Consider the following 115,343-nt stretch of genomic DNA (forward strand, 5'->3'; position numbering starts at 1 on the left):
GTCTACATTTACTGTGCCATTTTTGTAGTTAACTGTACTGCTAAATGCTTCGGCAATAAAGCGAAGCGGAACAAACGTTCTGTTGTTCTTTACGTATGGCTTTGTGTCTAACTGCACCGCGCTTCCATTTTTCATGGCCATTGTGCTATTAGTTTTTACAACTACCTTTGTAGCGTTTTGACTCAGTGTAATTTCAGAGTTTGTCCAATGAACCGTTGCTCCTAGATTTTCACTAATGACACGTAGCGGTACCATCGTTCGGTCATTTTTAATTTCAGGGTTCACATCAGAAATAACGTTTACCCCATCCACTTTTAGTTGAATTGTCGCTGCACTTGCAGGCGTTGCGATAGTGATTGCCACGAATAAGGACAACATACTTACTAACATTTTTTTCATTACTTTTTCACCCCTAGTTCTTTACGTAACTACTGACACAAAGACAAACAGGATTTTTCAAAACGCTCTGAGTCATCTGATACAAAATACCAATGCTCATCAATTTTCTTATACTCGGAGAAATAATCAAATTCTTTCGGTGTTGGAAATGCACCCGTTGCTGAATAAATAAAGCCTTCTGTTAAGCCGCGCATATCCATGACGGGCTGTTCGGCAGATTGAAAAAACACAAAAAAGTTTTCATTCGAATGCATTCCAGCTCGAATCGTATCGGATTTCACGGCATCAATATATTGTGGTGGCGTGTAATAAAAATAAAAGCCCTCATTCCCATATCGATCTGGCTCTTTTACGATTTCTCCACTTACAAGCATTTGAATGATTTGTTCTCGGTCGTCTTTATACAGGTGAAAATTGGCTTCGGTATCATCCTTATAAGGTTGTTCGGCTTGCATCCATATAAGGATGACAATGCCTACAAGTAATACGAGTGTTGCTAAAACTATAAAATTTTTCTTCATGATGAGTGTCCTTATCTGTACTGTTCTTTAAGCGTTACTTCCAAGTATTAGTTTAACATGTAGGAATCCACTAGAAAAATGATTGCGTCTTTGTCATTTGAAATATAAAAACGAAGCAGTCATTTCGCTGCTCCGTTACTATATGTTACTGCGCTAATGCAATTTTAATATGTGCTAGGTGATGCTCTTCATGCCATGCAAGCTTAGCTAATTTTGTAGATACTTTAATTTCACCATTCTCTTGATGTGTGAATGTACGGTTTAAATCCGCTTCTGTTACGTGCTTGCCTAATTCCACAATCCTTTCATTGATGCCCTCTAGCATTTTAATTGAGCTTTCTACAGGAAGTTTCGTATCTGGCTGAATCGCCCACTGATTTTCATCAAACGCTGGCACGGTTGGATTATGATCCGTTAACGCTAGCTTTAGGCGTTGGTACATATTGAGCTGCGAGTCGGCAATGTGATGCACCAGCTGACGCACATTCCAAGCCCCTTCGCGGTATGTTTTATTTAAATCGTCTTCACTTAAGCCATTTACCACTTCACGCAAACGCTTCGTATAGCTTTCCGTTTGCTTTAACCACTGCGCTATATCCTCTACTGTTACTTGCTCAGGTACTTCTAGTGGGCCAATCGGTTGTTTTACGTCCATGTTTGTCTTCCTCCTTTGACTTCTTCTATAATGACTTCTTCATAGGGCATGGGCTTTCCTTCTTTAATGGAAATTCCCTTATTAATGATAAAAAAACCTCTAAGATCACTTTGTCTTAGAGGTGCCTATATCGATAATTTTTGTCCCTTGATAAAAATGCATCCATCTTTCCATAGTGAGCTGCGTAATGAATGCTGCTCTGTCAAAGCCCTTGTCTTATTCTTTCATTATTTTAACCAATACTCTAAGATTAATTGCCACTGACTATCAATTTGACTACGATCAAACAGTTGTAATGGATACGGACGGAATGTTGGTGCGTTTAAATTTCGCTCTTTTTCATTTAAGAAGATTGGGGATAATTCATTTGGTCCACTAATAACGGCAACATTTGTTAGCTCGTCTTTATCTTCTTTCACTACATTTTCATCTGTTAATTTTACAGTTTGAATACGTGGTGAAGTTTCCTGTACTACCTCTTCCTCTTCTTCCCCCTCTATCAATAACGCCTCACGCTGATTTAGTTTCGTTTGATAGGTAAATAACTCTTCAACAGATGCTAATGTTGTTTTACCGTTTTCATCGAGCATGTAAACATATTGCGTTTCCTCGTCTTCATCAGTAGCCTTTTGCACAAGCCAATCTTCATGTATACCAAAGCTATCGAATACCTGGTTGACGGTAATATTCGCAGACGCCAATGTTCCTACCGGTAGATCAAACAAGTCCTCGTTTGGCAGGATGCTTATTTCATAGATTGTTTCGCTGCTATTAATTTTTTCGTGTCTTTTCATTTCTTCAAAGGCAATCGAATTACGCGCTGGAATTTGTTGCTTTTCGCTCACAACACCGTCTAACGTGAATTCATTATCTTGCCCTTCGAATAATGTTATTTCAGTAAATTGCTCTAATTCGATTTCCTGCCATTGTTTTGGTGTCACATAGGCAATAATTTTTTTATTGCTCGATTGAATATTAAAAATAATCGAATCACCCTCTAATACAATTTCTTTCACAACACCTTCTACAGGTGATGTTAATAGATTGTATTCACTTAGCTGCGTAATCTGACTATCTAACAGCTCAATTTGGCGCGTTGTTTCAGCAATTGCGCGTTGAATAATTGCGATGCCTTCAGCAGTTGGCGTGCCTTGTTCAATTCCTAGCTCAACTGATAAATTAACATTCAATGTTTCACCATCATTAATTGAATCAGACGCCATGGATGAATTCGGTTGGGTTTCTGAGCTCATACTATCAAGCTGTAAAAAAACTTTTTCTAATTCAGCAAGCTCTGTTGTATAGGCCGCGCGCTCCGTTTGAAGTCGCGCTACTTCTTTTTCTGTTTGTTGCTGCTTGAATACGACCAGTTCACTTAATACATTTACTGTTTGCCCTTCTGTTACAAGCACTTCATTCACCGCTTGAACAGGTGCTGCGATAAAATGTTCATTGCTCGAAGTGACAATCGCATCAAGTGGGAGCATTTTTTCATGATCCTTCGCTACCGCAAAATGGGCATCGTTAATATAGTATTTCTTCAAAATAACATCATTATCTTTCAACAATAAATAAGCGTTCACTACTACGATTAGCCCCATGATGACAGCTATGATTTTTGCTTTTTTTGATAGCATTAACCTAACCACCCTTCTAACCAAGTCGTGATTGGTAAAATACTAATGATGGCCACAATCGCCGCGCAAATGATTTGTATAAGAATCAAGTTAATTAGCAATACTTTTTTACGAGTAGCCCATTGTGAAATGAATGCATACTGCACAAATACCGTTACAACGGATGCAATCGTTAGCTGATTCACAAAATACAGGAGATAATCCTGATAATAAACATACGATAGCATTGGCGCTAACGAGAAAAACGTAAACGGCGTTGTAAAGCCAGCTGCCGCAAAAACAAACAGCGTAATAAGCTTTTCTACAATAATCACCGGAATCACATAAAGCTGTACTTTTTGAATCCATCGATATGGAATATTATCCGTAAAGGTATACAAAACAGCCGGAATCAGATAATAGTAGAATAAGAAATAAATAATCCCCATCAAAATCGCGCCCACTAGCGAGATCAATCGCGCATAACGGTATTGGTCGTATTGACCGTCTACGAGTAAGTACGTTAGGCCATCTGTATTCATGCCCCACATATTACGCACAATAAAATAAAACAGCGTTAAGCCAAAAATCACTGCTACCCACTTTATGTATCCTTTTAGCTTTCCGTTCTCGCTGCTTTCTAAATTATGTGTTAAGCGAGATGGCTGTGAAATCTGCTGCCAATAATGAAATTCACTCATGTTGTTCTCACCTCAATTTTCCTTTTGTTCCCTCATTACGCATAGCTATAACGTTGATATAACATTTAGAAATGTTCAAGTTACAGGACAAGTAAATTCAAGAATTTCCTTTCCCATTATACACCTATTTTTTGTGAGTAGACGTTGGGGTCATGCAGTTTTCAATAAAAAACGAGGTGGCTATATCGATACTATTTTTGTCCCTTGATGAAAATGCATCTTCCAATGACCATCTACTAATTTCCATAGCGAGCTACGTAATGAATGCTGCTCAGTCAGCTCGTTGTAAATACGGTACGTTGTTAATACGACCTCATCAGACATTGGATGAATTTCAAAGTCAGTTAATTGCATTCGGACTTCACTAAGCGTCATTTCGCTAATGTTTTCATCTTTGTATAGGACTTTCCCCGAGCTACCAAATTCGAAAAACTCGTCTGCTAATAGTTTCGCTAATTCCTCTTTGGATGCTCTGATTTCTGGCTGTAATAGTTTTTCTTCTAATTGAAGTAATTGCTCTTTTAAAGTCATTTGATACTCCTCCTATCTCGCGTGAATAAAAATCCTCTAAGATAAAATAGAACCTGATTACGTAACAATGTTTAAAAAACTATGAAAGATTTAGCTGTTTTAATTCTAAATGAGACTACTAAATTCAGTCCAAGCTAAGTTTAGTTGAAATATAGCTTTAATAGTTTTTGTATTAGTAAATTATTTGTACTTTGTAGCTCAACAAAATATTCCAATTGCCATTTCTGTGTTTCAATAGCTTGCTTGCTAGTGGGATTTTCCCAGCTAGGGTAAACCCTAATTGCCATTTTCCCTTTGGTAGTAGCTGTTTTAATTATATTTTGTTTTAATTATATTTTGTTTTACAAGTATTTCTTTAGGAAAAACGAATTGTCCAAAACGATTATCAGTAAAAGTATTGATGACTAATAAATCCGTAGCTGTTTCATCTGAAAATGCTTGGTTTTTATTGTCCTCATTTTTTTCCCAAAAAGCAACAAACTGTCCGATCTTGGTGGGCGTTATTTTTGCAACCCTAAATCTAACAGACTTCGAATTTAGATAAAATGTACCAGCCCCGTAATCCGAGTTTTGAACTTCTTGATGGACATCTTTTACGATTAAGTGATTAGGATCATATAACATTTTATTCACATAAGTTAACGCATTATAATATTCATTCACTACTTGCCCTCCTGTTGGATTGGAATAAAGATTGATTAAAAATGGGCAGAGAACGTAGATTCTATAATAGAAGAAACCCACATATTTTGAAAAAAGATTGATCAAATTGTGTGGGTTCAATTTTGGCGCGATGAAATTTTTATAAAAAAGATTGATCAAAATATTTCAATAACATTGATAGATAATTATTTTAGCGTTTCTGAACGTTTTTTCAGAGTAGAAAAATACATACAAAAACGCCATTAAGGCTAGCATTTCCTTAATGGCGTTTCATAAAAAAGTGAAGTTAATAAATATAACATTAGAAATATGTAGGAATGACACTGATAAGTTATTGTGTATGCAAGATTACCAAATGCGATGTGTATAGTACTATCCCCCTACCTTAGCTGTGTTTATTTAATATTGAACTAGAAGTCTATCAACTAAGCCTAAATTGTAGAACTCGATGATTCAATTCTTCTGCCATTTTCGCAAGTTGGTTTGAGCTATTCGTCACTTCCTCCATTGTAGAAGAGGTTTGTTGCATCGTTGCAGATGTTTGTTCTACGCCAGCCGCAGATTGTTCAGAGATTGCTGCAATTTCATCTACCGCCTTATCAATTTGTGTTGAATTGTTAACAATTTGCAGGAAACTGCTTGCCCTCAATTTTATGTTATTTTCGAGGTAATTTTAACAAAATAAAATTTTCTATATTGAAAACACAACCAACGATGATTATAATTTCATATATTGGTAAATAGAATCTTAGTTGGTTAGATTTACTCATCTATTGAAAAGTTGGAGAGTGAATATCGAATGAAGTTACAAAAAGTATGGTTAATTGCTGGAATGATAGTATTTAGTTTGGTAACATCTATTAACGTGTCTGCCAAATCTGTATCATCCCTGGACCAAACCGATATATTAAACAGTAGCAACGATAGTACGGCTATGGTTACTGAAAGTTCAAAAATTCATGGACGTGAGATATATGGATTATCGACTGAAACATCTGTAATAAAGTCTTTGAAGACCGAGAATTACTATTCTAAAAAATACGGTATTTACATGTCGCCAAATGAAGAAGCAAAATTAGAAGAACGGTTCGCAATTCAAGATAAAGTAGTTCCAAAATTAAAAGATGATGTTTTAGCTATGTACGGTCGTGATGCTTTTCTTGGAATGTATATTGATCAAAAAAATGGTGGAGTAGTTAATATTGCTCTTCGTAAGGGTACTCATACTCCATTAATAAAATCTGAAAACCTTATTGCAACTAAATATGGTTCAGATCTGCCAATTAATTTCTATGAGGCAAAGTATTCTGAAAGCGACTTAGATCGTATTATGGATGATATAAACAATAATATAGATATCTTAAGTAAACAGATAAACATTCAATATGCAAATGTCGATTTTATTAATCAGAAAATTACTGTAGGAATTAAAGATAATGGAACTCCTATAGCAGAGGCATCAAAAGTTATCAGTGATTTGCTAAAACAAGACGAAACATTATTTAATGTTAAAGTCGTTGACGAAAACTTCAAGACATCAGATGAAGCCAGATACACAACTCAATCACCTATTCTCAATGGCTTAGTAATCGATAGCTCAGCAGGTACACTTGGAAACTGTTCTGTTGGATTCTCCGCTATTGATTCAAGCTCTAATCCGTATATTGTTACAGCAGGACATTGCTGGAGTTCATTGGGCACTGGTATTTATCAAGGATCAAATTATATTGGTCATGTAAGTAAGAGGCACTATGGAAATAACGCAGATGCAGAAGCAATAGCTGTCTCTTCCAACACTTTATTAAGTAACAAATTATATGGAACAACGACATTATTAACAAGTGTACAAGTAGCAGGAAATGATGTATTGGGTGAAAGAGTATGTAAGTCGGGTATGCATGGAGATTCGTGTGGAACACTCCTTGGGAAGAACAATAGTGGTTATTGGGGAGCGAATGATACCTGGTTTGATAATCTTCGCGTTTCCAATTATGAAAGTTCTAGCGGGGATAGTGGCGCTACAATTTATGACGGTAAAACTCTCAAGGGTATTCATAAGGGGACTTTGCCTGAAAATGGGGTAAACTATCGTGTATATAGTCATGTAACCAATGTTTCAAGCCGCCTTAATTTAACTCCTGTGAATTGGTTAAGCCAATAATTAAAGCGAATTTTGTAACCTTTCGAAATATTAATACGTCTATAAGAATATAAATGAATGGGGGGAAACGTTTGCGCATACTACAAGCAACTGTCATTCTGTTTTTACTTTTCTCCAGTCTATCAGGATGTTCAAGCGGAGGGAACGATTTGAAAAGCCTTTCAAGAAACAAAGTAAGTGAACCGTCTAGCTTGTCGAATGAACCGATAGATACAGCTGATGTAGAAGGGTATATTATAGACAAAACAGAAGATTCTTTAACGATTGTATGGAATGTTCAACAAAAAGACATTACTACGAAAACTAAAAAGGAAATTCTTACTATTGCAAAACCCAATGCTTTGACTGTTCCCTATTCAAATGCTAGCAATTTTAATATTTACGATAAAGTAGCCATTTGGACAACAGGCCGTTATGAAGAGTCATATCCTAGTCAAGGTGTTGCAACAAAAGTAATATTACTCCAAAGTAAATGAATAGTACAAAACTTTTTAAAAAGGAAAATAGTAATCTCAAGTGGGATTATTCTGAACTGCACGCTGTCAAGTAGACATTGAAAATAATAAAAATTGAGTTAAACGGCTTTAGCCCTACATTCTATAGGACTAAGGCTGTTTAATTTTTTTTGATAGCGGCTATTTGTAGATAAGCTACAATATACTTCCTAGGTGTAATATCATCATCTAAAAAGGAAAATGAACGATCTTTGATATCCGTTAATGTTGGTTTGAAATAAAAACTCATTAAATTAGTCATGCAAATGTTGATTTTACAATAGGAGAAACGCACGAATTTTGAACAAAGAACTCGCTCATTTAAAAGCTCGTCCTTCATCTTTATCGTTCTCGCAAGCTCTATAAATCCTTGTCCTTTATCTACAGTAAGAAGAAAATCCGTTGTCATTACAATCGGCTCATTCGTTTTGGGATCTGTAGGGTGTTTAAGACCTAATTCATCCGCAATAACTAGAGTTTCTTCCAAAGGCAACAAAGGAAACTATTCTCTAATACCCATAACGAAATCAGTGTATTCAGTTATATAAAAATAGTTACGTTCCAAATCTGATAGAAATTCATGTTGTCTATTTGTTTTAATACCTTTTAAACGTGTAGATCGACCTTTAGAAGAAACATCCTGAATATTTAACCACGGCTTATACTCTGCTCCTACTCCAGAGCCTCTACTTTCTCTAATCCATTTATCAACTTTAGATATCCTAGTTCTTTTAGGCATAAAAAACACTCCTTTAGATTATCCATTTGTACTTCATTTGCTTTTACAGCTTCACTATCCATAAGTACCTCCTTAGCAAGTTGTATATTTTAAACTATTTTACCTAATAATACAATATAACCCAAATTGTGAACCGAAATTTTTTTTGTAATTGTTGGGCAGATTTTTGATTTAATGATATTTTAGTTGTTATTAAATTGCATGGATTTTATTTTATATTTAAGAGAAATAGTTTCGTTGTGATATAGCGATAATTTAAGAAGCCTTTGAATGGAGGTGAACAAATGCTACAATTTAGGTATAGGTAATTTGTTTTATGTTATATTTCCATTTAAAACCATTTCTTTGTATAAGTGGAGACTTTATGATTATTTTTTACTTTTTTATAAATAAATAATACAATTATTTGTAAAAAATATTATAATATTATCTTGCGGGGGAATTAAGGTTTATTTTTGACGAGTTAACTAATACATACTAAGGAGATCAAATGAGAAAAAAAGAAATACTATTTTTAATATTAACATTTTTAATATTTTTAAATTATCCAATTAATACTTATGCAAATATCGATGACAAAGAAATACATAAACAAGCTGAAATTCGAAAGGTTTCTGGTTTAGCGACTGATTCAGACCATTTAATAAATACAATTCAAAATGAATTAAATGCTGATATCTATGAAGAATATGGTATTTACGTTACTGATTCTGAGAAGAAAACACTTGAAAAGCTAGAGCAAATAGATAATTTTATACCTAGATTAAACGAAATATTAGGATTTGAAACAGATAACCCTAATCAACTTGCTAGTTTTTATGTGGATTTTCCTAAGCAAAAAGTTTACATCAATTTCAATCAAAGAAATGAAAAAACCTTATCAATGAAAGACACTGTTTTAAAGGAATTCCCTTATCCTAATTTAGTGAAATTTGACTTCAATTCATATTCAGAAAGTGATTTTGAAACTCTAAAAGAAGAAATTAATAATGTAATTGAAACATATTCATCTAATTTAACAAACTCAAAATTAAGTGTAAATTATAAAACAAACAAAATTAATGTAGAAATATATCCATACGATCAAAAGCTTGTAAATCAGCTTAATAAAAACTTTCCAGGTTTAGTTAAAGTATCTGAAGGGAACGATTTTGATGAACAATCAAGAACATCATTAACTAATTATATGCAGGGAGGTCTATTAATTTCCTTTAATAGGCAAGATAGTATAGATGGAAAATATAATTATTGTACTTTAGGTTTCACTGCAAAAAAGGGTAATCAAGAATATCTAGTAACAGCAGGTCATTGTATTATTGGTGCTTATAATGCAGGATCATCTTATTATTATCAAGGTGGTGAAATTATAGGAGCGAACTCTTCGTATCTCCTTAATCAATATAATGATTCAGGTTTGATACAACTTACTTCATCAAAATATGCAACAAATAATATATATAAGTACAGTAGTAGAGATTCATCTTATACAAGTTATTCTTCATCTAAATACGTTGGCCAACGAGTATGCATCTCTGGGGCTACTTCTGGATTCCAATGTGGTGAAGTAGAGGATATTAATGCTCAATTTGATTACTATAGTGATGCGCTCGGAAAATGGATTACTGTAAATAGAATTGATGCATCCTATGCATCTGCAGGGGGTGACAGCGGTGCTCCAGTATGGTATTCCGGAGTTCTATATGGTGTTCATACAAATGGTGGCGGTGCATACAATGGTATTGGAACGATAGTTACAAATTTAGGTATAACTCCTATTACCAATTAATATAGAAGTAGGTGCATGATGAAAATTAAGGCTATTTTAATTTCTCTTTTAGCATTAATGCTAGTTGCTTGTAATAACAGTGTTGAAAATACAATTACTCAGGATAAACCAAATAACGAACAACAGAATGACAAGCAAACAGTCGTTTCAAAGAAAGATGATTTTACGTTTACAATTACAAGTGATAAAAAAATATATTCCAAAGGTGAAAAAGTGAAAATCGAAGCAAACATTTTGTTTAGTGGAGAATCTTCCGAAGTAATAGTAAGTGGTGGAGGAAATTTAATCACCTGGGAAGTTTTAAATGAACTTGGAGAAGAAATTAGCCCACGCTATTCGAGAGAGGATATTGCTCTTCCCTACACTTTTGCAAAAGGCGAACCCTTCATACTAAAAACAACAGATATTGATACAACAGATTTAAACCCTGGTAAAATTACAGTAAATGCAACTGTTGAATTTAATCTAAATCAAAAAGACTATAAGTTAAATAATAAATTAGTTTTTACTGTTAATTAAACTAAATCCCCCCACTTTTTCTTTCATACGTAAGAAGATTGCGCCTGGTATTTTCAGGTGTCATCTTTTTCTGTGAATATAAATCTGTACTTGGTCTTTGAATAGATCCAGTCGAAATAGGAAAACCTAAGTATTGACCAAAAAAAGCCAGCAAGAAAGCAGAGCTACCTGTTGTGAGGTAACTTTGTATAAACGCTTTTTACTTTGGGTAGACTAGTTTGTTTGTAAGCCCGAAATATAAAAAATAGTGTTTTAATATCGTCCACACTAAATTGTAAGTACTGCCATGTAACTCCAGCTTTAGAAAGCTTACTTTCTACCCCTAATTTTTCACATTGAACCGCCACATGGTGATCAATATGATTTCCTTTTACCCACGCGTAAGCACCATGAACTCTTAGGTTTCGAGCAGCTTCTTTTCTTACACGTAGATAATCCTTATACCCCTCTATAATCCCATCAACAATGCTTTCATTTAGTTCTCCTGACAAACGAAATTTTTTCATCAATAAACCAAGCCCCTTTGCATTTTATGGATAAAATCACAATAAAAAATGATTTTTCTTAATTATAATTAAAGTTTAAGTGTATTAAAAGGATTATTTATTAAATGTTTAGTATTTTATTGAATACTGATGTTTTATAGTTACTGGTATGCTTTACTTTAAAAATATTTAAGCTCTTTCCCCATTTAACCAAACCTTCTTTTAACCAGCTTCCCGAACTGAATATAATGTAGTTTAATAAAGGCTCAATATACCGCTTAACATTTGAACCATCTATTGGTGTAAGAATTAAAGTAGACACACTTCTCCCAGCTCGTTCAACTTCTAGCAATGCAACTTCTTTTCCATTCCTTAGTTTCACATATGCCACAATATACTTCCTAGGTGTAATACCATCATCTAGAAAAGCAAATGAACGGTCTCCTATATCAGTTAATTCGCCAACATATGCCTCCACACTATCTACAAAATAAGCTCTTGATAATTCATTTAACACTTCTTTAAAATCCGCTAATTCACCATTTACATATGTATTATTTAACGATTTAACTTCTAAACCTCTTAATATATTTGTCCCGCCAATATCACCCATTGAACGTCTATTATTATCCATCTTGACTGACTTTTTAGTATTATCATCAATTCCATCACGTTGTTTTGTTGAAGTCGTTTTTTGGCGAGTAATTACTAGGGCATCTACGTATTCGTGAGTTAAAGTATCGGTTATTACCTCATCAAACTCATTTGTACGTCCATCAACTGTTGTATCGGCTTCGTAGTCTCCTGATGCAGAAAGGGGAAGAACTATACGTTTTCTTGGTTCGTTCGATTTTTCATGATGAACAAGGCTGGGATGAGTAATCTCTAAATTAGAAACCTGTAATTCTTTATCTAGCATCGCGTTGATATATAGAACTGTATATCCTGTTGGAGTTTTTTTCACGCGTAGCTTCAGTTTAATTGGTGTTTCAAATGGCCATTCAAACTTTATAGAGTTATAAAAGTGAAAATTACTAGCCATACTTTCATATACTTTACGAGCGTTCTTGTTCATTAACAGCCATACTAAATGATGTAAATACTCATTCTTTAAATACTTTGCATTGTATGAAGAGGTGAAGCGTAATCGTAATAAATCCGACTCATATTCTTCTGTGAAATATAACGGGAAAGAGTTCATTTCAAACAAGCAATTTAACAGGAATGCATTAGGTGCAATCATTCCTCTCAGTACCTCAATTAAAGGTAGATAGAAACGCTCTCCATTGTAGTTGATAACGAAAGTTTGCGATATTTCTGTATAGTTTGTTCCACGTATTGAATAGTTTTGTTCAAAATAACCAACGTAATTTGGATCTATTGAAATTATAATTTCTTCAGTTTGATTAGGTGCGATAGGTTTCGTAATAACTCCATCAACATAATAATGCTGGATTATTAAAGAAGTTAATACGGTCCAATCAACTATTAACTTTTCAGTTGTATAATACCCATTAACTTTTCCACTAAAATAAACTGGCAGCACGACTTTTTTTCGTATCTAAAAGGCGCACCGATCCATTCTAATTTCACGCGTGCACCTTTATCAAACGGCCAAGATTTAAGCTTTATATCTTTGCTGTTCATCGATTCCACCTTCCTGTATATATACCTCTAGTATTGGTTGAATTGTTTTAAAATCCTTTGACTTTATTCCTGCTAGCCTTTGAACACGCCATAATTTTACATCGCTCAATTCACACTTCAGATTATCAATGATTTTACAGCACCGACGAATTTGAAATTGCTCCACACTTTCCGTAATTTGCTCAAGTAAACGCTTTGTAATAGGCAGCTGTTCTAAATATCTTTCAAGATTGGCTAATATCCCTAAACGCTTCCCTAAAAGAGATGTTGTAATTCGAATAGGCTTCTCAGACGCCCACAATTGCTCATATAGCGTTTTAATTGCATTTGAATATTGTATATCTCTTTTATTCCAATCAACCGTTTTCACCTCGTTATAAAGCTTTTGAGGGGCTGGTAATGTATTGAACAACCATTCTTTATCATGACTGTATAAATACATATATTCTTTTTGGTAAATTTTACGTAATTGAGTTCTACTTGATTGCGGATGCTTTTGCACAATTGCAATAAATTCAGCTTTATATGAATCTAATTTTGATACTGTCATTGGAACCTTTTGCTGATCCTGTTTGAAAATTGGCGGTTCTAAATATTTTTTTACCGTTTTGGAATCTGCCCCTAACTCTCTTGCAATTGCTCGGATACTTATATTTCCACGTGAAAGATCGATTAATTTTTGATACCATACATGACCAAACTCTTTTACTCGACCTATCTTGAATATGTCTGTCGATTGTTTTCTTGCATAAATAAACCCACATGAGCACGTAAATGTGCCAATCAAATTTTTCGTTTTAAAATCCCTTGTTACATCTACATCTTGAATGATGAACTGCTTGTAATGTTCTGCAGCTTTATTTAGACAAGGAAATGGGCCTGTACCAAATGCGCCTTGATCTGTTGAGGTAATTACCAAGCTCCCTATATCCTGTTGTAAAAAATGCATTAGAAATAAATGACGCAGGGGATGTACATGACGCTTAGAATTACGTGTTAGCACTTTCAGCCAGTTGTACTCATCAAATTCACTTAGCTCGCTCTCATATTCTTGAAGAAAACCTGATGGAAAGGAGGATGCTACACCTTTATACAGTTCTTTCTGACGTACATGATTAGATGCTGTGATTAAATTACGCGCTCTCAATAAACTTCTGTATTTCGTACTTACAACTTCTCTCGAAAGTTCATGTATTGGTAGTTGTAGTAATTCATAAGCTTGTTTTGCTATTTCAACAGCAATTTCCTTATAGTTATCTACTTCATAAATGGCTGTTAAATTCATATGTCTCATTTCAAAACGGACATATGCTATTCGGCTATCACTTTTAATCGGATATTGGCGCAGTGGGATTTCGTGATTTGGACAATAATTGATGCCTTGTAACTGATGCTCTCTATGAATATATGGTTCACCATATTGCGCATTATCGTCCTTAGCACATTCAGCACAATAATATAGACCATCCTTTCAGCAAATACTTCCGGCTACAATACCAAGTCTTGTATATAAAGCTTGTCCATCTTCTAATACGTCCTGCAATATCTCTTGCTGCCGAGCTTCCGATAAAAATGAAGCATAGTAGGGGTAAATCGTATGATGAGCTAAAAGGGACTCAATGGAATACTGCGATCCCAATTGCTCAGCCAAGACGGAAAAATAACTACCAATCTCCACACTCGGTATTACAGAACGACTGCCAAACAACTCTTCTAAGGTGTCCTTACAATCAATATTTCCACTGTAAAAATGATAACGGGCAATGGCTGAATACAACAATTCATTGGGATATGGATTTGGGAAGAAGGGTAGCATTATATTACCTCCAAAAGTATTCATTTTCTGTATTATTGACTAAGTTCCTCTAAGAAATATCTAATAAAATCTTTTCCAAACTTCGTCAACTCAAGTCTATCCTTAGATTTAAGTGCTAACTTTTTTAACGTTGGCAACTTGGATTTATTTTTCGGGTTCGTAGCCATTGACACAAACTTTTGTAATTCATTTATGGCCTTTTCTATCCCCTCTAAATCTTTCTCTAAAATAATATCGGTTTTAGTAGTTAGTATCCCTTTTCGAACTAAGTTTTTCCGTATAGTTTCATATTGCTCATACGAGATGCCATGCATGTCCAAAACATCTTGATAACTATTCACCGTTTCATCTAATTCATTAAGATAATTCTTCCCATATAATTTCAACACAGTAAGATCTATAATTCTTAAATCTCTTAACATATCATAAAAAACTAGCACAAAATCTTCTTTGATTTTTTCATGTTCAGCTATATTCATGAAACCAGTCACCAAATATTTAATTTTCTCTTCTTGTGGTTCATCCTCTACATATCCAAGAACTAATTCATATAACCGGTCAAGCTCTTTCTTTTGCTCAATATTCTTTAAATCAAATATTTCAGCTAACCTCGTTACTCTTTCAGATAATTGTTCTTCAAAAGTATTAAAGTTTCTTTGTAAACGCGATTGTTTGTAACTCATATAAGCATTGCCTACTCCTGGAATAAATGATGCCACAGCATCAGTAGCAATAGAACCTACCATACCTATGCCAGTTGATTTAACTACTTCAGCCCCTTGTGAACTAATAGCAGATAATACCGACTCGATTACAAGTGGTTTTACAGTTTCTTTTTTCTCTACCATATCTAACCTCATCCCAATCATTTTTAGTAAAATTCAATAAATGGATTCTTAATATAATTATTTTTAACTAACCCTTCATACGGGTGTTTCTTTTGTTTCAACGCACACTCTCTAATATCCAATAAAGGCAATATCTTATTAGCAGATACTACTTTCACTTTCTTTTCCTTAGCCTTCTCATTCAACTCGATTAAATTGGAAATGAGTTGAGCTTTGAGAGTGTTAGAATCTGTTTCTATCGGAAAATTTTCCACTACTTTTTTTGTAGCTTTCATGATTTCACTTGAAGTTAAAGCATCAAAAATACCGATTGCTGCAACTTCGCCGCTTAAACCTTCAATCAAATCTTGACGTTTGTACGCTAAAGTATTTTGGCGTTCTTTCATCGCTTCTTTAACTCGACCTTCATACTCAGTGCTTTGCTTGTGACTTTGCATTAACTCATCAAGATTAATCATAATATCTTCATACTTATACATTGCAGCAAAATCATTATTACGAATGGCATTCAACATCGGCTGAATTATTTTCATATCTTCTTTTGCTGTTTTCTTTAAGACTCTCGTTGTCAATTTTTCATCTTCATTAGATTCATCATATAAAGCTCTCTCTTGGGCTAATATAAATAGATTGACAGCAACTGAAGTAATCCCCTGACATTCTTCATAAAAAGTCTTTTTCACATCACCCGTGAGAGATGAATATGTTTTAAGGCACTGCAATTCCCACAATGTTTCTAAAAAGAAATCCCACTCCTCGCTTTCCTCATCCATACGGTCCCAAATAATCGAACCATCACTAGCTGCACGACGTGCCTGACGAAAGTTTCCTTTGAATAATTGTTGCGCCTTAGATGTTCCTATTAGAACTGTTGGGATGCCCACTGTATTAGATAATGTCACAAAAAAGTTAAGCATCTCTTCTTGATCATTTTTCGCATGTAATAAGTGTTGAATTTCATCAATCACAAGCACACCGATGCCATACATACTTGCCAGTGATGTCATATGTAAAAGCATCGTTGACGTAACACGATTTAAATAGCCAAATTTCTCTAAGTAGCGTGTACCTAGCAAATCATCAACGGCCTTAAAAAAACTTTTACAGAGTGTTGAAAGACTACCATCATAAGGACAATCAATCTTTAACCAGACAATTTGTGTACGATTAAACGGCTGCTCTTTATATACTTCATGCTTTATCACTTGAGGATACATTAATAGCAATCGTTCTATTGCAGTTGTTTTACCGATTCCTGAGATTCCGATTATCGATAAGCTATCTGCTGTCGAACGAATATGGTTTAATCGTTCATCAATATATTTATGAGCCTGTTCATCATCTTCGCGCAATTCATGTAGTAAACGAATTTTTTCAAAAAACGTTTTATCTAAAGGGTTTCTAGCTAAATAACCTCTACGGATTAACGTAGATAAACGGCGCTCTACTTCAAAATGAATTGGTAATGGTTGAATAAAGTTCTTCACACGTTTTAACACGTGATAACGAATATTTGTATCACTTTGCTTGTCTTGTTCACTAATACGCGGTGTCACCATAAATCGGTCCAATACATCATCTTCACTAAAAATTGGCGGGAGAGCTTCAATAAAAGGATTTTGAGCATATTCAGGAAGTTGCTGTGACTTATAATAAGCTTCCTCCATATCGCCTTTTAAGACGACACTATTCATCTTTTCCAAATTGCTCATCTCGCTTTCTCTTCAATTTATCCATTAGACGTGAAGATGATTTCTTTTCTACCGTCTGCTCTAACTTTGTCCTAGATACAAAATCTATAACCTCTGTTGGCTGCTCAGCTATAGAAGAGGTAGGAGATAAATCAAATTTCTCTTCCTCACGATTCGCTTGCTTTTCATTGGTTTTATTCTCTCTAATTGCTTCTAGTTTTTCCTTTTTACTAGTCGGTTGATGCAATGCCTTTTTCTTCTTTTGCTCGGCTCCCTTAATAATTTGCTCCATCATTGCGTCTGCATTAATAGTCAACTGTACTTGCTTAGAACGTTCCTCTTCTTCTAACTCATTTCTTAATTGATGTTGGAAAACAACATCCTCTAAGAAATCTAATTTATATTGCTGACTTGGCTCTAACAAAATACACGTTTCATAATCCATGCCATTATCATTCGGAATATAAATTTTATCTAAAGAACGTGGATCATACACAACCTCAATGCTTTTGTTTTTCAACTTGGCATACCACTGTTCTTCAATAGCACGTTTTGAACCATATAGTAAATTTTTAAACTTAATACCTGCTCTTGAAATAGTTGCTTTCTCACGCGGTAGCACATTCAAACGCAGAATATTTCTATCTACTGTTCGCAAGCGCCCTTTGCGATTATGAATGCCCCAATTCCATAAGTTAATAGGTGTTGGTACAATTCCATCTGTAATCATTTCCTTTTCCATTGGATATTTATCAATGATTTTATGATTGTGTTGTAGCACCATCGTAATAATCAAAGAAGTGAATTCTTTTAAATTCAATGTAGCGTTTAACCTATAATCCATGTCTCCACGCTCTCGGTACTCCTTTTGAATAGCACCTGGCGCTTTTTGTTTCACTTTTCCGTTAAACGCCCTAAATTTACGCTCAACAATCCCTTTTAAATCACCACGATATGCTGTTGTATTTTCAATTTTGACATTCAAATTATTAATCAGCCCAGCTACTGAATATCCTTCAAATTCCCCTCGATCTGCAATGATAATTTCAGGCAAATGATTCGTCGGCCATTGCTCTTCTGTAATCTCAATATCATATTGCTTACAAAATTCAACCTTATCGGCTACCATGTTATCTAGTGCCATCATGGCACCTACCCATGATGGTCCCTCTAAGCCAACATAAACGCCCGTAATAATACGTGAATAGACATCTACGACTGCATAAACAACAGGTCTACTAATAACTTTATTTACATCAAAAGAGCTTACTAAATAAATATCCGCAGCTGTTGCATCAATTTGAAAGCGCGTCCCTGGACCATTTGTTTCTGCTTTAGAATTACTAATAAGCGGACGATGCTTTAACTCATATTCCTTAGCACTTTTACGAAACTCAATATCTTTTTTAGGGTCTTCAAACTTTTTGAACCAATAGTAAAACTGCTGGTAGGAGGGGATACGATTCGCTTCCCAAATACGATACTGCAGCTCACCGTTTTCTTTATAACGGTCCGAATAAAAATCACGCAAAATAAAATGATAAACATCTTTTAATGAGTAGTTATTCGTTTTGCGGTAATATTTATTAATCGCATGTTCAAATTGTGTTTTAATCTCATCCGTTATATTAATACCACTTCGATATTCACCATTTACGGTTACTCTACGTGGTCGCCCAACCTTATCCTCACTTAGATTTTTTGTTTTTCCTCGACCACCTGAATTTGCATAATCAGGTAACATGGCATTTTTATTCATACCTCGCTGCCAATAGCGACTAAGTAACTTTTTAACCTTTGTTGGAGTAACATCTAACGTAGTTGCAATCTCTTTAATTTTTGTTTCTCTACCACTCTTTTGAAGCAATTTCTCCATATGTTGGGCACAGTTCGTTTGGATAATCTCCCAATCTGTATCACGCTTATAAATTTGAATTTCCGTTAATTCTTCTTCCTTTACTACACGTGCAAAGGGATCTGTGACAAGCAGCCACTCTTTTTGCTCTATATCTGTCAATAACGATGAATAGAGCTCTTTTTTAGGCATAGATGTATTTGCATCAATATTGACGACATAAACATAAGATTCCTCAATTTCAATAATACGAATACGAGTTGAATCTTTTACCGATTGAAGAACTTGATTAATATAAATCATCCGAATTTCACCTTCTTCAGCTTACTTTCGTCAATAGACTGAACGACAATAGGTTGTTCCACATTTAAAGGCTCTGACATATCTATTCGTATAATTTTCTGGGCAAGTAAATGATAAAATAGTGTCATTCCGCTACCTAAAGGCATATGTGTTTCTTTAGCAAATACGTTTGTAATCTCTCTAATACTCTTGCTTTCATTTAAGATTCTTTGTAACAATGCCATCGCTAAATCTTCAATATGCTGCTGATTTAGATTTTGAAAAGCGTCGTAGCTTTGAATATCATAATAATCGTGAATATAGCTAATGTTCCGCGCCATTTCTTTTGTAATCTCTAATTCTGTTACGATACCCCAATCAATTTGCCGTCTTTCCCAGTAAACTCGCTCAATTTCAAATTTCTCAAGAACTCGCTCATTTAACAGCTCATCCTTCATCTTTATTGTTCTCGCAAGCTCTACGAATCCTTGTCCTCTATCTACAGTAAGTAGAAAATCTGTTGTCATCACAATTGGCTCATTCGTTTTCGGGTCTGTAGGGTGTTTAAGACCTAATTCATCAGCAATAATCATGGTTTCCTCCAACGGCAACAAAGGAAACTGTTCTCTAATATCAATAACGAAATCCGAATATTCAGTTATATAAAAGTAATTTCGTTCTAAATCAGATAGAAATTCATATTGTCTATTTGTTTTAATGCCTTTTAAACGTGTAGAGCGACCTTTAGATGAAACATCCTGAATATTTAACCATGGTTTATAATTCGCTCCTACTCCAGAGCCTCTACCTTCTTTAATCCATTTTTCAACTTTAGATATCCTAGTTCTTTTAGGCATAAAAAAACACTCCTTTAGATTATAGTAATCCAAAGGAGTGAAACGGTGCAACTTTATTCAAAACGGTACATCTTTTTTAAAAACAGTACAACTTTATTTAAAATCTACACCTCCACCCCCAAAGTAAATTCTTTCGAAAGAATAATAAAAAAATCCCCTCTAAGATAACAATATCCTAGCGGGGATTAAAATACAATATTTTACAAACGGTAAACTAATAACCTACTCAACCGTTACCGACTTCGCTAGATTACGTGGTTTATCCACGTCACAACGACGGTGAAGTGCTGCATAGTAGCTGATTAGCTGTAATGGCACAACTGATACTAACGGCGTTAATAATTCATGTACATGAGGGATTACGAGACGGTCGCCTTCTTCCTCCATGCCTTCCATTGCGATGATGCAGGCATTGGCACCGCGCGCTACTACCTCTTTCACGTTACCGCGAATGTTTAACGCCACGTCTTTTTGCGTTGCTAAAGCGAATACAGGTGTACCTTCTTCGATTAACGCAATCGTACCGTGCTTTAACTCACCACCCGCAAATCCTTCTGCTTGGATATACGAGATTTCTTTTAATTTTAATGCGCCTTCTAAAGACACATAGAAGTCTATGTTACGACCGATGAAGAATGCGTTGCGCGCGATTTTTAAGAAGTCTTCTGCAATTTGCTCCATTTCTTCTTTTGAATCGATCATGGCTTGAATGCCATTTGCTACAATCGCAAGCTCTTGTTTTAAATCAAAATCAATTGCCACGCCTGTTTGCTTCGCTACCGCGTATGCAGCTACTGCTAACACAGCTACTTGTGCGACATATGCCTTTGTAGAAGCTACAGCGATTTCTGGGCCCGCGTGTAATAGTAATGTGTAATCCGCTTCACGAGAAAGCGTAGAGCCCGGAACATTTGTTACCGTTAATGCCTTGTAGCCTAGCTCTTTTATTTTTACTAATACTTGGCGGCTGTCTGCAGTTTCACCTGATTGTGTAATGAACACGAATAATGGCTTTTCAGAAAGCAACGGCATGTTGTAGCCGAACTCACTTGAAATGTGTACTTCTACTGGAATTTTTGCGATTTTTTCGAAGTATTGTTTGCCGATTAACCCTGCGTGATAGCTTGTGCCCGCTGCAATAATATATAAACGATCCGCATCAGCGATTGCATTTAAAATGTCTGTATCGATTGTTACATCTTCGCCTTGCTCGTATGCTTGAATAATTTTGCGGATGACAGTTGGCTGCTCATCCATTTCTTTCAACATGTAATGAGGGTATGTGCCCTTTTCGATATCAGAAGCATCAAGCTCTGCTGTAAATGGTGCGCGTTCTACGACACGGCCATCTAATGAAGAGATTTCTACTTTATCTTTACGTACAAGTACAACCTCTTTATCATGTAATTCGATAAATTGATTTGTTACTTGTAGCATCGCCATTGCGTCTGATGCGATGACGTTGAAATCTTCACCCACACCTACTAAAAGTGGTGATTTGTTTTTCGCCACAAAAATTGTTTCTACGTCCTCGTTATCTAGTAAAGCTAATGCGTAAGAGCCGTGTACAAGTGATAATGTTTTACGGAATGCTTCTAATGTTGATAAGCCTTCTTTTGCAAATTGGTCAACTAATTGCACGATAACTTCTGTATCTGTATCAGAATTCATTTGAATCCCTTTTAAATACGCTTTTTGTAATAGATGATAGTTTTCAATTACCCCGTTGTGCACTAATGTGTAACGACCCGTTGTACTTGTATGAGGGTGCGCGTTTAAGCGGTTTGGTACGCCGTGTGTTGCCCAGCGTGTATGGCCAATCCCTACTGCTGCTTCTACGTCGCCGTCTACTGCTTTACGTAAGTCTGCAATACGACCTTTTTCTTTGAATATCGTTACACCTTCTTCATTGTGTACCGCAATCCCCGCTGAATCATAGCCACGGTATTCTAATTTTTCCAAGCCTTTTAATAAAATTTCCTTCGCGTCTAAAACGCCGTTATATCCTACAATTCCACACATAATCCGATTTCCTCCGGTACATGCATACATCCCTTTTTGGCAATAGCAAAGTAGACTACGAAATCTACCTTTCTCGCAAAATATGGCGATTGCTCTCGTTTAGCAATGCTCCCATAAAAAGCCCAAATTAAAAGGTGATGTAGCTCGTCAATTTTTTAGTTTGATATGCCGTTTCGCTTTTTGTGCAAGAAATTGCTTCCTTGTTTTGAAAACGAAATTACAACCGGGCATGTGCGATTGGGAGGCATCCGCCGAAAAATTCGATAAACCTCCACCTCGTCAGCTAAGACTAGTACCGTCCGATTTTCTTAGCTCTGGCGCTATTATTGTTTTCCGATTTTGTATGCGCAACATTCACTCCTTTACCGCGCAGCTTTTTAAGCTCTTTTATCATACACATAAACAAATTCATCCGTCAATAAATCCCGAAAAATGTAAGCGCTTAAACAAAGAAAGCCCTGTTTTAGACTAAAAACTGGGGCTTTCTTTCAATTTATTCTATGCAAGGCGACGTTTTACAGCCCCTTTTTCTCCAATAATTTCAAAATTTCACGGTTGAAAGCTGGTAAATCATCTGGTGTACGGCTTGTTACAAGCTGTTCCTGACATACGAATACTTCCTCGTCATGGAACTTCGCACCCGCGTATTCTAAATCCACTTTAATCGATTTGTAACCCGTTGTATCGCGGCCCTCTAAAGACTTTGCTGTAATGAGCAGCTGTGGACCATGACAAATCGCAAAGACTGGCTTCATTTCATCCATAAAGTATTTGGCAAACGCTACTACACGATCATCGTCACGTAATAAGTCTGGTGAGAAACCACCTGGAATAAATAATGCATCAAAGTCTTCTGGCTTTATATCACCTACACCTTTATCAATCTTAATTGTAGCTTCACCGCGCTTACCCGTCACCGATTTATTTCCTTCCTTATCAATCGTCACAAGTGTATGCCCTGCTTGTTCTAATGCCTCTTTTGGACTTGTGAATTCCACATCTTCAAATTTGTCTGTTATTAACGTTGCAATCTTTGCCAATGTAAAACACTCCCTCGTCTTTTAAAGTACTTTACTTAGATTCCCTAAAATTTAACCTTTCAAACATAAAAAAAACCGGTAGAAACTCTTCTTAAAGAGGATCTACCGGTGTGAATAAGATTATTCAGTTAAACCCATTTCCGCGCGTACTACATCTGCAATACGGTTTACGAAAGTTTCACAAGCTTCTACTGTTGCTGCCTCCACCATGACACGAACTAATGGCTCTGTACCTGATGGGCGCACTAATACACGACCGTTACCGTTCATTTCTGCTTCTACTTCAGTAATAACTGCTGCTACGTGTTCATTTTGTGTTACCGCATGTTTATCCGTTACACGAACGTTTACTAACTTTTGAGGGTAGATTGTCATTTCAGCTGCAAGTTCAGATAATTTCTTATCTGTCGCTTTCATAATGGCTACTAATTGAATCCCTGTTAATAAACCATCACCTGTTGTGTTGTAATCTAAAAATACGATGTGCCCTGATTGCTCACCACCAACGTTATAACCGTTTGCACGCATTTCTTCTACGACATAACGGTCACCCACTGCTGTTTGTACACTTGTCATGTCGTTATCTTCTAATGCTTTATAGAAGCCCATATTACTCATTACAGTTGACACGACTGTGTTTTTCGCTAAGCGACCTTTTGCATTTAAGTACTTACCGATAATGAACATAATTTGGTCACCATCAACGATTGCTCCATTTTCGTCTACAGCGATTAAACGATCGCCGTCGCCATCAAATGCTAAACCAAGGTTTGCACCGCGCTCCACTGCAAATGCAGCTAGCTTTTCAGGGTGAGTTGAACCCACGCCCTCGTTAATATTTAAGCCATCTGGAGAAGCACCCATTGTTGAGATATCTGCTTCTAAATCAGCAAATAAATGTGTTGCTAATGAAGACGTTGCTCCGTGCGCACAGTCTAATGCGACATGTAAGCCAACGAAGTCTTCATCTACTGTTTGTTTTAAGTAAGAAATATATTTTTGACCACCTTCGAAGTAGTCTGTCACTGAACCAATTGCAGCGCCTACTGGACGTGGTAATGTATCTTGTTCTGCATCAATTAGCGCTTCGATTTCTGCTTCTTGTGCATCTGTTAATTTAAAGCCATCCGGACCGAAAAATTTAATGCCGTTGTCCGCCACAGGATTGTGTGACGCCGAGATCATAACACCCGCTTCTGCATTCATGACACGTGAAAGATAAGCGACACCTGGTGTACTAATAACACCTAGGCGCATTACCTCTGCACCAATTGAAAGAAGACCTGCAATTAATGCACCTTCTAACATTTCTCCAGAAATACGTGTGTCACGTCCAATTAATACTTTCGGGCGATCTTTCGCATCCTTTGTTAGCACATAGCCGCCAATACGACCTAATTTAAATGCGAACTCTGGTGTTAACTCGCTATTTGCGACACCGCGGACGCCATCTGTTCCGAAATATTTACCCATTACTTTTTCTCTCCTTCAACGCCTGACCTATCATACGTTTTAAATGTTTCGTCTATTAACGAATTGATTTAGATGTTACTTGATGTAATTAATTTTCCCCAGCCTCATCTACGCCAGCTTCAGCATCCACTTCGCTCACGTTTTCTTCTTCGTCAGCTGGCTCAATTATTACATCTGCATGAATTGTCAGTTGATCTTGTGATAATTTTGTTGCACCTGTTGGTAAAGCAATTGCAAAATCATATGAACCGGATTCTGTAATCTTAGAACGATCCACTTCCACAACAACTTCTTTTAAGACATCAATCGTAGCTTTCGTACCGTATACCGTAATTTTTGATGGCTCTAACGATAAGTTTTCAATCGTTACACCTTCTTGTAAACTACCTGTTTCAATAAGTGTAATCGGTAGCTCTCGACTATATTCATTAATTTCAACTTTTACGTTTACCTTATCAGGACCTACACGTACGTCTAGCTTATTTAAATCACGATCTAATACTTTGACCGTTGCTTGTTGTTCAAATGATTTTTCGATTCCTTTTTCACCTGTCACCGTAGCTTTAACATAGCTTATGCCATCAATGACACTTTTCGCACCTGTAATTGTGACACGTGTCGGCTCTGCTGTCATACTCTTCACGATATAGTCTTCTTTTACAAGGCGGTTATTCATTTCAGGTTCAACTCGGAACTCTTCTGTAATCTTCTCTTCAATCTGCACATGTACGATTTTCGGATCGATTGAAACATTTAGTTTTTCAGAAAAGTTTTCTTGCTGTATTGTAACGCTATGTTCGCCAATTAACAATGAGTTTAAATCGACAAATACTTTAAAGTCCTTTTCAATCTTCGTGAGTGTGACGATTGATGTCGGGCCTGAAATCTTCACATCGACCGTTTCAGGAAGCCCTGTCACAAATAAATTGTCATGATCATAATACACCTCTAATGGCACATTTGTAATGACATCTGTTTCATTAAAAGAGCTCGTTTCGGCGATGCGTTTTTCTTCTGTTTGAATATATAAGAATAACGCCAACGCTAAAAATAGCGCCGTTAAACGTAGCATCCATGGGCTATCAAATAATTTATCCATTCTTCTTCCCTCCCCAAGTCCACTTAGTCGCTAAGTTAGAATCTTGCTCAGGGCCGAACCACATTTTACGTAGAAGCTCCTCGAATTCTGCAATTGATAGATTACGATGTAAATTACCATTTACCGTAATACTAATCGCACCCGTTTCTTCTGATACAACAACCGTTATCGCATCTGTCACTTCACTAAGTCCAAGTGCGGCACGGTGACGCGTTCCAAGTTCTTTTGAAATGAACGCACTTTCCGAAAGCGGTAAATAACAAGCCGCTGCAGCAATTTCGTTCTTTTTAATAATCACCGCGCCATCATGTAGCGGTGTATTGGGAATAAAAATATTAATGAGTAGCTCTGAAGAAATGCTCGCATCCATTTTTATACCTGTTTCTATATACTCGTTCAAGCCTGTTTCTTTTTCAATTGAAATCAGCGCACCAATTCGACGCTTTGCCATATAGCTAACCGACTTTTTCATGGCTTCCACTAATCGCGTTTGTTCATCCTCTTGCTGACTATTCGTACGTTGGAAGATCTTCCCTCGACCAATTTGCTCCAGTGCTCTACGTATCTCTGGCTGGAAAATAATGATGATTGCTAGGAAACCCCAATCGATGACTTCCTGTAACAGCCAATCAAGGGTATCTAAGCCGAACACATATGTAGCAAATTTCGCTAACACAACGATGAGCAACCCTTTCAATAATTGAACGGCTTTCGTTCCTTTTATGAGGGTTAATGCTTTGTAAACAACGTACCACACCAGTAACACATCTAACACTTTAAAAATAATATCTACAGCCGCAATGTCTGTAAATTGTTCAAAAATTTGCATGTGGCATCCCCCACTTTTAATAGCTAATCATACTGCTTTTAGTATAGCACAATTCAAGCCGTGATTAACTTTCTTAACAGAAAAAAGTCTACCCCAGCGAGTAGACTTTGCTTCTTTTAATAGGACGTCATTTTTTTCTAAAAAGTTTCGTGATTATTCAAAAACGGCTTTTACATCTTGGAAGCCTGTTTTAATTTTATACCATAGCCATTCGAACATTTCATCAATTTCTTCTACTTGCCCTGTGACAACAGCAGTAGATGCCATGTAATTGCCGTTAATAACTGTAATATTACCGTCTACTTCTCCCTCAACGATAATATCGCCATTCTTTACGACAATATCACCTTTAACAACCTCTCCAGCTGGAACCATTACCGTTTGACCATCCACAACTAAGTTCGGCTGCTTTGTCACCGAGAATTGCTCCTCATTCGGGAAGCTACCTAACAACGCTGTACTCATAAATACACAAAATACAGCTGCCGCTACAAGCACCGGATGATGGCGGAACCACCTTTTAATGCCAACCGCGCTTTTACGCTTTGGTAAACGGCTCATTACTTGATCCTCTAAGCCAGGAGGGGCAGTAATATGCGCTGCACTCTTGATAAACGCAACCGTGTCACTTAATTCATGCATATGTTGTTGGCAATCCGAGCACGCTTGCAGGTGTTGCTTTAAGTTCTTTTCATGCTCACGGCTAATATCACCATCTAAATATTCGTGCATATAATCCACGAATTGTGATGCACACGTTTTCATGCGTATCATCCTCCTACAAATTATTTAACTGTTTTCGTAATGCTTCTCTGCCACGGTGGATACGGGTTTTTACCGTTCCTAGTGGCATATCTAATATTTCACTAATTTCCTGCAATGACAGCTCTTCAATATACTTTAAAACGATAACCGATCGATATTTATCTGGCAATCGACTAATTTCATATTGAATACGGTCTTGAAGCTCCATTTGCTCTACTGCTTCTTCAGGCAATTGCTCATCTGCCGCAATTTGCGAATACATATCTAACCCATCTGTACCAGCAACCTCTGCATCTAAGTAATAATCCGGCTTCTTTTTACGTATTCGGTCAATACAAAGATTCGTCGCGATTCGATAAAGCCACGTCGAAAATTTCCGTTTTTGATCATACGAATGAAGATTAATATAGGCACGTATAAATGCCTCTTGCGCGATATCCTCAGCTTCTTGTTGATTGCTGAGCATACGGTAACACACTTGATACAGCTTGTGCTGGTAGAGGTTAACAATATCGGCATATGCGTTTTGATCACCTTTAAGCACTTGCTTTATTCTTTTATTTACTAACGCATCCATTTGTCTTTCCTCTCCACCTTATTAGCTGTTCTATATATACGGACGGCACATATAAAGGTTTCATTTTTTTACGAAAAATTTATAATCGATTTCTTTATTATAGCAAATTTCGTTTCTTCCAATATATGTTTTCTCAATATTCATACTAAAGTTTCCCCAAATAACGAACCAACGAGCGCAACTGCAACATCTGCCGTTTTATTGTGTTCATCTAAAATCGGATTCACCTCAACAAATTCAGCAGAAGTTAACAGGCCTGATTCCTGAATCATCTCCATTGCCAAGTGACTTTCACGATATGTAATGCCTCCCGCAACTGGTGTTCCGACTCCTGGTGTGTAGAGCGGGTCTAGTGCATCTAAATCCAGCGATAAATGCAGCCCATCAATTTGTTTTTCTTTGAAGTAGGCAAGCGTTTGTTCCATTACATGCGTCATTCCTAATCGATCAATTTCGTGCATTGTATACACTTGAATACCACGTTCCTTTATTAACACACGCTCCCCTTCATCAATCGAACGCCCGCCAATAATAATAATGTTTTCCGCCTGTATTTTTGCTTCACTGTGTAAAATTGATGTTAAGCGCTCATGCCCCAAACCAATACTCGTCGCAAGCGGCATCCCGTGAATATTACCTGATGGCGTTGTTTCTGGTGTATTTAAATCAGCGTGTGCATCAAACCAAATAACGCCTAAGTTTTTATAATGTAACGATAAACCTGCCAGTGTCCCAATCGCAATACTATGATCCCCACCAAGCACAAGCGGTGTACGTTGATTTTCAACAACCAACTTCACCATATTGGCAAGCTCCGTATTCACCTGTATAACTTCTTCTAAATTTAAAAGACGCGTATCTTGTTGCTCTAATCTCTGTTGATCAGACGCTCGAATATTCCCTTCATCCACTACTTCATAGCCAAGTATTTGTAAACGTTCCTGTAATCCTGCATAGCGTATGGCACTCGGCCCCATATCCACACCTCGTCGTTGCTGCCCATAATCACAAGGTACTCCAATAATTGAAACGTTTCTATTCTTCATCTTTTCGCATCCCCTAACATGTTTGCATTTCGTTTACTCTACTCTTCTAAACTATGCTCATTAGTCTCTTTTCGAGCTCGTACATGCTTTTCCCTTTTTAGACGCAAAAAATCCCTTACTTAGAATTAAGTAAAGGATTGTAATTTTTATATTTAAGTACACTTCTAAATTGCAAAAATAAAAGTGAGCCATGAAGGACTCGAACCTTCGACCCTCTGATTAAAAGTCAGATGCTCTACCAACTGAGCTAATGGCTCATAAAAAATAAAAAAATGGCTGGGGAACCTGGATTCGAACCAGGGCATGACGGAATCAAAATCCGTTGCCTTACCGCTTGGCTATACCCCAAACATTTTATAGATGGTGGAGGGGGACGGATTCGAACCGCCGAACCCTAAGGAGCGGATTTACAGTCCGCCGCGTTTAGCCACTTCGCTACCCCTCCGACACAGTATAACAGCTTGTTAAAAAATATGGTGGAGGATGACGGGCTCGAACCGCCGACCCCCTGCTTGTAAGGCAGGTGCTCTCCCAGCTGAGCTAATCCTCCATACTAACAAGTGTTATGATTATTTTTTTATGAAGCCTTAAATGGTGACCCGTACGGGATTCGAACCCGTGTTACCGCCGTGAAAGGGCGGTGTCTTAACCACTTGACCAACGGGCCGTTACTTTATATAATGTTGCTCTCTTTAAGACAAGATTTATATTACCATCATTCTCTAAAGTATGCAACCCTTTTTTGAAAATTTTTTTAAAAGAATTTTTATTTTCATATTTTGCTAAAAAAACGCAAAAAAAATGGCTCCGAAGGCAGGACTCGAACCTGCGACCTGCCGGTTAACAGCCGGATGCTCTACCAACTGAGCTACTTCGGAACGCTACTAGTATGTACTGAGTTTATGTTGCTCTCTTTAGTACATTTCTTATTATAGCAACGTTTTTGATTAATACAAGCGTTTTTTCAAAATAATTTAGGGTGATTTTAAATTTATTTAAATTTTCTGAATAGGATAGAAATTTTGGTTATTTTCGACTAAATTTCCTACTAAAAAGTAGAACAAAAAGCAGGGTCGAAATAGCGTACAGTCGCTTGCTTATTGCCATTTTGCAAGGCTGAAGCATCTGCTTATGTTATTTGGTTATCCTTTTTGCCTTGCACGATTAAAATGGGCGCTGATACATTCGATAATTCCTGTTGTGGATCATATTGTAGCCACGACATCATGTAAGGCTGAACTGACGCTCTAAATAACGATTGAAGCTCTACTGAAACGTTTGAACCATTTTACCAGCTTTTAATTTTTCAAGTGCCGTTTTTAAAAGCCACCTCATTTAGAAGTGACTTCGATCTTACACTAAATTACGGGCAACAAACTCAGATAACTTTGTATAGTTACTTACATTCGCGTTACAAATCGTTGCATCTGCACAAATATAATTGCTATATGATGTATAGTTATCGCCATTTCCTTTTACAGTTGCCGTAAACAGGTGCAATGAGCTATCGTGATTACAAATCGCACAAATCCCTTTTATCGGCGTTGGTGCTTCATAAACACCACGTAGCGCTGTATATTCACCTTCTTTTTCTAAAACGATATACTGACGATTCGTACCCTTATCAAGCCAAGAAAAGTAGCTAATCTCCTGCCAATCAACCAGGTCTAACTTCGGTAATTTTAACTTTTTATCTTTTTTAAATAGTTTTTGCAACCCTTTATCACTAATTGCTTTAAACGGGATTGTATAGGCTTTTAAACCATGAATAAACAGCTCGGCGCCCATGCTATTCTCAATCATTTCTACTTCTTTTATAATCGCTTCATCAATTGTCGTTAGATTTTCACGGAGCTCACCAATTGCAAGCGCTCTAACTGTACTTACAACTTTTGAATCGCTTGAAGATGATTTTGCACGAAGAATCTTAGTTACTTGCTGCTCGATTAATCGCACATCGGCTACTGTTAGAAAGGGTGTTGTCATATTGTTTCCTCCATTAAAAACTAGATAAAATTATTTACTCCATATCGTAGAGCTTTCTATTTGCTACGTCAACTATGCTAGTATAATATTTTTCAGTCTTAATCATTTATTGACTTCTAAAAGGATCAAAAAAACCAGATGATTGGTTGAAAGACACAATCATCTGGATGTAATATTAACATTAAATTTTTACATAAAAAAAGCCACTACTGACTAAATCAGCAGCGACTTTTTGAGCCTAGCGACGTCCTACTCTCACAGGGGGAAACCCCCAACTACCATCGGCGCTAAAGAGCTTAACTTCTGTGTTCGGTATGGGAACAGGTGTGACCTCTTTGCCATCATCACTAGACTATTTTATTGGAAGACAAGATTTATTATACTACAATATTGATATAAATATCAAGTGTTTTTTAATAAATTTTTATTCTTTCAAAACTGGATAAACGTTTCATTGATGTTCATAAATTGTGGTTAAGTCCTCGACCGATTAGTATTCGTCAGCTCCACACATCACTGCGCTTCCACCTCGAACCTATCTACCTGATCGTCTTTCAGGGGTCTTACTTACTTGCGTAATGGGAAATCTCATCTTGAGGGGGGCTTCATGCTTAGATGCTTTCAGCACTTATCCCGTCCACACATAGCTACCCAGCGATGCTCTTGGCAGAACAACTGGTACACCAGCGGTGTGTCCATCCCGGTCCTCTCGTACTAAGGACAGCTCCTCTCAAATTTCCTACGCCCACGACGGATAGGGACCGAACTGTCTCACGACGTTCTGAACCCAGCTCGCGTACCGCTTTAATGGGCGAACAGCCCAACCCTTGGGACCGACTACAGCCCCAGGATGCGATGAGCCGACATCGAGGTGCCAAACCTCCCCGTCGATGTGGACTCTTGGGGGAGATAAGCCTGTTATCCCCGGGGTAGCTTTTATCCGTTGAGCGATGGCCCTTCCATGCGGAACCACCGGATCACTAAGCCCGTCTTTCGACCCTGCTCGACTTGTAGGTCTCGCAGTCAAGCTCCCTTATGCCTTTACACTCTACGAATGATTTCCAACCATTCTGAGGGAACCTTTGGGCGCCTCCGTTACTCTTTAGGAGGCGACCGCCCCAGTCAAACTGTCCGCCTGACACTGTCTCCTACCCCGCTAAGGGGCATGGGTTAGAAGTTCAATACAACCAGGGTAGTATCCCACTGACGCCTCCTCCGAAGCTGGCGCTCCGGGATCTCTGGCTCCTACCTATCCTGTACAAGTTGTACCAAAATTCAATATCAGGCTACAGTAAAGCTCCACGGGGTCTTTCCGTCCTGTCGCGGGTAACCTGCATCTTCACAGGTACTATAATTTCACCGAGTCTCTCGTTGAGACAGTGCCCAGATCGTTACGCCTTTCGTGCGGGTCGGAACTTACCCGACAAGGAATTTCGCTACCTTAGGACCGTTATAGTTACGGCCGCCGTTTACTGGGGCTTCAATTCGCAGCTTCGCTTGCGCTAACCACTCCTCTTAACCTTCCAGCACCGGGCAGGCGTCAGCCCCTATACGTCACCTTACGGTTTTGCAGAGACCTGTGTTTTTGCTAAACAGTCGCCTGGGCCTATTCACTGCGGCTCTCTCACGCTTGCACGCTAACAGAGCACCCCTTCTCCCGAAGTTACGGGGTCATTTTGCCGAGTTCCTTAACGAGAGTTCTCTCGCACACCTTAGGATTCTCTCCTCGACTACCTGTGTCGGTTTGCGGTACGGGCACCTCTCACCTCGATAGAGGCTTTTCTTGGCAGTGTGAAATCAGGAACTTCGTCCATACGGACTCGTCATCACAGCTCAATGTTAAAGTATGCGGATTTGCCTACATACACACCTTACTGCTTGAACACGCGCAACCAACGGCGTGCTTACCCTATCCTACTGCGTCCCCCCATTTCTCAAACGGTGAGGAGGTGGTACAGGAATATCAACCTGTTGTCCATCGCCTACGCCTATCGGCCTCGGCTTAGGTCCCGACTAACCCTGAGCGGACGAGCCTTCCTCAGGAAACCTTAGTCATACGGTGGACGGGATTCTCACCCGTCTTTCGCTACTCATACCGGCATTCTCACTTCTAAGCGCTCCACCAGTCCTTCCGGTCTGACTTCAACGCCCTTAGAACGCTCTCCTACCACGCATCCATACGGATGCATCCACAGCTTCGGTGAATCGTTTAGCCCCGATACATTTTCGGCGCAGCGTCACTCGACCAGTGAGCTATTACGCACTCTTTAAATGATGGCTGCTTCTAAGCCAACATCCTGGTTGTCTAAGCAACGCCACATCCTTTTCCACTTAACGATTACTTTGGGACCTTAGCTGGTGGTCTGGGCTGTTTCCCTCTTGACTACGGATCTTATCACTCGCAGTCTGACTCCCGTGTATAAATATCTGGCATTCGGAGTTTGTCTGAATTCGGTAAAGCGAGATGCCCCCCTAGTCCAAACAGTGCTCTACCTCCAGTATTCTCAATCACGAGGCTAGCCCTAAAGCTATTTCGGAGAGAACCAGCTATCTCCAGGTTCGATTGGAATTTCTCCGCTACCCACACCTCATCCCCGCACTTTTCAACGTGCGTGGGTTCGGGCCTCCAGTAAGTGTTACCTCACCTTCACCCTGGACATGGGTAGATCACCTGGTTTCGGGTCTACGACCACGTACTAATTCGCCCTATTCAGACTCGCTTTCGCTGCGGCTCCGTCTTCTCAACTTAACCTCGCACGTAATCGTAACTCGCCGGTTCATTCTACAAAAGGCACGCTATCACCCATTAACGGGCTCTAACTACTTGTAGGCACACGGTTTCAGGATCTATTTCACTCCCCTTCCGGGGTGCTTTTCACCTTTCCCTCACGGTACTGGTTCACTATCGGTCACTAGGTAGTATTTAGCCTTGGGAGATGGTCCTCCCGGATTCCGACGGAATTTCACGTGTTCCGCCGTACTCAGGATCCACTCAGGAGGGAATAACTTTTGGGCTACAGGGCTTTTACCTTATTTTGCGGACCTTTCCAAGTCGCTTCGCCTAAATCATTCTTTTGTAACTCCGTATTGAGTGTCCTACAACCCCAAAGAGCAAGCTCTTTGGTTTGGGCTCTTCCCGTTTCGCTCGCCGCTACTCAGGGAATCGAATTTTCTTTCTGTTCCTGCAGGTACTTAGATGTTTCAGTTCCCTGCGTCTGTCTCAAACACGCTATGAATTCACGTGAGTGTACTATCCGATTAAAGATAGTGGGTTCCCCCATTCGGAAATCCCCGGATCAAAGCTTACTTACAGCTCCCCGAGGCATATCGGTGTTAGTGCCGTCCTTCATCGACTCCTAGTGCCAAGGCATCCACCGTGCGCCCTTATTAACTTAACCAAAAGTTAAACTTAAATCAGAAGATTTAAGATTTTAAGGATATTGCACGACCAATTTCTTGATCTATTGTTTGTTTATTACTTATCAATGTCGTTTTATCCAGTTTTCAAAGAACAATGTTTTGAAGTATCTCATTCAATTAAGAATGAACCTTCAAAACTGAACAGCAAACGTTAATGAGTATCTTTCCCATGGAAAGATTTCCGAAATAATCCTTAGAAAGGAGGTGATCCAGCCGCACCTTCCGATACGGCTACCTTGTTACGACTTCACCCCAATCATCTATCCCACCTTCGGCGGCTGGCTCCATAAAGGTTACCTCACCGACTTCGGGTGTTACAAACTCTCGTGGTGTGACGGGCGGTGTGTACAAGGCCCGGGAACGTATTCACCGTGGCATGCTGATCCACGATTACTAGCGATTCCGGCTTCATGTAGGCGAGTTGCAGCCTACAATCCGAACTGAGAACGATTTTATCGGATTAGCTCCCCCTCGCGGGTTGGCAACCGTTTGTATCGTCCATTGTAGCACGTGTGTAGCCCAGGTCATAAGGGGCATGATGATTTGACGTCATCCCCACCTTCCTCCGGTTTATCACCGGCAGTCTCCTTAGAGTGCCCAACTAAATGATGGCAACTAAGAACAAGGGTTGCGCTCGTTGCGGGACTTAACCCAACATCTCACGACACGAGCTGACGACAACCATGCACCACCTGTCACCGTTGTCCCCGAAGGGAAAACTGTATCTCTACAGTGGTCAATGGGATGTCAAGACCTGGTAAGGTTCTTCGCGTTGCTTCGAATTAAACCACATGCTCCACCGCTTGTGCGGGCCCCCGTCAATTCCTTTGAGTTTCAGTCTTGCGACCGTACTCCCCAGGCGGAGTGCTTAATGCGTTAGCTGCAGCACTGAGGGGCGGAAACCCCCCAACACTTAGCACTCATCGTTTACGGCGTGGACTACCAGGGTATCTAATCCTGTTTGCTCCCCACGCTTTCGCGCCTCAGTGTCAGTTACAGACCAGATAGTCGCCTTCGCCACTGGTGTTCCTCCAAATCTCTACGCATTTCACCGCTACACTTGGAATTCCACTATCCTCTTCTGCACTCAAGTTCCCCAGTTTCCAATGACCCTCCCCGGTTGAGCCGGGGGCTTTCACATCAGACTTAAGGAACCACCTGCGCGCGCTTTACGCCCAATAATTCCGGACAACGCTTGCCACCTACGTATTACCGCGGCTGCTGGCACGTAGTTAGCCGTGGCTTTCTAACAAGGTACCGTCAAGGTAGCGCCAGTTACTACGCTACTTGTTCTTCCCTTGCAACAGAGTTTTACGAACCGAAATCCTTCTTCACTCACGCGGCGTTGCTCCATCAGACTTTCGTCCATTGTGGAAGATTCCCTACTGCTGCCTCCCGTAGGAGTCTGGGCCGTGTCTCAGTCCCAGTGTGGCCGATCACCCTCTCAGGTCGGCTACGCATCGTTGCCTTGGTGAGCCGTTACCTCACCAACTAGCTAATGCGCCGCGGGTCCATCCTATAGTGATAGCCGAAACCATCTTTCAACTTCAAAACATGTGTTTCGAAGTATTATCCGGTATTAGCTCCGGTTTCCCGAAGTTATCCCAGTCTATAGGGTAGGTTACCCACGTGTTACTCACCCGTCCGCCGCTAAATCAGAGAGAAGCAAGCTTCTCTAATCATTCGCTCGACTTGCATGTATTAGGCACGCCGCCAGCGTTCGTCCTGAGCCAGGATCAAACTCTCCATAATAGTTAGTTTGAAAGCTCATTTGCTTTGCTAGCGATCCAACTAATTAAAGTTGTAATCTATTGTTTGTTTCATTTAAGAAACTTGTTTTTCATTAACGTTGCTTGTTCAGTTTTCAAGGTTCATGTTTGTTTCGTTTAGTGCATCACCTCTTGGCGACTCACTTATAGTAACATCGATTTGTTATATTCGTCAACACCTTTTCATAAGTTTTTTATAGAAACATGTTTAAAACTAATAGAAAGAGGGTACTGGACATTGCTTAAAACCTTGGTATCACTAGCTTTTTGTTTAATTATTGTTTTCTTTTATTTTGATGAAAAAAACACGATTTTCCCTGTTTTCCACCTAACAGAAACACCAATGATCGTTACAAAAGGGCAATTTGGCGCTAGTTTGCTTGTTGAAGTAAGTTATTCTCATGAGGGTTTTGACGATTGGATTGCTACCTTGCCAAAACCATACCCACTTTTTTTAGTGGATTCGGATTGGATCCTTCGTAGTCCAGATATCGTAGAGCTACTAATAGAACGAAACATCCCTGTAGGTTTACTCGGCTCTACACAAGAGGAATACGAGGCAGATGACAGATTACTAGAAAGACAGCTAACCGTTTATGAAAAGACCTTTTCACAAGTACCACTTTGGTTTGCGACGCGTGACTATCTCATGGATGAAAAAATGCAACAAACGTTACATGGCCGTGGGATTAATTTAATTGCGCCTACGTATTCTTTTACGACATTAAAGAAAAAAATAACAGATGGCGATTTTATTAGTATTCCCTTACATCGTGATACAGTCGTTTCTTTCCAAGAAATGCAACACTATATTACCTCACATCCGTTTCTTTCTATAGAAGAAAACCTATTTGGTTATGAACTTCAGACGAAACGAATCCCATGAAAAAAAGCTATCCGTCATTGGATAGCTTTTTTCTTATGCTTCCGCAGTCTTTGCTGCTTCTTTACGTGCTTTGCGGCGTTTTTCTAATTTTTTGCGGTCTGATTCTGACTGCGCATTATATTTTGGCAACATTAAAATTTGGAATGCATTTACCGCAAGTAATGGGAATAATAATAATGCCACATAAACATCAATATTATCCTGACGTCCCATTAACGCAATAATCCATTCTAATGAAGTCACAACGACCATGAAAAACATTGTCGAAATTAGGACATGTGGTTTTTGCGTCATTTTCACTTTTTTTATTGCTGTAAAAATAGCCGCGCCTACTAGCACCATAAGTAATATACCGTATATTACCCAATCGCCAGCCGTTTCTGCCCCTGGAGCAAAACGGAACACAACGATATCTACCAATACAATGATAATTAGTACAACTTGCACCCAATTCCATAATGTTAGTGATCTAAATATATTGACACCTACTTGATGTAACGTTAAATAGGCAAAGAATCCGGCTTGTGCCATCACACTCATTGTAGCACCTAAAACAAAATTCCAAATGATTGCAGCTAGAAATTCTACAATTTCTCCGTTCGCTAAATATGGCTGGTAAAAGTCCCAACGAATAATTAACGAAGCTACTGCATTGACTAGGCCACCGATTACTACCGCCCAAAAAGCGAATTTAATCCAGTTTCGTATCGTCACGAACGTACCCCCATTATTTTAATATACTTGTATATTTTAGCAATTTTACATTAAAAAAGCGACCTTACAAGAAGCTTGTTACATAATTTTTATAAAATTGTGAACAATAAATGAAAGCGCTTTAGGATATTTTGCGCTATATGCAATCAATAGAAGGGACGAAAATCAATGCGACGTTTTTTCATTTTCATATTAGCCGCGCTCTTCCTCGCTAGCTGTAACGATGCAAAATCAACAACGATGTCCTATGAAGAAGTGAAAAAAATTATGGTCGATGCCATACAAACTGAAGACGGAAAAAAGGCCATTCGTCAGCTCTTTGAAGATAAAAGCTTTCGCGAATTACTTATTTTAAATACCGAGGAAGTGAAAAAGGCGACCGAAGAGACATTGCTGTCAAAGGAGGCAACGGATTTTTGGGTCAAAACATTTGAGGACCCTAAATTTAAAGAGGCTTTCGCAAAAAGTATGCAAAAACAGCAAGAAGATTTAATGAAAGACCTATTAAACGATGCGTCCTATCAAGAAGACCTAACTGCTTTTTTTGGGCAGGCCGATATGCAAAAGCAGCTAGAGACCATTTTAAAAGGGGCCGTCATGCGTAAAGAGCTTGAAAAGGTAGTTATGGAAACAATTGAAAACCCATTGCTTCAATCCAAATGGCAGGAACTCATAAAAAAGAGTGGGGAAGGTGGCTCTGAGGGCGGTTCACAAAAGAAAGAAGAAGCTGGTGGGAAAAAAGAAGAGGAGTCCTCACAATGAGACTCCTCTGTTCGTTATTTCGCTAATTCATCAATAATGCCTTGTGCTAATTGTAAATAAATTTTCCCTGTTGGGTGCTCCGCTGCATAAATAGACGGTGCGAAATCTTCTTCAGACCAATCAGGCTGACCAAGTGGAATTTGACCAAGTAACGTTGTACGTAATTCTTCAGCAAGCTTTGGACCGCCACCTTGGCCAAATACGAATTCTTTTTCGCCGGCTTTGTTTTCATACCACGCCATATTTTCAATAACACCTAAAATTTCGTGGTTTGTTTGTAATGCCATGGCGCCTGCACGTGCTGCAACAAATGCTGCTGTTGGGTGAGGGGTAGTCACTACGATTTCTTTTGAAGCCGGTAGCATTTGGTGAATATCAAGTGCTACGTCACCTGTACCTGGTGGTAAGTCTAATAGTAAGTAGTCTAAATCGCCCCACTCAACATCGCGGAAGAACTGATCTAACACTTTACCAAGCATTGGCCCACGCCATACGATTGGTGCGTTATTTTCTACGAAGAAGCCCATCGAAATGACTTTTACGCCTAAACGCTCTACTGGATAAATGCGGTCTTCTTTTACAACCGGCATTTCTGTTACGCCCATCATATCTGGTACAGAGAAACCGTAAATATCGGCATCGATTAAGCCAACTTTTTTACCTAAACGCGCTAAAGCAACCGCCATATTTACAGAGACTGTTGATTTACCTACGCCACCTTTACCCGAAGCAATCGAAATAAATTGCACGCTTGATAATGGTGATAAAATATCTTGTGCTTCCGCTTCTGTTGCTTGTCCGCGGAATGATTGTAATACTTCTTGTGGTAACTCTTCGAAACGAATTCCTACTGAAGCTGCGCCATTTTCTTTTAGCACTTCAACAACTTTCATTTGAAGTTGCATTTGCTCTGGCGTATTTGTTTTTGCAATCGCAATACGAACACTGATATGTTCTTTTTCAGCTTTAATTGAAACGTTTGTTACACCTTTTGTTTCTGCTAATGATTTATGTAAAAACGGATCTTGTAATTCGCCTAATAGGTCTCGGACTTGTTGTTCGTTTAACATATCAAACACTCCCCTGAATGAAATTTCCATAGTTAGTATATCATACTCGTTTCGTATTGTTATTACATGTTGCCTATTCGAATTTTACATGAATATAATTTTCAATTCCTCGTGCAATAGCGAAGGCCATTTTGTCTTGGTACGATTCAGTAGCTAGTAATTCCTTCTCTTCTTCGTTACTTAAAAAGCCGGTTTCTACTAAGACAGCTGGTACTTCCACTTTCTTTAATAAGTATACCTGCTTAATCGATAACGCCTCGCGTGTTGTGTTTTCCATCGTCTCTCGAATCGATTGCTGAATGGCTTTTGCTAACTGCTCACTACTGGTATGCCCCTCTTTGTGATAAAACACCTGTGCGCCTCGCCACTTACTATTTGGAATCGCATTGGCATGAATCGTTATAAATAAGTCCGGCTCCTGTTGCTGAACGAGCGCCTCGCGTAAAAAGATATCCTGTTTTTTCCGCTCCCGATTTGTTGGAAACGTTTCACTTGGTGCATGTTCACTTAGCACATCTCCATCTGACGTGCGTGTTAAGACCACTTCTGCCCCTAAACGTGTCAATTGCCGTGCCACTTTCTTTGTAATCGCTAATGTCACTTCCTTTTCAATGACGTCTCCATTTGACGCACCACCATCTAAGCCCCCGTGCCCTGCATCAAGCATAATTTTCATACCACCTAATGGCTCCGGCAAAAAGAACCGTTTGTCCGATGCACTCGTTTCATAAACAACAACAAGCATCGAGCAAAACATAACAAACCCCAGTGCTAGCCAACGCCTCAAAAAAACCACCGCCCTTTTTGCCTACTATACGCAAAAGGACGGTGGTTTATTCAGGAACGATTTAGTTTGCGAGCAGTTGCTTTTGCAAGGATGCATAAAACCCATCAGCCTGCATTAATGTATCGTGATCACCTTTTTCAAAAATTTGTCCGTCTTTCATAACTAATATTTGATCCGCCGTTTCAATCGTTTTTAAACGGTGTGCAATAACAAAGCTTGTACGCCCTTGCATTAAGTTATTCAAGCCCTTTTGAATATGCACCTCGGTCATCGTATCTACACTTGATGTGGCTTCATCTAAAATTAAAATATCTGGGTCTTCTAAAATCGCACGCGCAATCGCGATTAACTGACGCTGCCCCTGACTTAAATTCATCCCACCACTTGTCAGCACTGTTTCATATTGCTCCGGTAGATACTTAATAAAGTTATGTGCATACGCAATTTTCGCCGCTTCTTCTACTTCAGCGTCTGTCGCATCCAGCTTCCCGAAGCGAATATTTTCACGAACCGTACCTGAAAATAAATACGTATCCTGTAGGACAACCCCTACATGGTCACGCACATTGCTCATTTGATAATGGGTGATCGGCTCGCCATCTAATAAAATACGGCCACCTGTTGCATCATAAAAGCGTGTTAATAATTGAATGATAGTTGTTTTCCCTGAACCTGTTGGACCAACAATCGCAATCGTCTCGCCCGCTTTTGCGATAAAATCAATGCCCTTTAATACAGGCTTGTCTACTTCATAGCCAAATTGCACCTGTTCAAATGTAACATCACCGTTTAACTTCGCTTTTTGTTTTGCATTTGGAACATCTGCTACTTCACGCGCTTCATCTAAAATTTCAAACACACGCTCCGAACCAGCTATTGCTGACTGGAAGGTATTGAGTAAGTTAGATAATTGGTTAATCGGTCGGAAAAATTGGCGTGTATACGTCACAAACGATGCGATAATCCCGATCGACAGGCCACTCGTTACCGCCATCACCGCACCGGTACCAATGACAAGGCTCAAGCCTAAGTTATTCATAAAGTTATTAATGGGCCCCATGAAACCTGAAATAATATCCGCACGCATCGCAGAGCCGCGCAGCTTTTCATTGGCCTCTTTAAATTCCGCTAATGTTGCCTTTTCTTTACCAAATAGCGTAATAATATCGGCATTCGAAATCGTTTCTTCGATATAGCCATTTAAATTCCCTAAATCCCGCTGGCGCTCTTTATAGTTCACACTACTGCGCTTAATAATTTGCTTCGTCGCCCATACGATTAACGGAATAATAATGAGCGTTACCAAAGCCAGTCGCCAATCTAAAAAGAAGAGAGCAAACGCCGTTCCGACAATCGTTAAGAAACTCGAGACAATTTGAATGACACTTTGTGATAATGCTGCATTTAAGTTTTCAATATCGTTCGTCATACGACTCATTAAATCGCCCTGTTGTTTTTTATCAAAAAACGCCAAGGGCAATGCTTGGTACTGTTCAAATAATTGCTGACGCAAGCGACGAATCGTTTTTTGCGACACACGAATCATGACAAACTGCTGCGCCCACGTTAAGAAAGACGAAGCCGTGTAAACACCCGCTAATATAAGGGCCATACGAATCGTTCCCGACACATCGAACTTCACGATATAGTCATCAATCGTTTTCCCGATTAAATACGGGCCAACTAAGCTAAGTAGCGTACTAATAATCACGAAGATGACAACATTAATAAGCTCCACACGTTGAATGCGTAAGTAACCCCAAATGCGGAGTAACGTTTGCTTTTGGTTTTTTGGCTTGACGATAGGTCCTGTTAAACGACCACCTCTAGCCATCGGGGATGGAGGTCCACCTTGCTGTTTATTCACCTAGTGTCACCCCTTTTTCCGCCTGCGTTTTCGCCATTTCCTGATACAGCGCACTCGTTTTTAGTAGCTCCATATGCGTACCCTGTGCCACAATCTCCCCATCATCCATAACAAGGATTTGCTCAGAATGACGAATCGATGAAATTTTCGAAGACACAATGAATTTCGTTGCATCCGCAAATTTTGTGGCAATGGCCGTTTGAATCGTTTTTTCAGAAATACTATCTACCGCGCTTGTCACATCATCTAAAATGAGAATTTGCGGCTGGCGAACAAATGCTCGTGCCATTGCGAGACGCTGCTTTTGACCGCCCGATAAGTTTGTCGCCCCTTGTGTTAACTCATGTTCGGTACCTGCTGTGAGTTTATCAACAAACTCCTTCGCGTTTGCTGCAGCTAGTGCTTCTACGATGTCCTCCGCAGTTGCCTCGCCTTTCCCGTAACGTAAGTTTTCCACAATCGTTTTCGAAAATAGCGTTGCTTTTTGCGGTGCATAGCCAATTGCCGCGCGTAAATGCTCTAAATCATAGTCTTTAATATTAACCCCATCGATTTTCACCGTACCCTGGTCTACATCAAACAGTCTTGGTAGCATTTTCACGAGTGTTGATTTCCCGCTACCCGTCATCCCAATAATTCCAACTGTTTCACCTGGCTCAGCGTGGAAGCTCACATTTTTTAAAACATCCTCTGTGCCTTTTAGATAAGAAAAGTGCACGTTTTCAAATGTGACACGTCCTTTTATCGCATGATGATCGGCTTGTTCTGGACTGGTTAACTCTGTTTTTTCTTCGAGTACCGCAACAAGGCGATCCGCACTTGGAATGGCACGTGCTAATTGAATGAGTACGTTTGACGAACTCGTTAACCCTTGCATGACCATCATTAAATAGTTAATAAACGCTAAAATGACACCAACCTGCAGTGTATTATTATCGACTTTAATGGCACCCATCCATAATGCGGCAACAATTCCTAAGTTCACGACAAACATCGTTAGCGGCCCTAACACTCCAATAATTTGGTCGGCCATCATACTACGCTTCATCAGCTGACTATTCACATCGGCAAATTGCTCAATCTGATGGTCTTTTCGGTTATACGCTTTAATCACGCGTATACCGGCTAGGTTTTCCTGTACCTTCGTATTGACTTGGTCGACTACCTTTTGCACTTTATAAAACAGCTTGCCAGAAAGTGCCGTAAAGTAATACATGAAAAACGCTAAAATTGGCACAACAACAAGCAAAATGGGGAATAGCTCTCGTGCGGTAATGAACACGATGACAATCGCCCCGATAAACATCATTGGCCCGCGCACAAAAATTTTCAGCAGCATCGTTAAGGCGCGCTGAAGCATTTCAACATCACTGGTTAAATTCGTCACTAACTTCCCGAGAGTAAATTTATCTTTACTTTTATTCGAGAAATACGTAATCGTTTCATATAAATCCTGACGTAAATCGGTCGAGAAATTGACCGCTGTTCGCGAGGCATAAATCGAACAGCCCACCCCACCAATCATCCCGATTAATGATGTGGCTAACATCAGACCAAACATTTTTACGATATACGTCGTATCGCTTTGTGCAATTCCGTCATCAATAATGTGCTGTAAAATCGTTGGCTGTAATAAATCCATGCCAACTTCGATCAGCATCATCACCGGCGCAATAATTGCAAATAACAAATACGGCTTTACGTATTTCGCTAACTTCCAAACTGACTGCATAAAACTCGTTCACTTCCTTAATCTGAACAACTTAATCTTCCTGCACGTTTTCTAAAATCTCATTAAGCTGAAATAATCCAACAAAGTCATTCATAATCGCTTCTGTTGCCTTTAATTCACCCGCAATGACTGGGTGAATCGATTGCAATTCTGGTGCTTCTAATTGTTTTTTTAACGTATCGCGCTTCGTTTGAAGCTGACGGTAAAATTCTAATGCACGCCCACGACGAAATGTTTGCGCTCCTTTACGGCGTGGGGAACATTCACCTTCTCCGCGACGTTCTCTTCCTTCAGGTCTCATCTTCTTCACCTCTTCACTCTAACGTTCTACGAATACAATTGTATACATTTGTATGCTTTTTTTCTAGTATATTGTTTACCTAAAGAACATTCGAGAAAATAAATTCAAACCCATTTCAAATTAGCGGTATTTAGTATATATTAGGACAAATAGGTAATTTATAGAATTATTCATCATTTTAGTAAGTTAAGGAGGGATTGGGGTTGAATCCAAAGTTACAAGTGATTGTTGATTCCATTGATTTTTATCAATCGACGTATCCTGAAGATGCCTGTATATTAATTTTTGATTTAGAAAAAGTAGTCGGTTACAAACGCGGGAAAAAAATTGATTTAAAAATTAAACTTGGTGAAACTGCTGAACAGCACCGCAACACAACAAGTGTCCGCGCAATGAGAAGCGGGAAATTTTTACGGGAAGAACGCAATGCACAAGGCTTTGGTTTCCCCTATATCGCTTCCGCTGTACCGGTTTTGGACAATGGACAAGTCATCGGTGTTGTGACAGGGGTTATTTCAAATTATCGCGTTAGCAATATGCGTAGCGTTGCCGAGGAACTTTCCGGTGCAGTAAAAGAAATGTCGGCTACCAACGAGCAGCTTGCACACGCGAGTACGGATGTTTCAAATCGCATTGAAGAACTATCACAGTACGCCGAGTTGATGAACGGGAACATTCAGCAAATCACCTCGATTGTAGATGCCGTCAAAGGTATCGCGATGCACTCAAAAATTTTAGGCTTAAATGCATCGATTGAAGCCGCGCGTTCGGGAGAGCACGGCAGAGGCTTCGCCGTCGTGGCCAATGAAATTCAAAAAATGGCACAAAACAGTACCGATAGCGCCAATAATATCGCGAAACAACTCGTCGACATCACCGATTCGATCGAGCATATTAATTCGTACACAAAACAAATTTCAGCCTTCACCGAAGAATATACTGCGAGCATGCATGAAATGAGTGCTGGCTACACTAGTATCAATCAGATTGGTCAAAAGTTGCTCGGTCTTGGTGAAGTAGAGCAGTAAAGTTCATGTTTATTTTGAAAGCACCTACAAGATGGAGGGTGCTTTTTTGCGTTCCTTTTGATAGATTGCTACGATAGCCATAATCATTTCTACTAAAGGAGCTTCCAATGAAAAAAGTAACGAGCGATGTCCTGCAGTTTAAAGGGACGCATTATGATTTTGGCGTTTGTCAAGGCAATCAGTTAAAACATTCCCCCCTACTAAAAAATCGTGAAGTGATGTATCAACGCTTCACACAAAAATTTACGGTGGATGCACCACATATTAAACACTTACTAAATATGTATGCCCCTTATTTGATTGATGAAATTGAAGGCCTAGCAAGCGCACTAGATTATACCGAACAGCAAGCATTGCTACATTTTGCCGGGTACTATGCCAATCTAAAGAGCGGCTGCTCGATTACCGCAAGCCCGCACTATCTCATTCGTAATTATGACAATGCCCCAAGTACGTATGATGGACGTTTCGTATTTTTTGCCCCAACCGACTCGGGTTTTGCTTCTATGGGGCCAACGATGCAAGTGACTGGGCGCATGGATGGTTTAAATGAAAAAGGCCTTTGTATAGGCTATAACTTTGTGAATACCAAAAATAACGGCGACGGCTTTGTTTGTAATATGATTGGACGTCTGTTACTCGAGCGCTGTGCAACAACCGATGATGCTATTCAACTCCTACGCGACATCCCGCATAAGCATTCATTTAACTATGTCGTACTGGATGCAGCCGGGAATCCTAAAATTATCGAAGCCTCCCCACGCGAAATTGTCGTACGTGAAGCAACGGCTTGTACGAATCATTTTAATGTTCTCGTAGAAGAAAATCGTTATCGTATGGAGGATTCCCTTGCGCGTGAAACGGTCATTTTAGGTGCACAACAGCAGGCACTATCGATGAAAGAAGCCTTCGAATTAATGAATGGAATTGAACGCGGTGTATTTGCGACAAAGTACGGAGCTTGGGATGGAACTTTACATACAGCTGGCTATATGCCAAGTGAACGACGAGCAATTTTTGCCCTTGGTGGTAATGCGTTACCGGTCATGATTGATTTTGAAAAGTGGTTGCAGGGAGAACGTTTTGCTGTGACGAAGTTAAAAGGTGAGCTTGATGCGAATGAGGGATTTGGAAATGCGGAATAGGGATTTTTTTGGATGTTGAGTTGATTTCACTAGATTTCGCGATTATTAGAAAATGAGATTACCGAAGTGAAATCAAGCTTATCTTCCCAAGCCAAGTCTCTAGTTTTATGACAACCTCTAAAAAGAAGTTTAAAAAAACCCTTTCTCGGAAAATATCCAAGAAAGGGTTTTGTAATTTCGCAAAATAGTAATCGAAAAGATTAACGTTTTGAGAACTGAGGTGCACGACGAGCGCCGCGTAAACCTGGTTTTTTACGTTCTTTCATGCGAGAATCACGAGTTAATAGACCTGCAGCTTTTAAAGCGCCACGGAAGTCAGGATCAACTTGTAATAATGCACGAGCGATACCATGACGGATTGCTCCAGCTTGACCTGTGAATCCACCACCGTTTACGTTAACGTGAACGTCATAAGAACCTTTAGTTTCAGTTGCTTCTAATGGTTGGTTGATGATTAAGTGTAAAGTTTCGTATGGTAGGTAATCAGCAACATCACGGTTGTTGATTACTACTTTACCTTCGCCTGGTACTAAACGTACGCGAGCAGTTGAGCTTTTACGGCGACCTGTGCCGATGTATTGTACTTGTGCCAAAGTTATTTCCTCCTATTATAATTTATTTATTAACCACGTAGCTCGTAAGCTTCTGGTTTTTGTGCAGCATGTGGATGCTCAGAACCAGCGTAAACGTTTAACTTAGTAAACATTTGACGACCTAAAGAGTTCTTTGGAAGCATACCTTTGATTGCTAACTCAAGCATTTGAGTTGGGTATTTTTCTTTCATTTCTCCAGCTGTACGCTGTTTTAAACCACCAGTGAATTGAGTGTGGCGGTAGTAAATTTTACCTTGTAATTTATTACCTGTTAACTCGATTTTTTCTGCATTGATGATGATTACGTGATCACCTGTATCAACGTTTGGTGTGAAAGTTGGTTTATGTTTACCACGTAAGATAGCAGCTACTTCAGAAGCTAAACGACCTAATGTTTGGCCTTCTGCGTCAACTACTAACCACTTACGTTCTACTTCTTGACCTTTAGCCATGAAAGTTGTGCGCATGTTTGTATCCTCCTAATCGATATAAAATTACCGTTATTTTTCATTATTCTACACTTATAAGTTTTCGGGGCTTATTATTGTGGTGGTAATGAAAATACCATACATCATCTTATAATAATCCTGTACATAAGTCAAGGTATTTAATCGAACACCTGGAAAGGTTGTTAACGCCTTGATTGATGCCTGTTTCGCCCGATTTCCTAAAAAAAATTCAGGTATTCTGAAAAAAATTTTTCATTTATTCATAGAAAACTTGTTCCAAATACAGTCCATGTGCAGGGGCGGTTTTTCCTGCCTGCGCACGGTCCATTGACGCAATTGCCTCCGCAACGGAATCCACTTCCCGGCGACCCGTCCCTACTTCCCATAACGTACCGGCAATAATGCGTACCATGTTATATAAGAAGCCTGTTCCAGCGATCGTCATATGCAGTTCTTCTCCGTGCCATGTAAGCTCGATTCCGTGCACTGTACGCACTTTATCGACAACGCTTGTATTCGCTGCACAAAAACAGCTAAAATCATGTGTGCCAATAACGGCATTTGCCGCACGCTGCATCGCTTCAACGTCTGGCTTAACCCCAGTTGTCTCTACCGTGTAATGACGGCGAAACGGGCTCTGTACGACGTTACAATCCCATATATAACGATAGCGCTTGCCTGATACGTCAAAACGTGCGTGAAAATCATCTGCTACTTCTTCAACCGCTAAAACGCGAATATCACGAGGCAGCTGCACATTTAATGCCTTTTGATATTTATCAGCAGGAATCCTAAGCGGTGTATCAAAATGAATGACCTGACCTGTTGCATGGACGCGCGCATCGGTACGACCACTTGCCGTGATTTTCACCATATCGCCCTTATGCATGACCTTTAATACTTTTTCTATTTCAAGCTGGACGGTACGCTCCCCTGGCTGCACTTGGTAGCCGGCAAACTGTGTCCCGTCATAGCTAATTGTTGCTTTTAATCTCATCGGTCTTCTCCTAGCTACGCAGCATAAATAGTATAACCGCAACTACCACAAGTAGCACTAAGCTAATTGTATCTCTCGCTGTCCATTTAAGCTGACGATATTTCGTACGCCCTTCACCGCCGCGGTAGCCACGTACTTCCATAGCAGTCGCTAAATCCTCAGCACGTTTAAACGCACTGACAAAGAGTGGCACTAGTAATGGCACAACCGCCTTTAAACGATCCTTAATTGGCCCTGCACTTAAATCAGAACCACGCGCCATTTGTGCTTTCATAATTTTATCCGTTTCATCCATTAAGGTTGGAATGAAGCGCAGTGAAATTGACATCATTAACGCAAGTTCATGGACTGGTAACTTAAATCGCTTAAACGGATTCAATAATGTCTCAAGTCCATCCGTAATCGAAATCGGTGACGTTGTTAACGTTAAAATTGACGTCATAAACACTAGTACTAAAAAACGTAGCGATATAAAAACACCTTGGCGTAACCCATCCTCATAGATTTTCACAAAGCCTAAATCTAATAGGACAGCCCCTCCTTTTGTCATGAGCAAATGTAGCACGAGCGTAAAGACCATCAAAAAGATAACGGGCTTTAGGCCATTTATTAAAAAGTATAGACGAATTTTAGATAACACAACCACAAATAACGTCAGTGCTAATAGAATCGCATACGTGATAACATTGTTTGCTAAAAACACAACCACGATAAACGCAAAGACAAATAATAGCTTCGAACGTGGATCTAGCTTATGGACGAATGAATCCCCCGGAATATAGCGTCCGAAAATCATTTTTTCCATCATACCTCATCACGCTCCTTTCGAACAACTTGGCCAATTTCTAAGGCCAGCTCTTCTTCCGTTAAGCATGTTTGATGAAGTCGCGTCCCAAGCATTTTCTCAACTTTACGTTGAAACTTCACAACACGTGGTGGTTCTAGACCGTATTTCGCGAGCATTTGTTCATCCCCAAAAATCTCACGTGGTTCCCCAACAAGTACCGAAACACCTTCATGCATAATCGCCACGTAATCTGCATAACGTGCCGCATCTTCCATACTATGCGTTACGAGAATTGTCGTTAAGCCCTTTTGTTTATGCAAATTATAGAATAAGTCCATCATCTCTTTTTGCCCACGAGGATCAAGCCCCGCTGTCGGTTCGTCCAACACAATCACTTCAGGCTCCATGGCAAGCACCCCTGCAATTGCTACACGACGCATCTGCCCACCTGATAAATCAAATGGTGACTTCTCTAACACACTCTCCGGTAGGCCAACAAGCTTGATTAACTCACGTGCACGTTTCTCTGCTTCTTCTTGTGAAATACCGAAGTTCATTGGACCAAAAATAATGTCCTTTAATACCGTTTCTTCAAATAGCTGATGCTCTGGGAACTGAAAGACAATACCAACCCTTTGGCGGATTGGTTTTAAATCCTTGGCCTTCTTACCCGCTTCAATCATTCTGTCTCCTACCTTGACAACACCTTCAGACGGCTTTAATAGCCCGTTAAAATGCTGTAAAATGGTCGACTTCCCTGAGCCAGTATGGCCGATAATTGCCTGGTAGCTACCGCTTTGAATTGTCAAATTCACATCATAGAGTGCATACTTTTCAAACGGTGTCCCCTTTGAATAGGCATAGCTTACTTGTTGAAGTTGGATGTCCATAAATCATTCACCAGCTCTTCTTCTGTCATATGTTGCCCAACAAGCGAAACGCCCTGTGCTTGTAAGAGCTTCGTCATTTTCATCGCAAACGGTAAATCTAAGCCGAATTTCACGAGCTCATCTCCGAGTGCAAAAATCTCAGACGGTGTGCCCTGTGCATACTTTTTACCAGCATTCATGAAAATAATACGATCTGCAAGTAGCGCCTCTTCTAAATCATGCGTAATCGCTAGTACCGTTAAGCCAATTTCCTTACGTAGCGACTCCACAATATTTAACACTTCCTCACGCCCTTGTGGATCGAGCATCGAAGTTGCTTCATCTAAAATTAGAATTTGTGGTTGCATCGCTAATGCACCTGCAATTGCGACACGCTGCTTTTGTCCACCTGATAAATGATGCGGCTCATGATTCATGAACTTCTCCATCTTTACCTGTTGCAGTGCCGTCTTCACACGTTGCACCATTTCTTCATGCGGTACCCCGTTATTTTCTAGAGAAAAAGCCACGTCATCTTGTACAGTAGCCCCTACGAATTGGTTATCTGGATTTTGAAACACCATGCCCATTTGCGCACGAATGTCCCATATATTTTCTTCCGTTAAAACATCATATTTTATACGCACTTCACCTTGCTGTGGAAATAATAGACCGCTCATGAGCTTAGCCATCGTGGATTTACCTGAACCGTTATGGCCAACAATCGCAATCCACTCACCTTTATTAATCGAGAACGTTACATCCTCTACAGCATTTCGTGCGTCTTTGTCTTCAGGTGTATAAGAAAATGTCACATTATTAAATGATAAAATTTCGTCCATCATCGCCACGTTTGCCTCATTTCCATTGCTATTTCTTCATTTGGTGCATCTATTGCCCAGGAAATAACAATTTTTATCGACATATATAAAAATAAAGCACGTTTTCAAACAAGTTTTGCCCCGTAAGGCTACCTATTTAAACGTACTTTATGTTTGCATATGTATGGGAAATCAGGGAATCACCCCTTCATTCCAAATAAAAAGCGCGCACCTCATTCAGAGAAATGCGCTTGTCGTTACATTTACATAATACCCCGGTGCTCAAGCCAGAATATTTGTTGAATGAGGTGCGGAGAGCTAAACGAGTCGCCTAAGTTTCCTTATCGCTCATCATAACGCTCAGCTTAATTATTGTCGTATAAATCTTTTATTGAAAAAAGAGGGGTGCGGGTTCAACCGGTGAACCGGACACCCCCCTCACCTGTATGTTAAGAAGAATTAAACTAATTCAATAACTACTACTGGTGCGCCGTCTCCACGACGAGGACCTACTTTAAGGATACGAGTGTAACCACCTTGACGCTCCGCATAACGAGGTGCGATATCATCAAATAATTTTTGAAGTGCGAAAACAGTTTTTTCTTCTTCGCCTTCTCCAACTGTTACTAGCTCGCGACGGATGAATGCTGCTGCCTGACGACGAGCGTGTAAATCACCGCGTTTACCTAAAGTAATCATTTTTTCAACAGCTTTACGAGTTTCTTTAGCACGCGCTTCAGTAGTTTCGATGCGCTCGTTGATGATTAAATCAGTAGCTAAGTCACGTAGTAATGCTTTACGTTGAGAACTTGTACGACCAAGTTTTCTGTAACCCATGGACGTTTACCTCCTTTTAAGATATATCTGATCTAGCTAAATTTTATAGTTTTTCGCTTAGTCTTCTTTACGTAATCCTAAACCAAGCTCTTCTAACTTATGCTTAACTTCTTCAAGAGACTTGCGACCAAGGTTACGAACCTTCATCATATCGTCTTCTGACTTGTTAGCTAATTCTAGAACCGTATTGATTCCAGCACGCTTTAAGCAGTTGTAAGAACGAACAGAAAGATCAAGTTCTTCGATAGTCATCTCTAATACTTTTTCTTTTTGATCTTCTTCTTTTTCGACCATGATTTCAGCTGTTTGTGCCTCGTTAGTCATGCCTACGAAGATATTTAAGTGTTCAGTTAAAATTTTCGCTCCAAGTGAAATCGCCTCTTTAGGACCGATGCTGCCATCTGTCCATACATCAAGTGATAACTTGTCGTAGTCAGAATTTTGTCCAACACGAGTGTTCTCTACTTGGAAGTTGACGCGTGAAACTGGAGTGTAAATAGAGTCGATCGGGATCACGCCGATAGGAAGATCCTCACGTTTGTTTTGATCAGCAGGAGTATAACCACGACCACGTTGTGCATACATACGCATGCGTAAGTGTCCGTTTTTAGCGATCGTTGCGATATATAGATCTGGGTTTAAAATTTCTACGTCGCTGTCATGTGTAATGTCAGCTGCAGTAACCGAACCGTCACCCTTTACATCAATCTCAATAACTTTTTCTTCGTCAGAGTAGATTTTTAAAGCTAGCTTTTTCACGTTTAAGATAATTGAAGCAACATCTTCTACTACGCCTTCTACAGTTGAGAATTCGTGTAATACGCCATCAATTTGAATTGATGTTACAGCAGCTCCAGGTAAAGAAGACAGAAGGATACGACGTAAAGAATTTCCCAAAGTATTACCATATCCGCGTTCAAGCGGTTCTACAACAAATTTGCCGTACTTGGCATCTTCGCTAATCTCCACTGTTTCAATCTTTGGTTTTTCAATTTCGATCATTCCAATTTACCCTCCTTCAAAACATCTAATGTATAGGTCAAACCATCATAGTTGACAATCTAAGTTAGATTATTATAATGCACAAGACTATTGTACAAGTAACATGATGTATACCTAGAAGTAATTATACCCCTAAGTCTCACCTATTACACACGACGACGTTTTGGCGGACGGCAACCGTTATGAGGAACTGGAGTAACGTCTTTAATAGCAGTTACATCTAATCCAGCCGCTTGAAGTGCACGAATTGCAGCTTCACGACCTGAACCAGGACCTTTAACTGTAACTTCTAGAGTTTTAATACCATGCTCCATAGAAGTTTTTGCAGCTGTTTCAGCAGCCATTTGAGCTGCGAATGGAGTAGATTTACGTGAACCACGGAAACCTAAAGCACCAGCTGATGACCATGATAACGCGTTACCTTGTGTATCAGTGATCGTTACGATTGTATTGTTGAATGTAGAACGGATGTGAGCGATACCAGATTCGATATTCTTTTTCACACGACGTTTACGAGTTTGTTGTTTACGAGCCATGTTAAGAAGGAACCTCCTTTACTTAATTATTTTTTCTTGTTAGCTACAGTCTTACGAGGACCTTTACGCGTACGCGCATTGTTCTTCGTGTTTTGACCGCGAACCGGTAAACCACGACGGTGACGGATACCACGGAATGAAGCGATTTCCATTAAACGTTTGATGTTTAAAGAAACTTCACGACGTAAGTCACCTTCAGTTTTGTATGAAGCTAATTGTTCACGGATAAGGTTTAATTGATCTTCTGTTAAGTCTTTCACGCGAGTACTTTCGTCAATACCTGCAGCTGCTAATACTTTAGAAGAAGTTGTTTTACCTACACCGTAGATGTAAGTTAATGAAATTACAACGCGTTTATCGCGAGGAATGTCAACACCAGCAATACGTGCCATTCGTTAGTGCACCTCCTTGATTAATTATCCTTGTTTTTGTTTGTGTTTAGGATTTTCACAGATTACCATTACTTTACCGCGTCGGCGAATTACTTTACATTTTTCGCAGATCGGTTTCACAGATGGTCTCACTTTCATCTAACCTAACCTCCTTAATAGTCCGGAGTGCAAAAGATTATTTAAAACGGTATGTGATACGACCGCGAGTTAAATCATAAGGAGATAACTCAATAGTAACCTTATCTCCAGGTAGGATACGGATAAAATGCATACGAATCTTTCCAGAAACGTGTGCAAGCACAGTGTGCCCATTTTCTAATTCTACCTTAAACATCGCGTTTGGCAAAGTCTCAACAACTGTCCCTTCGACTTCAATAACATCGTCTTTCGCCATCTTCATAGTCTCCCTTCTATATGTTAATATCAAAACTCATGCGAGCTCTTGCAACTGTTTTCTCCTAATAAAGAAGCAACTCGTTTCAACATATGGTTTGGATTGCATGAGAGATGTACAATAAGACGCTCGTCTGGTTTCGCTTCACACAATCCATGGAAAAACAGTTTCTATTAAGAACCGCATCCCAATATGTTAACACGATAGCCGGAATGTCTTGATGAGAGATTCATACCCGTTACACAGATGCTTCCACGAAACCCATTATACGTTACAAAGATGTCACCACACTAGAAAAGTGCTCAACCTTTATATTATATACCAGGCACAATATGCTTTTGCAACTCTCAAGAAATTATGTTTCGTTGTTGCCTCCGCATGAATACCGCGAAAGCTGTCTAGCGCCCGACGGATATTAGCTGCGGCTGCCCTGCAATAGAGCGTCAAGATCAGCAAAAACTTTTGAGATTTCTTGCTGTCCGTTAATATTTGTAAGTACATCCTTTGCTTGATAGAAATCAAGTAGAGGTTGTGCTTGGTTCATATTTACTTCCAGACGATTTGCTACAGTTTCGGGATTGTCATCCGCACGTGTGTATAACTCGCCACCATCTTTATCACATTTTCCTTCCTCTTTTGAAGGATTGAAAATTAAGTGATAAGATGTACCACAAGTTTTACAAATACGACGGCCACTTAAACGTGCAATTAATTCTTCTTTTTCAACTTGAACATTAATGGTATGTTCAACTGGACGACCTAATTCTTCAAGGATGCTATCTAAAGCTTCAGCTTGAGGAACTGTACGTGGGAATCCATCTAGTAAGAATCCTTTTTCGCAGTCAGATTGTGAAAGACGCTCACGAACAATGCCAATCGTTACTTCATCAGGAACTAAAGCCCCTTGATCCATAAACGATTTAGCTTGTAACCCAAGTTCAGTGCCTTCTTTGATGGCAGCACGGAACATGTCGCCTGTAGAAATATGAGGGATTGCGTACTTCTCAACAATTTTGTCAGCCTGAGTACCTTTACCAGCACCAGGAAGACCCATTAAAACGATATTCATACGATTGCTCCCCCTTAAGCTATGCCGGCAAGGAAACGAAAATGTTTCCTAAACCTGCACTATTTCATAAAGCCTTTATAATGACGTTTCACTAATTGCGACTCTAACTGTTTCATTGTTTCTAATGCTACACCAACTACGATAATCATACTTGTTCCCCCGATTTGAGCCGAAGCTGGCAGGTTCATAAAGTTAATGAATAAAATTGGCATAACCGAAATAACGACTAAGAAGATTGCCCCAACGAATGTTAGTCGATAAAGAACTTTAGTCAAATAAGCTTGAGTGTCATTACCTGGGCGAATACCCGGGATATAAGCACCTTGCTTTTTCAAGTTGTCCGCTACATTTTCTGGGTTCACCTGAATGAACGCATAGAAGTATGTAAACGCCACGATTAATGCAATATAGATTAACATCCCCACAGGTTTTGTATAATCAAATGTGTTCGTAATGAACGCTGTTACATTATTATCGCCAAAGAATGTCGCTAAAGTTTGTGGTGTTACGATAAACGCTACTGCGAAGATTACCGGAATAACCCCTGCAGCATTTACTTTTAACGGTAAATGCGTTGCCTGTGCACCAACTTTAGGTGAGTTCCCTGCAACTCGTTTTGCATATTGAATCGGAATTTTACGCAACGCTTGTTGGATGTAAATAACTCCTACTACAACAGCAAGTAGCACTAAAACCAATAAAGCTAAGATTGCGATGTTAATAAATAACTGCTCTCCAGCTCCTTCAATTTGTTGTGCATAAATTTGGTTTACTACATTTGGCATGCCAGCTACGATACCCGCGAAGATAACGATAGAAATACCATTACCTACACCGTGTGCAGTAATTTGTTCAGATAACCAAAGTAGGAAAGCTGTACCGCCAGTTAACACGACAGAGATCATTAAATACGATTGGATACTAGTATCTGTAATCAACGATCCACCATAGAACTGGTTAAAACCAAAGCTCATAGCGAAAGATTGAATGAACGCTAATATAATCGTGAAATAACGAGTGAATTGAGCCAACTTACGTCGACCAACGTCACCTTGTTTCGCCCATTCTGAAAACTTAGGAACAACGTCCATTTGTAATAACTGAACAATAATTGAGGCTGTGATGTATGGCATAATCCCCATCGCAAAGATCGAGAAGTTTGCTAATGCACCACCGCCAAACGTATTTAGGAAACCAACTAAGTTGAACTCGTCAGTTGCCTGTAATACATTTGCGTCAACGTTTGGTACCGGGATAAATGTCCCGATACGATAAACGATTAACATTAAAAGTGTAAAGATGATTTTATTTCGTATATCTCGAACGCGCATAAAGTTAGAGATTGTCTGAAACATTAGATCACCTCAGTAGTTCCGCCAGCATTCTCAATTGCTTCTTTAGCTGAAGCAGAGAATTTGTGAGCCTTAACTGTAAGCTTAACGTTTACAGTACCATGACCTAGAATTTTAATTCCAGAACGTTCGTTGCTCACGATTCCTGTTTCTAGTAATAATGCAGGTGTTACTTCTGCACCATCTTCAAAACGGTTTAATGCATCAAGGTTAACGATAGCGTATTCTTTACGGTTAATGTTCGTAAAGCCACGTTTAGGTATACGACGGAATAATGGGTTTTGACCCCCCTCGAATCCTGGGCGAACGCCGCCGCCAGAACGAGCGTTTTGACCTTTATGACCTCTACCTGAAGTTTTACCGTTACCAGAACCGATACCACGACCAACGCGGTTACGTACTTTACGTGAACCTTCTGCTGGTTTTAACTCATGAAGTTTCATATGGGTGGCACCTCCTTGTTCATATATAATGAGATTAAATTTCTTTTACAGTAACTAAGTGAGCTACTTTTGTGATCATACCGCGGATTGCAACATTATCAGCTTGCTCCACAGTTTGATTTAATTTACGTAATCCTAATGCCTCAACAACTTTACGTTGGTTCGGTTTAGTACCGATTACAGACTTTGTAAGGGTGATTTGTAATTTAGCCATTATAATTCCCCCCTTATCCTAATAACTCTTCCACTGATTTACCGCGTAGTTTTGCTACATCTTCTGCGCGTTTTAATTCAGTTAAACCTGCTACAGTTGCACGCACCATGTTGATTGGTGTGTTTGAACCAAGAGATTTTGAAAGAATATCAGTAATACCAGCAAGTTCAAGTACAGCACGTACTGGACCACCAGCGATAACTCCTGTACCAGGAGCTGCAGGTTTGATTAAGATTGAACCTGCACCGAAGCGACCTTGCACTAAGTGTGGAGTAGTTCCACCCACGCGTGGTACTTCGATTAAGTTTTTCTTCGCGTCTTCAACAGCCTTGCGGATTGCGTCTGGAACCTCTTGGGCTTTACCAGTACCGAAACCTACATGACCATTTTTATCTCCAACTACTACTAGAGCAGTGAAGCGGAAGCGACGACCACCTTTTACAACTTTAGCAACACGGTTGATTGTTACAACGCGTTCTTCAAGTTCTAGTTTGTTTGCGTCAATGCGACTCATGAAGTATGTCCCTCCTTCTTATTAAAATTCTAAGCCGTTTTCACGTGCAGCTTCAGCTAAAGCTTTAACACGTCCATGATATAAGTAACCGCTACGGTCAAATACTACAGTTGTAATATTTTTTTCAGCAGCGCGTTTAGCGATTGTTTCACCGATTTTAGATGCCGCTTCTACGTTTGCGCCCATACTTTCGAAAGCTTTTTCTTGAGTATTAGCAGAAACTAAAGTTACGCCAGCTACGTCATCGATTAGTTGTGCATAGATGTTCTTGTTAGAACGGAATACGTTTAAACGTGGACGTTGTGCAGTACCCGAAATTTTAGAACGAACACGCCCATGACGTTTTTTACGAACTTGATTTTTATCTTGTTTCGTAATCACAGTGGTCACTCCTTTCAAATATTAATGCGATTTAGGCCGCATTATTTACCAGTTTTACCTTCTTTGCGGCGAACGAATTCACCTTCGTAACGAATACCTTTACCTTTATACGGCTCTGGTGGACGTACGTCGCGGATGTTAGATGCTAAAGCACCAACACGCTCTTTAGAAATACCTTTAACGATGATCTTCGTGTTCGAAGGAACTTCGACCTCTAAACCTTCTTCAGGTGTAAACTCAACTGGGTGAGAATAACCAACGTTTAATACAAGCTTGTTGCCTTGTAAAGACGCACGGTAACCTACACCGATAAGTTCTAGAGAACGAGTGAATCCTTCAGAAACACCAGTTACCATGTTAGCTAATAACGCACGAGTTGTACCGTGGTTAGTACGGTGTTCTTTCGATTCAGAAGGACGAACAACAGATACTGTGTTGCCTTCTTGCTCGATTTTCATATCTTGATGGAATTGACGAGTTAATTCGCCTTTTGGACCTTTAACAGTAACGATGTTTTCAGCTTTCACTTCAACAGTTACGTTAGCAGGAACCTCGATAATTTTTTTACCTACGCGAGACATTTATGTTGCACCTCCGTTCTTTTCTTACTAATTACCAAATGTATGCTAAGATTTCTCCGCCAACTTGTTTAGCGCGAGCTTCTTTGTCAGTTAATAAACCTTGTGAAGTAGATACTAAAGCGATACCAAGACCGTTTAATACTTTAGGTACTTCGTTTGTTTTAGCATATACACGTAAACCTGGTTTAGAAATACGTTTTAAGCCAGTGATAACACGCTCGTTCTCTTTACCATATTTTAAGAAAATACGGATGATACCTTGCTTGTTGTCTTCTGCGTATTCTACGTCACGTACGAAACCTTCACGCTTTAAAATTTCAGCGATTTCTTTCTTTAAGTTAGAAGCAGGAAGCTCTAACTTCTCGTGACGCACCATGTTTGCATTACGAATGCGTGTAAGCATATCTGCAATCGGATCTGTCATTGTCATGAAATTTACCTCCTTCCCAAATTAGGGGATTACCAGCTGGCTTTCTTAACGCCAGGAATTTGTCCCTTATATGCAAGTTCACGGAAACAAATACGGCAAAGTTTAAATTTGCGATATACAGAGTGTGGACGGCCACAGCGTTCACAACGTGTATATTCTTGTACTTTGAACTTTTGCGTGCGTTGTTGTTTAACGATCATTGATTTTTTAGCCACGTCTTCGCCCTCCTTATTTTATTACTTTTGGAACGGCATTCCGAACTGTGTTAATAACTCGCGAGCTTCTTCATCAGAATTCGCAGTAGTTACGATAACGATGTCCATACCGCGTACTTTCGAAACTTTATCGTAATCGATTTCCGGGAAAATTAATTGTTCTTTAACACCTAGTGTGTAGTTACCGCGACCGTCGAATGCTTTTTTAGAAACACCGCGGAAGTCACGTACACGTGGTAAAGATACTGCAATTAGTTTGTCCAAGAATTCATACATACGCTCACCGCGTAATGTAACTTTAGCACCGATCGCTTGACCTTCACGTAAACGGAAACCTGCGATAGATTTTTTCGCTTTAGTTACTACTGGTTTTTGACCTGTGATCATTGTTAATTCTTCTACAGCTACGTCTAAAGCTTTAGAGTTTTGAACAGCGTCACCTACACCCATGTTGATAACGATTTTATCAACTTTTGGGATTTGCATAACTGATTTATATTCAAACTTGCTCATAAGAGCAGTTGACACTTCATTTAAATATTTTTCTTTTAGGCGGCTCATGTGTGTACCTCCCTTCTCATTTTTACTGTTAGTCGATTACTACACCTGATTTTTTTGCAACACGAACTTTTTTGCCATCTTTGATCTCATAACCTACACGAGTCGGCTCGCCAGATTTTGGATCGATAAGCATTACGTTCGAAACGTGGATTGCAGCTTCTTGAGATACAATTCCACCTTGTGGGTTCAGTTGGTTAGGTTTAACGTGTTTTTTAACGATGCTTACTCCTTCAACAAGAACACGGTCTTGTTTTGGGAAAGCTGCTAAAACAACGCCTTCTTTGCCTTTATCCTTACCAGTAATTACTTTTACTTTATCGCCCTTTTTAACATGCATAATGTGTCGCACCTCCTTGATTGGTACTGTCATGAAATTAAAGAACTTCTGGAGCTAGAGAAACGATTTTCATGAAGTTGCCATCACGTAATTCACGTGCAACTGGTCCGAAAATACGAGTTCCGCGTGGTGATTTATCATCTTTGATAATTACGCAAGCATTTTCATCAAATTTAATGTAGGTACCATCTTTACGACGAGCACCTGATTTAGTGCGAACGATAACAGCCTTAACAACGTCACCTTTTTTGACAACGCCACCTGGTGTTGCTTTCTTAACTGTACAAACAACGATATCACCGATGTTCGCAGTTTTACGTCCAGAACCACCAAGTACTTTAATAGTTAAAACTTCGCGTGCACCTGAGTTGTCAGCAACTTTCATACGACTTTCTTGTTGGATCACTTAGGTTACCTCCCTTCGGAAACTTTTTTTATTCCGAAATGTGTTATTAAATAATAACCGCTTTTTCTACAACTTCCACTAAACGGAAGCGCTTAGTAGCTGATAGCGGGCGAGTTTCCATGATACGTACGATATCACCGATATTCGCAGTGTTTTGCTCATCATGAGCCTTATACTTTTTAGAGTATTTTACACGTTTGCCATAAAGCTTATGCTTTTTATGAGTTTCAACTAAAACAGTAATTGTTTTATCCATTTTATCTGAAACTACACGACCCGTGTAAACTTTGCGTTGGTTACGCTCAGTCATACTAGAACCCTCCTTTATCAGTTATTTGCACTGATTTCTCTTTCACGAATCACAGTTTTCATACGTGCGATCGCTTTACGAACTTCACGGATGCGAGCTGTGTTTTCTAATTGACCAGTCGCCAATTGGAAGCGAAGGTTGAAAAGCTCTTCTTTCAGTGATTTTACTTTTAACTCAATTTCAGAAGTGGCAAGGTCACGGATTTCATTAGCTTTCATTAGATTCACCACCAGTTTCTTGACGTTTTACAATTTTAGTTTTTACAGGAAGCTTGTGTGATGCTAAACGAAGTGCTTCACGTGCGATCTCTTCAGATACACCAGCGATTTCGAACATTACTTTTCCTGGTTTTACTACTGCTACCCAGCCTTCAGGAGAACCTTTACCAGAACCCATGCGGACTTCTAGAGGCTTTTTCGTGTACGGCTTATGAGGGAAGATTTTAATCCAAACTTTACCGCCACGTTTCATGTAACGAGTCATTGCGATACGAGCAGATTCGATTTGACGGTTAGTAATCCAAGATGCAGTTACAGCTTGTAAGCCAAACTCACCGAATGATACTTCTTTACCGCCTTTCGCTTCTCCACGCATGTTACCACGGTGTTCACGACGATATTTTACGCGTTTAGGTAATAACATATTATTTGCCTCCTTCCACAGAGTTCTTTTTAGTAGGAAGAACTTCTCCACGGTAGATCCAAACTTTAACGCCTAGTTTACCGTAAGTTGTATCAGCTTCAGCATGTGCATAATCAATGTCAGCACGTAATGTATGAAGAGGTACAGTTCCTTCGCTATAGTGTTCAGCACGCGCGATATCAGCGCCACCTAAACGACCAGATACTTGTGTTTTAATACCTTTTGCTCCAGCGCGCATTGTGCGTTGGATCGATTGTTTTTGAGCACGACGGAATGATACGCGGTTCTCAAGTTGACGAGCAATATTTTCAGCTACTAATTTAGCATCAAGATCTGCACGTTTAATTTCAATGATATTGATGTGAACGCGTTTGCCAGTTACGTTAGTTAAGTGTTTACGTAAGTTTTCAACTTCCGTACCACCTTTACCGATTACCATACCTGGTTTCGCAGTGTGAATTGTAACATTCACGCGACTTGCAGCGCGTTCGATTTCTACTTTAGATACAGATGCATCTTTAAGTTGAGTTTCGATATATTTACGAATTTTGATATCTTCATGTAAAAGATTAGCATAATCTTTTTCAGCGAACCACTTTGATTCCCAGTCACGAATAATACCAACACGAAGTCCTATTGGATGTACTTTTTGACCCACGGATTAAACCCCCTTCTTCTCAGATACCACGATTGTAATGTGGCTAGTACGTTTGTTAATTGCCGATGCACGACCTTGGGCACGTGGACGGAAACGTTTTAATGTTGGACCTTCATCTACAAAGATTTCAGATACAACTAAGTTGTTAATGTCTAACTCGTAGTTGTGTTCAGCGTTAGCGACTGCAGATTTTAATACTTTCTCAACGACTGGAGACGCCGCTTTTGGAGTATGACGTAAAATTGCAACTGCTTCACCGATTTGCTTACCTCGGATTAAGTCTACTACTAGACGTACTTTACGAGGAGCGATACGAACTGTGCGAGCGATAGCTTTAGCTTGTGTCATTAGGATTTACCTCCTCTCAAAATTAGCGTCTTGTTTTCTTGTCATCTGCACCGTGACCTTTATAAGTACGTGTTGGTGCGAATTCACCTAGTTTATGGCCTACCATATCTTCAGTTACGTATACAGGAACATGTTTACGTCCGTCATATACAGCGATTGTTAAACCGATGAAGTTAGGGAAAATAGTAGAACGGCGAGACCAAGTTTTAATAACCTGTTTTTTCTCAGAAGCCTCTTGAGCTACCACCTTTTTCATAAGGTGATCGTCTGCAAAAGGGCCTTTTTTCATGCTGCGACCCATTTAGGAACCTCCCTCCGTGATACGACCACGGCTCTCAAATAGAACCGTAGTATTACCACATTATTTTTTACGTCCACGAATAATAAATTTAGATGATTTATTTTTCTTGTTACGAGTTTTGTAACCAAGAGTTGGTTTACCCCATGGCGTCATTGGAGATTTACGTCCGATTGGAGAACGTCCTTCACCACCACCGTGTGGGTGATCGTTAGGGTTCATTACAGAACCACGTACTGTTGGGCGTTTACCTAACCAACGAGAACGACCTGCTTTACCGATGTTAATAAGTTCGTGTTGTTCGTTACCAACTTGACCGATTGTAGCACGGCAGTTAGCAAGGATTAAACGTACTTCACCAGATTGTAGACGTACGATAACGTATTTGCCTTCACGACCTAATACTTGAGCTGATGTACCAGCAGAACGTACTAATTGTCCACCTTTACCAGGTTTCATTTCGATGTTATGGATAGTTGTACCCATTGGAATGTTTACTAATGGTAATGCGTTACCTACTTTGATATCCGCTTCTGGACCTGAAAGAATAGTTTGACCTACTTCTAATCCTTTTGGAGCTAAGATGTAACGTTTTTCACCATCAGCATAGTTAATTAAAGCGATGTTCGCAGAACGGTTTGGATCGTACTCGATTGTAGCAACGCGTCCTGGAATGCCGTCTTTAAGACGTTTAAAATCGATAACACGGTATTGTTTCTTGTGACCACCACCGTGGTGTCGAACAGTAATTTTACCCTGGTTGTTACGGCCAGCTTTGCGTTTGATTGGTTTTAATAAAGATTTTTCAGGTTTATTAGTAGTAATCTCAGCAAAGTCAGATGACGTCATGTTACGACGACCATTTGAGGTTGGCTTATACTTTTTAATCGCCATTTGTTTTCCCTCCTTCTTAAATGTTACTATATATAATTAGATTTCGAATAATTCGATTTCTTTAGAATCAGCAGTTAATTTAACAATCGCTTTACGACGTTTGTTAGTGTATCCACCGAATTTACCAACGCGTTTGAACTTACCTTTGTAGTTCATAACGTTTACTTTCTCAACTTTAACGCCGAAAATTTCTTCAACAGCGTCTTTAACTTGAGTTTTGTTAGCGCGAGTGTCTACTTCGAAAGTATACTTTTTCTCTGCCATAATTTCTGAAGAACGCTCAGTAATGACTGGACGTTTTAAAATATCACGTGCTTCCATTATCCAAGCACCTCCTCAACTTTTTTCACAGCATCTTGAGTGAATACAACTTTATCGTGACCTAAAAGATCAAGAACGTTGATTCCAGAAGCTGTTAACACTGTAACACCTGGGATGTTACGGGCAGATAAAATAGCGTTTTCGTTAACTTCAGCAGTTACGAATAATGCTTTTTTGTTGATTTCTAATGCAGCTAATACTGATTTGAAATCTTTTGTTTTTGGTGCATTGAAAGTTAATGCATCAAGAACTACTACGTTTTGTTCTAACACTTTAGCTGATAAAGCTGATTTAAGAGCTAAACGACGAACTTTTTTAGGTAGTTTGTAAGCGTAGCTACGTTGAGTAGGACCGAATACAACACCACCGCCACGCCATTGTGGAGAGCGGATAGAACCTTGACGAGCACGACCAGTTCCTTTTTGACGCCATGGCTTACGACCACCACCAGCAACTTCAGAACGGTTTTTAACTTTGTGATTACCTTGACGTAGAGAAGCACGTTGAGCAACTACTGCGTCGAATAATACTGCTTCATTTGGCTCGATTCCGAAAATCGCATCGTTTAATTCGATTTCGCCTACTGAAGCACCTGTTTGACTAAGTACAGATACTTTTGTCATTCCTGTTTCCTCCTTTCTTGAGAGAATTATTTAGATTTAATAGCAGTCTTAACTGTTACTAACGCTTTTTTAGAACCAGGAACATTACCTTTAACTAATAATAGGTTACGTTCAACATCAACCTTAACGATTTCAAGGTTTTGGATTGTTTTAACGACAGCACCCATTTGACCAGGTAATTTCTTTTGTTTGAATACGCGGTTCGGAGCAACTGGACCCATTGAACCAGGACGACGGTGGTAACGAGAACCGTGAGACATAGGTCCGCGAGATTGGCCATGGCGTTTAATTACACCTTGGAAACCTTTACCTTTAGTAACACCAGTTACATCAATTACATCGCCTTCTGCGAAAATTTCTACGTTGACTTCTTGACCAACTTCGTAAGCCGTAGTATCTAAATTACGGAACTCACGGATGAAGCGCTTAGGAGCCGTGTTTGCTTTTGCTACGTGTCCTTGTTCTGGTTTGTTAGAAAGCTTAATACGCTTGTCTTCAAAACCAACTTGGATTGCTTCGTAGCCGTCTGTTTCAACAGTTTTCTTTTGTAAAACTACGTTTGGCGTAGCTTCGATTACTGTTACTGGGATAAGATCTCCGTTTTCAGCGAAAACTTGAGTCATACCAATTTTTCTACCTAAGATTCCTTTAGTCATTTGTCACACCTCCTGTAAATTTTTAAAAAGTTTATATTGTGTTTTTACCATTAAAGTTTGATTTCGATATCAACGCCAGATGGTAAATCAAGCTTCATTAACGCATCAACAGTTTGTGGTGTCGGGTTAACGATGTCGATAAGACGTTTGTGTGTGCGCATTTCAAATTGCTCACGAGAATCTTTGTACTTATGAACCGCACGTAAGATTGTATAAACAGATCTTTCAGTAGGTAGTGGAATCGGACCCGATACACCAGCACCTGAACGTTTCGCAGTTTCAACGATTTTCTCAGCAGATTGATCAAGGATACGATGATCATACGCTTTTAAACGAATACGAATTTTTTGTTTTGCCATTACTTTCCCTCCTTCTCGCCTATTTTCTAGACATTCTCCACGAAAATTTCTCCGTCACACCGCCATGGCAAAGCGGCCGGGTGTGTCGGCAACCTCTCGCTTCTTAGCAGTCAAAGACCAACATTGAACATTATACACAGTAAAAAAGAAATTCGCAAGTGTTTTAGCAAAATTCTTTATTTGATAATGTTTAATTCTTTATATTCTATATCATTCGCTCTTTTGAGCCGTTACCTAGTATATAAGAGTATTCGTCTGAAAGCAACTGAAAAGAAATCGAAATCCATTAGATAAAATATTCTGAAAACACCATGCTTTCTCGTTTCTAGACCTACAAAAAATCGTCACCCTCTTTTCATAAAGGGTGACGACATTATTATAGGAAGAAAACCACTGCAAGCCATCCAAAAATGATTTGTGGTATGTTATAAAAGATGAAGGTTGGTACGCACGTATCCCAAATGTGATTGTGCTGCCCATCAACATTTAAACCAGCTGTTGGCCCAAGTGTCGAGTCTGATGCTGGTGAACCGGCATCCCCAAGTACACCCGCTGTACCGATTAAACAAATAATCGCAAGTTCACTTAAACCTAGCTCTATTGCAATAGGAACAAAGATTGCTGCGATAATTGGAATCGTTGCAAATGAAGAACCGATTCCCATTGTTACGATTAACCCAACTACTAGCATAACAAATACAGCAATACTCACATTACCACCAAAGATATCCATCGCCCCTGCAACTAGAGGTTCAACATCACCAGTTGCATTAATAACTGCTGAGAATCCATTTGCTGAAATCATTACGAAGCCAACGAACGCCATCATACGCATTCCATCTGAAAGCACGTTATCTGCTTCTTTCACTTTTAAGGCACCCGTTACATATAAAATGATAATCCCAGCAAGCGAACCCATAATCATCGAATCCGTTGGAATTTGAACTGCTAGCGATGCTACTAATGCTATTGCAGCAAATACTAAGTTACGTGTTTTTACTTCTTTATCTAATGCAGTTGATGCGTCCATTTCGATATCTTGATAGATACGTGGTTTACGGTACGCTATAAATGCTCCTATAAGCCCTACAGCCATCCCTAAGGCCACAATCGCCATTGCCTTAGGAACATCACCCATCGTCACCTCAAGACCTGCTAGCCCCATTTGTGTAACGATAATGTCCTGATAAATCAAACCGAAGCCCGCTGGAATAAACATATACGGCATAATTAAACCAAACGTTAAAATCGCTACGATTAAACGACGATCAATTTGCAGCATATTCATTAACTTAATCATCGGCGGAACGATTAAAGGAATAAACGCAATATGCACAGGAATTAAATTTTGTGACATAATCGCCATCGCAAGTAGTGTCACAAAGATTAATGCTTTGGCAGCACCCTTTCTTTGTGAATCGCCTTCATGTTGTACTAACTTTAAAATTGCCTTTACCAATACTTCCGGTACGCCTGTACGTGAAATCGCCAATGCGAATCCACCAAGTAACGCGTAGCTAAGTGCAATCGTTGCACCGCCTCCTAAACCGTCCGTAAATGCCTTAATTGTTTCTGTAATATTTAAACCACCAGTAAGACCACCGACAATGGCTCCTACTGTTAATGATAAAACAACATTGATACGCAGTAAGCTCAAAATAAGCATGACCCCGACCGCTACTAAAACAGCATTCATATTATACACACTTCACTTTCGTCTGCTAAATTACTAATGTGTTAAAGTTACAAGAAAAACTGTTTATCGTCAATAATTTTACACAGAAAAAAACCGTCAATTCAGCAATAATTGACGGTTTTGAGATATTATAAAGCTTGTTTAATTATTTTTTTGTAATAATTTATTGTTAGTATGGCAAATACAACGTACATCGCAATATATAAAGACATTGTAATGACTAAAGGTGTCACGAGTTCTGTACCAAACATAAACCACCCTGATTTGACTGCAAAATAGCTGTGTAACAAGCCAATTAGTAAGGGTACACCAAAGTTAAAGAGCTGCTTTAACATAATGCCACGTAAAACTTCCTGCTCCGTAAAGCCAATTTTACGAAGAATCGTATAGGAAGCTGCTTCCTCATCCGCCTCTGACATTTGTTTAAAGTATAAAATGCTCCCGGTTGCGAGTAAGAAGGCTAGTCCTAAAAAGGCTGTGACAAAAATCGTTGTCCCAAATAGATTCAAGTTATCTTGTTTCACCGCTTCTTGAGAACTTAACTTTGAACCTTCTTTTAACAAATTCGCATTTGTTGTTTTATACAAATTCTCAATTTGCTGTTGGTGTGCATTCATCTGTGTTTCATCGATTTGAATGGCAGTTTGCACTATATATGGTACGCGCACATTTGCTGCTGTATTTGCTACTTTAATTTGCTCAAACACCGCATCATTCACTACAAATACAGGGGAACTCGATGTTAAACGCCACGATAAAATCGCATCTTCATGTACCGCTTTAATCACTTTTTGAGACTGCTCCCCCGCAATAAAAACCTTCATTTGCTTGCCTGGATCAATCGCTGCAAATTTTGCGCTAAAGCCGTTATATGAAGTTACTACAATTTCATCATTTTTCAGTACTAACTCTGGATAGAAACGTGTGTAATCCGCTAGTGACACAACATATGAAGTAGAAATCGTTTGTCCATTCATCGTCTCCACGAGGTAGTCTGGTAAAAAATCTGCATTATCGATTTCAATTTGCTCTAAATGAATTGCCTCTGTTTGATAAGAAATCCCTTGTTCATCTAATGCACCTAAGAAAGCTGTTTCATTGCCATTGACCGCAATATAATCCCCCGGTACTTCCTGTTCTGCTGTTGCCTGTGATGAATAATAGCTAATGTAAGATAACGTGGTAATCGCTAATGAAAAAGCCGTCATCACGGTAATAAGTGTTAATGATTTCGAGTTGCTCTTCATACGGTGCATAATCGGTGTAAGCGCCAAGACATCGCCTAATGATAAATGGCCTTGTTTACGTGATCGGAAAATATTCAGCACAAATGCTACTGAAAAACGGAATACTAAAAACGTACCGCCAATCGTTGTTGCTAAAATAAGTAGCATATTCGTAAATAAGTCGCCACCCGACTCGGCTGAAAATAAAATCGTGCTCTTGTAATAGCCATATGCGATTAACGCGAGACCGATTACGCCCATTACCATATTTAACAAACTAAAACGCTTCACCTTTTCGTCTGTTTGCTTCGATTGATTAAAGAGTGCAAGTAATGTTGTACGATGCACCATCCACGCCATTTGAATTAAAATAATGACAAGTAAAAGTCCAAACATCAGCGCTGTACTCACTACAGCCTCTGAACGGAATGTCATTTTTACAACCGCTTCAAAATTTAAGACTTTCAATAAAATCATCGCAAACAATCGTGAGCTCAGTAAGCCAATACCCATTCCAATTACTACAGAACCAGCAAAAATCACAATGTTTTCTAACACGATCAATCGAATGACTAACCCTTTCGTCATCCCAATAAGCTGATACAACCCAATTTCTTTACTACGACGACGGATGAATAAGTGATTCGCATACAAGACGAATACTAAAACAATCGCATACAGCATATATGTCGCTGCCCCAAAACCCGCTGAAGCCGATCCACTTCTTGTCGTTGCTTCAATAACAGAAGGATTGTACTGCAATGTCTCAAATGAAAAATACAGCGTTACACTAAAAATCAGTGCAAAGAAATATAAATAGTAATGCCTAATATTTTTCAGCATACTTTTGAAAACAAGCTGACTAAGCTTCACTTTGCTCACCGCCTAAAACACTTTGCGTACTTAAAATTTGTTGGAAAAACTCCGTGCGTGATTTATCACCCTTATAGAGCTCGGTATAAATTTGCCCATCCTTTAAAAACAGTACACGTGAACAGAAGCTCGCTGCCACAGCATCATGTGTCACCATCATAATCGTTGCCTGTTTTGCTTTGTTAATTTTTGATAGATTATCAAGTAATGCTGTTGCTGATTTTGAATCGAGCGCTCCTGTAGGCTCATCGGCAAATACTAATGATGGATTTGAAATCAGTGCACGCGCAGCTGACGTTCGCTGCTTTTGACCACCTGAAATTTCATTTGGATATTTCGTTAAAATATCTTCAATTCCTAAAACTTTCACAAGTTCCTGTAAGCGATGTTCCGCTGCTGCTCTTGGGATTGAGCTAAGTGATAACGGTAATAGGATATTTTCTTTTACTGTTAGTGTATCTAATAAATTATAATCCTGAAAAATAAAGCCCAACTCGTCACGGCGGAACTTTGCTAAGGCACGCTCTTTCATACCTTGTAATTTTTGTCCGTTAATTTCAACGAGCCCGTCTGTTACTTGGTCAATCGAGCATAAAACGTTTAATAATGTCGTTTTCCCTGAGCCCGACGAACCCATAATCCCGACAAACTCGCCCTTTTCCACTTCTAAATCAATACCCTTTAATACTTCTTGCGCAAGTGTACGCTTGCCATATGTTTTTCGAACTTTACGTGCAATTAAAATACTCATGTTCAATCTCCCTTTCCTCTTGCTCTTGTTAATTCTATTGTACCTATCCAAAGCTATAAAATCGTTTGATTTACATGACAAAAACGCCCGCAAAGTGACGAAGTTGTCACTTAGCCGAGCGTTTTAGAATACTCATTCACTTTTGGGAAACGAATTTTCACCGTAGTACCTACTGCTTCTGTAGATTCAATCATAAGCTTAATATTAAGTGACTCGGCTACTTGCTTTGCTAAATAGAGACCCATGCCCGTCGCTGTACTTGTTTCACGGCCAATTGTTCCGGTATAGGATTTTCGAAATACCCGTGGTAAATCCTCTTTTTTTATCCCGATGCCGTTATCTTGAATACTCAATACGACCTGATCTGCCTCAAACGTTACATATAGAAGTATCTCTCCCCCTACATTGCTATACTTCACCGCATTTGACAGCACTTGACGTACGATAAACCCAAGCCATTTACGATCTGTTATAACGTCGAGTTCAACGTCTTTTATCTCAACAGCAATTTTTTTATCAAAGCACCAGCTACGTAGCGCTTTAATTTCCTGGACAAGCACTTCTTTTAATTGCACAGTTTCCATTCGATTATCCTGTTCAATCGTTATCAGGCGTGTTGCATGAAGTTGCTGGTCGAGCAGTAAATATACGCGTAACCATTCAGCTTCAAGGCGTTCTTTCACATCTACATTATCAATCTGCTCAGTTAGTAGTTGCATCGCTGTCATCGGTGATTTCATTTCATGTACCCAGGCAAGTAGCTCATCTTGACGCTCAAGAAGCATGAGTCTCTGTTCTTGTATTTCCGCTTTTTGCTGTGCGAACGCTAACTCATAAGTGGCCTTTACTGCCTCTACATAGGTGTTCTGCTCTAATTCATACACTTTCATTGTTTTGATGTCTCTCATATAGAGCCAACCTACAAAAGCCAAAACAAGTACAAGCCAAACTAAGTTCATATATAATAGCGATACCGCTTGAAAGCCTTTATCCACGTAGACAATTAAATTAACAAGGAGCTGCAAAACCAACAAAAATAATAGCCAGCTCAGATGCTGCTTTAAAAACAAACGAATCATTCACCCACCGCCATATATCCAAGACCCTTTTTTGTCACAATAACATCCACTAATCCTATATCCTCTAAACGTTGACGTAAACGGTTAACATTTACCGTCAGCGTATTATCATTTACAAAGCGCTCATCGTCCCACAACTTACGCATTAAGTCATCACGCGATACAATTTGTCCCTTAGATTTCACAAGTACCTTTAAAATAAACAATTCATTTTTCGTTAATTCAACTTGCTGATTATTAAACTGCACGAGTGCGCGGTCATAGTTGATTTCTGCATCGCACCACATTTCATGGCCACTTTGCCTCGTCTCCTGATAATTATAGGTACGACGAAGCATCGCCTGGACTTTTGCAATGAGTACTTCCATATGAAACGGCTTTTGCACAAAGTCATCTGCCCCCATTTGCATCGCCATTACCATATCCATTGGGTGATCGCGCGATGATAAAAATAGGATCGGCACATTTGATTTTGCACGAATTTCACGGCACCAATGGAAACCATCAAATGCCGGTAGTTGAATGTCGATTAGTACTAGCTGCGGTGCTTCACGATCAAATGTTGGCATTACTTGCTGAAAACTTTCTGGTCCGACTACTTCAATATTCCATTGTAAAAATCGCTCTTTAATTAATGTGAAAATGGATTCATCGTCTTCAATTAACAATACTTTCATTTTTGCTCACACTCCTTTGTCTCTCATATATAAAATACACTATACTCCAAGCTGGATAAACTTTGCTATAATCGAAACAATACATAGAATGGGGTGAAAACATGGACATTCGCCAAATTGAATATTTTGTAGAAGTCGCCAAGCAACTAAGCTTCACAAAGGCGGCTGTCGCTTTACACGTTTCACAGCCATCGATTAGTAAAGCCATTCAAAACTTTGAAGCCGAACTTGGCGTGCCCCTATTTTACCGGTCGTCCAAGCAACTCGAGCTAACCGATGCGGGCCAAGCCGTACTTATAAATTCGATGCAGGTACTCGAATCCTTTCAAAATTTGCGTTCCGAATTAACGGATTTAATGCAATTAAAAAAAGGGCAAATTCGAATCGGTATTCCGCCAATTGTCGGTGCTGAATTTTTTTCAAAGCTAATTAGTGTTTACAAAGAACAACATCCATATATTGAAATTTTATTAACAGAAGTCGGCACAAAGCGCATTCGCGAAGAAATCGAAACCGGCGAGCTTGATATTGGACTTGTTTGCAGCGTGACATCGACCAATGAAAATTTAGAAACGATTCGCTTTTTAAAAGACCCCTTGCAGCTCATTGTCCATGAAAGCCATCCACTTGCACAAAAGCATGCCATCACAATGGGGGATTTAGCCAATGAAGCGTTTATCATTTACCGCAAGGACTTCATTTTATTTGATCGGATTATTGAAGAATGTAAAAACCATGGCTTTTATCCAACAATCGCTTGTGAAACAACGCAAAAGGATTTATTTATCGAAATGGTACAAGCAAAACTCGGCATTGCCCTCTTACCACAAAAAATTGCCGAAAAAATTCCGTACGATTCCATTAAACGCATCCCGTTCAAAGAGGAAGCCATTCATTTAGAACTCGGCATTACATGGAAGAAAAACAAATACTTACCGTACTCCGTGCGCGAGTTCATTCAGCTTGCACATGAATTTGTATTACAATAAACTCTATCATCTCATACGTAAAAAAGCGCCCCGAAATTGATTTCGGGACGCCTTTTTTACAATTTACTCGCATAATCATTTAATTGTGCAGACATTTCTTGAATTGTTTTTATAACATCTGAAACCTGACTCACTTGTTCTGTTTGGCCGTTCCCAATTGCTGCAACCTTCGCAATGGATTCCGCCATTTTTTTTGTCGCTATATTAATTTGCTCCATTGTTTCACGAATTTGTTGTGTAGCCTCAATTGTCTCTTTAGAGAACTTACGAATTTCCGTTGCTACTACTTCAAACCCTCTCCCCGATTCCCCTGCACGCGCTGCTTCAATCGCAGCATTTAACCCCAGTAAATTCGTTTGATCCGCCATGCGTTTCATGAGAGTTAAAATTTGTGAAGTTTGCGCTACATTTTGTTGCGCTTGTGTGGATTGCTGTAATAATTCGTTAGCCGTCCCTTTTAGCGATGAAGAATGCTCCGTAATTTGTTGAATTTGGGCTGTTGCTTGTGTTAACGATCCCATTATTGTATTAGAAATCGCAATCAGTTCTGACTGTTTACGTACTTGAACAGCAATTCCTCCGATTACTTTCCCTTGCCCGTCATGTAATGGCGTAGCCGTGCCGATAAACTCAAAGCCATAGAAATCTGCTGGTACAGTGGCCTCTAAGCGGCGATTCGTTTCAAGTGCGACTTTTAAAGGTTCCTCACTGTGCAAAGCTTGGCCAACACGAATATGTAAATTTAAATTTTCACCTGGATAATAGGCAATAAATTTCTCCATATCACATATAGCGATCGATAAATCACTAGGAATGGCCTCTTTCAGAATTTTGATATGCGTATTAAATGTTTCAATTGACTCAATTTTATTAAACATATATTTTCTACTTCCTTAATTTTAAGAATAATTTAATTATATCATTCCTTTATTAGAAAAAGTTGGTACCCCACACCAATAATTTAACGTAAAAACACTATTACTAACCTTTTCGGATTAGTAGTAGTGTTTTAGATTATGCATTCACTTTTTGTTTAGCCTTTGCTTCAATACGCTTTTTGTGTAAAATCGGCTCCGTATAACCACTTGGCTGTTCATAGCCTTTAAACACTAATTCACTCGCTGCTTGGAACGCTACTGATTCCTCATAGTTTGCTGACATTGGTGTGTATGTTGGATCGTCGGCGTTTTGTGCGTCTACCACTTTTGCCATACGTGCCAATGTTTCTTCCACTTGCGCCTGTGTACAAATGCCGTGATGTAACCAGTTTGCTACGTGCTGACTCGAAATACGCAGCGTTGCACGGTCTTCCATTAACCCAATATCATTAATATCCGGTACCTTCGAGCAACCAACCCCGTGCTCCACCCAGCGCACTACATAACCTAAAATCCCCTGTGCGTTGTTATCCAACTCTTGTTGAATATCTTCAGGTGACCAATCTGTAGACGGTGCAACAGGAATTTGTAAAATCGCATCTTGTAAATCTTCTGACGTTTCAATGCCTTTTTGAACAGCTTTTACATTCACTTCATGGTAATGCGTGGCATGTAACGTTGCTGCCGTTGGTGATGGCACCCAAGCTGTGTTAGCACCAGCTAAAGGATGGCCAATTTTTTGCTTAATCATTTCTGCCATTAAATCTGGCATTGCCCACATTCCTTTACCAATTTGCGCACGACCTTGTAAGCCGGCATTTAAACCAACAATTACATTAGATTTTTCGTATGATGTTAACCATGTTGATGTTTTCATTTCACCTTTGCGAATCATTGCGCCCGCTTCCATTGATGTATGAATTTCATCACCCGTACGATCTAAGAAACCTGTGTTAATAAAAACAACACGGTCCTTTACTTCCTTAATACATGCTTTTAAGTTTAATGATGTACGACGTTCTTCGTCCATTACACCAATTTTTAATGTATAGCGCTCTAAGCCAATTAAATCCTCTACTTTTGCAAATAATTTATTAGCAAATGCGACTTCAGCAGGACCATGCATTTTTGGTTTTACGATATAAACCGAGCCCTTTTGCGAGTTTTTATGTTGGCCATTGCCGATGACTTCATGCTTCGCGATTAAGCTCGTTACAACGCCGTCCATAATGCCCTCAGGAACCTCATTACCATCCTTATCTAAAATAGCAGGGTTTGTCATTAAATGACCTACGTTACGTATAAACATTAATGAACGGCCATTTAATGTTACCGTCTCTCCATCCACACCTGTATAGACACGGTCTGGGTTTAATGTACGTGTCATTGTCTTTGTACCCTTTTCAAATGTCGCTGCAAGGTTACCTTTCATTAAGCCTAACCAGTTTGAATACACTTCGACTTTATCCTCTGCGTCTACTGCTGCAACCGAATCCTCACAGTCCATAATTGTTGTAATCGCTGATTCTAGGTAAATATCCTTCACACCTGCTGCGTCATCCTTACCAATTGGGTGTGAACGGTCAATTTGAATTTCAATGTGTAAATCATTGTTTTTAAGTAGTACTGCAGTTGGCTCACTTGCATTCCCTTGATAGCCTACTAGTTTTTCCGGTTCTGCTAATGCTGTTTTTGTACCGTTTACTAACGTTACTTCAAGGCCACCATCTGTGATAACGTAGCTTGTTGCATCTGTATGTGAACCTTGCTGTAAGCCGGCTGCTTTATTTAAAAAGTCTTTTGCATAAGCGATTACTTTATTGCCACGAGCCGGGTTGTAACCCTTTCCAACTTCCGCCTCGTCTTCATCACTAATAACATCTGTGCCATATAATGCATCATAAAAGCTTCCCCAGCGTGCATTAGCAGCATTAATTGCATAGCGCGCGTTACTTACCGGTACAACAAGTTGCGGACCTGCTTGGATTGCAACTTCATCATCCACATTCTCTGTTTCCACCTGATAGTCTTCAATTTTTGGCTCTAAGTAACCGATGTCTTGTAAAAATGTTTTATAGCTTTCAAATTCAAAGCTGTCTTTATTTTCTATATGCCAAGCATTGATTTTCTCCTGTAACTCATCTCTATGTGCTAATAACGCCTTATTTTCGGGAGCTAACTCATGAATTAATTGATCTAATCCTGCCCAAAATGCCTCTTGCTCCACGCCGCTTCCAGGTAACACACGTGTATTAATAAAGTCCGCTAATTGCTCAGCTACTTGTAAATTCCCAACATTCACATAATTCGTCATAAAAAAATCCCCCTTCAATTGAATAAATCCCCTGTGCTTAAGGAAGATTATACTTGAAGGAGGTACTATAAATGAAATACATATTTCGCATAAACATTATGCCTTTTAACTATATTGTTATTAAATCGGCTTTGTCATGAATATAAAATAAAAAACACCTCGCAAGCGTCCAAGCGAGGTGTTTAAAAAATTAGCTAAAAGCTAAAATTATTTTTGGATAGATGCTACAACGCCAGCGCCTACAGTACGGCCACCCTCACGGATAGAGAACTTAGTACCTTCTTCAAGAGCGATTGGAGCGATTAATTCTACAGTCATTTCGATGTTATCGCCAGGCATAACCATTTCTACGCCTTCAGGTAACATACAAATACCAGTTACATCAGTTGTACGGAAGTAGAACTGAGGACGGTAGTTAGAGAAGAATGGAGTATGACGTCCACCCTCTTCTTTTGATAAAACATAAACTTCAGCTTTGAAGTTTGTGTGTGGAGTGATTGAACCTGGTTTAGCTAATACTTGACCACGTTGGATATCTTCACGAGCAATACCACGTAATAAAGCACCGATGTTGTCGCCAGCTTCAGCGTAATCTAATAATTTACGGAACATTTCTACACCAGTTACAGTTGTAGTTTTAGCTTCTTCTTCGATACCGATAACTTCTACAACGTCACCAACTTTAACTTGACCACGTTCAACACGGCCAGTTGCTACTGTACCACGACCAGTGATAGAGAATACATCCTCTACTGGCATCATGAATGGTTTGTCAGTTTGACGTTCTGGAGTTGGGATGTAAGAATCTACAGCGTCCATTAATTCAATAATTTTAGCTTCCCATTCTGGTTCGCCTTCTAATGCTTTAAGAGCTGAACCTTTGATTACTGGTAGGTCGTCGCCTGGGAAGTCATATTCAGATAGTAAGTCACGGATTTCCATTTCTACTAACTCTAATAATTCTTCGTCATCAACCATATCACATTTGTTCATGAATACTACTAAGTAAGGAACACCTACTTGTTTAGAAAGTAAGATGTGCTCACGAGTTTGTGGCATTGGGCCGTCAGCAGCAGATACTACTAAGATACCGCCGTCCATTTGTGCAGCACCAGTGATCATGTTTTTAACATAGTCAGCGTGTCCTGGGCAGTCAACGTGTGCATAGTGACGAGTTGCAGTTTCATATTCAACGTGAGAAGTGTTGATTGTGATACCACGCTCTTTTTCTTCTGGTGCGTTGTCGATGTCAGCGTAAGATTTAGCTTCTCCACCCATTGCTTTTGATAATACTGTTGCGATTGCAGCAGTTAAAGTAGTTTTACCATGGTCAACGTGTCCGATAGTACCAACGTTAGCATGTGTTTTTGAACGGTCAAATTTTTCTTTAGCCATTTGAAAATGCCTCCTCAGAGATATGTTTTATTTTTTAAAATTTATTCTAAAATTGTTGATTATGGAAGGGGCCCCAACCATAATCATACAATCATAGTTTACAAATTAGTTATACTTTAAACAAGATGAAATTTCAATTATTCACCTTTATTTTTTTTGATAATGTCTTCTGCAATTGATTTTGGTACTTCTTCATAATGATCAAATGTCATTGAGAATACACCGCGACCTTGAGTTGCAGAACGTAAAGTTGTAGCATATCCGAACATTTCAGATAACGGTACCATAGAACGTACTACTTGAGAGTTACCGCGAGCTTCCATACCCTCAACGCGTCCGCGACGAGCAGTAATGTTACCCATGATATCACCAAGATACTCTTCTGGAATTACAACTTCAACTTTCATCATTGGCTCTAAGATTACTGCGTCACAACGTTTAGCAGCTTCTTTTAATGCCATAGATGCAGCAATTTTGAACGCCATCTCATTCGAGTCAACGTCATGGTAAGAACCGAATACTAATTTCGCTTTAATGTCGATTAGTGGGTAACCAGCAACTACACCGCGGTCAAGAGAGTCACGTAGACCCGCTTCTACTGCAGGAATGTATTCACGAGGTACAACACCACCAACGATAGCGTTTTCGAATTCAAAGCCTTTACCCTCTTCGTTTGGAGAGAACTCGATCGTTACGTCACCGTATTGACCGCGACCACCTGATTGACGAGTGAATTTACCTTGAACTTTAGCAGAGCCACGGAATGTTTCACGGTAAGATACCATTGGAGCACCTACGTTAGCTTCTACTTTAAATTCACGTTTCATACGGTCAACTAGGATGTCTAAGTGTAACTCACCCATACCAGAGATGATAGTTTGTCCAGTTTCTGTGTCAGTGTGAGCACGGAAAGTTGGATCTTCTTCTTGTAGTTTAGCTAATGCTTGACCCATTTTATCTTGGTCAGCTTTAGATTTTGGTTCTACAGAAAGAGAAATTACTGGCTCAGGGAAGTCCATTGACTCTAAGATAACAAGGTTTTTCTCGTCACATAAAGTGTCACCAGTAGTAGTATCTTTAAGACCTACTGCTGCTGCGATGTCCCCAGCGAATACTTTACCAATTTCTTCACGAGAGTTAGCGTGCATTTGTAAGATACGTCCTACGCGTTCACGTTTACCTTTAGAAGAGTTTTGTACGTATGAACCAGATTCTAATGTACCTGAATACACACGGAAGAATGTTAATTTACCTACGAATGGGTCAGTCATTACTTTGAATGCAAGAGCTGAGAATGGCTCTTCATCAGAAGAGTGACGGATGATTTCTTCTTCGCCATCAACGTCAGTACCTTTAATGTCAGGAACATCAGTTGGAGCTGGAAGATATGCAACAGCTGCGTCTAGCATTTTACGAACACCTTTGTGTTTGAATGCTGTACCACAAAGTACTGGGTAGAATTCTACCGCGATAGTAGCTTTACGGATAGCCGCAACTAACTCTTCGTTAGAAATTTCTTCGCCTTCTAAGTATTTCTCCATAAGATCTTCATCAACACTTGCGATAGCGTCGATTAATTTCTCACGGTACTCTTCAGCTTGTGCTTGGTGAGATTCTGGAATTGGTTGACCTTCACGTAATGCAGTACCTTCTTCGTTATCGTAGTAAGTAACGTCCATTGTGATTAAGTCAATAATACCTGAGAACTCATCTTCAGCACCGATTGGTAATTGGATTGGGTGAGCATTAGCTTGTAAACGATCATGTAAAGTACCTACAGAATATAAGAAGTCTGCACCCATTTTATCCATTTTGTTGATGAATACGATACGAGGAACCCCGTATGTAGTAGCTTGACGCCATACTGTTTCAGTTTGAGGCTCAACACCTGATTGAGCATCTAATACTGTTACAGCACCATCAAGAACACGTAAAGAACGTTCAACTTCTACAGTGAAGTCTACGTGTCCAGGAGTATCGATGATATTGATACGGTGACCGTCCCATTGAGCTGTTGTTGCAGCAGAAGTGATCGTGATACCACGCTCTTGCTCTTGCTCCATCCAGTCCATTTGAGAACCGCCATCGTGAGTTTCACCGATTTTATGAATCTTACCAGTGTAATAAAGGATACGCTCAGTTGTTGTTGTTTTACCAGCATCAATGTGAGCCATGATCCCAATATTACGTGTATTCTCTAGAGAGAATTCGCGTTTCATAGGAAATTTCTCCTTCCATATTGGGCTAGCTATATAAGTGAGTAAAAAAACCTAAGCTCTAGCAAGCTAGAGCATAGATCAAATTACCAACGGTAGTGAGCGAATGCTTTGTTCGCTTCTGCCATTTTGTGCATATCTTCACGTTTCTTAACTGAAGCACCAGTGTTGTTAGATGCGTCTAAGATTTCGTTAGCTAAACGCTCTTCCATAGTTTTTTCACCACGAAGACGAGAATAGTTAACTACATAACGTAAACCTAAAGTTGTACGGCGTTCTGGACGAACTTCAACCGGTACTTGGTAGTTAGAACCACCAACACGACGAGCGCGTACTTCTAATACTGGCATTACGTTGTTTAAAGCGGCTTCAAATACTTCTAAAGGATTTTGACCTGAACGCTCTTGAACTAATTCGAAAGCTCCGTATAAAATCTTTTGAGAAGTACCTCTTTTACCATCAATCATCATTTTGTTGATTAAACGAGTTACTAGTTTCGAATTATAAATTGGATCTGGTAACACGTCACGTTTGGAAACAGGACCTTTACGAGGCATGTGTTTTCCTCCTTTCAAATCGTTGTATATTTAAAGTTAAATTATTTTTTTTCTTTAGGGCGTTTTGTTCCGTATTTAGAACGTGATTGTAAACGACCGTTTACACCAGCTGTATCAAGAGCACCACGTACGATATGGTAACGAACACCCGCTAAGTCTTTTACGCGTCCGCCACGGATAAGAACAACACTGTGTTCTTGTAAGTTGTGACCTTCACCTGGGATATACGCAGTAACCTCAAGTTGGTTAGTTAAGCGTACACGAGCATATTTACGTAAAGCCGAGTTCGGTTTACGTGGTGTCATCGTGCCAACACGAGTACAAACTCCACGTTTTTGAGGAGATTTAACGTCAGTTAAAGATTTTTTAAATGAGTTATAACCCTTGTTTAACGCTGGAGATTTTGATTTCGTGATTTTAGATTGACGAGGCTTACGTACTAATTGGTTAATTGTAGGCATCGATTTGTCCTCCCTTCATTTTTTCCTTGTTTCAATACCACACATCCAGGTGGTTCATTTTTTGGGTAAAAACAAAGTCTTTGTGTATTTTTACACAAAAACTACATCGCAGTAATCGCAACAACCGCAGCTCCAACATGAATGCCGCAAGCTTTTCCAAGTTCTTTCTTTGAATCGACGTGATAAACTGGTACACCGATTTCTTTCGCGAGAAGAATGGCCGGATCGGTTACCCAATTGTCTGCATCAATTGCGACAAAAAGAGCTGTTACTTGTCCAGCACGCATTGCTTTCACTGCTTGCTTTATACCTATGATTGTTTGACTGCATTACTTGATCGTAAGACATTTGCATATCCTCCTAAGCACAGACAGTTAACTATCAACCTTCAATATATTATCATTCCAAACTTACACTGTCAACCAATATCTCACGAAAAAGATGTTGGTTTCTTTAAAAACAATAAACTTTTTTAGAAAAACTCCGGCAGAGAATTCTCTACCGGAATTAAAATTGTTAAAAGCTTATTATTCAGCTGTTGTTACTTCTGCTTTTGCATCTTGATCCATACGAATTTGACGGTAACGTTGCATACCAGTACCAGCCGGAACTAGTTTACCGATAATTACGTTTTCCTTCAGACCTAGAAGCTCATCACGTTTACCTTTAATTGCAGCATCCGTTAACACACGAGTTGTTTCTTGGAATGATGCAGCAGATAAGAATGATTCTGTTTCAAGAGAAGCTTTTGTAATACCTAAGATAACTGGACGACAAGTTGCTGGTGTTTTACCAGTAAGAACAGCTTCTGTATTTGCCTCAGCAAATTGGTGAATATCAAGTAATGAACCTGGTAACATTTCTGTATCTCCAGCTTCAATAACACGCACTTTACGAAGCATTTGGCGAACCATTACCTCGATGTGTTTGTCACCGATTTCTACCCCTTGCATACGGTATACTTTTTGTACTTCTTTTAATAGATATTCTTGAACTGTCGATACGTCTTTAACTTTTAATAATTGTTTTGGATCGATCGAACCTTCAGATAATGTTTGACCCGCAATAATCGTGTCACCTTCAACTACTTTTAAACGAGCGTTGTATGGTGCTTGGTATTTACGTGTTTCCACATCACCTTGGATTGTTACTTCTTTTAGACCTTCACGAATTTCTTCGATTTCGATTACAGTACCAGTGATTTCAGAGATAACCGCTTGACCTTTCGGATTACGCGCCTCGAAAATCTCTTGGATACGTGGAAGACCTTGTGTGATATCGTTACCTGCTACCCCACCTGTATGGAATGTACGCATCGTTAACTGTGTACCTGGCTCACCGATAGATTGCGCAGCGATAATACCTACCGCTTCACCAACTTCTACCTCTTCACCAGTAGCTAAGTTCATACCGTAACATTTTTTACATACGCCATGTTTTGTATTACATGTAAATGCAGAACGGATTGTAATTTCTTCAATACCTGCTTCTTCAATTGCACGTGCAACATCTTGTGTAATTAAGCCATCACGCTCTACGATAACCGCTCCAGTTTCTGGGTGGCGAACTGTTTTCTTCACATAACGACCAACAATACGCTCGTCTAATGCTTCGATAAGTTCGTTGCCTTCCATTAATGAACCGATCAATAAACCGCGGTCAGTACCACAGTCGTCTTCACGAACGATAACATCTTGTGCTACGTCTACTAAACGACGAGTTAAGTAACCTGAATCGGCAGTTTTAAGTGCTGTATCGGCAAGACCTTTACGCGCACCATGGGTAGAGATGAAGTACTCTAATACGGTTAAACCTTCACGGAATGAAGACTTGATCGGTAACTCAATGATTCGACCAGCCGGGTTGGCCATCAGACCACGCATACCAGCAAGCTGAGTGAAGTTCGATGCGTTACCACGGGCACCAGAGTCAGACATCATGAAGATTGGGTTTGTTTTGTGTAATGATTTCATCAGCTTGCCTTGGATTTCGTCCTTCGCAGCTGTCCAAATGTTAATAACACGGTTGTAACGCTCTTCTTCCGTGATTAAACCACGACGGAATTGAATCATTACTTTATCTACTTTACCTTGTGCTTCATCAAGGATAATACCTTTGTCTGGTAATACCACGATGTCAGATACACCTACAGTAATACCTGCACGAGTAGAATATTTGAAACCTAAGTTTTTCATACGGTCAAGCATTTTAGAAGTTTCCGTAATATGGAACTCTTTAAATACTTCAGCGATGACATTTCCTAAGAATTTTTTACGGAAAGGATCTACTACAGGCACGTTTGTGAAGTGTTTTGCTAACACAGCACGGCGTTGTGCTTCGATTTTTTCTGCTTCAGATAAATCAGCATAGCCTTCAGTAGCTTCGATTTCGTTTTGTAATTCTTCGTCAATTGTTAAGTTTACAAAGTATTTATCCGGTGTTTTTTGTTCTAAGTTTGTATCAGTTGGCTCGTTAACGTAAGGGAATGACTTCGGTAAAATTTCGTTGAAGATTACCTTACCAACCGTCGTTAATAAGAACATTTTATTTTGTTCTTCTGTGAACGTTGGGTTGTTTAATGAGCTTGCTTTAATTGCAATACGAGAGTGTAAATGTACCGTACCATTTTGGTATGCGATTAACACTTCGTTTGAGTTGTTAAAGATTGACCCTTCACCACGAGCATTTTCACGCTCAAGCGTTAAGTAATAGTTACCTAATACCATATCTTGAGATGGTGTTACTACTGGTTTACCATCTTTCGGGTTCAGGATGTTTTGAGCTGCTAACATCAGTAAACGAGCTTCTGCTTGCGCTTCTGCTGATAATGGAACGTGAACCGCCATTTGGTCACCATCGAAGTCAGCGTTGTAAGCTGTACATACTAATGGGTGAAGACGAATTGCACGACCTTCTACTAAAGTAGGCTCGAATGCTTGGATACCAAGACGGTGAAGCGTCGGTGCACGGTTAAGTAATACCGGATGCTCACGAATTACATCTTCTAAAACGTCCCAAACTTCATTGTGCATACGCTCAATTTTACGTTTTGCACTCTTAATGTTATGAGCTAGGCCACGTTCTACTAATTCTTTCATTACGAAAGGTTTGAATAGTTCGATTGCCATTTCTTTTGGAAGACCACATTGGTACATTTTTAAGTTTGGACCTACTACGATAACTGAACGACCAGAATAGTCTACACGTTTACCAAGTAAGTTTTGACGGAAACGACCTTGTTTCCCTTTCAGCATGTGTGAAAGTGATTTTAAAGGACGGTTACCAGGACCTGTTACAGGACGACCACGACGACCGTTATCGATTAATGCGTCAACCGCTTCTTGTAACATACGTTTTTCGTTTTGTACGATGATGCTTGGTGCACCAAGGTCAAGTAAACGTTTTAAACGGTTGTTACGGTTGATTACACGACGGTAAAGATCATTTAAGTCAGAAGTTGCGAAACGACCACCATCTAATTGCACCATTGGACGAAGCTCTGGAGGAATTACTGGTAGCACGTCTAGAATCATCCACTCTGGTTTGTTACCTGAGTTACGGAATGCTTCTACTACTTCTAAACGTTTAATTGCACGTGTACGGCGTTGGCCTTGTGCAGATTTTAATTCTTCTTTTAAAACAGCTGTTTCATCTTCTAAATCGATTTTTTCTAATAAGCGTTTGATTGCCTCAGCACCCATTGCCGCTTCGAATTCGTTGCCGTATTTTTCACGGTATGCACGATATTCTTTTTCAGAAAGTAAATCTTTGAAGCCTAAAGCAGTTTGACCTGGCTCAATTACAACATAAGAAGCAAAGTAAATTACTTCTTCAAGTGCACGTGGAGACATGTCTAAAATAAGACCCATACGGCTTGGAATACCTTTAAAGTACCAAATATGTGATACAGGTGCTGCAAGCTCGATGTGTCCTTGACGTTCACGACGAACCTTTGCACGTGTTACTTCTACGCCACAACGGTCACAAACGACACCTTTATAACGTACACGCTTATATTTACCACAGTGACATTCCCAGTCTTTGGTTGGTCCGAAAATACGTTCACAGAATAGACCATCTTTTTCTGGTTTTAATGTACGGTAGTTGATTGTTTCTGGTTTTTTAACCTCACCATATGACCAAGAACGGATCTTGTCCGGAGAAGCTAAACCAATTTTCATATATTCAAATTCATTAACATCGATCAAGGAGCCTACCTCCCTTTAGTTATAAGTCTTTAGCGACTTTTCATTGTAGCTCTGTGCAAAATTTCATTCTAGGCCATTATGAAATTTGCTTGTTTACATCATTATAAGAAAAATCGGGCAGGGCATATACCTGCCCGATTCAATTTGAAATTATTCAAATAGACTCTACTGGGTCTTCTTCTTTATCATCAGTTGGGCGTTCTTCTGGAGCTGGTGCTACAGCTACTTCTTCCTCATCGTCAAGGTCGCGTAATTCTACTTCCTCATCGTTGATTGTAAGCATCTTCACATCCATACCTAATGATTGAAGTTCTTTAATTAATACTTTGAATGATTCTGGTACACCTGGTTCTGGAACACTTTCACCTTTAACGATTGCTTCGTATGTTTTCACACGACCTACAACGTCATCTGATTTTACAGTTAAAATCTCTTGTAACGTGTAAGCTGCACCGTATGCTTCAAGCGCCCATACTTCCATCTCACCGAAACGTTGTCCACCGAATTGTGCTTTACCACCAAGCGGTTGTTGCGTTACTAATGAGTAAGGACCAGTTGAACGTGCGTGAAGTTTGTCGTCAACCATGTGCGCTAATTTGATCATGTACATGATACCAACAGAAACGCGGCTGTCGAACGGTTCACCCGAACGTCCATCATAAAGAATTGTTTTACCATCACGGTTCATACCAGCTTCTTCCATCGTTTCCCAAACATCGTCTTCGTTAGCACCATCAAATACTGGTGTAGCCATGTGTACGCCTAAATAGCGTGCAGCCATACCTAAGTGAAGCTCTAATACTTGTCCGATGTTCATACGAGAAGGTACCCCAAGTGGGTTAAGCATGATATCCACTGGCGTGCCGTCTGGCATGAATGGCATATCTTCTTCTGGTAAGATTCGTGAGATTACACCTTTGTTACCATGACGTCCGGCCATTTTGTCACCAACGCGAATTTTACGTTTTTGAACAATATAAGCACGAACTAATTGGTTAACACCTGGTGGTAATTCGTCTCCATCTTCACGGTTGAAGACTTTAACATCTAGGATGATACCGCCAGCGCCGTGTGGTACACGTAGAGACGTGTCACGTACTTCGCGTGCTTTTTCACCAAAGATAGCATGTAATAAACGCTCTTCAGCAGTTAATTCAGTAACCCCTTTAGGCGTAACTTTACCTACTAAAATATCACCGTCACGTACTTCCGCACCGATACGGATAATTCCGCGGTCGTCTAGGTTACGAAGTGCATCTTCACCTACGTTTGGAATGTCACGTGTGATTTCTTCAGGTCCAAGCTTTGTATCACGTGATTCTGATTCATATTCTTCAATATGAACAGAAGTATATACATCGTCTTTTACAAGGCGTTCGCTCATAATAACAGCATCCTCGTAGTTGAAACCGTCCCATGTCATGAACGCAACAAGTACGTTTTGGCCAAGTGCTAATTCGCCACGTTCCATTGAAGGACCATCAGCTAAAATATCACGAGGTTTCACAAGATCGCCAACTTTTACGATTGGACGTTGGTTATATGAAGTACCTTGGTTTGAACGAATGAATTTTTGTAATTTGTATTTCACTAAGTTGCCTTTAACTTCTTTGCCGTCAATCTCTTCGATTGTACGAACGTGGATAGAGCGAGCTTCTACGTGCTCAACAATACCATGTTTTTTAGCAACTACAGCAGCACCAGAGTCACGAGCGTCAACATGTTCCATACCCGTACCAACAAACGGAGCGTTTGGATATAGTAAAGGAACAGCTTGACGTTGCATGTTCGCGCCCATTAGTGCACGGTTTGAGTCATCGTTTTCTAAGAACGGAATACATGCAGTGGCAGCAGATACTACTTGTTTTGGAGATACATCCATGTAATCGATACGATCGCGGTTAAACACTGTGTTATCCCCACGGAAACGACCTACTACTTCTTCTTTTTCAAACTTACCGTCTGCAGTTAATAGAGAGTTTGCTTGAGCTACTACATAGTTATCTTCTTCGTCTGCAGTTAAGTAATGGATTTCTTCAGTTACAGTACCTGTTTCCGGATCAACACGGCGGTAAGGTGTTTCAATGAAGCCAAACTTGTTCACTTTAGCGAATGAAGATAATGAGTTAATCAGACCGATGTTTGGTCCCTCAGGCGTCTCGATTGGACACATACGACCATAGTGAGAGTAGTGAACGTCACGTACTTCCATACCTGCGCGCTCACGTGTTAAACCACCAGGCCCTAATGCAGATAGACGACGTTTGTGCGTTAACTCTGCTAATGGGTTTGTTTGGTCCATGAATTGAGATAACTGAGAAGAGCCAAAGAACTCTTTGATTGATGCGATAACAGGACGGATATTGATTAATTGTTGTGGTACGATTGCCGCTGTGTCATTAATTGACATACGTTCACGTACTACACGCTCCATACGAGATAAACCGATACGGAATTGGTTTTGTAATAACTCACCAACTGAACGTAAACGACGGTTACCTAAATGGTCGATATCGTCTGTGTTACCTACGTTATATAATAAATTGAAGAAATACGATACAGAAGCAAGGATATCTGCTGGTGTAAGGTTTTTCACCTCTTCATCAATATAAGCGTTCGAAATCACATTGATTTCTTTTTGTGCTTCGTCATTTGGTGCGTAAATTTTAATTGATTGAATCGTTACTTCTTCATCTAATACACCGCCGTTTTGGCTTAATGTTTTGAAGCCAGCACCGTCTTCTAAAGCTGGAATTAGCTTATCTAACGTACGACGATCTAATAACGTACCTGCTTCTACAAGAATTTCGCCCGTTTCTGGGTTTACAATTGTTTCAGCAACCGTTTGGTTAAATAAACGGTTTTTAATGTGAAGCTTTTTGTTCATTTTGTAACGACCAACGTTTGCTAAATCGTAACGTTTAGCATCGAAGAAGCGAGAATATAATAAGTTCTTCGCTGATTCAACTGTTGGTGGTTCACCTGGACGTAAACGCTCGTAGATTTCAAGAAGTGCCTTTTCAGTACCTTCTGTGTTATCTTTTTCTAACGTATTACGTAAATATTCATTGTCACCAATGATTTCGATAATTTCCTGATCCGTACCGAAACCTAATGCACGTAAAAGTACTGTTACTGGTAATTTACGTGTACGGTCGATACGCACGTATACGACATCTTTTGCGTCAGTTTCATATTCTAACCATGCACCACGATTTGGAATAACTGTTGCACCGAAGCCTTTTTTACCGTTTTTATCTGTTTTTTCGTTGAAGTATACACTTGGAGAACGAACTAACTGAGAAACGATAACGCGCTCAGCACCGTTAATAATAAACGTGCCTGTTTCAGTCATTAATGGGAAATCACCCATGAAGACGTCTTGCTCTTTTACTTCGTTTGTTTCTTTGTTGTGTAAACGTACTTTCACACGTAATGGCGCAGCGTAAGTTACGTCACGTTCTTTACATTCATCAACATCATACTTAGGATCTCCTAATGTATAGTCGACGAATTCTAATGAAAGATTACCTGTAAAATCCTCGATCGGAGAAATGTCGTGGAACATCTCACGCAATCCTTCTTCAAGGAACCACTCATAAGATGCTGTTTGGATCTCGATTAAATTCGGAAGCTCCAGCACCTCATTAATACGCGCAAAGCTTCTACGCTGGCGGTGTTGTCCGTACTGAACTAGTTGACCTGTCAACTCATTCACCCCTCAATAAAGCGATAATAGGTCTTTGCAAAACCATACAAATAGTGTATGATTTCGAAAGACAAAAAGAAAACGAGACTTTTTATAAACCTCATTTTCGGTTAAACTTAACTTATTCTTAGTAAGTATACCCGTAAATTTGTGTAAGTTATGCAAAAGGGCATACTACCTCAAAATAAAAATTTTGCATTTTATTATGTTATCATAGTCGATTTGTCAAGTCAATATTCGGAGCGAATCTTACTTATTTTTTTGCTCGTATGATCCAATACCCCTTTTTCTTCTCAACAACATCCACTTCTGAAAACATCTCTTCTAAATGACTCACTGTTGATGGAGCGCCCTGTTTCTTCTGAATTACTACCCACAATTCACCGTTTTCCACTAACAATTCATAGGCTTGATCGTAAAATCTAAAGATTGTTTCTTTCCCTGCACGAATTGGTGGATTTGTTAAAATTGCAGCTGCTTGTGTTCCAGCTTCTACAGCACTCAGGCCATCACTTTCAAAAACACGTACATTTTGAACCCCGTTTAGTTGGGCATTTTTTTGTGATAAACCAATAGCACGCGTATTAATATCCATCATTAACACTTCTCGCTCCGGATTAACCTTTGCGATCGATAAGCCAATCGGTCCGTATCCACAACCCACATCAAGTACAACGCCTTCTACTTTTGGTATTTCAAAGGTATCAATTAATACACGGGAACCAAAATCTACTTCGCTTTTACTAAATACACCTGCATCTGTTTCAAATGTAAATGTATGTCCTAATAAAGGAAATTTCCATTGGCGTGGTTTACTTTCCGTTTGAGGCTTATTTGAATAATAATGTTCAGACATGTGCAACACGCCTCCTAAAAACTTTTAAATAAAGAAAAGCCCGCCGCAAAATTGTGACGAGCTTTCCTTATGAAACTAAGTACAAGACTTAGTAATTAAATTATTTAACTTCTACTGAAGCGCCAACTTCTTCAAGTTTAGCTTTAATAGCTTCAGCGTCATCTTTAGAAACGCCTTCTTTAAGAGCTTTAGGAGCGTTGTCAACAACCTCTTTAGCTTCTTTTAAACCTAATCCAGTGATTTCACGAACCACTTTGATTACTTTAATTTTTTCTTGACCAGCAGCAGTTAATACTACGTCAAATTCAGTTTTTTCTTCAGCTGCAGCAGCACCGCCAGCAACTACTGCTACTGGAGCAGCAGCTGTTACACCGAATTCTTCTTCGATAGCTTTTACTAAATCGTTTAATTCTAGAACTGTCATAGCTTTGATAGCTTCTAAGATTTGCTCTTTGTTCATTTTAATTTCCTCCTATTGGATGTTTTATTGGTTTTTTAGGCTGTTAAGCCGATTTTTGAAGTGAAGTTGCGATTAAGCGCCTTGCTCTTCTTTTTGTTCTGCAACAGCTTTTGTTGCAAGTGCGAAGTTGCGCACTGGAGCTTGAAGTACAGATAAAAGCATTGATAATAGACCTTCGCGAGATGGAAGTTCTGCAAGAGCTTTAACGTCTTCAACAGATGCGATAGTACCTTCGATGATACCAGCTTTAATTTCTAACGCTTCGTTTTTCTTAGCGAATTCGTTAACGATTTTAGCTGGAGCTACTACGTCCTCGTTAGAGAATGCGATAGCATTTGGACCAGTTAAGAATTCATTGATTCCTTCTAAACCAGCAGCTTCTGCAGCACGACGAGTTAAAGTATTTTTGTATACTTTGAACTCAACACCAGCTTCACGTAATTGCTTACGTAATTCTGTTACTTGGCCTACAGTTAAACCACGGTAATCTACTACTACGATAGAAGCAGCAGCTTTGAATTTGTCAGCGATTTCTTCAACTTGAACTTTTTTAGATTCGATTGCTTTGCTCATGATGACACCTCCTATTAGAATGAGTCATTTATACCGACAAAGAAAAGCCTCTACATCATAATTAGACATAGAGGCTGAAAGTACATCATCTTAAAAAGAATCCGAACTCCGATGTCCTCGGTAGGCTCATTAAGTGACAAGTCACTCCTACTGTCTACGGTACAAATGGATGATTCACAACAGCATCCATCTTACCAAGTAAGCGATGTGTTGTCAATTAATTTAATTTAAAAGATTAAAAAACCTTTTAATTATTTGATTGTTACGTTAGCAGCGTCAACTTTTACAGCAGGACCCATTGTAGTTGTAATGTTTACAGACTTCATGTAAGTACCTTTTGATGCAGCTGGTTTAGCTTTTTGAATTACTTCAAATACAGCTAAGAAGTTTTCTACTAATTTTTGAGTATCGAAAGAAACTTTACCGATTGGAGCGTGGATGATACCAGCTTTTTCAGCGCGGTATTCTACTTTACCAGCTTTGATTTCTTCGATAGCTTTAGTTACGTCGAAAGTAACTGTACCAGTTTTAGGGTTTGGCATTAAACCTTTTGGTCCTAATACGCGACCTAATTTACCAACTTCACCCATCATGTCAGGAGTTGCTACGATTACATCAAAATCGAACCAACCTTGTTGGATTTTGTTAACCATATCTGAATCGCCTACGTAGTCAGCACCAGCAGCTTGTGCTTCTTTAGCTTTCTCACCTTTAGCGAATACTAATACTTTTTGAGTTTTACCAGTACCGTGTGGTAATACTACCGCACCACGGATTTGTTGGTCATTCTTACGAGTGTCGATACCTAATTTGAATGCTACTTCTACAGTTGCATCGAAGTTAACTGTAGATGTTTTTTGCGCTAAAGCTACTGCTTCTTCTACAGAGTAGAAAGTTGCGCGATCGATTAATTTAACTGCGTCTTGCAGTTTTTTACCTTTTTTAGCCATTGTAAATTTCCTCCTTGATTGTGGTTGTAACGGATTTGACCTCCCACGAATAAAGGTTGCGCACTCATCTAAATGAATATCCGAGTGCAGCAACCTTCCAAAAACAAAAACATCATCAAGTTTGAAGATGGGATTAGTCTTCGATAACGATACCCATGCTTCGTGCAGTACCTTCAACCATTAACATTGCAGCTTCAACTGAAGCAGCGTTAAGGTCTGGCATTTTTTGTTCAGCGATTTCGCGAACTTTATCACGTTTAACCGTTGCAACTTTCTTACGGTTTGGTTCACCAGATCCAGATTGGATACCAGCTGCTACTTTAAGTAATACTGCTGCAGGTGGAGTTTTAGTAATGAAAGTAAATGAACGATCTTCGAATACTGAAATTTCAACTGGAATGATTAAACCAGCTTGATCAGCAGTACGAGCGTTGAATTCTTTACAGAATCCCATAATGTTAACACCTGCTTGACCTAATGCAGGACCAACCGGTGGCGCTGGGTTTGCTTTACCAGCAGGGATTTGAAGTTTTACAACTTTAATAACTTTTTTAGCCACGAGACACACCTCCTTAAGTCCGTGATGTGGTAATAGGGTTACCCCTCCCACTCAATATCTGTTCGTCAGCTAACTTGCCGATAACATTAAAACTAATTTTATATCACACGTCAATTACATGACAGTCTGACCTTTGAAATGATAACACTTTTAAAAAGCTTAATCAAGTATAAATAATTCTATATTTTTTGAACTTGGTTAAAGTCTAGCTCCATCACTGTTTGGCGGCCGAACATATCAACTAAAACTTTTAATTTCGCTTTTTCGATATCTACTTCTTCTACGCGACCTTGGAAGTGAGCGAATGGTCCTTCAAGAACTTCAACAACCTCACCTACAGTAATATCAACTTCACCTACGTGTTGTTCGTTCATGCCCATTTGAGCTAATAAACGTTCAGCTTCTTCTGGTAAAAGTGGAGTTGGTTTTACCCCGCCGCCTGAAGAACCGATGAAACCAGTAACGCCTGGTGTGTTACGTACAACATACCATGCATCGTCTGTCATGATTAGTTCTACTAATACATAACCAGGGAAGATTTTACGCATTACTGCTTTTTTCTTACCATCTTCTTTTACATCAATTTCTTCATGTTCTGCCACGATGACACGGAAAATTTTATCTTGCATCCCCATCGTTTCAACACGTTTTTCAAGATTTGCCTTCACTCGGTTTTCATAACCAGAGTAAGTATGCACTACATACCAATTTTTCTCCATATTAGGTAGGACTAAATCGTCCGTCCCTCCTTTACATTAAATGTGTTAAGGCTTCCCCTATTCACAAACTAAACAATCTATTTCTTCTAACAAGACTGACTTGTTTTAAAACAAATGAAAAAACCCGTTATTTGAAATGCACGGGCTCTTTCGCAATATTAACATGACGTAGCTTATAGAGACAAGAACCAACGGAATAATTCTGAGATTCCTAAGTCTATTACTGTAAAGAATAACGCCATTACGATTACTGTTGAAATAACAACTACCGTATACTTTGTTAACTCTTTGCTTTTTGGCCAGCTTGTTTTACGCATTTCAGAGCCGACTTCTTGTAAAAAGTTTGATACTTTACTCATCTTTGCCTAACCTCCGAACAACAAATTAATCTATATTTCGTTTATAACGTTTGTTTATGCATTGTATGTTCATTGCAATGCGAGCAAAACTTTTTAAGCTCTAAACGCTCTGTAGTACCCTCTTTTTTCGGAATACTATAGTTTCTAGAACCGCATTTATCACAACTTAAAACGACTTTTTTTGCCATATTTTATCACCTTTTCGGCATTTTGTCTTTTCAAGACTAACACCTAATTTTGTCACTGTCAACAAAGGCTCCCGTGCTTCAAGTCATTTCTTTTAGCTCTAAATGACGCTCTAATTTCCGCTTCACACGCTGTAGTGCATTATCAATTGATTTGACGTGACGATTTAATTCTTCAGAAATTTCATTATACGATTGACCTTCTAAATAACGAATCAATACTTGCTGTTCTAATTCACTTAATACTTCAGCCATCTTTTGTTCTAAATAATCATAGTCTTCGCGATTGATCATCAAGTATTCCGGATCATCTATCACCGGGCTCGTTATAATATCCATTAGCGTACGCTCTGATTCTTCATCGTAAATCGGTTTATCGAGCGATACATAGGAGTTTAACGGAATGTGCTTTTGACGTGTCGCGGTTTTGATTGCCGTAATGATTTGCCTTGTAATGCATAGTTCCGCAAATGCACGGAATGAAGCAAGCTTGTCTTCTTTAAAATCACGAATTGCTTTGTATAAACCAATCATGCCTTCTTGAATAATATCTTCTCTATCCGCCCCTACTAGAAAATAGGAACGCGCTTTTGCTTTCACAAAAAGTCGATATTTCGAAATCAAAAAATCTAATGCATCTGTGTTTCCTAGATGCACTTGCTCTACAAGTTGTTCATCTGTTAAATGATCAAATTGCCGTACCATTTGTAACTTCTCACTTTTAAGCAACGAAAATCACCTCAAGCTACGCCAGAATCAATTAGGAACAGTATAACTTAATTGGAAAAAGTGGGCAAACTATTACTTGAGCCCTCTTCGCCATTTTTCAAATTGTAATTCCACATCTTTTGATAATTTAATTCGTGAAGCAGGCTTTTCATCGCGTGTTTCCTTTACTTTCGATGAAATTTTTGACTGAATAATTTGCATCTCAATTTCAAGCTCACGTGCTGATTTTCTGAGTGCTCCGTGACCAAAGACCACGTTTTGCTCTGTCATATCACTCGTTGCAACATGAATTTGGACTTTGCGGCCCTTTAATTCATTTGATAATTTTTCAATGCGTTCATCCGCTGTTTCGTTTTTACGTGTATAAATTACTTCTATAGCATGCTGAATATAAAGTTGCTCGGTACCTGGAACAAGATGCGCGTCAAAAACAACAATGACGCGCCACCCTGTATGTGCTTTATATTCGGCCATTCGCTCAATCAATCGGTCTCGTGCATCTTCAAAATGTGGCTCACGTAAAGGACGCAGCTCACGCCAAGCACCGATCATATTATAGCCGTCTACTAGCAAAATCGTTTGCATATCATCCGTTTGCTTCTTGACGTTTGCGGTACACTTCGTACATTAGCAGTGCTGCCGCTACGGAAGCATTCAATGACGTTACATGGCCAACCATTGGTAGGTGATATAAGAAATCACATTTATCTTTTAAGAGACGGCTCATTCCTTTACCTTCACTACCAATAATTAATGCAAGTGGCAATGTAGCATCCATTTTGCGATAATCTTGTGAACCTTTTGCATCCGTACCGGCAATCCATACACCACGGTCTTTTAGCTCATCCACGGTTTGTGCCAAATTAGTCACACGTACAACTGGCACATGCTCAATAGCACCTGTTGACGCTTTTGCAACGACCGCTGTTAAACCTACTGCGCGACGCTTCGGAATAATAATCCCGTGCACACCAATGGCATCCGCTGTACGCATAATTGAACCTAAGTTATGCGGGTCTTCTAATTCATCTAAAATAAGGAAACATGGATCTTCATTTTTTGCCTTCGCCACTGCGAATAAATCGTCTAACTCTGCATAATCATACGCTGCAACAGAAGCCACAATCCCTTGATGGTTTTCTGCTAATTTATCAACCTTTTGCTTTGGAACGAATTGTACAAGTACCCCTTGTTCTTTCGCTAAATCAATTAGTTCTTGAATCCCTGTTTTCTTAACGCCTTCAGCTACCCATACTTTATTAATTTCACGACCTGCACGTAACGCTTCAAGTACTGGATTTTTACCTGCAATCATTTCTCCACTTACTTCTTCTGGAGTTGCTGCTTGTACCGGTGGTTGTGGCTTGTCCTGTTGTTTTTTCTCCTGTGCTTTAAAGGCTGGCTTTTTGTCGCGTCCTTTGAAATCACGTGGCGCTTTATTGTCACGATCTCGTTGTCTTCTCTCCGCCATAATTACACTCCTTTTGACTGTTCTACAATAACAATTGCATAGTCGATAATTTCATTTGCTCGGTCTAATTCTTTACTTAAAAATAAATAGCCTAGTACCGCTTCAAAGCCTGAGCTATTACGGTATGTGCGTACATCTGTATTTTTAGGAACAGAGCCGGATTTCGCGTTGCGTCCTCGGCGAAATACCGCCTGCTCTTCTTCTGTTAAAAAGTTTTCATCAATCATGCGGTGCGCAATGTTTGACTGTGCTTTCGCTGATACATACTTCGTTGCTTCTTTGTGCAATGTATGTGGCTTTGCACGACCCGCTAAAATTAAATGTTCACGAATACGTTGTTCCAGCACGGCGTCGCCCATATAGGCAAGCGCCAGTGCATTTAATTGTCTTACTTCATGTGATGATTGCATTATTGACCTCGTTTCCAGCGTGTTCCTTGACGAGTATCTTCTAATACGATATCCATACTTAGTAGCTGATCACGAATTTCGTCTGAACGTGCAAAGTCACGATTTTTACGTGCCGCAATACGCTCTTCGATTAATGCTTCGATCTCTTCGTCTAATAAGCCCGCTTCCACTTTTGCATGAATTCCTAATACGTCACCAATTGCATCAAACATGTTAAGAATCGCTTGTAGCACTTCTTTGTCTGTGTTCGCCTCTTTTAAGTAGACGTTGGCGATACGAGATAGTTCGAATAATACAGAAATCGCATTGGCTGTATTAAAATCATCGTTCATGGCTTCCTCGAAATCTACTTTGATTTGGTTTACTTTTGCTAGCCATTCTTCACTTGCATCCGCTAAGCTTACTGATGAAGTTAGGCGGTGCTCGACATTGGCGTAAGACGTACGAATACGATCTAAACCATTTTTCGCCGCTTCCACTAAATCTTGCGCGAAGTTAATTGGGTGACGGTAATGTACCGAAAGCATAAAGAAACGTAATACTTGCGGATCGATTTGCTGGCGAATGTCATGCACTAAGATAAAGTTTCCTAGAGACTTCGACATTTTTTCGTTATCAATGTTAATATACCCGTTATGCATCCAGTAACGCGCAAATGTTTTATCGTTATGCGCTTCTGATTGGGCAATTTCATTTTCATGGTGAGGGAACGTTAAATCTTGCCCACCTGCGTGAATATCAATTGTATCTCCTAAGTGCTCACGCGCCATTACTGAACACTCAATATGCCAGCCTGGACGCCCTTCTCCCCAAGGTGATTCCCATTTTACTTCGCCTGGTTTTGCTGCTTTCCATAAGGCGAAATCTAGCGGGTCTTCTTTTTTCTCGCCTGTTTCAATACGTGCCCCTACTTTTAAATCATCAATTGATTGGTGACTTAACTTTCCGTAGCCGTTGAATTTTCGTGTGCGGTAGTAAACATCGCCTTGAGATTCATATGCGTAACCTTTGTCAATTAGCACTTTGATGAATGAAATAATGTCATCCATATGCTCTGTTACACGTGGGTGTGCATCGGCCTTTTTGCAACCTAACGCTGTAATATCTTCAAAATATGCAGCAATGAAGCGCTCTGTTAACTCGGATGTCTCTTCACCAAGCTCATTTGCTGCTTTAATAATTTTATCATCTACATCTGTAAAGTTAGAAACGAACTTCACTTCATAGCCTGCGTATTGTAAGTAGCGACGCACTGTATCATACACGATGACCGGACGTGAATTCCCGATATGAATGTAGTTATAAACAGTCGGTCCACATACATACATTTTTACTTTGCCTTCTTCTAATGGAACGAATGGCTCTTTTTGACGTGTTAATGAGTTGAATAATTGAATGCTCATAATACATGCTCCTTTTAAAAAATGGAATTTTTAACAAAAAATAAAACGCCCCTGTCACCTAAATAAGGTGACAGAGACGCAGTAATGCGCGGTTCCACTCTGGTTGAAGAAATAACACTCTTCCGCTTAAGTGTCCGATAACGGGGACAAGGCGATTTAACCTACTAATAGTTCAATTAAATACTCAAAGGTGCATTTCTGCTTCGCCTTGACCTAGATCACTTTCAGCCGGTGATGATCCTCTCTTGAAGGTATGCGCGTGCGTACTTCTCCTTCTCTACGCGTTCACGTTATAACAAATTGTACATTTATTGTACAATTATTTTCTGAAAAATCAATCAATCGGTTTCTTAGTTCGCGAATTTTTCTACGCGAGCAAGTACTTTTTCTTTACCAATTAAGCTAATTGAATTCGGTAATTCTGGACCATGTGTTTGACCCGTAGTTACGACACGGATTGGCATGAATAGGTTTTTCCCTTTAACGCCCGTTTCTTTTTGAACGACTTTAATCGCTGCTTTAATTGAATCTGCGTCAAATGACTCTAATGATTCTAATTGCACTTTAAAGGCAGCCATTACTTGAGGTACCGTTTCGCCAGCTAATACTTCCGTTGCTTCTTCATCATATGAAATTTCTTCTGTGAAGAATAGGCTTGTTAACTCAACGATTTCTGCACCGAAGCTCATTTGCTCATGGTAAAGCGCAATTACGTCAGATACCCAAGCGAATTGTTCTTCAGATAATTCCTCTGCCACTACACCCGCTTTTTGTAGGTGTGGTAATGCTAATGCGACTACCTCTTCAAGAGATAATTTTTTGATATATTGGTTATTCATCCAAGTAAGCTTCGTTTTATCAAACATTGATGGTGATTTTGATAAACGCTTTTCATCGAATAATTTGATGAACTCATCGTGTGAGAAGATTTCTTCTTCACCTTCTGGAGACCAGCCAAGTAACCCGAAGAAGTTGAACATTGCTTCTGGTAAGTAACCAAGATCTTTATATTGCGTAATGAATTGGATAATTGACTCATCACGTTTTGATAATTTTTTACGTTCTTCGTTAACGATTAACGTCATGTGCCCGAAGCTTGGGTATTCCCAACCAAATGCATCGAAAATCATCATTTGTTTTGGTGTATTTGATAAATGCTCTTCACCGCGGAATACATGTGTAATTTCCATGAAGTGATCATCTAACACAACCGCATAGTTGTAAGTTGGAATGCCGTTTGCTTTTACTAATACCCAGTCACCGATGTCTTTCGATTCGAATGATACATCTCCACGAACTAAGTCAGTGAATTTATACGTTACACCTTCAGGAACACGCATACGAATTGTGTATTGCATACCTGCAGCTTCTTTTTCTGCTACTTCTTCTGCTGTTAAGTGACGACATTTGCCATCATAAGTTGGTGCGGCAACGCCATTTGCTTTTTGTGCTTCACGAGATGCTTCTAATTCTTCTGAAGAACAGAAACATTTGTATGCTTTGCCTTCTGCTAATAATGTTTCAGCATGCTCTTTATAAATGTCTAAACGTTCCATTTGACGGTAAGGTGCGTATGGACCACCGATGTCAATTGACTCATCTGGTGTAATACCTAACCAACGTAAGTTATCAAGTTGCGAAGCTTCGCCGCCCTCTACGTTACGCTCGATATCTGTATCTTCAATACGTACTACGAAAGTACCGCCGTGATGTTTTGCATATAAATAGTTGAATAAAGCTGTACGTGCGCCACCGATGTGTAAAAATCCTGTTGGCGATGGTGCATAACGAACGCGAACTGGTTTCGTCATAATATTGCCTCCTAAATTTAAGCGTCAGAACTATCGACCCTTTTAACTCCAATCATTTTACCACTTGCATTCCTTAAATAAAAGTAGCGTGTGCCGAAATTTGACACACGCCATGGAAATTATGCTTTTATTAATAAAATCGTCGCCATTGCTGCGATACCTTCTTCACGACCAACGAAGCCTAGCTTTTCTGTCGTTGTCGCTTTTACGTTTACTTGTGACGCATCCGCGTGTAATAACTCTGCAATACGATTTTGCATTTGTGAAATGTAAGGGGCCATTTTTGGACGTTGCGCCATAATTGTGCAATCTACGTTGCCTAATTTATAGCCGCGCTCCTCAACCATTTTCCAAATGTACGCGAGTAATTTCGCTGAATCCGCATCTTTCCACTCTGGGTCTGTGTCTGGGAAATGACGACCGATATCGCCTTCACCGATTGCGCCAAGTGCTGCGTCTGTTACGGTATGTAAGAGTACATCCGCATCCGAATGCCCTAGTAATCCGCGCTCATGCGGAATTGTAATGCCACCTAAAATTAATGGACGTCCTTCTGCAAATTCGTGAACGTCAAAACCTTGTCCAATTCGAAACATCATCTATGCCAGCTAAAAAATAGCTAGCTTCACCTTCTTTCTCGTAATCTCATTATCCTTAGTATAATCAACTTCTCACAAAAATACCTTGAAAAACTTCAACATTTTCAAGGTATTTAACTTTATAGTGTTTGTTTTCGACGATTAATGATTGCTTCGCCAAATAGTAAATCTTCTTGTGTCGTCATTTTGACGTTTTCATAGCTGCTTTCCACAATGTGAATGTCATGCCCTAAGCGTTCAACGAGCATCGCTTCATCCGTACCTAAAAAACCAACCTTTTCGGCAACGTCCTCTGCTTGTGCTAGTAAATCAAAACGGAACGCTTGGGGTGTTTGAATCATCCACAATGAATCACGGTCCACCGTTTCTTTAATGAGCCCATTTTCTACGACTTTCATTGTATCCTTCGCACGTACACCCGCAATCGCTGCACCTTTTTCGTAAGCAATTGTTGCGAGCTGTGCAATTGTTGGGATTGTAATAAATGGGCGCGCAGCATCATGGACAAGGACAACTTCAACTGCCTGCATCTCTTTAATACATGAATACACCGAATGCTGACGCTCAGCCCCGCCTGTTGGTAAGCCTTTTACTTTTGTAATGTGATAGTTGGCTAACAAGGACTCGATGAATTCACGTTCTTCATCTTTGACCGCAAGCCAAATACCTGTGCAGTTTTCATCACGTTCGAATACAGAAAGTGTATGCACTAAAATTGGCTTGTCGACTAATGTTAAAAATAATTTATTTTGCCCAGCACCCATACGCTTTCCGCTACCTGCTGCTGGCAAAACGACTTCATAACGCAAAATGCTTCACTTCCTAGTCTTCTTTTGGTTTCGCGAAGATCATGCGGCCAGCTGACGTTTGCAGTACACTTGTCACGATTACTTTAATCGCCTGACCGATATAGCTCCGACCACCTTCAACGACAATCATCGTGCCGTCATCTAAATATGCCACACCCTGATTGTGCTCCTTACCATCTTTAATAACGACCACTTGCATTTCCTCACCTGGAATTACAACGGGCTTCACGGCATTTGCTAAATCATTGATGTTTAATACTTCCACACGATGCAGTTCACATACCTTATTTAAGTTGAAATCATTCGTTAAAATTTTGGCGTCCATTTTTTTTGCCAGACGCACTAATTTTAAATCTACCTCTGATACATCTTCAAAGTCAATTTCTGTAATTAAAACGGTCGACACGCGCTCATCCTGTAGACGTTTTAAAATATCTAACCCACGACGTCCACGTGTACGTTTTAATGTATCCGACGAATCGGCAATATGCTGCAGTTCTGTTAAGACAAATTGTGGCACAACCAAAACGCCCTCCACAAAACCAGTCGCGGAAATGTCTGCAATACGGCCATCGATAATCACACTTGTATCAAGTAATTTATAATGATCTTGGGTATCTGGATCTTTCCCGTTTGCCTCACCACGTTTTTTAGAAGCCTTGCCTGAAAACATTTGCAGAAGCTCTTCACGTTTGGTAAAACCAAGACGGAAACCTAAATAACCAAGCACAATTGACATAATAGCTGGAACCACCGCAGCAATGATTGGAATATTCATTTGGCTAATAGCAACACCAGCTAACGTTGCAACACTTAAGCCAACGATTAAACCAAATGTCCCAAATAAAAGATCTGCAATGGGTAATTTAAATAGTACTTCCTCTGACCACGTAATCAACTTTACAAAGTAATCGGATAACGCGAAAGATAATACGAATAATAAAGCAGCACCAATCGCAACACTAAAATATGGACTATTAAGCCAAGGATGAGATGATAAATTCATAAATTCGTATAATGGCGGTAATAAATAAAGACCTAATGCTCCACCGATAAATAAAAATGCTACTTGAATTATTTTCTTCAACATACAATTCACCTCCATATAATAATTATACATCCAACACACAATTGTTGCGAAGAACAGAACTCACATGTGTACTACAACAGGAAATAACATTTTTATCTACCTTACATCGTAATAAGCTAGGTTATTAAATTTTTTTCTATTTTATAGTTATATTTCTAACGATTTTTTTGTTAAATTTGCGTTATATCTTTCTGTTAATGACAGAGTTCCTTCAAATTCCTATCAACTTGTAGTTTAAATTCTTATTTTAGTATATTATCCGCATATAACAGAAAAATCATATCATAAGATAGGAGAATACGTTTTGAACTCAACAAAAGAAGTAAAAATTTCTACTGCTGATCCTTCAGCGATTGGTTTATTTGGTTTAGCAATTGTTACCTTTGTCGCTTCTACGCAAAAGCTTGGTTGGACAGAAGGTTTAGGTTTAGTCATTCCTTGGGCGATCTTCTTAGGCGGTATCGCGCAATTCTACGCATCGGTATTAGACTCGAAGCATAATAATACATTTGGTACAACAGCATTCGGAGCTTACGGCTTATTTTGGATGGGTGTTGGTATGAGCTGGTTCGTACAAGCGGGTGTATTCGGTGAAGCGTTACAGGCTTCTGTCGATACACGTCAACTAGGTGTTGTGTACTTAGGGTACTTAATCTTTACAATCTTTATGACGATTGGTGCAGCAGAAACGAATAAAGTTTTATTTTCCATCTTCGTGATGATTGATTTCTTATTCATCGGCTTAGCATTAAGCTCATTCGGGATTATGGAGCACGGCATGCACTTATTAGCGGCTTACTCTGAATTAATCATTGCCCTATTATCACTTTATGGTGCAGGTGCAAACGTATTAAACAAACATTTCGGATTCAACTTCTTACCCATTGGACGTCCATTCGGTATTTTCACGCGAGAAGCATTCGAAAAAAAATCAAATGACGTAAAAGCACACTAATCGCTTTTATCAATAAATACAAGGAAAGGAAGTTCGCCCATACAGTGAACTTCCTTTTTTATTTATATCCAGGTTAACTGGCGCTTTTATTAGTAAACGTTATAAATCTTTAAAAGATGCACGTAACGCATCACTAATTGTTTCGACGCCTACTACTTGAATCCCTTCAGGAAATTCCCAACCACCAATGTTTGACGTCGGAATAATTGCACGACGGAATCCTAGTTTTGCGGCTTCTTGTACTCGCTGCTCAATACGTGAGACACGTCGTACTTCACCAGTTAAACCTACCTCACCAATAAAGCAATCGGTTGGGTTTACTGCTTGGTCTTTAAAGCTTGAAACAATACTTGTTAATACCGCTAGGTCAATGGCAGGTTCGTCTAGTTTTACCCCACCAGCCACCTTTATATACGCATCTTGTGCTTGGAGCATCATGCCCATACGTTTTTCAAGCACCGCCATTAACAACTGCACGCGGTTTTGGTCAACCCCTGTTGCCATCCGCTTTGGATAGTTAAAGCTCGTCGGTGTAACCAGCGACTGGATTTCAACTAAAATCGGGCGCGTTCCTTCCATCGAAGCAACAATCGTTGAACCAGGCGCCCCTTGTGAACGCTCCTGTAAAAATAGCTCAGACGGATTGAGTACTTCCTTTAAGCCACCTTGCAGCATTTCAAAGATCGCGATTTCATTGGTCGAACCAAATCGGTTTTTTTGGCTACGTAAAATGCGATGGTTATGATGACGTTCCCCTTCAAAGTACAGCACCGTATCCACCATATGCTCTAAAATACGTGGTCCGGCAATTTGGCCTTCTTTTGTTACATGACCAACTAAGAAAATCGCAATATTTTTCGTTTTCGCAATGCGCATCAGTTCTGCTGTACATTCACGTACTTGCGAAACACTTCCCGGTGCACTCGTTACTTCTGGATGATGCACTGTTTGAATCGAATCGACAATGACGAATTTAGGTTGGACTTCCTCAATCGTTTGATGTAAAAACTCTAAGTTCGTTTCAGAATAAATATAGAGCTCTGCTGATTTAACTCCTAAACGTTCCGCGCGTAGCTTTGTTTGACGCACAGATTCCTCACCTGAAATATACAGGACGCGCTTACCTTGGTTTGATAACAACGCGGACACTTGTAGAAGTAACGTCGATTTCCCAATCCCCGGGTCCCCCCCAATTAATATAAGTGAGCCTGGAACAATCCCGCCACCAAGTACGCGGTTAAACTCGTTCATTTGCGTGACGATGCGTGTTTCTTCTTGTGCTTCCACATGAATAATTGGCGTTGCTTTTGTCGTAGTGGTTGAATGTTGGAACGCCCCACGAGGCCCTTTTGTAATGACTTCTACTTCTTCGTTCATTGTGTTCCATTCCCCACAGCCTGGACAGCGCCCCATCCATTTGGCTGCCTCATAACCACAGCTACTACACATAAATTTCGATTTCTTTTTTGCCATCTGTATATGCTCCTTCGAATGTTTGTTCCTATATTGTACATGAAACAAAATTGAACACCTACTAAACACATCAAAATTTCTTTTTAACACCTAAAGAACAAAAGCGATAAAGGCCCGTTTTAGCCTAGACGTAGAGAAAACTTTATGCAAAATTACCCACAATACGATAATCTATAATTTTCTTAACTAGCAAAAAGACGAAGCGGGGATAATCCCTACTTCGTCCATGTTCATTATTTTGTTAAGATTGGTTTTTCTGTCGTTACGATAAACTCGTCGTTCACGTAATCTAAAACAACTGTTTTTGATTTGTCTAACGTCCCTTTTAACAGCTCTTCAGATAGACGATCTTCCACGTGTTTTTGTAGTGCTCGGCGTAATGGACGCGCACCATATTGTGGATCGTAGCCTTCTTCTGCGACTTTGTCTAACGCAGCTTCTGTTAATTTTAATTCGATATCGTGCTCTTTTAATCGGTTTGTTAATGAGTTGACCATTAATGTCACGATTTCTTTTAAGTGATCTTTTTGCAGTGAATGGAACACGATCATTTCATCGATACGGTTTAAGAACTCTGGGCGGAATGCTTTTTTCAGCTCTTCTAGCATTGTCCCTTTTGCATCTTTGTCTTTTGATGCCGCGTCCTCTGCACCAAATCCAACATGCTTACGGTATTTAAGTGCCTCTGCCCCAACATTTGATGTCATGATGACAACCGTATTACGGAAATCCACAACTCGACCTTTAGAATCGGTTAAGCGCCCGTCTTCTAACACTTGTAATAAGATGTTGAATACGTCCGGATGTGCTTTTTCGATTTCGTCTAGTAACACAACTGAATATGGTTTACGACGCACTTTTTCTGTTAACTGACCGCCGTCATCAAAGCCGACATAGCCTGGAGGTGAACCAACTAAACGAGACGTTGAGTGTTTCTCCATATATTCGGACATATCGACACGAATCATCGCATCCTCGTCGCCAAACATAACCTCTGCTAATGCACGCGCAAGCTCCGTTTTACCAACACCTGTTGGCCCTAGGAAAATGAATGAACCGATTGGACGTTTTGGATCCTTAAGTCCTGCACGCGCACGACGGATTGCACGGGAAATGGCTTCGACTGCTTCGCCTTGACCTACAACACGTTTGTGTAGTTCTTTTTCAAGCTGAAGTAATTTCGCTGATTCTTCTTGTGCAATTTTTGATACAGGAATTCCTGTCCACATTGCGACAACTTGTGCGATATCATCGACACACACTGTTGACTCTTCTTTTCCTTGCTTTTCTTTCCACTCTTTTTTCAGCTGATCTAATTCTAGCTTAATTTTTTGCTCTGAGTCGCGAAGTGCTGCTGCTTTTTCAAACTCTTGGCTTGAAACTGCACCATTCTTTTCAGATTTGATGCCCTCTAAGCGGTCTTCTAGCTCTTTTAAATTTGGTGGTACTGTGTACGAGCGTAAGCGTACTTTTGAACCAGCTTCATCGATTAAATCAATCGCTTTGTCAGGTAAGAAGCGATCTGAAATATAGCGATCTGATAATTTTGCTGCCGCTACAACAGCTTCATCCGAAATTTTCACACGGTGATGCGCTTCGTAACGGTCACGTAAGCCTTTAATAATTTGGATTGTTTCATCGACTGATGGTTCATCCACTTGAATTGGTTGGAAACGACGCTCTAATGCTGCATCTTTTTCGATATATTTACGGTACTCATCTAATGTTGTCGCACCAATACATTGTAATTCACCGCGCGCTAATGATGGTTTTAAAATGTTCGATGCGTCAATTGCACCTTCTGCACCACCCGCGCCAATTAATGTATGAAGCTCGTCGATGAATAAAATGATATTGCCGGCTTGGCGAATTTCATCCATTACTTTTTTCAAACGGTCTTCAAATTCACCGCGGTATTTTGTACCGGCAACAACCGTCCCCATATCTAGCGTCATAACGCGTTTGTCGCGCAGGATTTCTGGGACTTCGTTGTTGATGATTTGCTGTGCTAAACCTTCTGCGATTGCTGTTTTACCAACACCTGGCTCCCCAATTAATACCGGGTTATTTTTTGTACGGCGTGATAATACTTCCACAACACGTGTAATTTCTTTTGAACGGCCAATAACTGGGTCAAGTGAGCCTTCACGTGCTACTGCCGTTAAGTCACGTGCCAAGCTATCTAGTGTTGGTGTGTTCACTGTTTGTGTTACTGCTGAACCACTCGCACCGTTTGTATCATTATTGCCAAGCAGTAATAGAACTTGCTGGCGCGCTTTATTAATGCTAACACCTGTATTGGCTAATACACGTGCGGCTACCCCTTCACCTTCACGAATAAGTGCTAATAAAATATGCTCTGTTCCGACATAGGCATGCCCTAATTTACGTGACTCGTCTAATGATAATTCGATTACCTTTTTTGCACGTGGCGTGTAGTGTACAATCGGACCTACTTCCTCTGTGCCTTTACCGACAAGCTCTTCAATGCCTGATTCGATCATTTGCGGGCTAATATTAATCGCTTCTAAAGCTTTTGCTGCAATGCCGCCACTTTCACGAATTAACCCAAGTAAAATATGCTCTGTGCCAATTTCTTTATGCTTAAGGCGAATTGCCTCTTCTTGCGCTAGTTGTAATACTTTTTGAGCACGCTGTGTGAATCGATTAAACATCATATGAACCCTCTCCTTTTTCCCCATCATTACTTGCTTGTTCTTGTAACTTTTCTTGTAACAGCTTCGCGCGGTACATATCGCGTTCTGTTGCTTGCAGTGTTGTACCGACATATTGCTGTATAAGCCCTGGCTGCATGATTAACATACATTCATTTAGTTTGCGTTGTGAAATTGGTTCAAGTAACCCTAAACTTACCCCAAGACGGACGTTGGATAAACAACTTGCTGCTTCCTCGCTCGTTAATATTTTGGCATATTTTAATGTGCCTAACGAACGACTGAGCCGGTCCTCTAACACGGACGGCGCTCGCAGTAATAGGTTTTTACGAGCAAGCTGTTCCTTTTGAATAATTTGCTCTACCACTTTTTCAAGCTCTTGCAAAATATCTTCTTCGGATTTCCCTAACGTAATCTGGTTGGAAATTTGGTAGACATTTCCTAAATTGTCACTTCCTTCTCCATATATACCCCGGACAACCATTCCTAATCGTGTGATCATTTGAATTAATGCATTCATTTGCTTTGTTAACGTTAATGCTGGCAAATGCAGCATTACCGATGCGCGTAAACCGGTACCAACATTGGAAGGACAGCTCGTTAAATAGCCATAACGCTCTTCATAAGCAAAATCAATAGACTTACTTAAGTAGCGGTCTACGGTCTTCGCTTGGTCATATGCTCGCTGTAAATCCATTCCTTGTGCCAAGCTTTGAATGCGAATATGATCTTCTTCATTTACTAATATGCTAATGGATTCATTTTCTGTTAAAAAGAATGAACCAATTTTTTTGCGGCGGGCTAAATTCGGACTGATTAAATGCTTTTCCACTAAAATTTGACGCTGTAATTGTGGCATATCTTTAATTGAAAAATACGAAAAATGATATGGATTTTCATTGTCCACGGTTAATAATGCGTTCATTAATTGTTCATCTATTTGCTCGGCATCCTGCTCGGTAAAGCTAATTGGAAAGCGAACGTTCGCAATATTTCGAGCGAGTCGAATGCGCGTACTAATGACAATATCCGAGTCACTTTCAGATTGCATCCAGCTTGGATTAGCAAGCGTTAAAAAATGCTCGATGTTCATGCGCGTTCCTCTCCTTTTTTAACTTTACTTTCAAGTGCTCGAATGTCATCACGCAAGTGTGCAGCATCTTCATAACGTTCTTCTTGAACCGCTTCTTGAATAGCGGTACGAAGTGCGTGAATTTGTTGTTCAATTTTTTCTTTTGATGGCACATCTTCAACGTAACCTACATGCTTTGTACCTGCTTGGATTTTTTCGAGAAGCTGTGGTAATTGCTCACTAAATGTCTGATAACAATCGCCACAACCAAATTTACCTTGCTTTAAAAACTGGCGGTACGTAAAGCCACACGTTGGACATGCCTTTGTTCTCAAAGCACTTGTTGGCGTTTCCTTTTTCGTAAGCGGAACAAAATTAAACCAATTTGTTAGGAGCTGCTGAAGTGAGGCGGGCTCTTCTGATACTTCAAACTGAAACGGGTGAAATTGTGCAGCACATACCTCACAATACTGGCGCTCCATTTGCTGACCATGCTGGACTTGTGTCACCGTTACATTCGCATGGCGCTGTTTACAATGTTCACATATCATATTAAACACCTCTATTTTTCAAAAGAAATCGTGTGTAGCATCGCACGCATCAATCGTGCGCGTACTTCATCACGTACAGGTAAACCGAGTTGCAGTGTTGTGCGATCCATCGCTGCTTTCATCAAGCCGGCTTCTCGCTCACTAACAATATCTTCGTCTAATAAGCGGTAAATGATACGCTCGGCATTGGTTTGTGCAATTGCCCCACCGATTTGCTCTTCGATTTCATCTAATACATTTTTCTTTGAGTGGATGGTTACACGCAAAATTCGAATATAACCACCACCACCACGCTTACTTTCTACAAAATAACCATGTTCGGTCGTAAATCGTGTATTAATGACGTAATTGATTTGTGAAGGGGCACAAGCAAATTGCTTCGCTAGTTCATTACGCTTAATTTCAATAAGCCCTTGCCCTTCTACTTCAATAACTTCCTTCAAATACCCTTCAATTATGTCAGATATATTCCTCATGCTGTCCTCACCTCTCACTCAACTGACTTTGACTATCTTTGACTTAAATATACATTAGCTGTTTTTCGAATTCAAATAATCACTCTCTAAAAATGCTTTTCCCACATTCCGTCAAAATAAATCGCTTGAAACAGAAAAAACTGTAAGGAAAAGTTTTCCCTACAGTCTTATACCTTATACCCAGCGACCAACGATTGGATAGTTCCAATCTTCATCCATTAACGCTTTGACGATACCAATTACTGGTGCAATCCAGAAAATTAAAAGGAACACTAATAAGAATGGTAAGCCGATTAATACAATCGTTAATACGGCTGCAATGGCAATTAAAATACCAAATACCACTTGGAATAATAACGCTTGAATGGCTGTACGTTTCACAGCATCTTCTGAACTAATTAAGAAAAATATAATTGGCACTAAAAATGGAGCAAAGAACGCACTCGCATGAATAATGATTTTTGACCATTTTGATTCCATTTGAAATCATCCTCACTTTGTTTTGTTATCTTATTTACGAATGAATGCCACAAAAGTTTCACAAACTAAAAAAATCTTAGGTTTCTTATACCCAAGATTTTTAGAAAGTATGTATCCAGTTTAATACGGTCCACGATCATTCGGATTGTCTTCCGCTTGAGGGAATAAAAAGTAAGAAATAACCGCAGTTAAAATACCCGCACCAATGACAATGAAAATACGGTCACGGCTTGCCACTTCTTGATAATTGTTAGCTAACATAATGTATGAAGCAATCGCTACCCCTAACGATATCGGTATGACGAACTTCAAACGTCCTTTATAAAATTTCATCTTCACAACGCCCTTTTCTAAAAAATGAACTCAATTTTTATATGTTCTATCATACATGGCTTGAAATTAAAATACAAATACAGGTAAATTTTGAATTTATACTAAAATAATACTGATATTCAAATTCATCGAAAGTTTCAAATTAGCCCTTTTTTAATAACGCGAAATATTCTCATGAAGTGTACTTAGACGTTTCAAAATATCCCGAACTAAATAAACAACTGCAGCTTACACACACGACAAATCAAGTGTCGACCTCTCCTGACTCGTTGTTACGAATTGTTCATGAATTACATGATTAAAAAAGGAGCTTGGCCAGAATACTTTCTGGTCAAGCCCCTTTTGTTATCCGCGGCGTTTTTTTGATAATGCGCGTTTTTGTTTACGATGCTCCTGGCGAATTGGCCCTGTTTCAAATAAATGACGCTCAAAATCCGTTTCTGGCTCGACACCAGGCACTTCTTTTGGATTGCCTTCTGCGTCAATTGCGACCATTGTCACGAATGATTCTGTCGTTAGCTTTTTCGCTCCGGTTTTCACATTGCGTGACACCACACGTACGTAGACTTCCATCGATGTGCGCCCTGTACCTGTCACCATTGCCTCAAGTTCAATCATGTCCCCTGCATAAGCCGGTGATACGAAATCTACTGAGTCAAACGAAGCCGTTACGACTTCCCCTTGCGAGTGCTTCATCGCAGCAATCGCGGCAATTTCATCAATATATGCTAAAACTTTACCGCCGAAAATTGAATGATGATGATTCGTATCAGGTGGTAAAACTAATCTTGTTTGAATTGATTTTGAATAACACATTGGATAAGTTGTGTTCAAAACTTACCCTCCTTTCTTGTCTACACTTCATGTTACTATGTTTGAACTTTGAAGTGTTAGTCGGAAAGGTTAATAAGATAGCTTCATGGTGATGAATTTTAAATCGGTCATTTCTTCTACGGCATATTTAATGCCCTCTTTCCCATAACCGCTCATTTTCACCCCACCATACGGCATATTATCCGTGCGGAATGTGGGAATATCATTGATAATGACTGCGCCTGCTTGTAATTCATCCGCTGCTTTTAAGGCATCCGTTAACACATTTGTGTAAATGCCAGCATTTAGCCCAAGCTCTGTATCGTTTACAAGTGCAATTGCCTCGTCTAATGTTTCATATGGAACAATTGATACAATCGGTGCGAATGTTTCTACACAAACAATTTTCATATCCGGCTTGACGTTTACCATCACCGTTGGGGTACATGTACGTTCAGTAAACTCTGCACCGGTTGCGACTACCGCGCCTTGTGCTTTTGCCTCATCAATCCAAGCTTTAATCCGTGCTACTTCGCCTGGATTAATCATCGCACTGACATCTGTTTTTACATCTAAAGGATCCCCAACAACAAGCTTTTTCGTTTCTGCTACGAACAGCTTTGTAAACTCGTCGTAAATTGAGCCGTGCACGTAAATACGTTGTAGGGAAATACAGACTTGTCCGGCAAAACCAAATGCACCGCCAACACAGCGTGCCATAATTTTTTCAAGCGGTGTTGATGGCTCAACAATCAATCCTGCATTTGAACCAAGCTCTAATGTAATTTTGCGTAAGCCCACTTTTTCTTTTAACTTAAGACCAACCGCACCACTCCCTGTAAACGTCACCTTTTTTACAAGCGGATGCATTACTAGTGTGTCACTTAAATCACCACCGCTACCTGTAACGATTTGTAGCGCGCCGTCTGGTAGTCCGGCTTCTTTAAAAATTCCTGCCATCACAAGCGCACTGAGTGGCGTTTGTGAGGCAGGCTTTAACACAACAGTATTGCCAACTGCAAATGCTGGTCCTAACTTATGCGCCACTAAATTGAACGGGAAGTTAAATGGTGTAATTGCAGACACAACACCGAGTGGTACACGTTTTGTATAGCCGATGCGGTCAGATGCTCCTGGTGCAGCGTCCATTGGGATTGTTTCACCTGTTACGTGTTTTGCAGCCTCGGCAGCAAATTGATACGTCGCAATCGTACGGTCAATTTCGCCTAAACCCGCTGTTACTGGTTTTGCGGCTTCTTTTGCTAAAATTTCTGCAAGCTCTTGTTTGCGTTCACGCATAATCGCGACCACTTTATATAAAATTTCTGCACGCTCATAGGCTGTTGTTTTCTTGAACGCTTGGAAGGCTTCATGGGCGCCTTCAATGGCACGTTCTACATCTTGCACTGTTGCCTTTGCTACTTGTGCTAGTTTTTCACCAGTATAGGGTGCTGTTAATTCGGTTGTTTCCTTCGTTTGCTCCCACACACCGTTAATCCATAATTTTGTTTGTTGCATTGTTTTCGCCCCTTTTAAATTAGAAAACACAATTCACGCTAAATAGTGCGAATGGATGTCTTTTCTTATGTGGATTTCCTTTTAAAAAAATATACTTTCCTATCCATTTAAAAAATCAAAAATATTAAATGCAAAAGTAATTTTGGCATCCTGTAAAAAGTCGTTCATGTTTAATGCTTGTAGAAATAACAAACTATCGCTGAATTGTTGGAGCGCTTCTCTTTCGATCAGTTGCTGCAGTACAAATTGCGTAGCCGTCATCAGTGCTAAGGACGGCTCTATCGAAAACATAGGCAGCGTCATTAATTCTTTGTTCATCCGTATGATTTCGTTTAAAACTTCTTCATTTGCTTGAGCTAATGCGAGCATCGCAATAAACGGGTAAAATTTACGACGGATCTTTATGTTTTCCCTTTTTAGGTATGTACAAATCGCGCTCACATAATCGATGACAATCGGTTCAAAATCGGCATTATACAGCGTTAATAATTGTGACATCGCCTGCAGGGCATCTCCGCGCTTAAAATTCTGTGCTACGAGTTCATCATAATAACAACGCATTGTTTGCGCTTGTAACTGTGCGTTTACTGGTTCACGTGTCAATAATACTGCATATGGAATATCATCTTTTCCCGTTAAAAAATGATGTTGCTTTTTCATTTCTTTATGTAAAATTTTTGCGCGCTTTGCGTGTGCTTCATCCAGTAAAAAAATTGCCGCAATCGATTGATAAGAACTAGCTTCAAAACCTACCGAATCTAAATAAGCTTCATTTTGTGCTAAGCGATTTAGTTCCTGATCCGTTTGTTCATGTAACAGCAGATGCGCTGAAACTTTATAACTTAATACCGATTTATTCGATACGTTGGAAAAAAACTCAAGTAGCGATTGCTTCACTACCTTACGCTGTAAATTTTTCATCTGCGCTTCAAATTGCGGCCCATTAAATGTTTCACGTGAAAATGAATAGTGCACCGCTAACGGAATTTTGATTGCTGGTGTCATTTCTGCACTAAAGAATAATGACATCGTGTCATAGTTTTGCTGAAGTAATGTTATAAAATAATCTTTTTCCATCATTCACACCCCTCAACACTATTATACGCCTAAATTTTATGCTTGAAAAAGGCTGTGCAAAATTTGCACAGCCTTACTATTTCTTATAATGAAAGTTGCTCTAGCTCTTCTTTCGTGAATGCCCGAGACCTTGATAAAAAGCGTTTACCTTCCACACCTTCAAGTGAAAACATGCCGCCACGGCCATCCACCACATCGATAATAATTTGTGTGTGCTTCCAATAATCATATTGATTTTTGTGCATATAAAACGGACTACCACCAATATGGCCAAGCAAAATATCTTGATTGCCGATAATTAGATCACCATCCGGGTAACACATCGGTGACGAGCCATCACAGCAGCCACCTGACTGATGAAACATCACGTTGCCGTGTCGCTCTTTTAACTTGTCAATTAGCTGAACTGCTTCGTCGGTTGCCACAACACGTTCAACCAAATCATACACCTCCTTCTTAGAAGAAGCCTAAGCGGTTTTCATCATAGCTTACTAATAAGTTTTTCGTTTGTTGGTAATGACTTAACATCATTTTATGATTTTCACGGCCAACACCACTCATTTTGTAGCCGCCAAATGCTGCGTGCGCTGGGTAAGCGTGGTAGCAGTTTGTCCATACACGTCCTGCTTGAATACCACGACCAAAACGGTACGCCGTGTTCATATCACGCGTCCAGACACCAGAGCCTAAGCCGTATAGTGTATCGTTGGCGATTTCAAGCGCTTCTTCCTTTGTTTTGAATGTCGTCACCGCTACAACTGGACCAAAAATTTCTTCTTGGAAAATACGCATTTTGTTATGTCCTTTAAAGACAGTCGGTTTAATATAGTAGCCACCTGCATAGTCGCCGCCAAGCTCATTTTTGTCACCGCCGATTAAGCATTCAGCGCCTTCTTCTTTCCCAATTTGTAAATACGACTGAATTTTTTCCATTTGCTCTGATGATGCTTGTGCACCCATCATTGTCTCTGTATCTAAAGGATTCCCTGTTTTAATTGCTTCTACACGCTTTAAGACACGCTCCATAAATTTATCGTAAATCGATTCTTGAATAAGTGCGCGAGATGGGCATGTACATACTTCGCCTTGGTTTAACGCGAATAAGACAAAGCCTTCTACCGCCTTATCTAAAAACGCATCATCGGCATTCATAATATCCTCAAAGAAGATGTTTGGTGATTTCCCACCTAGCTCTAACGTTACTGGAATTAAGTTTTGCGATGCGTATTGCATAATCAAGCGCCCTGTCGTTGTTTCCCCTGTAAATGCAATTTTACCGATGCGCGGACTAGATGCTAACGGCTTTCCTGCTTCTAGACCGAAACCGTTTACAATATTTAAAACACCTGGTGGTAATAAATCACCCACCAGCTCTGTCCAAACTAAAATGGACGTTGGTGTTTGCTCCGCTGGCTTTAATACGACACAGTTTCCTGCAGCAAGCGCTGGTGCAAGCTTCCAAAACGCCATTAGTAGCGGGAAGTTCCACGGAATAATTTGACCTACTACCCCAATCGGCTCGTGGAAATGATACGCCACTGTGTTGTCATCGAGTTGGCTTAGTGAGCCTTCTTGAGCACGTAATACCCCTGCGAAATAACGGAAATGGTCAATCCCTAAAGGTAAATCAGCATTCAATGTTTCTCGTACGGCTTTTCCGTTATCCCACGTTTCAGCAACTGCGAGCATCTCTAAATTTTGCTCCATACGATCTGCAATTTTCAATAAAATATTGGCACGCTCTGTAGCAGATGTTTTCCCCCATGCATCCTTTGCCGCATGTGCTGCATCTAATGCTAACTCAATATCTGCTTCCGTTGAACGAGCTACTTGTGTAAATACGTTTCCTGTAACTGGTGTTACGTTGTCGAAGTACTCTCCCTTTACTGGAGGTGTCCACTTACCACCAATAAAATTGTCATAACGCTCCTTAAAATTTACTAATGCGCCTTCTGTGTTCGGATTTTGATACACTGCCATTGAAAATTCTCCCCTTTGCATACATATGATTGACCATACCTATCACGTATCCCCA

The 115,343-nt window shown here is 39.7% G+C and carries 116 protein-coding genes, 6 tRNA genes, 3 rRNA genes, 4 pseudogenes and 2 other annotated features (1 of these 131 running past the window's edge); of the genes and pseudogenes, 10 read left to right on the plus strand and 119 right to left on the minus strand.

Annotated features, from left to right (window positions below; genetic code table 11):
- The 8 genes and pseudogenes from NSQ62_RS20005 to NSQ62_RS20040 all read right to left on the minus strand — a co-directional run.
- Positions 1-399, minus strand: the start of a protein-coding gene (locus NSQ62_RS20005; RefSeq protein WP_341321791.1) for a copper amine oxidase N-terminal domain-containing protein. 450 nt of this gene lie to the left of the window's left edge; 399 of the gene's 849 nt are visible here — the first part of the coding sequence; its start codon is at positions 397-399; its stop codon lies beyond the left edge, outside the window.
- 29 nt (positions 400-428) lie between these two features.
- Positions 429-920: a hypothetical protein gene (locus tag NSQ62_RS20010; protein WP_341321792.1), complete on the minus strand. Its 492-nt coding sequence runs from the start codon at positions 918-920 to the stop codon at positions 429-431.
- A 145-nt stretch (positions 921-1,065) separates the two neighbouring features.
- Positions 1,066-1,575, minus strand: coding sequence for a YfiT family bacillithiol transferase (locus NSQ62_RS20015; RefSeq protein ID WP_341321793.1), 510 nt, complete (start codon positions 1,573-1,575; stop codon positions 1,066-1,068).
- A gap of 227 nt (positions 1,576-1,802) precedes the next feature.
- Positions 1,803-3,212 carry an HlyD family secretion protein gene (locus tag NSQ62_RS20020; protein WP_341321794.1) on the minus strand — a complete coding sequence of 470 codons (1,410 nt, stop codon included), beginning with the start codon at positions 3,210-3,212 and terminating at the stop codon, positions 1,803-1,805.
- On the minus strand, positions 3,212-3,892 hold the full coding sequence (locus NSQ62_RS20025) for an amino acid transporter (protein ID WP_341321795.1): 681 nt from the start codon (positions 3,890-3,892) through the stop codon (positions 3,212-3,214). The genes NSQ62_RS20020 and NSQ62_RS20025 overlap by 1 nt, the downstream gene beginning before the upstream one ends.
- Positions 3,893-4,072: 180 nt before the next feature.
- The gene (locus NSQ62_RS20030; protein ID WP_341321796.1) at positions 4,073-4,423 is read right to left on the minus strand and encodes a DUF4440 domain-containing protein; all 351 of its coding nucleotides are present in this window, start codon (positions 4,421-4,423) and stop codon (positions 4,073-4,075) included.
- A 140-nt stretch (positions 4,424-4,563) separates the two neighbouring features.
- Positions 4,564-5,086, minus strand: a pseudogene (locus NSQ62_RS20035) (MepB family protein).
- A 421-nt stretch (positions 5,087-5,507) separates the two neighbouring features.
- On the minus strand, positions 5,508-5,735 hold the full coding sequence (locus tag NSQ62_RS20040) for a hypothetical protein (protein WP_341321797.1): 228 nt from the start codon (positions 5,733-5,735) through the stop codon (positions 5,508-5,510).
- Positions 5,736-5,885: 150 nt separating this feature from the next.
- Here NSQ62_RS20040 and NSQ62_RS20045 point away from each other — a divergent pair, with 150 nt between their 5' ends.
- Positions 5,886-7,247, plus strand: a complete 1,362-nt coding sequence (locus tag NSQ62_RS20045) for a S1 family peptidase (RefSeq protein WP_341321798.1) — start codon at positions 5,886-5,888, stop codon at positions 7,245-7,247.
- A 71-nt stretch (positions 7,248-7,318) separates the two neighbouring features.
- Positions 7,319-7,723: a DUF3221 domain-containing protein gene (locus NSQ62_RS20050; protein ID WP_341321799.1), complete on the plus strand. Its 405-nt coding sequence runs from the start codon at positions 7,319-7,321 to the stop codon at positions 7,721-7,723.
- Positions 7,724-8,048: 325 nt separating this feature from the next.
- Here NSQ62_RS20050 and NSQ62_RS20055 read toward each other — a convergent pair.
- Positions 8,049-8,480 (minus strand): annotated as a pseudogene (locus NSQ62_RS20055) (TnsA endonuclease N-terminal domain-containing protein); the annotation flags it as partial.
- Positions 8,481-8,970: 490 nt separating this feature from the next.
- On the opposite strand from NSQ62_RS20055, the gene NSQ62_RS20060 reads away from it, so the two are divergent.
- Positions 8,971-10,266 carry a S1 family peptidase gene (locus NSQ62_RS20060; protein ID WP_341321800.1) on the plus strand — a complete coding sequence of 432 codons (1,296 nt, stop codon included), beginning with the start codon at positions 8,971-8,973 and terminating at the stop codon, positions 10,264-10,266.
- Between the two features lie 15 nt (positions 10,267-10,281).
- Positions 10,282-10,785 (plus strand): hypothetical protein, encoded by a 504-nt coding sequence (locus tag NSQ62_RS20065; RefSeq protein WP_341321801.1) that lies wholly within the window; start codon positions 10,282-10,284, stop codon positions 10,783-10,785.
- Positions 10,786-10,949: 164 nt separating this feature from the next.
- Here NSQ62_RS20065 and NSQ62_RS20070 read toward each other — a convergent pair whose 3' ends face one another.
- The 26 genes and pseudogenes from NSQ62_RS20070 to NSQ62_RS20195 all read right to left on the minus strand — a co-directional run bounded on the left by NSQ62_RS20070 (position 10,950) and on the right by NSQ62_RS20195 (position 36,275).
- Positions 10,950-11,294 (minus strand): hypothetical protein, encoded by a 345-nt coding sequence (locus NSQ62_RS20070; RefSeq protein ID WP_341321802.1) that lies wholly within the window; start codon positions 11,292-11,294, stop codon positions 10,950-10,952.
- Positions 11,295-11,391: 97 nt separating this feature from the next.
- Positions 11,392-12,816 carry a Tn7-like element transposition protein TnsE gene (locus NSQ62_RS20075; RefSeq protein WP_341321803.1) on the minus strand — a complete coding sequence of 475 codons (1,425 nt, stop codon included), beginning with the start codon at positions 12,814-12,816 and terminating at the stop codon, positions 11,392-11,394.
- Between the two features lie 75 nt (positions 12,817-12,891).
- A complete protein-coding gene (locus tag NSQ62_RS20080) occupies positions 12,892-14,202 on the minus strand; it encodes a TnsD family Tn7-like transposition protein (RefSeq protein WP_341323985.1) in 1,311 nt (436 codons plus the stop codon).
- 72 nt (positions 14,203-14,274) lie between these two features.
- Positions 14,275-14,757, minus strand: a pseudogene (locus NSQ62_RS20085) (TniQ family protein); the annotation flags it as partial.
- An 8-nt stretch (positions 14,758-14,765) separates the two neighbouring features.
- Positions 14,766-15,581, minus strand: a complete 816-nt coding sequence (locus NSQ62_RS20090; RefSeq protein ID WP_341321804.1) for a hypothetical protein — start codon at positions 15,579-15,581, stop codon at positions 14,766-14,768.
- 23 nt (positions 15,582-15,604) lie between these two features.
- Positions 15,605-17,293 carry an ATP-binding protein gene (locus tag NSQ62_RS20095; RefSeq protein ID WP_341321805.1) on the minus strand — a complete coding sequence of 563 codons (1,689 nt, stop codon included), beginning with the start codon at positions 17,291-17,293 and terminating at the stop codon, positions 15,605-15,607.
- The gene (locus tag NSQ62_RS20100) at positions 17,268-19,430 is read right to left on the minus strand and encodes a Mu transposase C-terminal domain-containing protein (protein WP_341321806.1); all 2,163 of its coding nucleotides are present in this window, start codon (positions 19,428-19,430) and stop codon (positions 17,268-17,270) included. The genes NSQ62_RS20095 and NSQ62_RS20100 overlap by 26 nt, the downstream gene beginning before the upstream one ends.
- Positions 19,427-20,266, minus strand: a complete 840-nt coding sequence (locus NSQ62_RS20105; RefSeq protein WP_341321807.1) for a TnsA endonuclease N-terminal domain-containing protein — start codon at positions 20,264-20,266, stop codon at positions 19,427-19,429. Before NSQ62_RS20105 ends, NSQ62_RS20100 begins: the two co-directional genes overlap by 4 nt.
- Before the next feature lie 222 nt (positions 20,267-20,488).
- Positions 20,489-22,288, minus strand: a complete 1,800-nt coding sequence (gene glmS / locus NSQ62_RS20110; RefSeq protein WP_341321808.1) for a glutamine--fructose-6-phosphate transaminase (isomerizing) — start codon at positions 22,286-22,288, stop codon at positions 20,489-20,491.
- Positions 22,289-22,803: 515 nt separating this feature from the next.
- The gene (locus tag NSQ62_RS20115; RefSeq protein WP_341321809.1) at positions 22,804-23,328 is read right to left on the minus strand and encodes a type 1 glutamine amidotransferase domain-containing protein; all 525 of its coding nucleotides are present in this window, start codon (positions 23,326-23,328) and stop codon (positions 22,804-22,806) included.
- Between the two features lie 120 nt (positions 23,329-23,448).
- Complete coding sequence (glmM, locus tag NSQ62_RS20120) at positions 23,449-24,801, minus strand: phosphoglucosamine mutase (RefSeq protein ID WP_341321810.1); 1,353 nt, start codon at positions 24,799-24,801, stop codon at positions 23,449-23,451.
- Positions 24,802-24,889: 88 nt separating this feature from the next.
- Entirely contained in the window at positions 24,890-25,900 is a 1,011-nt protein-coding gene (locus NSQ62_RS20125; protein WP_341321811.1) for a CdaR family protein, read from the minus strand.
- The gene (cdaA, locus tag NSQ62_RS20130; RefSeq protein ID WP_341321812.1) at positions 25,893-26,729 is read right to left on the minus strand and encodes a diadenylate cyclase CdaA; all 837 of its coding nucleotides are present in this window, start codon (positions 26,727-26,729) and stop codon (positions 25,893-25,895) included. Before cdaA ends, NSQ62_RS20125 begins: the two co-directional genes overlap by 8 nt.
- Positions 26,730-26,882: 153 nt before the next feature.
- Entirely contained in the window at positions 26,883-27,494 is a 612-nt protein-coding gene (locus NSQ62_RS20135; protein WP_341321813.1) for a zf-HC2 domain-containing protein, read from the minus strand.
- Between the two features lie 13 nt (positions 27,495-27,507).
- Positions 27,508-28,071: an RNA polymerase sigma factor SigW gene (gene sigW / locus NSQ62_RS20140; RefSeq protein ID WP_341321814.1), complete on the minus strand. Its 564-nt coding sequence runs from the start codon at positions 28,069-28,071 to the stop codon at positions 27,508-27,510.
- A 140-nt stretch (positions 28,072-28,211) separates the two neighbouring features.
- Positions 28,212-29,117 (minus strand): arginase, encoded by a 906-nt coding sequence (gene rocF, locus NSQ62_RS20145; RefSeq protein ID WP_341321815.1) that lies wholly within the window; start codon positions 29,115-29,117, stop codon positions 28,212-28,214.
- Positions 29,118-29,301: 184 nt separating this feature from the next.
- Positions 29,302-29,374 (minus strand) — tRNA-Lys (locus NSQ62_RS20150).
- A 16-nt stretch (positions 29,375-29,390) separates the two neighbouring features.
- Positions 29,391-29,465: transfer RNA gene (locus NSQ62_RS20155), tRNA-Gln, on the minus strand.
- Positions 29,466-29,478: 13 nt separating this feature from the next.
- Positions 29,479-29,562, minus strand: a tRNA-Tyr gene (locus NSQ62_RS20160).
- 29 nt (positions 29,563-29,591) lie between these two features.
- Positions 29,592-29,667 (minus strand) — tRNA-Val (locus tag NSQ62_RS20165).
- Positions 29,668-29,709: 42 nt separating this feature from the next.
- Positions 29,710-29,784: transfer RNA gene (locus tag NSQ62_RS20170), tRNA-Glu, on the minus strand.
- A 135-nt stretch (positions 29,785-29,919) separates the two neighbouring features.
- Positions 29,920-29,995 (minus strand) — tRNA-Asn (locus NSQ62_RS20175).
- Positions 29,996-30,470: 475 nt separating this feature from the next.
- On the minus strand, positions 30,471-31,103 hold the full coding sequence (locus tag NSQ62_RS20180) for an FBP domain-containing protein (protein WP_341321816.1): 633 nt from the start codon (positions 31,101-31,103) through the stop codon (positions 30,471-30,473).
- Positions 31,104-31,339: 236 nt separating this feature from the next.
- A 5S ribosomal RNA gene (gene rrf / locus NSQ62_RS20185) occupies positions 31,340-31,455 on the minus strand.
- 118 nt (positions 31,456-31,573) lie between these two features.
- Positions 31,574-34,501: ribosomal RNA gene (locus NSQ62_RS20190) — 23S ribosomal RNA — on the minus strand.
- 219 nt (positions 34,502-34,720) lie between these two features.
- A 16S ribosomal RNA gene (locus NSQ62_RS20195) occupies positions 34,721-36,275 on the minus strand.
- Together the 16S, 23S and 5S rRNA genes form the textbook arrangement of a ribosomal RNA operon.
- Before the next feature lie 255 nt (positions 36,276-36,530).
- On the opposite strand from NSQ62_RS20195, the gene NSQ62_RS20200 reads away from it, so the two are divergent.
- The gene (locus NSQ62_RS20200; protein WP_341321817.1) at positions 36,531-37,178 is read left to right on the plus strand and encodes a hypothetical protein; all 648 of its coding nucleotides are present in this window, start codon (positions 36,531-36,533) and stop codon (positions 37,176-37,178) included.
- 33 nt (positions 37,179-37,211) lie between these two features.
- Here the strand turns inward: NSQ62_RS20200 and NSQ62_RS20205 are convergent, their stop codons facing one another.
- Positions 37,212-37,892 (minus strand): KinB-signaling pathway activation protein, encoded by a 681-nt coding sequence (locus NSQ62_RS20205; RefSeq protein ID WP_341321818.1) that lies wholly within the window; start codon positions 37,890-37,892, stop codon positions 37,212-37,214.
- 168 nt (positions 37,893-38,060) lie between these two features.
- On the opposite strand from NSQ62_RS20205, the gene gerD reads away from it, so the two are divergent.
- A complete protein-coding gene (gerD, locus tag NSQ62_RS20210) occupies positions 38,061-38,654 on the plus strand; it encodes a spore germination lipoprotein GerD (protein WP_341321819.1) in 594 nt (197 codons plus the stop codon).
- A 14-nt stretch (positions 38,655-38,668) separates the two neighbouring features.
- Here the strand turns inward: gerD and NSQ62_RS20215 are convergent, their stop codons facing one another.
- The 5 genes from NSQ62_RS20215 to NSQ62_RS20235 form a co-directional block, all read right to left on the minus strand.
- Complete coding sequence (locus tag NSQ62_RS20215) at positions 38,669-39,724, minus strand: P-loop NTPase (protein ID WP_341321820.1); 1,056 nt, start codon at positions 39,722-39,724, stop codon at positions 38,669-38,671.
- A gap of 73 nt (positions 39,725-39,797) precedes the next feature.
- A complete protein-coding gene (locus NSQ62_RS20220) occupies positions 39,798-40,511 on the minus strand; it encodes an N-acetylmuramoyl-L-alanine amidase (RefSeq protein ID WP_341321821.1) in 714 nt (237 codons plus the stop codon).
- Positions 40,512-40,572: 61 nt separating this feature from the next.
- Positions 40,573-42,345 (minus strand): ABC transporter ATP-binding protein, encoded by a 1,773-nt coding sequence (locus tag NSQ62_RS20225; protein ID WP_341323986.1) that lies wholly within the window; start codon positions 42,343-42,345, stop codon positions 40,573-40,575.
- A 25-nt stretch (positions 42,346-42,370) separates the two neighbouring features.
- Complete coding sequence (locus tag NSQ62_RS20230; protein ID WP_341321822.1) at positions 42,371-44,110, minus strand: ABC transporter ATP-binding protein; 1,740 nt, start codon at positions 44,108-44,110, stop codon at positions 42,371-42,373.
- A gap of 31 nt (positions 44,111-44,141) precedes the next feature.
- Positions 44,142-44,411: a 2-keto-3-deoxygluconate kinase gene (locus tag NSQ62_RS20235; RefSeq protein ID WP_341321823.1), complete on the minus strand. Its 270-nt coding sequence runs from the start codon at positions 44,409-44,411 to the stop codon at positions 44,142-44,144.
- Between the two features lie 203 nt (positions 44,412-44,614).
- Here NSQ62_RS20235 and NSQ62_RS20240 point away from each other — a divergent pair, with 203 nt between their 5' ends.
- Together NSQ62_RS20240 and NSQ62_RS20245 are read left to right on the plus strand one after the other, a co-directional pair.
- Positions 44,615-45,439 carry a methyl-accepting chemotaxis protein gene (locus NSQ62_RS20240; RefSeq protein WP_341321824.1) on the plus strand — a complete coding sequence of 275 codons (825 nt, stop codon included), beginning with the start codon at positions 44,615-44,617 and terminating at the stop codon, positions 45,437-45,439.
- A 107-nt stretch (positions 45,440-45,546) separates the two neighbouring features.
- A complete protein-coding gene (locus NSQ62_RS20245; RefSeq protein ID WP_341321825.1) occupies positions 45,547-46,584 on the plus strand; it encodes a C45 family peptidase in 1,038 nt (345 codons plus the stop codon).
- Between the two features lie 200 nt (positions 46,585-46,784).
- Here the strand turns inward: NSQ62_RS20245 and rpsI are convergent, their stop codons facing one another.
- From rpsI to NSQ62_RS20445, 40 genes are all read right to left on the minus strand, one after another.
- Positions 46,785-47,177: a 30S ribosomal protein S9 gene (rpsI, locus tag NSQ62_RS20250; protein WP_341321826.1), complete on the minus strand. Its 393-nt coding sequence runs from the start codon at positions 47,175-47,177 to the stop codon at positions 46,785-46,787.
- A gap of 29 nt (positions 47,178-47,206) precedes the next feature.
- Positions 47,207-47,644, minus strand: coding sequence for a 50S ribosomal protein L13 (rplM, locus tag NSQ62_RS20255; protein WP_341321827.1), 438 nt, complete (start codon positions 47,642-47,644; stop codon positions 47,207-47,209).
- Positions 47,645-47,882: 238 nt separating this feature from the next.
- Entirely contained in the window at positions 47,883-48,623 is a 741-nt protein-coding gene (gene truA / locus NSQ62_RS20260) for a tRNA pseudouridine(38-40) synthase TruA (RefSeq protein WP_341321828.1), read from the minus strand.
- 10 nt (positions 48,624-48,633) lie between these two features.
- Positions 48,634-49,431 (minus strand): energy-coupling factor transporter transmembrane protein EcfT, encoded by a 798-nt coding sequence (locus NSQ62_RS20265; RefSeq protein ID WP_341321829.1) that lies wholly within the window; start codon positions 49,429-49,431, stop codon positions 48,634-48,636.
- Complete coding sequence (locus NSQ62_RS20270; protein WP_341321830.1) at positions 49,428-50,300, minus strand: energy-coupling factor ABC transporter ATP-binding protein; 873 nt, start codon at positions 50,298-50,300, stop codon at positions 49,428-49,430. The genes NSQ62_RS20265 and NSQ62_RS20270 overlap by 4 nt, the downstream gene beginning before the upstream one ends.
- Complete coding sequence (locus NSQ62_RS20275) at positions 50,276-51,121, minus strand: energy-coupling factor ABC transporter ATP-binding protein (protein ID WP_341323987.1); 846 nt, start codon at positions 51,119-51,121, stop codon at positions 50,276-50,278. The genes NSQ62_RS20270 and NSQ62_RS20275 overlap by 25 nt, the downstream gene beginning before the upstream one ends.
- A 438-nt stretch (positions 51,122-51,559) precedes the next feature.
- A complete protein-coding gene (rplQ, locus tag NSQ62_RS20280; protein ID WP_008406715.1) occupies positions 51,560-51,937 on the minus strand; it encodes a 50S ribosomal protein L17 in 378 nt (125 codons plus the stop codon).
- 57 nt (positions 51,938-51,994) lie between these two features.
- Positions 51,995-52,939 (minus strand): DNA-directed RNA polymerase subunit alpha, encoded by a 945-nt coding sequence (locus tag NSQ62_RS20285; protein ID WP_336046396.1) that lies wholly within the window; start codon positions 52,937-52,939, stop codon positions 51,995-51,997.
- A gap of 146 nt (positions 52,940-53,085) precedes the next feature.
- A complete protein-coding gene (rpsK, locus tag NSQ62_RS20290; RefSeq protein ID WP_341321831.1) occupies positions 53,086-53,475 on the minus strand; it encodes a 30S ribosomal protein S11 in 390 nt (129 codons plus the stop codon).
- A 26-nt stretch (positions 53,476-53,501) separates the two neighbouring features.
- A complete protein-coding gene (gene rpsM, locus NSQ62_RS20295; protein WP_241370759.1) occupies positions 53,502-53,867 on the minus strand; it encodes a 30S ribosomal protein S13 in 366 nt (121 codons plus the stop codon).
- 24 nt (positions 53,868-53,891) lie between these two features.
- Complete coding sequence (gene rpmJ, locus NSQ62_RS20300; RefSeq protein ID WP_000868344.1) at positions 53,892-54,005, minus strand: 50S ribosomal protein L36; 114 nt, start codon at positions 54,003-54,005, stop codon at positions 53,892-53,894.
- Between the two features lie 37 nt (positions 54,006-54,042).
- Positions 54,043-54,261 carry a translation initiation factor IF-1 gene (gene infA / locus NSQ62_RS20305; RefSeq protein ID WP_016839390.1) on the minus strand — a complete coding sequence of 73 codons (219 nt, stop codon included), beginning with the start codon at positions 54,259-54,261 and terminating at the stop codon, positions 54,043-54,045.
- Between the two features lie 415 nt (positions 54,262-54,676).
- Positions 54,677-55,330 carry an adenylate kinase gene (locus NSQ62_RS20310; protein WP_341321832.1) on the minus strand — a complete coding sequence of 218 codons (654 nt, stop codon included), beginning with the start codon at positions 55,328-55,330 and terminating at the stop codon, positions 54,677-54,679.
- A gap of 59 nt (positions 55,331-55,389) precedes the next feature.
- Positions 55,390-56,685, minus strand: coding sequence for a preprotein translocase subunit SecY (gene secY, locus NSQ62_RS20315; RefSeq protein WP_341321833.1), 1,296 nt, complete (start codon positions 56,683-56,685; stop codon positions 55,390-55,392).
- The gene (rplO, locus tag NSQ62_RS20320) at positions 56,685-57,125 is read right to left on the minus strand and encodes a 50S ribosomal protein L15 (protein WP_341321834.1); all 441 of its coding nucleotides are present in this window, start codon (positions 57,123-57,125) and stop codon (positions 56,685-56,687) included. The genes secY and rplO overlap by 1 nt, the downstream gene beginning before the upstream one ends.
- A 34-nt stretch (positions 57,126-57,159) precedes the next feature.
- Entirely contained in the window at positions 57,160-57,342 is a 183-nt protein-coding gene (rpmD, locus tag NSQ62_RS20325) for a 50S ribosomal protein L30 (protein WP_341323988.1), read from the minus strand.
- A gap of 10 nt (positions 57,343-57,352) precedes the next feature.
- A complete protein-coding gene (gene rpsE, locus NSQ62_RS20330; protein ID WP_099425582.1) occupies positions 57,353-57,853 on the minus strand; it encodes a 30S ribosomal protein S5 in 501 nt (166 codons plus the stop codon).
- A gap of 21 nt (positions 57,854-57,874) precedes the next feature.
- Positions 57,875-58,234 carry a 50S ribosomal protein L18 gene (gene rplR, locus NSQ62_RS20335; protein ID WP_341321835.1) on the minus strand — a complete coding sequence of 120 codons (360 nt, stop codon included), beginning with the start codon at positions 58,232-58,234 and terminating at the stop codon, positions 57,875-57,877.
- Between the two features lie 41 nt (positions 58,235-58,275).
- Positions 58,276-58,815, minus strand: a complete 540-nt coding sequence (gene rplF, locus NSQ62_RS20340) for a 50S ribosomal protein L6 (RefSeq protein WP_341321836.1) — start codon at positions 58,813-58,815, stop codon at positions 58,276-58,278.
- A gap of 31 nt (positions 58,816-58,846) precedes the next feature.
- Positions 58,847-59,245: a 30S ribosomal protein S8 gene (gene rpsH / locus NSQ62_RS20345; RefSeq protein ID WP_341321837.1), complete on the minus strand. Its 399-nt coding sequence runs from the start codon at positions 59,243-59,245 to the stop codon at positions 58,847-58,849.
- A 29-nt stretch (positions 59,246-59,274) separates the two neighbouring features.
- The gene (rpsN, locus tag NSQ62_RS20350) at positions 59,275-59,460 is read right to left on the minus strand and encodes a 30S ribosomal protein S14 (protein ID WP_008406949.1); all 186 of its coding nucleotides are present in this window, start codon (positions 59,458-59,460) and stop codon (positions 59,275-59,277) included.
- 21 nt (positions 59,461-59,481) lie between these two features.
- Positions 59,482-60,021 (minus strand): 50S ribosomal protein L5, encoded by a 540-nt coding sequence (gene rplE / locus NSQ62_RS20355; protein WP_341321838.1) that lies wholly within the window; start codon positions 60,019-60,021, stop codon positions 59,482-59,484.
- A 28-nt stretch (positions 60,022-60,049) separates the two neighbouring features.
- Positions 60,050-60,358 carry a 50S ribosomal protein L24 gene (gene rplX, locus NSQ62_RS20360; RefSeq protein WP_341321839.1) on the minus strand — a complete coding sequence of 103 codons (309 nt, stop codon included), beginning with the start codon at positions 60,356-60,358 and terminating at the stop codon, positions 60,050-60,052.
- Positions 60,359-60,395: 37 nt separating this feature from the next.
- The gene (gene rplN, locus NSQ62_RS20365) at positions 60,396-60,764 is read right to left on the minus strand and encodes a 50S ribosomal protein L14 (protein ID WP_008406955.1); all 369 of its coding nucleotides are present in this window, start codon (positions 60,762-60,764) and stop codon (positions 60,396-60,398) included.
- 46 nt (positions 60,765-60,810) lie between these two features.
- The gene (gene rpsQ, locus NSQ62_RS20370; RefSeq protein ID WP_341321840.1) at positions 60,811-61,074 is read right to left on the minus strand and encodes a 30S ribosomal protein S17; all 264 of its coding nucleotides are present in this window, start codon (positions 61,072-61,074) and stop codon (positions 60,811-60,813) included.
- A gap of 17 nt (positions 61,075-61,091) precedes the next feature.
- Positions 61,092-61,292, minus strand: coding sequence for a 50S ribosomal protein L29 (gene rpmC / locus NSQ62_RS20375; RefSeq protein WP_004233646.1), 201 nt, complete (start codon positions 61,290-61,292; stop codon positions 61,092-61,094).
- Entirely contained in the window at positions 61,282-61,716 is a 435-nt protein-coding gene (gene rplP / locus NSQ62_RS20380) for a 50S ribosomal protein L16 (RefSeq protein WP_341321841.1), read from the minus strand. The genes rpmC and rplP overlap by 11 nt, the downstream gene beginning before the upstream one ends.
- Before the next feature lies 1 nt (position 61,717).
- Entirely contained in the window at positions 61,718-62,374 is a 657-nt protein-coding gene (gene rpsC, locus NSQ62_RS20385; protein ID WP_341321842.1) for a 30S ribosomal protein S3, read from the minus strand.
- A gap of 3 nt (positions 62,375-62,377) precedes the next feature.
- Positions 62,378-62,722 carry a 50S ribosomal protein L22 gene (rplV, locus tag NSQ62_RS20390; RefSeq protein WP_191701159.1) on the minus strand — a complete coding sequence of 115 codons (345 nt, stop codon included), beginning with the start codon at positions 62,720-62,722 and terminating at the stop codon, positions 62,378-62,380.
- Between the two features lie 22 nt (positions 62,723-62,744).
- Positions 62,745-63,023: a 30S ribosomal protein S19 gene (rpsS, locus tag NSQ62_RS20395; RefSeq protein ID WP_241370746.1), complete on the minus strand. Its 279-nt coding sequence runs from the start codon at positions 63,021-63,023 to the stop codon at positions 62,745-62,747.
- Positions 63,024-63,083: 60 nt separating this feature from the next.
- Complete coding sequence (rplB, locus tag NSQ62_RS20400; RefSeq protein ID WP_341321843.1) at positions 63,084-63,914, minus strand: 50S ribosomal protein L2; 831 nt, start codon at positions 63,912-63,914, stop codon at positions 63,084-63,086.
- A gap of 36 nt (positions 63,915-63,950) precedes the next feature.
- Complete coding sequence (gene rplW, locus NSQ62_RS20405) at positions 63,951-64,235, minus strand: 50S ribosomal protein L23 (RefSeq protein ID WP_008406966.1); 285 nt, start codon at positions 64,233-64,235, stop codon at positions 63,951-63,953.
- Complete coding sequence (gene rplD / locus NSQ62_RS20410) at positions 64,235-64,858, minus strand: 50S ribosomal protein L4 (protein WP_341321844.1); 624 nt, start codon at positions 64,856-64,858, stop codon at positions 64,235-64,237. The genes rplW and rplD overlap by 1 nt, the downstream gene beginning before the upstream one ends.
- A gap of 26 nt (positions 64,859-64,884) precedes the next feature.
- A complete protein-coding gene (gene rplC / locus NSQ62_RS20415) occupies positions 64,885-65,514 on the minus strand; it encodes a 50S ribosomal protein L3 (RefSeq protein ID WP_341321845.1) in 630 nt (209 codons plus the stop codon).
- A gap of 50 nt (positions 65,515-65,564) precedes the next feature.
- Positions 65,565-65,873: a 30S ribosomal protein S10 gene (gene rpsJ / locus NSQ62_RS20420; protein ID WP_008406970.1), complete on the minus strand. Its 309-nt coding sequence runs from the start codon at positions 65,871-65,873 to the stop codon at positions 65,565-65,567.
- Positions 65,874-66,249: 376 nt separating this feature from the next.
- A complete protein-coding gene (locus NSQ62_RS20425; protein ID WP_341321846.1) occupies positions 66,250-67,569 on the minus strand; it encodes a Na+/H+ antiporter NhaC family protein in 1,320 nt (439 codons plus the stop codon).
- Between the two features lie 128 nt (positions 67,570-67,697).
- Positions 67,698-69,668 carry an FtsX-like permease family protein gene (locus NSQ62_RS20430; protein ID WP_341321847.1) on the minus strand — a complete coding sequence of 657 codons (1,971 nt, stop codon included), beginning with the start codon at positions 69,666-69,668 and terminating at the stop codon, positions 67,698-67,700.
- The gene (locus tag NSQ62_RS20435; RefSeq protein ID WP_341321848.1) at positions 69,658-70,419 is read right to left on the minus strand and encodes an ABC transporter ATP-binding protein; all 762 of its coding nucleotides are present in this window, start codon (positions 70,417-70,419) and stop codon (positions 69,658-69,660) included. The genes NSQ62_RS20430 and NSQ62_RS20435 overlap by 11 nt, the downstream gene beginning before the upstream one ends.
- Before the next feature lie 110 nt (positions 70,420-70,529).
- Positions 70,530-71,498 (minus strand): sensor histidine kinase, encoded by a 969-nt coding sequence (locus NSQ62_RS20440; RefSeq protein WP_341321849.1) that lies wholly within the window; start codon positions 71,496-71,498, stop codon positions 70,530-70,532.
- On the minus strand, positions 71,495-72,175 hold the full coding sequence (locus NSQ62_RS20445; protein WP_341321850.1) for a response regulator transcription factor: 681 nt from the start codon (positions 72,173-72,175) through the stop codon (positions 71,495-71,497). Before NSQ62_RS20445 ends, NSQ62_RS20440 begins: the two co-directional genes overlap by 4 nt.
- Positions 72,176-72,276: 101 nt before the next feature.
- Here NSQ62_RS20445 and NSQ62_RS20450 point away from each other — a divergent pair, with 101 nt between their 5' ends.
- Entirely contained in the window at positions 72,277-73,164 is an 888-nt protein-coding gene (locus NSQ62_RS20450) for a LysR family transcriptional regulator (RefSeq protein ID WP_341321851.1), read from the plus strand.
- A gap of 56 nt (positions 73,165-73,220) precedes the next feature.
- Here NSQ62_RS20450 and NSQ62_RS20455 read toward each other — a convergent pair whose 3' ends face one another.
- The 26 genes and pseudogenes from NSQ62_RS20455 to NSQ62_RS20580 all read right to left on the minus strand — a co-directional run bounded on the left by NSQ62_RS20455 (position 73,221) and on the right by NSQ62_RS20580 (position 101,885).
- The gene (locus NSQ62_RS20455; RefSeq protein WP_341321852.1) at positions 73,221-74,042 is read right to left on the minus strand and encodes a methyl-accepting chemotaxis protein; all 822 of its coding nucleotides are present in this window, start codon (positions 74,040-74,042) and stop codon (positions 73,221-73,223) included.
- Between the two features lie 136 nt (positions 74,043-74,178).
- A complete protein-coding gene (locus tag NSQ62_RS20460; RefSeq protein WP_341321853.1) occupies positions 74,179-76,356 on the minus strand; it encodes a malate synthase G in 2,178 nt (725 codons plus the stop codon).
- A 207-nt stretch (positions 76,357-76,563) separates the two neighbouring features.
- Positions 76,564-77,751, minus strand: a complete 1,188-nt coding sequence (gene tuf, locus NSQ62_RS20465) for an elongation factor Tu (protein ID WP_241370734.1) — start codon at positions 77,749-77,751, stop codon at positions 76,564-76,566.
- Between the two features lie 137 nt (positions 77,752-77,888).
- Positions 77,889-79,970 carry an elongation factor G gene (gene fusA, locus NSQ62_RS20470; RefSeq protein WP_341321854.1) on the minus strand — a complete coding sequence of 694 codons (2,082 nt, stop codon included), beginning with the start codon at positions 79,968-79,970 and terminating at the stop codon, positions 77,889-77,891.
- Between the two features lie 83 nt (positions 79,971-80,053).
- Positions 80,054-80,524, minus strand: a complete 471-nt coding sequence (rpsG, locus tag NSQ62_RS20475; protein ID WP_341321855.1) for a 30S ribosomal protein S7 — start codon at positions 80,522-80,524, stop codon at positions 80,054-80,056.
- 41 nt (positions 80,525-80,565) lie between these two features.
- On the minus strand, positions 80,566-80,985 hold the full coding sequence (gene rpsL, locus NSQ62_RS20480) for a 30S ribosomal protein S12 (protein WP_340725346.1): 420 nt from the start codon (positions 80,983-80,985) through the stop codon (positions 80,566-80,568).
- A gap of 101 nt (positions 80,986-81,086) precedes the next feature.
- Positions 81,087-81,333, minus strand: a pseudogene (locus tag NSQ62_RS20485) (ribosomal L7Ae/L30e/S12e/Gadd45 family protein).
- Between the two features lie 179 nt (positions 81,334-81,512).
- Positions 81,513-85,193 (minus strand): DNA-directed RNA polymerase subunit beta', encoded by a 3,681-nt coding sequence (gene rpoC, locus NSQ62_RS20490; RefSeq protein ID WP_341321856.1) that lies wholly within the window; start codon positions 85,191-85,193, stop codon positions 81,513-81,515.
- A gap of 154 nt (positions 85,194-85,347) precedes the next feature.
- Complete coding sequence (rpoB, locus tag NSQ62_RS20495; RefSeq protein WP_341321857.1) at positions 85,348-88,911, minus strand: DNA-directed RNA polymerase subunit beta; 3,564 nt, start codon at positions 88,909-88,911, stop codon at positions 85,348-85,350.
- 244 nt (positions 88,912-89,155) lie between these two features.
- Positions 89,156-89,758 (minus strand): class I SAM-dependent methyltransferase, encoded by a 603-nt coding sequence (locus NSQ62_RS20500; RefSeq protein ID WP_341321858.1) that lies wholly within the window; start codon positions 89,756-89,758, stop codon positions 89,156-89,158.
- Positions 89,759-89,858: 100 nt separating this feature from the next.
- Positions 89,859-90,218 (minus strand): 50S ribosomal protein L7/L12, encoded by a 360-nt coding sequence (rplL, locus tag NSQ62_RS20505; RefSeq protein WP_341321859.1) that lies wholly within the window; start codon positions 90,216-90,218, stop codon positions 89,859-89,861.
- Between the two features lie 72 nt (positions 90,219-90,290).
- Positions 90,291-90,791 (minus strand): 50S ribosomal protein L10, encoded by a 501-nt coding sequence (gene rplJ, locus NSQ62_RS20510; RefSeq protein ID WP_341321860.1) that lies wholly within the window; start codon positions 90,789-90,791, stop codon positions 90,291-90,293.
- Between the two features lie 32 nt (positions 90,792-90,823).
- Positions 90,824-90,969: a sequence feature (ribosomal protein L10 leader region), on the minus strand.
- 73 nt (positions 90,970-91,042) lie between these two features.
- Entirely contained in the window at positions 91,043-91,741 is a 699-nt protein-coding gene (gene rplA, locus NSQ62_RS20515) for a 50S ribosomal protein L1 (protein ID WP_341321861.1), read from the minus strand.
- Between the two features lie 133 nt (positions 91,742-91,874).
- A complete protein-coding gene (gene rplK, locus NSQ62_RS20520; protein ID WP_042478596.1) occupies positions 91,875-92,300 on the minus strand; it encodes a 50S ribosomal protein L11 in 426 nt (141 codons plus the stop codon).
- A gap of 179 nt (positions 92,301-92,479) precedes the next feature.
- Complete coding sequence (gene nusG / locus NSQ62_RS20525; RefSeq protein ID WP_341321862.1) at positions 92,480-93,019, minus strand: transcription termination/antitermination protein NusG; 540 nt, start codon at positions 93,017-93,019, stop codon at positions 92,480-92,482.
- 173 nt (positions 93,020-93,192) lie between these two features.
- On the minus strand, positions 93,193-93,378 hold the full coding sequence (secE, locus tag NSQ62_RS20530) for a preprotein translocase subunit SecE (protein WP_341321863.1): 186 nt from the start codon (positions 93,376-93,378) through the stop codon (positions 93,193-93,195).
- A gap of 41 nt (positions 93,379-93,419) precedes the next feature.
- The gene (rpmG, locus tag NSQ62_RS20535) at positions 93,420-93,566 is read right to left on the minus strand and encodes a 50S ribosomal protein L33 (RefSeq protein WP_341321864.1); all 147 of its coding nucleotides are present in this window, start codon (positions 93,564-93,566) and stop codon (positions 93,420-93,422) included.
- Between the two features lie 78 nt (positions 93,567-93,644).
- The gene (sigH, locus tag NSQ62_RS20540) at positions 93,645-94,292 is read right to left on the minus strand and encodes an RNA polymerase sporulation sigma factor SigH (protein WP_341321865.1); all 648 of its coding nucleotides are present in this window, start codon (positions 94,290-94,292) and stop codon (positions 93,645-93,647) included.
- Positions 94,293-94,364: 72 nt separating this feature from the next.
- Positions 94,365-94,877: an NYN domain-containing protein gene (locus NSQ62_RS20545; RefSeq protein WP_341321866.1), complete on the minus strand. Its 513-nt coding sequence runs from the start codon at positions 94,875-94,877 to the stop codon at positions 94,365-94,367.
- A gap of 1 nt (position 94,878) precedes the next feature.
- The gene (gene rlmB, locus NSQ62_RS20550; protein ID WP_341323989.1) at positions 94,879-95,607 is read right to left on the minus strand and encodes a 23S rRNA (guanosine(2251)-2'-O)-methyltransferase RlmB; all 729 of its coding nucleotides are present in this window, start codon (positions 95,605-95,607) and stop codon (positions 94,879-94,881) included.
- Positions 95,608-95,765: 158 nt separating this feature from the next.
- Positions 95,766-96,173 (minus strand): Mini-ribonuclease 3, encoded by a 408-nt coding sequence (locus tag NSQ62_RS20555; protein ID WP_341321867.1) that lies wholly within the window; start codon positions 96,171-96,173, stop codon positions 95,766-95,768.
- Complete coding sequence (cysS, locus tag NSQ62_RS20560) at positions 96,173-97,576, minus strand: cysteine--tRNA ligase (protein WP_341321868.1); 1,404 nt, start codon at positions 97,574-97,576, stop codon at positions 96,173-96,175. Before cysS ends, NSQ62_RS20555 begins: the two co-directional genes overlap by 1 nt.
- Before the next feature lie 69 nt (positions 97,577-97,645).
- Positions 97,646-97,865: a binding site (T-box leader), on the minus strand.
- A gap of 61 nt (positions 97,866-97,926) precedes the next feature.
- Positions 97,927-99,387: a glutamate--tRNA ligase gene (gltX, locus tag NSQ62_RS20565; RefSeq protein ID WP_341321869.1), complete on the minus strand. Its 1,461-nt coding sequence runs from the start codon at positions 99,385-99,387 to the stop codon at positions 97,927-97,929.
- Between the two features lie 119 nt (positions 99,388-99,506).
- A complete protein-coding gene (gene ispF / locus NSQ62_RS20570; protein WP_341323990.1) occupies positions 99,507-99,983 on the minus strand; it encodes a 2-C-methyl-D-erythritol 2,4-cyclodiphosphate synthase in 477 nt (158 codons plus the stop codon).
- Between the two features lie 122 nt (positions 99,984-100,105).
- Positions 100,106-100,795, minus strand: a complete 690-nt coding sequence (gene ispD, locus NSQ62_RS20575; RefSeq protein ID WP_341321870.1) for a 2-C-methyl-D-erythritol 4-phosphate cytidylyltransferase — start codon at positions 100,793-100,795, stop codon at positions 100,106-100,108.
- A gap of 13 nt (positions 100,796-100,808) precedes the next feature.
- A complete protein-coding gene (locus NSQ62_RS20580) occupies positions 100,809-101,885 on the minus strand; it encodes a PIN/TRAM domain-containing protein (RefSeq protein ID WP_341321871.1) in 1,077 nt (358 codons plus the stop codon).
- 304 nt (positions 101,886-102,189) lie between these two features.
- Here NSQ62_RS20580 and NSQ62_RS20585 point away from each other — a divergent pair, with 304 nt between their 5' ends.
- Entirely contained in the window at positions 102,190-102,840 is a 651-nt protein-coding gene (locus NSQ62_RS20585) for an acetate uptake transporter (protein ID WP_341321872.1), read from the plus strand.
- A gap of 99 nt (positions 102,841-102,939) precedes the next feature.
- On the opposite strand, the gene radA is transcribed toward NSQ62_RS20585, so the two are convergent.
- From radA to adh, 12 genes are all read right to left on the minus strand, one after another.
- Positions 102,940-104,313, minus strand: a complete 1,374-nt coding sequence (radA, locus tag NSQ62_RS20590; RefSeq protein ID WP_341321873.1) for a DNA repair protein RadA — start codon at positions 104,311-104,313, stop codon at positions 102,940-102,942.
- A 233-nt stretch (positions 104,314-104,546) separates the two neighbouring features.
- Positions 104,547-106,991 (minus strand): ATP-dependent Clp protease ATP-binding subunit, encoded by a 2,445-nt coding sequence (locus tag NSQ62_RS20595; RefSeq protein ID WP_341321874.1) that lies wholly within the window; start codon positions 106,989-106,991, stop codon positions 104,547-104,549.
- Positions 106,981-108,081 (minus strand): protein arginine kinase, encoded by a 1,101-nt coding sequence (locus tag NSQ62_RS20600; protein ID WP_341321875.1) that lies wholly within the window; start codon positions 108,079-108,081, stop codon positions 106,981-106,983. Before NSQ62_RS20600 ends, NSQ62_RS20595 begins: the two co-directional genes overlap by 11 nt.
- Positions 108,078-108,611: a UvrB/UvrC motif-containing protein gene (locus NSQ62_RS20605; RefSeq protein ID WP_341321876.1), complete on the minus strand. Its 534-nt coding sequence runs from the start codon at positions 108,609-108,611 to the stop codon at positions 108,078-108,080. The genes NSQ62_RS20600 and NSQ62_RS20605 overlap by 4 nt, the downstream gene beginning before the upstream one ends.
- Before the next feature lie 11 nt (positions 108,612-108,622).
- Complete coding sequence (locus NSQ62_RS20610) at positions 108,623-109,087, minus strand: CtsR family transcriptional regulator (protein WP_341321877.1); 465 nt, start codon at positions 109,085-109,087, stop codon at positions 108,623-108,625.
- Positions 109,088-109,261: 174 nt separating this feature from the next.
- The gene (locus NSQ62_RS20615) at positions 109,262-109,567 is read right to left on the minus strand and encodes a DUF4870 domain-containing protein (RefSeq protein ID WP_341321878.1); all 306 of its coding nucleotides are present in this window, start codon (positions 109,565-109,567) and stop codon (positions 109,262-109,264) included.
- A gap of 120 nt (positions 109,568-109,687) precedes the next feature.
- Entirely contained in the window at positions 109,688-109,900 is a 213-nt protein-coding gene (locus NSQ62_RS20620; protein ID WP_341321879.1) for an acyltransferase, read from the minus strand.
- A 345-nt stretch (positions 109,901-110,245) separates the two neighbouring features.
- Complete coding sequence (locus tag NSQ62_RS20625; RefSeq protein ID WP_341321880.1) at positions 110,246-110,734, minus strand: acyl-CoA thioesterase; 489 nt, start codon at positions 110,732-110,734, stop codon at positions 110,246-110,248.
- Positions 110,735-110,803: 69 nt separating this feature from the next.
- Entirely contained in the window at positions 110,804-112,231 is a 1,428-nt protein-coding gene (locus NSQ62_RS20630; RefSeq protein ID WP_341321881.1) for an aldehyde dehydrogenase family protein, read from the minus strand.
- Between the two features lie 99 nt (positions 112,232-112,330).
- Complete coding sequence (locus NSQ62_RS20635) at positions 112,331-113,311, minus strand: DUF4003 family protein (protein ID WP_341321882.1); 981 nt, start codon at positions 113,309-113,311, stop codon at positions 112,331-112,333.
- 80 nt (positions 113,312-113,391) lie between these two features.
- Entirely contained in the window at positions 113,392-113,748 is a 357-nt protein-coding gene (locus NSQ62_RS20640; RefSeq protein WP_341321883.1) for a DUF779 domain-containing protein, read from the minus strand.
- A 16-nt stretch (positions 113,749-113,764) separates the two neighbouring features.
- A complete protein-coding gene (gene adh / locus NSQ62_RS20645; RefSeq protein WP_341321884.1) occupies positions 113,765-115,288 on the minus strand; it encodes an aldehyde dehydrogenase in 1,524 nt (507 codons plus the stop codon).
- Between the last annotated feature and the right edge of the window lie 55 nt (positions 115,289-115,343).

It is taken from the genome of Solibacillus sp. FSL H8-0523, assembly GCF_038051985.1.
Classification (GTDB): Bacteria; Bacillota; Bacilli; order Bacillales_A; family Planococcaceae; genus Solibacillus.

Bases quoted from the DNA above. Each gene is read 5' to 3' on its own strand.
- NSQ62_RS20010 (WP_341321792.1), bottom strand. From the start codon at position 920: ATGAAGAAAAATTTTATAGTTTTAGCAACACTCGTATTACTTGTAGGC.
- NSQ62_RS20015 (WP_341321793.1), bottom strand. From the start codon at position 1,575: ATGGACGTAAAACAACCGATTGGCCCACTAGAAGTACCTGAGCAAGTA.
- NSQ62_RS20020 (WP_341321794.1), bottom strand. From the start codon at position 3,212: ATGCTATCAAAAAAAGCAAAAATCATAGCTGTCATCATGGGGCTAATC.
- NSQ62_RS20025 (WP_341321795.1), bottom strand. From the start codon at position 3,892: ATGAGTGAATTTCATTATTGGCAGCAGATTTCACAGCCATCTCGCTTA.
- NSQ62_RS20030 (WP_341321796.1), bottom strand. From the start codon at position 4,423: ATGACTTTAAAAGAGCAATTACTTCAATTAGAAGAAAAACTATTACAG.
- NSQ62_RS20045 (WP_341321798.1), top strand. From the start codon at position 5,886: ATGAAGTTACAAAAAGTATGGTTAATTGCTGGAATGATAGTATTTAGT.
- NSQ62_RS20060 (WP_341321800.1), top strand. From the start codon at position 8,971: ATGAGAAAAAAAGAAATACTATTTTTAATATTAACATTTTTAATATTT.
- NSQ62_RS20065 (WP_341321801.1), top strand. From the start codon at position 10,282: ATGATGAAAATTAAGGCTATTTTAATTTCTCTTTTAGCATTAATGCTA.
- NSQ62_RS20080 (WP_341323985.1), bottom strand. From the start codon at position 14,202: ATGAATTTAACAGCCATTTATGAAGTAGATAACTATAAGGAAATTGCT.
- NSQ62_RS20090 (WP_341321804.1), bottom strand. From the start codon at position 15,581: ATGGTAGAGAAAAAAGAAACTGTAAAACCACTTGTAATCGAGTCGGTA.
- NSQ62_RS20095 (WP_341321805.1), bottom strand. From the start codon at position 17,293: ATGAGCAATTTGGAAAAGATGAATAGTGTCGTCTTAAAAGGCGATATG.
- NSQ62_RS20100 (WP_341321806.1), bottom strand. From the start codon at position 19,430: ATGATTTATATTAATCAAGTTCTTCAATCGGTAAAAGATTCAACTCGT.
- NSQ62_RS20105 (WP_341321807.1), bottom strand. From the start codon at position 20,266: ATGCCTAAAAGAACTAGGATATCTAAAGTTGAAAAATGGATTAAAGAA.
- glmS (WP_341321808.1), bottom strand. From the start codon at position 22,288: ATGTGTGGAATTGTAGGATATAACGGCGTTTTAGACGCGAAGGAAATT.
- glmM (WP_341321810.1), bottom strand. From the start codon at position 24,801: ATGGGTAAATATTTCGGAACAGATGGCGTCCGCGGTGTCGCAAATAGC.
- NSQ62_RS20125 (WP_341321811.1), bottom strand. From the start codon at position 25,900: ATGGATAAATTATTTGATAGCCCATGGATGCTACGTTTAACGGCGCTA.
- cdaA (WP_341321812.1), bottom strand. From the start codon at position 26,729: ATGCAAATTTTTGAACAATTTACAGACATTGCGGCTGTAGATATTATT.
- NSQ62_RS20135 (WP_341321813.1), bottom strand. From the start codon at position 27,494: ATGAAAACGTGTGCATCACAATTCGTGGATTATATGCACGAATATTTA.
- sigW (WP_341321814.1), bottom strand. From the start codon at position 28,071: ATGGATGCGTTAGTAAATAAAAGAATAAAGCAAGTGCTTAAAGGTGAT.
- rocF (WP_341321815.1), bottom strand. From the start codon at position 29,117: ATGAAGAATAGAAACGTTTCAATTATTGGAGTACCTTGTGATTATGGG.
- NSQ62_RS20180 (WP_341321816.1), bottom strand. From the start codon at position 31,103: ATGACAACACCCTTTCTAACAGTAGCCGATGTGCGATTAATCGAGCAG.
- gerD (WP_341321819.1), top strand. From the start codon at position 38,061: ATGCGACGTTTTTTCATTTTCATATTAGCCGCGCTCTTCCTCGCTAGC.
- NSQ62_RS20215 (WP_341321820.1), bottom strand. From the start codon at position 39,724: ATGTTAAACGAACAACAAGTCCGAGACCTATTAGGCGAATTACAAGAT.
- NSQ62_RS20225 (WP_341323986.1), bottom strand. From the start codon at position 42,345: ATGGCTAGAGGTGGTCGTTTAACAGGACCTATCGTCAAGCCAAAAAAC.
- NSQ62_RS20230 (WP_341321822.1), bottom strand. From the start codon at position 44,110: ATGCAGTCAGTTTGGAAGTTAGCGAAATACGTAAAGCCGTATTTGTTA.
- NSQ62_RS20235 (WP_341321823.1), bottom strand. From the start codon at position 44,411: ATGAGACCTGAAGGAAGAGAACGTCGCGGAGAAGGTGAATGTTCCCCA.
- NSQ62_RS20245 (WP_341321825.1), top strand. From the start codon at position 45,547: ATGAAAAAAGTAACGAGCGATGTCCTGCAGTTTAAAGGGACGCATTAT.
- rplM (WP_341321827.1), bottom strand. From the start codon at position 47,644: ATGCGCACAACTTTCATGGCTAAAGGTCAAGAAGTAGAACGTAAGTGG.
- truA (WP_341321828.1), bottom strand. From the start codon at position 48,623: ATGAGATTAAAAGCAACAATTAGCTATGACGGGACACAGTTTGCCGGC.
- NSQ62_RS20265 (WP_341321829.1), bottom strand. From the start codon at position 49,431: ATGATGGAAAAAATGATTTTCGGACGCTATATTCCGGGGGATTCATTC.
- NSQ62_RS20270 (WP_341321830.1), bottom strand. From the start codon at position 50,300: ATGGACATCCAACTTCAACAAGTAAGCTATGCCTATTCAAAGGGGACA.
- NSQ62_RS20275 (WP_341323987.1), bottom strand. From the start codon at position 51,121: ATGGACGAAATTTTATCATTTAATAATGTGACATTTTCTTATACACCT.
- rplQ (WP_008406715.1), bottom strand. From the start codon at position 51,937: ATGGGTTACAGAAAACTTGGTCGTACAAGTTCTCAACGTAAAGCATTA.
- NSQ62_RS20285 (WP_336046396.1), bottom strand. From the start codon at position 52,939: ATGATCGAAATTGAAAAACCAAAGATTGAAACAGTGGAGATTAGCGAA.
- rpsK (WP_341321831.1), bottom strand. From the start codon at position 53,475: ATGGCTCGTAAACAACAAACTCGTAAACGTCGTGTGAAAAAGAATATC.
- rpsM (WP_241370759.1), bottom strand. From the start codon at position 53,867: ATGGCACGTATTGCTGGTGTTGACATTCCTCGCGATAAACGCGTTGTA.
- rpmJ (WP_000868344.1), bottom strand. From the start codon at position 54,005: ATGAAAGTGAGACCATCTGTGAAACCGATCTGCGAAAAATGTAAAGTA.
- infA (WP_016839390.1), bottom strand. From the start codon at position 54,261: ATGGCGAAAGACGATGTTATTGAAGTCGAAGGGACAGTTGTTGAGACT.
- NSQ62_RS20310 (WP_341321832.1), bottom strand. From the start codon at position 55,330: ATGAATATCGTTTTAATGGGTCTTCCTGGTGCTGGTAAAGGTACTCAG.
- secY (WP_341321833.1), bottom strand. From the start codon at position 56,685: ATGTTTCAGACAATCTCTAACTTTATGCGCGTTCGAGATATACGAAAT.
- rplO (WP_341321834.1), bottom strand. From the start codon at position 57,125: ATGAAACTTCATGAGTTAAAACCAGCAGAAGGTTCACGTAAAGTACGT.
- rpsE (WP_099425582.1), bottom strand. From the start codon at position 57,853: ATGAGTCGCATTGACGCAAACAAACTAGAACTTGAAGAACGCGTTGTA.
- rplF (WP_341321836.1), bottom strand. From the start codon at position 58,815: ATGTCTCGCGTAGGTAAAAAAATTATCGAGGTTCCTGCTAACGTAACT.
- rpsH (WP_341321837.1), bottom strand. From the start codon at position 59,245: ATGACAATGACAGATCCGATTGCAGATATGCTTACACGCATTCGTAAT.
- rplE (WP_341321838.1), bottom strand. From the start codon at position 60,021: ATGAGCCGCCTAAAAGAAAAATATTTAAATGAAGTGTCAACTGCTCTT.
- rplX (WP_341321839.1), bottom strand. From the start codon at position 60,358: ATGCATGTTAAAAAGGGCGATAAAGTAAAAGTAATTACTGGTAAGGAT.
- rpsQ (WP_341321840.1), bottom strand. From the start codon at position 61,074: ATGACTGAGCGTAACCAACGCAAAGTTTACACGGGTCGTGTAGTTTCA.
- rpmC (WP_004233646.1), bottom strand. From the start codon at position 61,292: ATGAAAGCTAATGAAATCCGTGACCTTGCCACTTCTGAAATTGAGTTA.
- rplP (WP_341321841.1), bottom strand. From the start codon at position 61,716: ATGTTATTACCTAAACGCGTAAAATATCGTCGTGAACACCGTGGTAAC.
- rplV (WP_191701159.1), bottom strand. From the start codon at position 62,722: ATGACACAAGCTAAAGCTATCGCTCGCACAGTTCGTATCGCTCCTCGT.
- rpsS (WP_241370746.1), bottom strand. From the start codon at position 63,023: ATGGGTCGCAGCATGAAAAAAGGCCCTTTTGCAGACGATCACCTTATG.
- rplB (WP_341321843.1), bottom strand. From the start codon at position 63,914: ATGGCGATTAAAAAGTATAAGCCAACCTCAAATGGTCGTCGTAACATG.
- rplW (WP_008406966.1), bottom strand. From the start codon at position 64,235: ATGGAAGCACGTGATATTTTAAAACGTCCAGTCATTACTGAGCGTTCT.
- rplD (WP_341321844.1), bottom strand. From the start codon at position 64,858: ATGACAAAAGTATCTGTACTTAGTCAAACAGGTGCTTCAGTAGGCGAA.
- rplC (WP_341321845.1), bottom strand. From the start codon at position 65,514: ATGACTAAAGGAATCTTAGGTAGAAAAATTGGTATGACTCAAGTTTTC.
- rpsJ (WP_008406970.1), bottom strand. From the start codon at position 65,873: ATGGCAAAACAAAAAATTCGTATTCGTTTAAAAGCGTATGATCATCGT.
- NSQ62_RS20425 (WP_341321846.1), bottom strand. From the start codon at position 67,569: ATGAATGCTGTTTTAGTAGCGGTCGGGGTCATGCTTATTTTGAGCTTA.
- NSQ62_RS20435 (WP_341321848.1), bottom strand. From the start codon at position 70,419: ATGAGTATTTTAATTGCACGTAAAGTTCGAAAAACATATGGCAAGCGT.
- NSQ62_RS20440 (WP_341321849.1), bottom strand. From the start codon at position 71,498: ATGATTCGTTTGTTTTTAAAGCAGCATCTGAGCTGGCTATTATTTTTG.
- NSQ62_RS20445 (WP_341321850.1), bottom strand. From the start codon at position 72,175: ATGAAAGTATTGTTAATTGAAGACGATGAATCCATTTTCACATTAATT.
- NSQ62_RS20450 (WP_341321851.1), top strand. From the start codon at position 72,277: ATGGACATTCGCCAAATTGAATATTTTGTAGAAGTCGCCAAGCAACTA.
- NSQ62_RS20455 (WP_341321852.1), bottom strand. From the start codon at position 74,042: ATGTTTAATAAAATTGAGTCAATTGAAACATTTAATACGCATATCAAA.
- NSQ62_RS20460 (WP_341321853.1), bottom strand. From the start codon at position 76,356: ATGACGAATTATGTGAATGTTGGGAATTTACAAGTAGCTGAGCAATTA.
- tuf (WP_241370734.1), bottom strand. From the start codon at position 77,751: ATGGCTAAAGAAAAATTTGACCGTTCAAAAACACATGCTAACGTTGGT.
- fusA (WP_341321854.1), bottom strand. From the start codon at position 79,970: ATGAAACGCGAATTCTCTCTAGAGAATACACGTAATATTGGGATCATG.
- rpsG (WP_341321855.1), bottom strand. From the start codon at position 80,524: ATGCCTCGTAAAGGTCCTGTTTCCAAACGTGACGTGTTACCAGATCCA.
- rpsL (WP_340725346.1), bottom strand. From the start codon at position 80,985: ATGCCTACAATTAACCAATTAGTACGTAAGCCTCGTCAATCTAAAATC.
- NSQ62_RS20500 (WP_341321858.1), bottom strand. From the start codon at position 89,758: ATGTCTGAACATTATTATTCAAATAAGCCTCAAACGGAAAGTAAACCA.
- rplL (WP_341321859.1), bottom strand. From the start codon at position 90,218: ATGAACAAAGAGCAAATCTTAGAAGCTATCAAAGCTATGACAGTTCTA.
- rplJ (WP_341321860.1), bottom strand. From the start codon at position 90,791: ATGAGCAAAGCAATCGAATCTAAAAAAGTTCAAGTTGAAGAAATCGCT.
- rplA (WP_341321861.1), bottom strand. From the start codon at position 91,741: ATGGCTAAAAAAGGTAAAAAACTGCAAGACGCAGTTAAATTAATCGAT.
- nusG (WP_341321862.1), bottom strand. From the start codon at position 93,019: ATGGAGAAAAATTGGTATGTAGTGCATACTTACTCTGGTTATGAAAAC.
- secE (WP_341321863.1), bottom strand. From the start codon at position 93,378: ATGAGTAAAGTATCAAACTTTTTACAAGAAGTCGGCTCTGAAATGCGT.
- rpmG (WP_341321864.1), bottom strand. From the start codon at position 93,566: ATGGCAAAAAAAGTCGTTTTAAGTTGTGATAAATGCGGTTCTAGAAAC.
- NSQ62_RS20545 (WP_341321866.1), bottom strand. From the start codon at position 94,877: ATGCAAACGATTTTGCTAGTAGACGGCTATAATATGATCGGTGCTTGG.
- rlmB (WP_341323989.1), bottom strand. From the start codon at position 95,607: ATGATTGCAGGTAAAAATCCAGTACTTGAAGCGTTACGTGCAGGTCGT.
- NSQ62_RS20555 (WP_341321867.1), bottom strand. From the start codon at position 96,173: ATGCAATCATCACATGAAGTAAGACAATTAAATGCACTGGCGCTTGCC.
- cysS (WP_341321868.1), bottom strand. From the start codon at position 97,576: ATGAGCATTCAATTATTCAACTCATTAACACGTCAAAAAGAGCCATTC.
- gltX (WP_341321869.1), bottom strand. From the start codon at position 99,387: ATGACGAAACCAGTTCGCGTTCGTTATGCACCATCGCCAACAGGATTT.
- ispF (WP_341323990.1), bottom strand. From the start codon at position 99,983: ATGTTTCGAATTGGACAAGGTTTTGACGTTCACGAATTTGCAGAAGGA.
- NSQ62_RS20580 (WP_341321871.1), bottom strand. From the start codon at position 101,885: ATGTTGAAGAAAATAATTCAAGTAGCATTTTTATTTATCGGTGGAGCA.
- radA (WP_341321873.1), bottom strand. From the start codon at position 104,313: ATGGCAAAAAAGAAATCGAAATTTATGTGTAGTAGCTGTGGTTATGAG.
- NSQ62_RS20595 (WP_341321874.1), bottom strand. From the start codon at position 106,991: ATGATGTTTAATCGATTCACACAGCGTGCTCAAAAAGTATTACAACTA.
- NSQ62_RS20600 (WP_341321875.1), bottom strand. From the start codon at position 108,081: ATGAACATCGAGCATTTTTTAACGCTTGCTAATCCAAGCTGGATGCAA.
- NSQ62_RS20605 (WP_341321876.1), bottom strand. From the start codon at position 108,611: ATGATATGTGAACATTGTAAACAGCGCCATGCGAATGTAACGGTGACA.
- NSQ62_RS20610 (WP_341321877.1), bottom strand. From the start codon at position 109,087: ATGAGGAATATATCTGACATAATTGAAGGGTATTTGAAGGAAGTTATT.
- NSQ62_RS20615 (WP_341321878.1), bottom strand. From the start codon at position 109,567: ATGGAATCAAAATGGTCAAAAATCATTATTCATGCGAGTGCGTTCTTT.
- NSQ62_RS20620 (WP_341321879.1), bottom strand. From the start codon at position 109,900: ATGAAATTTTATAAAGGACGTTTGAAGTTCGTCATACCGATATCGTTA.
- NSQ62_RS20630 (WP_341321881.1), bottom strand. From the start codon at position 112,231: ATGCAACAAACAAAATTATGGATTAACGGTGTGTGGGAGCAAACGAAG.
- NSQ62_RS20635 (WP_341321882.1), bottom strand. From the start codon at position 113,311: ATGATGGAAAAAGATTATTTTATAACATTACTTCAGCAAAACTATGAC.
- adh (WP_341321884.1), bottom strand. From the start codon at position 115,288: ATGGCAGTGTATCAAAATCCGAACACAGAAGGCGCATTAGTAAATTTT.